The organism is Achromobacter anxifer (assembly GCF_903652925.1).
Taxonomy (GTDB): Bacteria; Pseudomonadota; Gammaproteobacteria; order Burkholderiales; family Burkholderiaceae_B; genus Achromobacter; species Achromobacter anxifer.
Genome location: NZ_CAHLAR010000004.1, coordinates 501,857 through 613,259 on the forward strand (window position 1 = coordinate 501,857; position 111,403 = coordinate 613,259).

The following is a 111,403-nucleotide window of genomic DNA, read 5'->3' on the forward strand; positions in this document are numbered from 1 at the left end:
CATGTATTCGCCGGTGGGCGTGCCCGGCCCGGTTTCCGTGAGTTCCGGGTCATGGCCCACGACCTTGTTCGTGTAGTACCCGCCATAGGGGATCAGCTTCTTGACCGTGGCCTGGCCCGTGCCGCCGGCGGCCGAGTCGGCGCCGTGCTTGTCCATCAGTTTGCTCATGTCGTGTCTCCAGTGTTGCGGCCTGCGCCGCGCTCGTTGATTTGAATCTACATTCCGAATACCGAAGTCTGTATACAGACTTTAAAGGCACAATAGCGCTTTGTTCATTCGGGTTACTACCGATCAAAGCATGCGATTGACGCTCCAATCGCGCGCCTGTACTCTGAATCCAAAGTACAAAGGCACAAAAAATGACGCTCAAGTTCGACAAGATCCAAGTCCGCCCCGACTACGTGGACGAGGTCTACCGGGTCCTGCTGGACGCCATCAGCGACGGTTCCCTCGCCCCCGGCACCCGTCTCACGCAGGAAGAGATCGCCGAACAGTTCGCCGTGTCGCGCTCCCCCGTGCTGCAGGCCCTGCGCCTGCTGAAGAAGGACGGGCTGGTTCAAGACGCGCCCGGGCGCGGCGTGCTGGTCGCGCCCCTGGACCTGGACTGGATCGGTAAGCTGTACGAAGTCCGGGGCGCGCTGGATGCGCTGGCAGCCAAACTCGCCGCCCAGCGCGGCGCCCGCATCGACAAGAGCCTGATCGCCCAGGGACAGCAGGCATCCCGGAGCAACGACGTCAAGTCCATGATCGACGCGGACATCGCGTTCCACAACGCGCTCTACCAGGCTTCCGGCAACTCGCTGATCGCCGACAGCGCGCACCTGCATTGGGTGCACCTGCGCCGCGTGATGGGCGCGGTGCTGCAATCGTCCGCGCAACGCGACTCGATCTGGCAGGAACACGAGGCCATCGCCGACGCCATCAATGCCGGCGACGAGGCCCGCGCCGTGGAACTCACCAACCTGCACGCCGAACGCGCCCGCAGCAACCTGCTGCAACGCCTGGGCGAAGTCCTGGACGAGCGCTGAGACGCCGGCCTGCCGGCGCTTGCGCGGAATCGCGGCGAGCGTCATCGGGCGATGCTCAACGGCGCTGCGCTGGCGCGCCATTGACGTCCTTGGCGGGCACCAGGAAAGTCAGCAGGCTGCCCAGCACCATGCTGGCGGCGATGCCCACGATGCCGCCGCCGGTGGAGCCCGTGGTGGTCTGCATCCAGCCGATCAGATAAGGGCTGATCACGCCCGAGATGCTGCCGATGGAGTTGGCCAGCGCGATGCCGGCCGCCGCCGCCGCGCCGCCCAGGATGGCGGGCGGCACCGTCCAGAACTGCGAGATCGTGGTCATCACGCCCATGGTGCCGGCGGTCAGCGCGATCATGGCCAGCACGGTGTTGTTGGCATAGACCACGCTCAGGCACAGCGCCGCCGCGCCGACCACGCCCGGCACCGCCAGATGCCAGCGGCGTTCGCCGTGGCGATCCGAACTCTGCCCGACCATGATCATCGCCAGGGTGGCCGCGGCATAGGGCAAGGCCGACAGCAGGCCGATGTCCATGGTGTCCGACACCCCGGCCGCCTTGACCAGCGACGGCAGCCAGAAGCTGACGCCGTACAGGCCCATCGTGAAACAGAAGTAGATGCCGCTCAGCAGCAGGATGCGCGGACTCAGCAGGCCGTCGCGCAAGCTGTGCAGCTTGTTCTGGCCGGACTGCTCTTCGTTCAGGTTGCGGGCGATCAGGTCCTTTTCGTCCCGAGTCAGCCATTTCGCGTCCTCGACCTTGTCGTCCAGGAAGAAGAAGGCGACCACGCCGATCAGCACCGTGGGTATCCCCTCCAGCAGGAACAGCCATTGCCAGCCCGCCAGCCCATGCGCGCCGCCCATCGACGACATGATCCAGCCCGACAAGGGGCCGCCCACCACGCCCGACATCGGAATGCCGGTCAGGAACAGCGCCGTCACCTTGCTGCGCTGGCTCGACGGAAACCAGTACGTCAGGTAGAGCAGGATGGCCGGAATGAACCCGGCTTCCGCCACGCCCAGCAGAAAGCGCATGATGTAGAAGCTGGTGGGCGTGGTCACGAACATCATCGCCGCCGAGATCAGGCCCCAGGTCACCATGATGCGGGCGATCCAGCGCCTTGCGCCCACGCGCAGCAGGATCAGGTTGCTGGGCACCTCGAACATCAGGTAGCCCACGAAGAAGATGCCTGCTCCCAGTCCGTAGACCGCTTCGCTCATGCCCAGGTCGTTGAGCATCTGGAGCTTGGCGAAACTGACATTGACACGGTCCAGATAGGCGCACAGATAGCAAAGAAACAGGAAAGGCAGCAGCCGCCACATCACTTTGGCATAGACAGCCGTTCCCGACCGCGGCGCATAGCCCGCGTGGCTCGTGGTACTCATGGTGATTCGTCTCCGTTGGTTCTGATCCGCGCGCCGTCTGACGCGGCGCGGCATGGGCGGATGCGTGGCCGCCGCCCCGGCTTCAATCGAACATGTCGGGCTGGGTCGCGGCCAGCTGGTCCCAGATGGCCTGGAAATGCAGCCAGCCGATGTACTCGCTGCCCACGTGTTCGCGGCTGTAGCGCGCGCGTTCCTCGGTCACCAGGCGCGGCTTGAGCCCGGTGGCCTCCACCAACAACTGCTGCTGGCAACAGCGCTCCAGGGCGATGAACCAGAAGGCGGCCGCTTCGATGCTGTGGCGGCTGGCCGTGAGCAAACCGTGGTTCTGGTGGATGGCCGCCTTGACGCCGCGAAAGGCGTTGGCCACCTTGTGTCCGGCCTTGACCTCGACCGCCACCTGCCCGGCTTCGTCGCCGATGACGACGTGGTCTTCATAGAAGGCCGCCGCGTCCTGGCTGATGGGTTCGAGCGGCCGGCCCAGCGACGCGAAGGCGGTGCCGTAGACCGTGTGCGCATGGCACATCGCGACGATGTCCGGGTGCGCCTCGTGCACGGCGGCGTGCAGCACGAAGCCTGCCCGGTTCACCGCATGGCTGCCCTCCACCACCCGGCCCTCGTGGTCGGCCAGGATCAGGTTCGACACCTTCACCTGCGAAAAATGGACCGCCATCGGATTGGTCCAGTACAGGTTAGGCCTCTCGGGATCGCGCACGGTCAGGTGGCCGGCGAAGCCATAGTCGTAGCCCTGCAGGGCGAAGGCGCGGCAGGCCGCGACCAGCCGCTCCTTCAGGTGCCGCCGCTGCTCGGCGTGCGAGGCAAAGGCGGGCAACTCGGGAAAGATCAGCCCTTTCTGCTCGGGCTGGTAGATGGAGATCCGGCCGTTGAGATCGATCGCCGGGCGGGTTTTTTCCATGACTGCGGACATGTCTGCTCCTCGTGTGATGTGCGTGCAGCAGGCATGTTCGGCCTCCGGGCTACCCTTTGACAAACGATGGTTGTTCATGGAACGATGAATCACATTCACCTGAAAAGGCGGGCCCGTGAGACGCGTACCCAACTTCGTGCTGTTGCGCGCCTTCGAGGCCGCGGCCCGGTTGCAGAGCTTTGCACTGGCCGCCCAGGAACTCCATCTGACTCCGTCCGCCATCAGCCATCAGGTCAAGGAACTGGAGCAGTATTTCGGCCGCACGCTGTTCCTGCGGCGCCACCGCCGCGTCGAGCCCACCCCCGAAGCCACGCGCCTGCTGGAAAGCCTGAGCCGCGTGTTCGACGTGGTGGAGGCGGCCTGCGCCGAGGTAGCGCTGGCGCCGCAGGCGCAGGTGCTGGCGCTGCATTGCGCGCCCAGCTTCGCCGCGAAATGGCTGGGGCCGCGCCTGAGCGATTTCACCCAGGCGCATCCGCGCATCACCATCCGCCTGACCACCGGCGCCGAACCGCTGGACCTGACGCGAGTCAACGAAATCGACGTGGCGGTCTCCTATGGCAGCGCGCTGGAACGCGCCGGCATGCGCACCATTGCGCTGGGCCGCGAGCCCATCCTGCCGCTGTGCACGCCGGAACTGGCGCGATCCAGCCTGCCGCCACGCGAACTGATTTCACGCCTGACGCTGATCGACTCCCAGCTCAGCCGCGTGACCTGGAGCGACTGGTTCGGCGCCAATGGCCTGCGGCTGCCCGACACGCCGCGCCCCTCCTTCGACCGGGCGGCCATGGCCATCGCCGCGGCCGTGGATGGCATGGGCGTGGTGCTGGAAAGCGCGCGGCTCGCCGCGCGCGAAATCGGGCGCGGCGAACTGGTGGAGCTGGGCCGGGGCGAATTCCCCGAAGTGCAGCGCGAAACGCATTTTCTTTCGTACCGCGCCAGCGAAGCCAGACAGGAAAAAGTCGGCGCGTTCATTTCCTGGCTGTTGCGCATCGCCGGCATGGCGCCGCCCGCGGCCGAATCGGGGCGCGCGGATAAATGAACCCGGCGGTATGCTCTGCGGGCGCGCTGTTTACGGCGGTCTCGCCGCCCTCACCCTGCCTTTCCAAGCCGATGCCGGCCCCACCGGGCCGGCGCGGCATTCCTCTCAAGCTCAAGGATCATCCAGCATGAAGGCGTACTTCCACGACGATCAGAAACTGCATCACCCGCAGACCTATTTCTCGCGCGGCAAGATGCGCACTCCGCAGGAAGTGCCCTCGCGCCTGGACGCGCTGGCGCAAGCCGCCCGCAAGCTGGGCTTCGACGTGCAGCCGCCACCCGACCAGGGCGCGGGCGCGATCTCGGCGGTACACACGCTGGACTACCTGCGCTTCCTGCAAGGCGCGCATGCCGCCTGGAAGAAACTGCCCGACGACTGGGGCGACGAGGTCGTGTCCAACGTCTTTGTGCGCGAACCCAACGCCTTGCGCGGCGTGCTGGCCCAGGCCGCGCGCTACCTGGCCGACGGCAGCTGCCCGGTCGGGCCCAATACCTGGCATTCGGCCTACTGGTCGGCGCAATGCGCCATCGCCGGCGCTGACGCGCTGCTGGCGGGCGACCGCCACGCCTACGCCATCTGCCGTCCGCCGGGCCACCACGCCCGGCGCGACGCGGCCGGCGGCTTCTGCTACCTGAACAACGCGGCCATCGCCGCCCAGCGCCTGACCTCGCGCTTTCCGCGCGTGGCCATCCTGGATACCGACATGCACCATGGCCAAGGCATCCAGGAAATCTTCTACGAGCGCAGCGACGTGCTGTACGTCTCCATCCACGGCGATCCTGAGAACTTCTACCCCGTGGTCGCCGGCTATGAAGACGAGCGCGGCGCCGGCGCGGGCTACGGCTACAACATCAACCTGCCCATGCCGCACGGCTCGCCGGAATCGGTGTTCTTCGACAAGCTGGCGCAGGCCCGCCGCGCCATCGAGCTGTTCCAGCCCGACGCGCTGGTGCTGTCCCTGGGCTTCGACATCTTCGAAAAGGATCCGCAGGCCATGGTCGCCGTCAGCGAAAACGGCTTCGAACGCCTGGGCCGGGAAGTCGGCGGCCTGGCGCTGCCCACCCTGATCGTGCAGGAAGGCGGCTACTACATCGAAGGCCTGGAATCCAACGCTTCGCGCTTCTTCGGCGGATTGGCGTCAGCCTGATCCCGCAAGCCGCCGGCGTCCCGCCGCGGACGCCGGCCGCCCCACGCCGGCCGGGCAAAACCGGCGCTAGTGGTTTTCCCTAGAAATCGAAAAGCCCGGTTCACAAGCCGGACCGCCTCCGGTACATTTCGTCCAGTGGCCTGACCACTGAGCCACCAGATATCCGGACACTCTCAGGAATACCCAGGGATACCCGCAAGACAAGCCTCGGCAGACCCATTACGCTCTACGTCCCGATCATTCACCCGACTGCAACAATGACTTCTCTCCAGGCCGTAGCCTCGACCCGCCTCTACCGCATGATTGCCGACCAGATCGCCGCGCGCATCAAGGCGGGCGACTTCCCCGCGGGCGGTCGGCTGCCGGCCGAGCGCGAACTGGCCGAGCAACTGCAGGTCAGCCGCGCCTCGGTGCGCGAAGCGCTGATCGCGCTGGAAATCGAAGGCTATGTGGAAGTGCGCGTGGGCACCGGCGTGTTCGTGAACCAGGCGCGCGAGGACGGCCAGTACCAGTCGCCGCAGCAGGCGCCGGCCTCCGCCAATGGCGTCGAAGCCACCGACATCGGCCCCTTCGACCTGCTCGAAACCCGCCTGCTGCTGGAACCGGAATGCGCGGCCCTGGCGGCGCAGAAGGCGTCGCCGGCCCAGATCGCCGCGATCCGCGCCGCCCACGAAGGCATGTCCCTGACCGAATCCCCCAGCGTGCACGACCGCGCCTTCCATAGCGCCATCGGCGCGGCCTGCGGCAACGCCGCCCTGGCGGCGGCCATCTCGCACATCTGGCATCTCAGCACGCTCAGCCCGGTATTCAACCGCCTGGAAGAACACTTCGTGACCACCAAGGTGTGGAGCGAAGCCCAGCAGGAACACGAACGCATCCTCGCGGCCATTACCGACCGCGATCCCATCCGCGCGCGCCATGCCATGCACGACCACCTGGTCGGCATCCTGGCCCGCCTGCGCGAAGACTTCGGCAGCACCGGGATCCGATGATTTGATGAACGCCTGAACCCCGGCCTGAAGCCCGGGCCCCCACCCTTACCTACCCTGCATGCACCGCCGGCGCAAAACGCGCCGCCCGCGGCAAGGGGATCGGCTTGCCCGCCGATACGCAAGCGCAGTTCCGCAGCATCCGCAATACCCCCGCAATGCCCCGCAGTACCCGTAAGTCCATACCTAAAACACATCAAGGTGAAAACATGCAGCTGACCCGTACCGTGAAGCTTTTGAGCGCGGCGCTATTGGCGCTTGGCGCCCATGCCGCCCAGGCCAACAAGGCTGACAACTCCCTCAACATCGCCTTCGACGCGGCGCCCGCCACGCTGGACGCCTACAAGGAATCGGACCGTCCCGGCCTGGCGCTGGCGCGCATGGTCTTCTCGGGTCTGCTGCAGAAAAACCAGGACACCGGCGAGTTCGGCCCAGCCATCGCCACCGGCTACAAGTTCGTCAACGACACCACCATCGAACTGCCGATCCGCAAGGACGTGAAGTTCCACGACGGCTCGCTGCTGACCATGGACGACGTGCTGTACACGCTGAACCTGGTGTCCTCCGAGGGCTACAAGGCGCGCTTCCAGAACCAGGTGGCCTGGATCGCCAAGGCCGAAAAGGCTTCCGACGACACCGTGCGCATCACCATGAAGACGCCGTACCCGCTGGCGCTGGAGATGCTGTCGGAAAACCTGCCGATCTATCCGCGCAAGTACTACGAGGCCAACCAGTCCGACATGGGCGCCAAGCCCATCGGCACCGGCCCCTACCGCCTGGTGGAAAGCCAGCCGGGCAGCCGCTACGTGTATGAGCGCTTCGAGGATTACTTCGGCGCCAAGCCCGCCGTGCAGAAGCTGGTGGTGCGGGTGCTGCCCGACGCCAACACCCAGTACGCGGAACTGCTCTCCGGCGGCCTGGACTGGATCTGGCGCGTGCCGCCGGACGTGGCCAAGCGCATGGAAAAGCAGCCGGCCGTCACGGTCAAGAGCAGCAGCATCATGCGCATCAGCTATATCTCGCTGAACCCGCGTTTCGACGACGGCAAGTCGCCGCTGGCCAAGCAGGAAGTGCGTCAGGCCATCAACTACGCCATCGACCGCGAAGCCATCCGCAAGGCATTGGTGGGCGGCGCGTCCAAGGTGATCAATGCCGCCTGCAACCCGGCGCAGTTCGGCTGCGCCGCCGACGTGCAGGCCTACAAGTTCGACCCGGCCCGCGCCAAGCAGCTGCTGGCCCAGGCCGGCTACCCCAACGGCGTGACGCTGGACCTGGTGATCTCGGCGCCGCCGCGCTCCATCCTGGACGCGGCCGCCGCGCAGATGGCCCAGGCCGGCATCAAGCTCAACCTGGTCGAGCAACAGTACGGCACCGCCATGACCAACTGGCGCGAAGGCAAGATCGCCATGCTCTCGTCCAACTGGGGTTCCTACGGCATCGCCGACGCGGCGCTGTCGACCAGCAACTTCTTCCGCGGCGGTCCCGACGACCAGGCGCGCAACCCGGAAGTCATCAAATACCTGGAGACCGCCGACACCTCCGTGGACCGCGAGCTGCGCGCCAAGAACTACGCCGCCGCCCAGAAGATCGTGGCCGACCAGGCCTACTGGGTGCCGCTGTGGAACCACTCGCTCAACGCCGTGCAGTCCAAGGACCTGAACTTCTCGGTCGACGGCGACGAGTTCCCGCGTTTCTACAAGGCCCGCTGGAACTGACCGGCCCCGCCGACCTGGCCGCGCTTCCATGCCCTTGCGGGCGGAAACGCCGGCCGGTCCGACGCACACCGTCATAGGTAAGTCCCATGATTGCATTCCTGTTCCGCCGCCTGGTGGTCTCCGCGCTGCTGGTGGTGTTCGTCTCGCTGATCAGCTTCTCGCTGGTGTTCGCCTCCGGCAATCCGGCCGCGCGCCTGGCCGGCGAAGGCAGCGCCGCCGACGCGGCCCGCCTGTCCCAGCTGCACGGCTTCAACGACCCCATCCTGGTGCAGTACGGCCGCTGGCTGGCCGGCGTGGCCCGCGGCGACTTCGGCGACAGCCTGTACTTCAGCCGCCCCGTGGCCGAACTGCTGGGCCAGCACTTCCCCGCCACCGCCAAGCTGGGCCTGGCCGCCATGCTGTTCGCGCTGCTCCTGGCGATTCCGCTGGGCGTGCTGGCCGGCCTGCGCAAAGGCTCGCTGATCGACCGCGCCACCATGCTGCTGTCGGCCTGCGCCCAGGCCATGCCGCCGTTCTGCCTGGCATTCCTGCTCATCATCGTCTTCAGCGTGCGCAACCAATGGCTGCCGGCCTCGGGCTTCGACAGCTGGAAGCATTACGTGATGCCGGTGGTCGCCCTGGGCCTGTTCGCCATGCCGGCGATGCTGCGCCTGATGAAATCCGAAATGGAGACGGTGCTGGCTACCGACTACATCCGCACCGCCCGCGCCATGGGCCTGGGCGGACCCAGCGTGGTGCTGAAGTACGCGCTGCGCAACGCCCTGCGGCCGCTGGTGTCGCTGGCCGCGGCCCAGATGGGCACGCTGCTGGCCGGCTCGGTGGTGATCGAAACCGTGTTCGCCATCAACGGCGCGGGCCTCCTGGCCTGGACCTCGATCCTGCGCGGCGACTTTCCCACCATGCAGGCGCTGATCCTGATCTTCGCCCTGATCTACATCTTCCTGACCCTGATCGCCGACCTGATCAACGGCTGGCTCGATCCCCGCGTGCGAGTGTCCTCATGAACAGCGCCATCGCTCCCTCCCTTCCCGTCCGCCCGCGCGGCGCGCGCGCCGCCCGCTACGGCCGCAACTTCGGCCTGGCCGTGCTGGCGCTGCTGGTGCTGGCCGGCCTCCTGGGTCCCTACCTGATTCCGCACGACCCGTACACACAGGATCTGCTGGCGCGGCTGCAGGAGCCCGTCTGGGGCGAGGACGGCAGCTGGAACCACATCCTCGGCACCGACCAGCTGGGCCGCGACGTGCTGGCGCGCGCGCTCTACGGCGTGCGCGTGTCGGCGCTGATCGGCCTGTCGGTCGCGCTGATGGGCGGCCTGATCGGCACCACGCTGGGCGTGGTCGCCGGCTACTTCGGCGGCGCGGTGGACCGCGCCGTGTCCTTCCTGATCACCGCGCGCCTGGCGCTGCCCATCATCCTGGTGGCGCTGGCCGTGGTGTCGGTGGTCGGCGCCTCCCTGACCGTGGTGGTGCTGGTGCTGGGCCTGTTGCTGTGGGAGCGCTACGCGCTGGTGGCCCGCACCATGGCCGCCGGCCTGCGCAACGCCGAGTTCGTCACGGCGTCGCGGCTGCAGGGCTGCACCCATCTGCAGATCATCTGGCGCGACATCCTGCCCAACCTGGTCGGCAACCTGCTCATCATCGGCACCGTGGACGCCGCCATGGCCATCACGCTGGAGGCCTCGCTGTCGTTCCTGGGCCTGGGCGTGCCCGCGCCCATGCCGTCGCTGGGCCTGATGATCGCCGAGGGCAAGGAAAACATGCTGTTCCAGCCCTCGCTGGTGGTGATCCCCAGCGTGGTGCTGTTCGTGCTGGTGCTGTGCGTGAACCGCGCCGGCGAATCGCTGCGCGCCGCGCAAATGAAGAAGGGCTGATCCATGAGCGCTCACAGCCATCCCCTGCTGCGGGTCCGGGACCTGCATATCAACATCGACACGCCCACCCACGTCAAGCACGTGGTGCGCGCGGTGGACTTCAGCCTGGAGCGCGGCAAGACGCTGTGCATCGTCGGCGAATCGGGCTGCGGCAAGTCGCTGACCGCGCTGGCCCTGCTGGACCTGCTGCCGACGGCCGCGCGCCGCCGCGTCGCCCAGCTGGAATTCGCCGGCCAGGACCTGGCCGCGCTCACGCCCGCGGCGCTGGCGCAGTTGCGCGGCGCGCGCATCGCCATGATCTTCCAGGATCCGATGACCTCGCTGAATCCGGTGTTCCCCATCGGCACCCAGCTGGTCGACGTGCTGCGCCGGCACAAGCGCGTCAGCCGCCGCGAGGCCGAGGAACGCGCCGAATACCTGCTGCGCCGCGTCGGCATCGCCAATCCTGAAGAACGCATGCGGCAGTATCCCTTCGAACTGTCGGGCGGGTTGCGCCAGCGCGTCATGATCGCGATGGCGCTGATGTGCGGCCCCGAACTGCTGATCGCCGACGAACCGACCACCGCGCTGGACGTGACCGTGCAGGCCGAGCTGCTGGACCTGCTGCGCGACATCCAGGCCGAGTTCGGGCTGGGCATGGTGTTCATCTCGCACGACATGGGCCTGGTGGCGCGCATCGCCGACCACGTCATCGTCATGTACGCGGGCGACATCGTGGAAGGCGGCAGCGTGCGCGAGGTGCTGGAACATCCCAGCCATCCCTATACCGCCATGCTGCTGAACTGCATCCCCCAGCCCGGACGCACCGCGCCGCGCGCGGAATTGCCCACCATCGCGGGCGCCGTGCCCTCGCTGGACACGGCCATCCGCGGTTGCGCCTTCCGCGAGCGCTGCCCCGCGGCCGAAGCGCGCTGCGCCGCGCCCTTCCCCGCGCGCGTGCAGGGCGGACACCGTTGCCTGTGCATCAAACCCGGCGCCCTGCGCCCAGGAGTCCCGGCATGAGCAGCCGCAGCACGCCCTCCGCCAGCATCAGCCTGAACGCGCTGTGCTTCCAGTACGGCCGCGCCGGACTGTTCTCGCGCCGCCCCGCGCCGCGCATCCTGCACGACATCGACCTGCATGTGCCGGCCGGCCAGACCATAGGCCTGGTGGGCGAGTCCGGCAGCGGCAAGTCCACCATCGCCAAACTGATGCTGGGCCTGCTGGCGCCGACCCAGGGCCAGGCGCTGCTGGACGGCAAGCCGCTGGCCGCCATGCCGGCGCGCGCCCGCGCCCGCCGCATCCAGATGGTTTTCCAGGATCCGTACTCCTCGCTCAACCCGCGCCGCACCATCAATGAAATCCTGACCGCGCCGCTGCGCGTGCACGGCATCGGCGACGCAGCCTCGCAAGCCGCCTCGGTGCGCCGGATGATGGACGCCGTGGGCCTGGTGCCCGCCTTCGCCGCGCGCTATCCGCGCGAGCTGTCCGGCGGCCAGCGCCAGCGCGTGGCCATCGCCCGCGCCCTGATGCTGGAACCGCAGCTGCTGATCTGCGACGAGCCGACCTCGGCGCTGGACGTGTCGGTGCAGGCGCAGATCCTGAACCTGCTCATGGAATTGCAGCGCGAACGCGGCCTGGGCTACCTGTTCATCAGCCACAACCTGGCCGTGGTGCAACACATCGCCGACGAGATCGTGGTGCTGCAAGGCGGCCGCGTGGTCGAGCGCGGGCCGGCCAGCCAGGTTTATTTCGAACCGGTACATCCCTATACCCGCCAACTTATCGGCGCCACCCTGGCCGTGCCGCAGATGCAGGAGCTTGCCGCATGACTGCTTCCGCCAACCGCCATCTGCTGCTGATCGGCAACGACCAGAAAGTCACCTGGGAAGACGGCCAGATCCGCTTCCTGGCCCCCGGCAACGACAGCCTTAGCGTGTACGACGCCGGCGCCAATCCGGCCCTGCCCGAGCTGGTCGGCACCCTGTCCCTGCCCAATTCGCTGTTCGGCCCGCCGGTCAACCTGTCCGTGACGCCCGACCAGCGCCTGGGCCTGATCGCCGATTCCATGGACTGGCCCGAACGCGCAGACGGCACTGGCTGGCAGCCCGCGCCCGGCCGGGACCTGTACGTGGTCGACCTGGAAGCCAACCCGCCCGCCATCGCGCAGCGCCTGCAGGTCGGCCTGCAGCCTTCGGGCCTGTCGATCAACCGCGCCGGCACGCTGGCGCTGGTGGCCAACAAGGCTGGGCGTTCGGTGTCGGTGCTGCGCATCGCCGGCAGGCAGGTCGAGGTCTGCGACGAAGTGGACGTGGATGGCGCCGCCGTGGCTGTGTCCTTTGCCGCCGACGGCCGCCGCGCCTTCGTGGTCAAGACCGACACGCACCGCCTGGGCGTGCTGCACATCGACGAAAGCGGAGCGCGGCCCGTGGTGACGCACGATCCCGCCGAAGACCTGACCACGGGCCTGGTGCCGTTCAACCTGGTGGTGTCGCCGGACGGCGCGCTGGCCCTGGTGGTGGACATGGGCAGCCCGACCGCCTCGGACGGCCACGCCGATTCGATCAGCGTGGTGGACCTGCGCGCCCAGCCGCCGCGCGTGGTCGACCGCGTCATGGTCGAGGACGGTCCCGAGGGCATCGCCATCAGCCCCGATGGCCGCCATGCCGCGGTGGCCATCGTGCAGGGCTCGAACAACCCGTCCAGCGCCTGGTTCCATCACCCGCGCGGCCAGATCGTGCTGCTGCGCATAGACGGACTGTCCGTGACCCGCGCCGGCGCCATCGAAGTCGGCGCCCTGCCTGAAGGCGTGGCCTTCAGCCCCGACAGCCGCTATCTGTACGTCGGCAATTTCCTTGCCGCCGAAATGCAGGTGCTGGCGGTGGACGAGGCCGGCCTGTCCGATACCGGCGCCCGCATTGCCCTACCCGGCCGCCCCGCTTCGATGCGGGCCCAGTCCTACTGAGCCCGTGGATTACCCGAACACCCTTCCTTCCCATCCTGCTTTCCGGAGTTTCGCCATGACTTACGCGCATCACAAGAAACCCTCCCTGCTGGCCGCCGCCCTGCTGACCCTCGCCGGCCTGGCGCCGCTGTCGGCCCACGCGCTGGACATCAAGCTCGGCCACGTGCTGGCCCCCAGCCACAGCTGGAACAAGGCCGCCGAAGGCTTCGCCGCCGAGGTGAAGGAAAAGACCGCCGGCCGCGTCAACTTCGTGCTGTTCCCCAGCGGCCAGCTGGGCAATGAAAAGACCATGCTGGAAGGCCTGCAGATCGGCAGCCAGGGTGCGGCCATCATCGGTTCGGGCTCGCTGCAGCCCATCGAGCCCAAGTTCGGCGTGGTCGAGCTGCCCTACACCTGGTCCACCTCGCAGCAAGCCTACAAAGCGTTTGACGGCGAGCTGGGGGAAGCCCTCGCCAAGCTGGCGGACAAGAAGAACCTGACCATCATCTCCTGGTGGGAAAACGGCTTTCGCCACGTCACCAACAACCGCGGCGCGGTGGCCAAGCCGGCCGACCTGGCCGGGCTGAAGACCCGCGTCACGCCCGACAAGATGCGCCTGGACACCTTCACCGCGCTGGGCGCGAACCCGGCGCCGCTGGCCTTCGGCGAACTGTACTCGGCGCTGCAGCAGAAGGTGTTCGACGCGCAGGAGAACCCGCTGTCCATCATCTACACCTCGTCCTTCTTCGAGGTGCAGAAGTACCTGTCGCTGACCGGCCACGTCTGGGGCCCCGCCAACCTGATCATCTCCAAGCCGGTCTGGAACCGCATCTCGGCCGACGACAAGAAGATCGTCCAGGCGGCCGCCGACAAATGGCGCGACGCCCAGCGCCAGATGATCACCGACGGCGACCAGCAATACATCGCCCAGTTGAAGGAAAAGGGCATGCAGGTCAACGAGGTCGACAAGGCCGCCTTCGCCGCCGCGGTCGAGCCGGTCTGGAAGACCTATTCGGTCACCTACGGCCCCGAGCTGATGGCGCTGGTCCAGAAGTACCGCGAGGCCAAGTAATGCTTCACAGACTGTCCGCGATCCTGTCGGGCATCAGCAAGGCCGTCGCCGCCGTGGCGGTGGCCTTGCTGGCGATCCTGATCTCCTATGTGGTGTTCTCCCGCTTCGTCACCCACACCACGCCGCACTGGGCCGAGGAACTGCCGCGCCTGGTGCTGGTGTGGTCGGCCTTCATCGGCGGCGTCGCCTGCAGCTACGAGCGCTCGCACCTGATGGCCGGGCTGCTGCCCTTCGTGGTGCGCAATCCCCGCATCCTCAACGCCTTCGAGCGCATCAACCAGGCCTTCATCATCGTCGGCCTGGCCGCCCTGGGCTACGCCGGCTGGCAGCTGGCCGAGCTGACCATGGACCAGACCCTGCCCGCGCTGGACGTGTCGGCCGGCACGGTGTACCTGGCGCTGCCGTTCGCCTGTGCCATCACCATCGTGGTGCACCTGGCGCAGCTGTTCTCTCCCGCTCCCGCCGCTGTAAAGGAATAACCAGATGTCTACGGGTGCTCTCTTCCTGATGGGCGTGTTCACGGTCACGGTGCTGATCGACATGCCCATCGCTTTCGGCCTGGTGCTGTCCTGCCTGGCCTACCTGGCGGTCTATGACGCGGCGCCCATGATGGTGGCGGCGCAGCAGTACGTGGTGGGGCTGGACAGCTTTACCCTGCTGGCGATTCCGCTCTTCATCCTGGCCGCCCAGCTGATGAACGGCGCGGGCCTGACCCAGCGCATCGTGCGCCTGTGCGCCGCCATCGTCGGCGACATCAAGGGCGGCTTGGCCGTGGTGGCCGTGCTGGCCTGCCTGATGTTCGGCGCGCTGTCCGGCTCGGGCGTGGCCGACGTGGTCGCCATCGGCAGCCTGCTGCTGCCCGCCATGGCCCGCAGCGGCTACGACAAGGGCTTTTCCTGCGCCCTGGTCGGCAGCGCCGGGGCCACCTCCACCATTATCCCGCCCAGCATCGTGCTGATCGTCTACGGCACCATCACCGACACCTCGGTGGGCAAGCTGTTCGTGGCCGGCATCATTCCGGGCATCCTGCTGGGCCTGTCGCTGATCGGCGTGGCCATCTGGCAATCGCGCAAGCACAACTGGGCCGGCGGCCAGCCGTTCAGCTGGACCGAGCTGCGCGCCGCGGCCATCGACGCCCTGCCCGCGCTGATGGTGCCGGTGCTGATCATCGGCGGCATCCGCTTCGGCATCTTCACCGCCACCGAGGCCGCCTCCAGCGCCATCATCTATGCTTTGCTGATCGGTTTCTTCTGGTACCGTACGCTGAGCCTGAGGTCGCTGTGGGACAACCTCAAGTCCACCGGCGAAAGCAGCGCGTCCATCCTGCTGATCATCGGCGCCTCGGGCCTGTTCGCCTGGGTGCTGGTGGCCGAGCAGGTGCCGCAAGCGCTGTCCACGCTGCTGGTGGAATGGACCGACAGCAAGACCGCCGTGCTGCTGGTGCTGACCGTGGTGCTGTTGCTGCTGGGCACGTTCATGGAGGCCATTCCGGTCATCATCATCGTGGCCCCCGTGGTGATGCCGGTGCTGGCGCACTACAACATCGATCCGGTGCACTTCGGCATCCTGCTGTCGATCAACATGGCCATCGGCGCCAACACGCCGCCGGTCGGCGTCGACCTGATGGCCGCGTGCAAGATCGGCGGCATCAATATGATGCAAACGCTGCGTCCGCTGTCCTGGATGATGCTGGCCATGACCGCGGTCATGCTGCTGCTGACCTTCGTTCCTGAACTGGTGCTGTTCCTGCCGAGGCACGTGCAATGACCCCCTCCATTCCTACCCGCCGCCCCGCGGCCCTGCGCCGCAGCTGGATGTTCGTGCCCGGCCTGGACGACCAAGCCCAGGCCGCCGGCCTGGAAAGCGGCGCCGACGCGCTGGTGGCCGACCTGGAAGAGTTCACCGCGCCGGCCGACCGCCCCGCCGCGCGCCCGCGCGTGGCCGCGCTGTTCGCCCGCTGCCGGGCCCGCGGCGTGGTCGCCGCGGTGCGCATCAACAAGCTTGAGGAAGACGGCCTGGAAGACCTGCGCGACATCATGCCCGGCGCGCCGGATGCGGTACTGCTGCCGCACGCCGAGAGCGCCGCGCAGATCGCCGCGCTGGACCAGGCCATCAGCGCGCTGGAGGCCGAACTGGGCCTGCCGGCCGGCAGCACCGAGATCGTGCCCACGCTGGAATCCGCCCTGGGCGTGCACCGCGCCTACGAGATCCTGACGGCCAGCCCGCGCGTGTCCGCCTGCCTGCTGGCGGCCGAGGACCTGACCGCCAGCCTGGGCGCGGAACGCGGCAAGGACGGCATCGAACTGCATCACCTGCGCGCCCGCTTCCTGGTGGACTGCACGGCCGCAGGTTGCCTGCCCATCGACTGCCCCTTCAACTACCGCGACCTGCCGGCGCTGGAAGCCGACCTGCGCTGGGCCCGCCGCCTGGGCCTGAAGTCCAAGTGCGCCACCGTGGCCGAACAGGTGCCGTTGATCCACGCCGTGTTCACGCCCGCGCCAGACGAAGTAGCGGCGGCGCGCGACTGCGTGGAACGCTACGAAGCCCAGCGCGCCGGCCGCCTTGACGCCGAACGCATCGATCCCCCCGTCTACAACACCGCGCGCCGCTTGCTGGCGCGCCATCACCAATTCGAACGATGGGCCGCCGAGCGCCGCGCGCAGGCCGTCCCGCAACAAGGAGACTCCGCATGACGTCAGCCGCAATTCCCGAACGCAATGGCGGTCAGATCCTGATGCAGCAGCTGCGCATCCATGGCGCGCGCCGCATATTCATGATCCCCGGCGAAAGCTATCTGCCCTGCATCGATGCGCTGAACGAGCACACCGATGCCATCGAACCCGTGGTCTGCCGCCAGGAAAGCGGCGCCGCCTACATGGCCGAGGCCTATGGCAAGCTGACCGGCGAACCCGGCATCTGTTTCGTCACGCGCGGCCCCGGCGCCACCAACGCCAGCATCGGAGTGCATACCGCCTTCCAGGACTCGACCCCGATGATCCTGTTCGTCGGCCAGGTGGGCAACGACTTCATGGAGCGCGAAGCCTTCCAGGAAATCGACTACCGCCGCATGTTCGGCCAGATGGCCAAGTGGGTGGCGCAGATCGACCGCACCGACCGCATTCCCGAATACATCTCGCGCGCCTTTGCCGTAGCCACCAGCGGCCGGCCCGGCCCGGTGGTGCTGGCGCTGCCCGAGGACACGCTGTGGGGCCGCGCCAGCGTGGCCGACCTGCCGCGCTACCCCCGCGTGCACAGCCATCCCGGCGCCGCCGACCTGGCCCGTATGACGCAGTTGCTGGACGCCGCCGAGCGCCCCTTCCTGCTGCTGGGCGGCAACGGCTGGCACCAGACCGCCATCGACCAGATCGCCGGCTTCGCCGAACGCTTCGAGCTGCCGGTGGGCACGGCCTGGCGCCGCCTGGAATGCTTCGACCAGCGCCACCCCAACGCCGCCGGCCACGTCGGCTGGGCCATGACGCCGGAACTGCGCCAGCGCCTGCGCGGCGCCGACCTGGTGCTGGCCGTGGGCACGCGCATGGGCGAGGCCACGACCGAGGGCTATACCGTCATCGAAAGCCCGCTGCCGCGCCAGAAGCTGATCCACGTCTATCCCGACGCCGCCGAACTGGGCCGCGTGTTCTCGCCGACCCAGGCCATCGTGGCGGACGTGGCCAGCTTTGCCGCCAGCGTGGCGGGGCTGGTCCCGGGTCACAAGACGGCGCGCGGCGCCGCGGTGCGCGCGGCTCACCAGGAACTGGTCGACAGCCTCCAGCCGCTGCCCTCGCCGGGGCCGATGAGCCTGGACCAGGCCGCCGCCTACGTCGACGCGCACGTGCCGGCCGATGCCTGCATCACCGTGGGCGCGGGCAACTATGCGCTCTACCCCCACCGCTACCGCCGCTATGCCGGCCCGGGCACCAGCCTGACGCCCACCGTGGGCTCCATGGGCTACGGCCTGCCGGCGGCCATCTCGGCCAAGCTGGAGGACCGCAAGCGCACGGTGGTCTGCTACGCCGGCGACGGCTGCTTCCAGATGAACATGCAGGAGCTGGGCGTGGCGCTGCAATACCGCCTGGGCGTGGTGGTGCTGGTGTTCAACAACGGCATCTGGGGCACGATACGCGCGCACCAGGAACGCGAGTTCCCGGCGCGGCCGATCGCCCTGTCGTTCGAGAACCCGGACTTCACCCAGATCATCCGCGGCTACGGCGGCTATGGCGAAGCCGTGGAAGACACGGCCAGCTTCGGCCCCGCGTTCGAACGCGCGCTGGCCTTCGCCGAGCGCGAAAGCATGCCGGCCCTGCTGGAAATCCGCTACGACGCCAACGGCATTTCGCCGGGCGAAACCCTGATGGGCATCCGCGAGGCCGCGCTGGCCCGCAATGCCGCCAGCCACTGACACAGAGGGAGTTCCACCATGACGACGACTATCTCCATCAACGGACAGCGGCTGTGGCAGTCGCTGATGGACCTGGCGCAGATCGGCGCTACGCCCAAGGGCGGCAACTGCCGCCTGGCGCTGACCGCGCTGGACGGCCAGGGCCGCGACCTGGTCACCGGCTGGATGCGCGATGCCGGCATGACGCTGCGCGTGGACCAGGTGGGCAACATCTTCGCCCGCCGCGCCGGCCGCAACAATGAACTGCCGCCAGTCATGACCGGCAGCCATATCGACACCCAGCCCACCGGCGGCAAGTTCGACGGCTGCTACGGCGTGCTGGCGGGGCTGGAGGTCATGCGCAGCCTGAACGACCACGGCGTGGTCACGGAAGCGCCGCTGGAAGTGGCCATCTGGACCAACGAGGAAGGCTCGCGCTTCGTGCCCGTGATGATGGGTTCGGGCGTGTTCGCCGGCAAGTTCCCGCTGGAAGTGGCGCTGACCGCCACCGACCGCGACGGCAAGTCGGTAGCCGACGAACTGGCCGCCATCGGCTACGCCGGCACGGACCCCGTGGGCGGCCGCCCGGTGGGCGCGTACTTCGAGGCCCACATCGAACAGGGTCCGATCCTGGAAGACGAAGAGAAAGTGGTGGGCGTGGTGACCGGCTCGCTCGGCCTGCGCTGGTACGACGTGACCGTGACCGGCATGGAAATGCATGCCGGCCCCACGCCCATGCCGATCCGCCGCGACGCGCTGTACGCCGCCAGCTACCTGCTGCAGGCGGTGGTCGGCATCGCCAACGACAATCAGCCGCACGGCCGCGGCACCGTGGGCGAAATCCACGCCCATCCCGGCTCGCGCAACGTCATCCCGGGCCAGGTGCGCTTCACGGTGGACCTGCGCCACGAGGACGAGGCCACGCTCACCCGCATGGACCAGCGCTGGCATGAAATCTGCGCCGAAATCGCCCAGCGCCACAACGTGGAGGTGGACGTGAAGCACGTGCAGTACTTCCCGCCCACCCCGTTCGACCCGGACCTGGTCGGCAAGGTGCGCGACGGCGCCCTCCGCCGCGGCCTGGCCGCCATGGACATCGTCACCGGCGCCGGCCACGACGCGGTCTACATGGCCGCCGTCACCCCCACCGCCATGATCTTCGTGCCGTGCAAGGACGGCGTCAGCCACAACGAGATCGAGGACGCCAAGCCGGCCGACCTGGAAGCGGGCTGCAACGTGCTGCTCGACGCCATGGTGGCGCGCGCCAACGCCCAGGAGGTCCGCTCATGAGCCAGGACGCCGCCTACTGGCGCGCCCGCGCCGCCGCGCTGACCTTCCGCGGCCAGGCCTACATCGACGGCGCCTATTGCGACGCGGCCGATGGCGCCACCTTTGCCGCCGCCAGCCCGATAGACGGACGCAAGCTGGCCGACGTGGCCGCCTGCGGCGCCGCCGACGTGGACCGCGCGGTGCAGGCCGCCCGCCGCGCCTTCGAGGCCGGCGTCTGGAGCGGCCTGGCGCCGCGCCAGCGCAAGCAGCATCTGCTACGCCTGGCCGCGCTGATCGACGAACACCGCGAAGAACTGGCGCTGCTGGAAACGCTGGACATGGGCAAGCCCATCCGCGACGCGCTGGCCTTCGACGTGCCCGAGACGGCGCGCTGCTACGCCTGGTACGCCGAGGCCATCGACAAGATCTACGACGAGATCGCCCCCACCGGCCCCGATGCGCTGGCCACCATCACGCGCGAGGCCCTGGGCGTGGTCGCGGCGGTGGTGCCCTGGAACTACCCGCTGATGATGGCCGCCTGGAAGGTCGCGCCAGCTTTGGCCGCGGGCAACAGCGTCATCCTCAAGCCGGCCGAGCAGGCCTCGCTGTCGGCCATCCGGCTGGCGGCGCTGGCCGAGCAAGCCGGCATCCCCGCCGGCGTCTTCAGCGTGGTGCCCGGCCTGGGCGCGCAAGCCGGCCAGGCGCTGGGCCTGCACCCCGACGTGGACTGCATCGCCTTCACCGGATCGACCGCCACCGGCAAGCGCTTCATGGAGTATTCGGGCCAATCGAACCTGAAGCGCGTGTGGCTGGAGTGCGGCGGCAAGTCGCCGCACATCGTGTTCGAGGACTGCCCCGACCTGGACCGCGCCGCCCAGGCCGCGGCCCTGGCCATCTTCTCCAACCAGGGCGAAGTCTGCATCGCGGGCTCGCGCCTGTACGTGCAGGACGGGATCTACGACGTCTTCATGGCCAAGGTCGCGGAGCATGCCGCCGCGCTGCAGCCGGGCGATCCGCTGGATCCCGCCACCGCCATGGGCGCCATGGTCGACGAACGCCAGATGCGCGGCGTGCTGGCCCGCATCGAAGCCGGCTCGGCCGAAGGCGCCCGCCTGCGGCTGGGCGGCCGCCAGGCGCGCGGCGACACGGGCGGCTATTACATCGAGCCGACCATCTTCGATTGCGCCGGCCAGGACAACAGCCTGGTGCGCGAGGAGATCTTCGGGCCGGTGCTTGCCGCCCAGCGCTTCGCCACCGAGGACGACGCGGTGCGGCTGGCCAACGACTCGATCTACGGCCTGGGCGCCGGTCTCTGGACCGCCAACCTGTCGCGCGCCCACCGCCTGTCGCGCCGCCTGCGCGCCGGCCTGGTCTGGGTCAACTGCTACGCCGACGGCGACATCACCGTGCCGTTCGGCGGCGTGAAGCAATCGGGCTTCGGCCGCGACAAGTCGCTGCACGCGCTGGACAAGTACAGTGACCTCAAGACCACCTGGATCAGCCTGTCGGTTTGATCCCCCGGCGGATGCCCTTGGGGCATCCGCCATCCATGCCATTTCGCGTTATCTGCTTGGCCGTCCGCGTCATTGAAGGCGGCCGGCCCTTGTGCGACCTTGAACAGCGACGGACGACCCGACCGGGCGCCGTTGCGGGCAGGCGCAAGCGCTCTCCCGCCATCAGAACAATGACTGGAGACGACGATGCGCAATGCGATAACGCGAGGCGGAACCCGATCCGCCCCCGGGGCGGCCTCGACATCATGGAGGCGGACGGCAGCAGTGGCCTTGCTGGCCGGCGCGGCATGGGCCGCCGCGGGGCCGGCCTGCGCCGACGCCGCTTATCCTTCCAAGCCGGTCACCATCCTGGTGGGCTTTCCGCCCGGCACCGCGACCGACACGGTCGCGCGCATGCTGGGCGACCGCCTGGCGCAGCGCCTGGGCCAGCAGTTCATCGTCGAGAACAAGCCCGGTGCCGGCGGCTCCATCGCGGCCGGCCTGGGCGCGCGCGCCAAGCCCGACGGCTACACGCTGATGATTGGCGCGTCCGCGCCGCAGGCCATCAATCCGCACGTCTATCCCAACCTGAACTACGACGCGCGCAAGGACTTCGCGCCCATCGGCCTCCTGACCTGGCTGCCCTATCTGTTCGTCGTCAGCCCGGACAATCCGGCCAACAACCTGAAGGACTTCCTGGCGGCCGTGAAGGCCAAGCCCAACCAGTACACCTATGCGACGACCGGCGTGGGCACGACCAGCCATCTGGTGACCTCGGTGCTGCTGGCCAAGGCCGGCGCCAGCATGATCCACGTGCCCTACAAGGGCAGCAGCCAGGCGCAGACCGACATCGTCGGCGGCCGCACCTACGCCACCTTCGACACCATGGTGTCCTCGCTGGCGCTGGTGAAGGCGGGCCGCCTGAAGGCTATCGCCGTCAGCACGCCGGAACGCGTGGCCACCCTGCCGGACGTGCCCACCGTGGCCGAGCAAGGCTTTCCGGGTTTCGACATGGGCGCCTGGCTGGGCCTGATCGCGCCCGCGGGTATCCCGCCCGACATCCAGCAGAAGCTGGCGACCGAGGTCAACGCGGTGCTTGCGGATCCCGCCGTGCGCGACAAGCTAGCCGATCTGGGCGCCCAGGTCCGCACCACCGCCACGCCCGCCGAATTCGGCGCGCTGATGAAATCGGAATACGAATCGTGGGGCAAGGTGGTCCGCGATTTCAACGTCAAAGCCAGCGACTGAACCGGAGACTCGAACCATGCATACCGCCATGAGCCCCGCGGAACGCGACACCCGCATCCAGTTGGCCGCCTGCTACCGGCTGGTGTCCCACTTCGGCATGAGCGATCTCATCTACAACCACATCACGGCCAGGATTCCCGGGCCCGAGGACCATCTGCTGATCAATCCCTACGGCATGATGTACGACGAAATCACCGCCTCCAGCCTGGTGAAGATAGACCTGGACGGGAACGTCCTGAGCAACCAGACCGAGTACGGCATCAATGCGGCCGGCTACGTCATCCACAGCGCGGTGCACGGCGCGCGCCACGACGTGCAATGCGTCATCCATACGCACACGCGGGCCGGCATGGCGGTGTCGGCGCTGCAATGCGGCCTGCTGCCGCTGACCCAGACCGCCATGCGCTTTGCCAGGATCCCGTACCACGACTACGAAAGCGTGGCCCTGGACCTGGACGAACGCGCGCGCCTGGTGGCGGACCTGGGACAGTCCGAGGCGATGATCCTGCGCAACCACGGCCTGCTGGCGGCGGGGCCCAGCATCGCGCAGGCGTTCAACACGCTGTACTGGCTGGAAATGGCGTGCAAGGCGCAGGTGGATGCGCTGGCCGCCAACCGTGAACTGTGCCTGCCGCCGCCGGAAGTGATCGAGAAGACCTGGCACCTGTACCAGCCGGCCACGCGCCGGCCCTTCGGCGAACTGGAATGGCCGGCCATGCTGCGCCTGATGGACAGGAAGGACCCTGGCTACCGCGAATGAGCCGCCGGCTGGCCGCGCCCCAGAAGATCGACGCCTGCCGCGCTGTCGGCGCCTTCCGGCAGGATCGCGGCGAGGCTGGTCTTGACCTCCAGGAAGTACGGCGCGGTCGAGGCCAGCCCGCGCGCGACGGCCGCGGCCACCTGTTCCGGACGGGTGACGTGCTCGGTCTGCATGCCAAAGGCGCGCGCCATCATCGTGAAATCGGGGCTGGCCAGATTGGTGCCGGCATGGCGTCCCGGATAAGTGCGCGCCTGATGCAGGCGGATGGAGCCGTAGCAGTTGTTGTTGGAGACGATGAAGAACACCGGCAGGCCGCGTTCGGCCGCGGCCATCATTTCATTGCCGGTCATCATGAAGCCGCCGTCGCCGACCAGGCACACAACCTTGCTTTGCGGGTGGCGCAACTGCGCGGCGATCGCGGCCGGCGTGCCGTAGCCCATGGCGCCGGACTGCGAGGCCATCAGCCGTTGCGGATAGGCAAAGGGAAAGTGGCGGTACACCGGCGCGGCGAAGGTGCCCGCGTCCAGGCAGACCATCAGGTCCGCCGGCGCCTGTTCGGCCAGCGCCCGCACCACCGACACGAAGGGCACACCGTCGTCGGCTTTCGGATCGGGCCAGGCGGCGGCGCGCTCGCGGATCGCGCGCAGGGACGCCGCCCAGTCCTCGCGCCCGCCACGGCCAGCCGGCGGCAGCGCGGCCAGCGCCTGCGCCGTCGCCACCGGATCCGCGATGACGCCCACGTCCGCCGCAAAGTGCTGGTTCACGAAATGCGCGTCGGCATGGCAATGCACCAGCGTCTGCGACGGCCTGGGATAGGTCGGGAAGGTGTAGCCCTGCGTGGTGATGTCGCCCAGGCGCGTGCCCAGCGCCAGGATCAGGTCGCTGGAATCGAAGGCCGCCACCTGCGCGGGCTGCGTCGCCAGGTCCAGGTCGCCGGCGTACAGCGGATGCGTGTTGGGAAACAGGTCATGCTGGCGGAACGACACCGCCACCGGTATGCCATGGCGTTCCGCCAGCTGCCGCAGCGCCTCGCGGCCGCCCGGCGCGTTGAAGGCGCCCCCGGCGATGATCAGCGGCTTGCGGGCCGCGGCCAGCAAGGCCTGCAGGCGTTCCAGCGTCGCGGGCGCGGGCTGCGCCGGGCTGGCCGGCGCGGCCACCCAGTCCGGCTGCGGCACGCAGGCCTGCTGCACGTCTTCCGGCACCACCAGCACCACCGGCCCCGGCGTGCCGGAGGTCGCGACCCGCAGAGCCTTGAAGGCGGCCCAGGCCAGGTCCTGCGGCGTCGCCACCTCATGCACCCATTTGGCGATGGAACCGAACATCTTCTGGTAGTCGATCTCCTGGAAAGCTTCCTTGCGCAGGTCCTTGCAAGGCACCTGCCCGATCAGCAGGATCATCGGCACCCCATCCTGCTGGGCGGCGTGCACGCCGATGGCCGCGTTGGCCGCGCCCGGTCCGCGCGACACCATGGCCACGCCCGGCCGGCCCGTCAGCCGGCCGTCGGCGCCGGCCATGAAGGCCGCGCCGCCTTCATGGCGGCAGGTCACCACGTCGATGTCCGGAAAGTCATGCAGGGCATCGAGCACGCCCAGATAGCTTTCGCCGGGCACGAGAAAGACGCGGTCCAAGCCGTTGCCGGCGAAGATCCGCAGCAATGCGTGGGCGGACGTGGTCGGTGCGGATACAGGTGTCATGGATCGCCAGGCAGTTGATGCAACGGAGGCGGGCGCAATCGCGCGGGCCGGATTCGCCTGAATTCTAGGGTGGCTGGCGCGGTGCCATGTAGGCATACTCTGCCTATCAGATATACGCAAAACGCACACAAGGAGCGCCGGCCCGCGCGCAGGCCGCGATACCCCGAGATGGACCTACGCAAGATCGAAAACCTGATCCACGTCGCCGACTCCGGCAGCTTCTCCAAGGCCGCCTCGGTCCTGGGCATCGCGCAATCGGCGCTGGGCCGGCAGGTCAGGAAGCTTGAAGACGAGTGCGGCTGCGCCCTGCTCTACCGCAACGGCCGCGGCGTGTCGCTGACGCCCGAAGGCGAAAAGCTGCTGGAGCGCCTGCGTCCCTTGCTGACGCAAATGACGCGCGTCGTGACCGAGTTCCACGACGAGCAGAAATCGCCCTCGGGCCAGGTCACGCTGGGGCTCACCCCCACGCTGTCGCACATGGTCGGCATGCCCCTGGTCGCGGAAATCTGGAAACGCCACCCGCGCATCCAGCTCAACGTCATCACCGGCTATAGCGGCTATGTGCATGAATGGCTGGCCAACGCCCGGGTCGACATCGCGGTGCTGCACGACGCCCGGCGTTCGCAGCATGTGGTGGTCGACCCCCTGGCCGAACTCGACCTGGCGCTGGTGTCGCCGACGCAGAACCTGGCGCCCGCGGCGCGGGCCCAGTCCTGCATCGACTTCGGGCAGATCGGCAGCCTGCCGCTGGCCCTGCCGACCCGCAGCCATGGCTTGCGCCGCACGCTGGAGCATGCCGCCACCCAGGCGGACACGCCGCTGAACGTGGCCTTCGAAATGGACGCGCTGGAACTGATGAAGGAAATCGTGCTGGCCGGGCTGGCCCACACGGTGCTGGCGCTGCCCGCCGTGGTCGGCGAGCTGGCTTCCGGCCGCCTGGTCGCCCGCCGCATCGTCAACCCGGCCCTGTCCACCCGCTTGATGCTGGCCACCGCTTCCAGCCGTCCGCTGACCCAGGCGGTGAAGATCGTGCAGGACACCCTGCGCGAAGTACTGGCGGGCATGGTGCAGGCGGAGCCTTATCGCGCGTATATGCGGATGGCGGGCGCGGACGCGGCCACAGGCTGAAGGCGCGGGGCGTGCGATCAGGCATTCCGGTTTCCCAAATCCAACCGTCTTGCTGCATGTAGCGGATAACCAAGGGAAGAAGACCGCGCCTCAGGGGGGAGCAGTCAAGACCTTGCCGGTTTTTTGCCGGTATTGCTCTCTACCGCGGAACAGGCAGCGGTGGCGCGGGCGTCAGCGGTCCTGTGGGCACGCCGCGCTGCGCCGGCATGGGCGGCAGGCGGGACGGCGCCGGACTCATCCAGCCCGGCTGGCGGCTCGGCCCGCTGGAAGGCGGCGCGGGCGGGCCCGGCGGCCTGCCGGCGGTGGCGCAGCCCGTGCCCAGGCAGGGTTCCTGGCTGGCGCCAGGATTGACGAGCCTGGGGCATGACGCGCCTACGCAGGCATCCGGTATGACGCGGGCCGAAGGCGGGGGTTGCGGAACGGCGGGAGCCCCGCCCTGGGCGGCGGCTTGCCCCCAGCAGGCCGCCATCAGCGCGGCGGCGCCCAGTATCTTCATGGCTGCATGCCCTGCCCCGGAATGGCGGCCGTTCGCGGCCCGGGCCCGCGTCGCGCCGGGGCCTGAGCGGGCGCGGGATGGTTCCAGTGTGCCCCCGCGCCTGCCGGCCTGTCCAGGCGGGTCCGGCGTCAATCCAGCCGGATGTCCGCGCTTTTCACGACCGCGGCCCAGCGTGCGCGTTCGCTGTTGAAGAACTGAGTCAGTTCGGCCGGATTGCGGGTGACGATTTCCGCACCCTGTTCGTTCAACTGCGCCTTCACGTCCGGCTGGTTGACGATCCGCGCCATCAGTTCCGACAGGCGCATGGCGACGGGATCGGTCGTCGTCACGGGCGCCATCACCCCCTGCCACGTGCCCGACTCGAAACCGGCCACGCCCTGCTCGGAGATGGTCGGAATGTCCAGCACCAGCTGCATGCGTTCGCGCTTGGAGATCGCGATCGGCCGCAGCTTGCCGGCCTTGATGTGGGGCAGCGTGGCCAGCAGGCCGTTCATGATGACCTGGGTCTGTCCGCCTATGGTGTCCGTGACGGCCTGCGAACCGCCCTTATAGGGCACGTATTCCCACTTCGCGCCCGTGGCCTGTTGCACGGCGACGGCGGCCAGGTGTGGTGCGCTGCCGATGGCTGTCACGGCGAAGTTCAGGCGCTGCTGCTTGGACAAGGCCACCAGCTCGGGCACCGTCCTGGCCGGCACGTCCGGATGCACCGCCAGCACATGCGGCGAATAGGCCAGCATGCCGACCGCGCGCAGGTCGGTGGAAGGATCGAAGGAAAGCTTGGTGTAGACGGACGGGCTGATCGCCAGCGCCCCCACGTCGCACAGCAACACCGTGTGGCCTTCCTGCGCCGCCTGCACCACCAGGCCAGCGCCCAGGTTGCCGTTGGCGCCGGGCTTGTTCTCGACCACCACGGTCTGTTTCAAGGCGTCGGCCAGACGCGGCGCCAGGATGCGCGCGATGATGTCCGACGAGCCGCCGGGCGGGTAAGGCACGATGATGCGGACCGGGCGCGTGGGCCAGTCGCCTGACTGCGCCCATGCCGGCAGCCATGGCGACAGGCAAAGCGCCGCGGCGCCGCCCAGGAACTGTCTCTTGCTCGGATTCATGGAGTCTCCTCTGGAGTATCTGGCGGGCGGCCGCCGGCGTCGGCGCGCTGCGGCAACCTCTTGAGGATGCCTGCTCTCACCCGCGGCCTTGATCTCGTCTGCTTTTTTGAGGAAGTCATCGTACAACTATAAAAATATTCTTGGAAAGCATAATTTTTGCGCATCGGGTATGCACCTATTACCCCATAGTTGCAAGGTAATTTCGTCTTGAGTAGGCCTATTCCATGTTGTACGATGACTTACCCATAAATCTGGCTGCCGGCAGACTCCGCGTTCGATGGCGCCCTCTACGGATCAACGCAACATGACCACCCCGCAGGAACTCAAGCAGATCGTTTCGGAAGGCTTGCTGTCTTTTCCCGTCACCGATTTCGACAGTAACGGCGACTTCAACGCCAGAAGCTACGCGCAGCGCCTGGAGTGGCTGGCGCCCTATGGCGCAACCGCCCTGTTCGCGGCCGGCGGCACGGGCGAGTTCTTCTCGCTGGCGCCCGAGGAGTATTCGGACGTCATCCGCACCGCGGTGCAGACCTGCGCCGGCAAGGTGCCCATCCTGGCCGGCGCGGGCGGCCCCACCCGCACGGCCATCGCCTACGCCCGCGAGGCCGAGAGGCTGGGCGCCAAGGGCATATTGCTGCTGCCGCATTACCTCACCGAAGCCTCGCAGCAAGGCATCGCCGCGCACGTCGAGCAGGTGTGCAAGTCCGTGGATATCGGCGTCATCGTCTACAACCGCGCGCAGTCGCGCCTGTCTGCCGACAGCCTGGCGCAACTGGCCGAGCGCTGCCCCAACCTGGTGGGCTTCAAGGACGGCGTGGGCGACATCGAAGCCATGGTGCGCATCCGCCGCAAGCTGGGCGACCGCTTTTCCTACCTGGGCGGCCTGCCCACCGCCGAGGTCTATGCCGCCGCCTACCGCGCGCTGGGCGTGCCGGTGTATTCGTCGGCCGTGTTCAACTTCGTGCCGCGCACGGCGATGACGTTCTACCGCGCCATTGCCGCGGGCGACCACGACACCGTCAACCGGCTGCTGGACGAGTTCTTCCTGCCCTACCTGGACATCCGCAACCGCGTGCCGGGGTATGCGGTCAGCATCGTCAAGGCCGGCGCCAAGCTGGTCGGGCACGACGCCGGGCCGGTGCGCGCGCCCCTGACGGATCTGCGGCCCGACGAGCTGGAAATGCTGGATGCGTTGATCCGCAAGCTCGGGCCGCAGTAGGCCTGCGCAGCCCGCCCTGTGGGCGGGCTGCGGCATAGGTCCCGCACACACTGCCGGCCTTCTGGGCGGGCGGCGGCATAGATTCCACACAGCCGGTCCGGACCAGGCTGCGATGGTATATATAGACCCGTCCATCCACACCAGGGAGCCGCCGATGGCGAGTCGACGCAGCCTCGCGTTTCTGCTTTGCATGCTTGCCGCACCCGCGGGCGCGGACGTCATCTACGACAACCATGGCCTGGTGGTCGACACCGCCGCCGGCAGCCGCAACGACTGGAACACCGGCCAGCGCCAGACCACCCGCGCCACCACCATCACCTATCAAGGCCAGCCCTTGTGCGGCAAGGATGTCGGCCCCCTGCTCTATCCCGGCGGTCAAAGCATCGAGGCCCGCGCCTTTTTCTGCGCGTCCACGGCCAAGGCGCTGGAAACGGATGCCGTGCTGGCCTACTTCACCAGTTCCAGCGCCGACACCGTGCTGGCGCACCTGCGCGTCGCCAATGGCGCGCTGCGCGTGGAGCGCCTGGCCCTGTCCGCCAAGCCCGACCGCGACCGCATTTCGACCACTCGATTCGAAGACGCCCGTCTGCCAGGCTGGACGCGGGTCTACACGTCCTGGAACGAGACCGTGATGATCCGCCACGCGCCGCTGGCCGCCCTGAACCTGGGCCCGGGCAAGCTGCTGGACGTGGCGGACGGCGTGGCCTACCTGGCCGTCCCTCCCGGCCGCGACGTGGTCGAGATCGAGCCCACCAAGCGCGTCAAGGACGCCGACGGCTACCTGCAGATCGTGCCCGCCATCACCAAGTTCGTGGACACGCCGCTGGCCTTCCGCGCGGTGCGCATGAGCGACGGCCGCGAGCTGGCGCGCCTGGATTTCAAGGACCGCTGCGTGCAGCTACCGGCCATTCAGTTCGACCGGCCGGACGCGCTGTCCAAGTCCTCGGCCACGCCCGACGTGGCCTTCGACGACGTGCCGGCCTGGCGCGCCGCCACCGTGCAGCTGACGCAGGACCGCGCCGCGCTGCGCCTGCAGCCCGGCGTGGCCCTGCCACGCAAGCCCAACTGCGCGCCGGGCTGAAGTCAGGCTGAAGTCTCGCCGGCTGGAACCCGGCGCGCGCTCAGATCAGGAACTGGCGGTAGGCCTCGTTGCCGGTTTCCTCGCTATGCGAGTAGCCCAGCTGCCGCAGGAACGCGTCCAGCGCGGCGCTGTCGGCCAGCGGCGCCTGGATGCCGACCAGGGCCGAGCTGAATTCCGTGCCCTGGTTGCGGTAATGGAACAGGCTGATGTTCCAGTTGGGCGCCATTTCCGACAGGAATTTCATCAGCGCGCCGGGACGCTCGGGGAACTCGAAGCGGAACAGGCGCTCGCCCGCGGCCAGCGGCGAACGTCCGCCCACCATGTAGCGGATGTGCTGCTTGGATACTTCGTTGTTGCTCAGGTCGCCGACCGAGAAGCCCTGCTCCTGCAAGGCCGTCATGATTTCCGCCGCGTCGCCGCGCCGCGAAATCTGCATGCTGACGAAGATGTGGGCGGTGCGGGCATCGGCGATGCGGTAATTGAATTCGGTCACGCTGCGCTGGCCGATCACGCTGCAAAAGCGGCGGAAACTACCGCGTTCCTCAGGCACCGTCACAGCGAAGACCGCCTCGCGGGCCTCGCCGACCTCGGCACGGTCCGCCACGAAGCGCAGGCGATCGAAGTTCATGTTCGCGCCCGAGGTCACCGCCACCATGGGCCGTCCCTGCACGCCGTCGCGCTCGACGTACTTCTTCAGTCCGGCCACCGCCAGCGCGCCCGCCGGTTCCAGCACGCTGCGGGTATCCAGGAACACGTCCTTGATCGCCGCGCAGACCGCGTCCGTGTCCACCAGGATGATCTCGTCCAGGTATTCGCGGCACAGACGGAAGGTTTCCTCGCCCACCAGCTTGACGGCCGTGCCGTCCGAAAACAGGCCCACCTCCGGCAGATTGACGCGCTCACCCACCTGCATGGACAGGGACATGGCGCAGGAATCCTCGGTCTGCACGCCGATGACCTTGACGCCGGGGTCCACCGCCTTGATGTAGGTCGCGATCCCCGCCGCCAGCCCGCCGCCGCCGATCGGCACGAACACCGCGTGCAGCGGACCGGCATGCTGGCGCAGGATCTCCATGCCCACCGTGCCCTGGCCCGCGATCACATAGGGATCGTCGAAGGCGGGGATGAAGGTCAGGTCCTGCGCACGCGCCAGGTTCTGCGCATGGGCAAAGGCATCGCTGTACGAATCGCCCGCCTGCACCACCGTGACGGTCGGCCCGCCATGCGCCTTCACGGCATCCACCTTGACCTGCGGGGTGGTCTGCGGCACCACGATGATGGCGCGCACCCCCATCTTGGCGGCCGAGATCGCCACGCCCTGGGCGTGGTTGCCGGCCGACGCGGTGATCACGCCCCGGTCCAGCGCCGCCTGCGGCGTGTTGCGCATTTTGTTGTAAGCGCCGCGCACCTTGAATGAAAACACCGGCTGGTTGTCTTCGCGCTTGAAGAACACCGGGTTGCCCAGCCTGGCCGACAGGCCGCGGGCGGGATCCAGCTCGGTTTCGCGGGCGATGTCGTAGATCCGGGCGGTCAGGATCTGCCTCAGGTATTCCATCGGCGAGGCCTTACCGTCCTGGAAGGCGGCGGTCTGCGGCTGCGCTTGCGTGACTTGCGTGGCTTGCGTGGCTTGCGGGGTGTGGTGCATCTGGCTCTCTGCTTCGGTGTGCTTGCCCGGCAGAGGCGGCCACAAAAAACCCGCCTCGTGGGGCGGGTGGCTGTGACTGTTGCGGTCGCGCGCTAACCCACCATTCCAGGAATGATGGTAATAATCAGCGAAATGCGGACGGCGCGGAAATTCATGGGGACGTACTTTCCTCCTTGTGCAGAGCTTTGTCAAACGGCGAATAGGCCGCGAAACGCCTTCTTTAATATGTCCCCGTTTAATTTGGCGCCATTATGGTTATATCCCGGCCCAATCCGCGGGTTTTTGCTGCGCAGCAGGCGTAGCCCGGTATTACAATGGAAGGTTCGTGGCAGTCGCACTTCCCCAGGCGGCCCAGGATCCTGCCGGCAACGCCGGCGCGGACGCCCAGGCCGGCCATAAAAATAGGGGCAGGCGCCGGCCATGTTGGGCAGACGCTTACCGACCATTTCCTCCGGGCGCGTCCGCTTAGCCGCCCGCCTCGTCATTTGCTCAGACCCTGGACGGCAAAGCGAACGCGTCCAGTCCCGGTCGCGCGCCTGCCCATACGAACCCACTCTCCGACAACATCTACCGGCCTCGCGCCGCATAGCATGTTCGGGTTTGCGCCTAGCGCCTGCCGAACAGATTCAAGGATCATGTCTCTTACTCCGAAGATTATCTATACCCTCACCGATGAAGCTCCGGCGCTTGCAACCCGTTCGCTGCTGCCCATCGTCCAGGCTTTCGCCAAGCCCGCAGGCATCACGGTCGAGACCCGCGACATCTCGCTGGCAGGCCGCATCATCTCGGTCTTCCCCGACTACCTCGAAGACAGCCAGAAGCTGGGCGACGCGCTGTCGGAACTCGGCGCCCTCGCCGTCCAGCCCGAAGCCAACATCATCAAGCTGCCCAACATCAGCGCCTCGATGCCCCAGCTGAAGGCTGCCATCAAGGAACTGCAGGACCAAGGCTACAAGCTGCCCGACTACCCGGACGCCCCCGCCAACGACACCGAACGCGACGTCAAGGCGCGCTACGACAAGGTCAAGGGCAGCGCCGTGAACCCGGTCCTGCGCGAAGGCAACTCCGACCGCCGCGCCCCGCTGTCGGTCAAGAACTACGCCCGCAAGCACCCGCACAAGATGGGCGCCTGGTCGGCTGACTCCAAGTCGCACGTGGCTCACATGAGCGAAGGCGATTTCTACGGCACCGAAAAATCGGCGCTGATCGCCGAAGCCGGCGACGTCAAGATCGAACTGACCGCCGCCGACGGCTCCAAGACCGTCCTGAAGGAAAAGACCCCGGTCAAGGCCGGCGAAATCATCGACGCCGCCGTGATGTCGGCCGCCAAGCTGAAGTCCTTCCTGCAAGCGCAGATCGACGACGCCCGCGCCACCGGCGTGCTGTTCTCGGTGCACCTGAAGGCCACGATGATGAAGGTCTCCGACCCAGTCATCTTCGGCCTGGTCGTGTCCGTGTTCTACAAGGACGTGCTGGCCAAGCACGCCGACGTGCTCAAGCAGGCCGGCTTCGATCCCAACAACGGCATCGGCGACCTGTACGCCAAGATCCAGTCCCTGCCCGCCGACAAGCAGGCCGAGATCACCGCCGACATCGATGCAGCCTACAAGACCCTGCCGCAGCTGGCCATGGTGAATTCCGACCGCGGCATCACCAACCTGCACGTGCCCAGCGACGTCATCGTCGACGCGTCCATGCCCGCCATGATCCGCGACTCCGGCAAGATGTGGAACGCGGAAGGCAATCTGCAGGACACCAAGGCCGTGATCCCCGACCGCAGCTACGCCGGCGTCTACCAGGCCGTGATCGAAGACTGCAAGCGCAACGGCGCCTTCAATCCGGTCACGATGGGCAGCGTGCCCAACGTCGGCCTGATGGCCCAGGCCGCCGAGGAATACGGTTCGCACAACAAGACCTTCGTCATTCCCGCAGCCGGCACCGTGCGCGTCACCGACGCCTCGGGCAAGGTCCTGCTGGAACAGGCCGTCGAAGCCGGCGACCTCTGGCGCATGTGCCAGACCAAGGACGCCGCGGTGCAGGATTGGGTCAAGCTGGCCGTGGCCCGCGCCCGCGCCACCAGCACGCCCGCCGTGTTCTGGCTGGACGAGAACCGCGCCCACGACGCCCAGATCATCGCCAAGGTCAAGCAGTACCTGCAGGACCACGACACCAGCGGTCTGGACCTGCGCATCCTGAGCCCGGTCGAAGCCACCAAGTTCTCGCTCAAGCGCATCCGCGAAGGCCTGGACACCATCTCGGTGACCGGCAACGTGCTGCGCGACTACCTGACCGACCTGTTCCCCATCATGGAACTGGGCACCAGCGCCAAGATGCTGTCCATCGTGCCGCTGGTGGCCGGCGGCGGCCTGTTTGAAACCGGCGCCGGCGGCTCCGCGCCCAAGCACGTGCAGCAGTTCCTGGAAGAAGGCTTCCTGCGCTGGGACTCGCTGGGCGAGTTCATGGCCCTGGCCGCTTCGCTGGAGCATCTGGGCCGCAGCTACGGCAACGCCCGCGCCCAAGTGCTGGCCAAGACCCTGGACCTGGCCACCGCCAAGTTCCTGGACGAGAACAAGTCGCCCGAGCGCAAGGTCGGCGGCCTGGACAACCGCGGCAGCCACTACTACCTGGCCCTGTACTGGGCCCAGGCCGTGGCCGCGCAGACCGACGACCGCGAACTGGCTACCCTGTTCGCCGCCCCGGCCCGCGCGCTGGCTGACGGCGAGGACAAGATCCTGGCCGAACTGAAGGCTGCCCAGGGCAAGCCCGTCGACATCGGCGGCTACTACCAGCCCAACGAAGCCCTCGCCAGCCAGGCCATGCGCCCGAGCGCCACGCTGAACCAGGCCCTGGCCTCGATCGGCTAAGCGCCTGCGCCGCGCAGCGCCGCGGCAAATGAAAAGGCCGGCAGCCTCAGGGCTGCCGGCCTTTTTTTTCGCCTGCGCGCCGGCTAGCGCTGCGCCTCGCGGTGCCGCAACTGGCGCACCTGCAAATATTGCAGCACGACGGGGATCAGCGACAGGCCGATGATGATGACCGACACCCAATGCAGGTTCGCCCGCACCCACGGGATCGAACCCAGCCAGTAGCCGGCCAGCAGCATGCTCGAACACCACAGTACGCCGCCGATCACGTTATAGGCATAGAACGTACGGCGCGGCATCTGCGACAGGCCGGCGACGAACGGCACCAGGGTCCGCACGATGGGCACGAAGCGCGCCACGGTAATCGTCATTGCGCCGTAGCGGGCGAAGTATGCGCGGGCGCGCTCCATGTGCTCGGGCTTGACCCATCGGCTGTGCGCAAGCCGCTGGCCCCATGAGGAAGACCCGATGGTGTAGTTCAGCGCGTCGCCCGCGATGGCGGCGGCGACGATGGCGGCCAGCGAGATGGCCGGATCGATGCCCGCCAGCCCCAGGAACGCGCCGGCGGCGAACAGCAGCGAGTCGCCCGGCAGGAACGGCATCACCACCAGGCCCGTCTCCACGAAGATGACCGCGGCGATGATGGCGGTGCCCAGCACCCAGTTCTGCGCCAGCACGGCCATCAGGCCCTGCTCGCTGGTCAGCCAGGAAAACACTTCAGTAATGCTCATGATCGGATCTTGGAATCTGGTTTGCTTGCGTCATGCCGGGAGCGAACGCGGTTCGGCCCCGGCATGGACTCAGGGTTTGGCCGCGGCCGGCGCGGCAGGCAGGCCGGCGCACGCGCGTTGGCGGAACGCCGCATCGACATCGATGCGCCACATCACCCGCTTCTCTATCGTCAGCCGCGGCGCAACGCCATGCAGCACCGGATAGCGGTCTCCGTCTTCCTTCTGGCCCCACAGCCAGAAGCGCGCTCCGTCGCCGGCCTCGCACATGCGCACGCGCATGTCTTCCGCGCTGATCAGCACGCGCTTGCCCACGACGGGATCGAACTGGGCCGCGTCGTACAGTTCCTTGCGCCAGTTGTCGCGCTTGGGAATTTCGGGATTCTGCCAGTCGTCGACGATCCAGGCGGGTTCGCGGGCCTGGGTATAGAAACCCAGGTCGAAGGGCAAGGTATGCAGCGCCATGTGGATGTCCTGCGGCTGCATTTCCTGGCGCAGCTCCTTGGCCACCGGGCCGGCGCTGCCACGAGGATTGGTCGCCGCGACAATGACCGCGGTCAGGCACAGCACCGCCGAAACTCCGACGGCGATCCAGGCGCCCCGCCGTTTGCCGGCCGCCCAAGCGGGTGCGACCCGCTCGCTGACGAGCAAAGCCAGCGCCGGGAACACCGGCAGCACATAGCCGATCAGCTTGGAATGCGGGATCGAGAAGAACACGATCACGACCGCCATCCAGATGGCCGCCAGACGCCGCAGGCCTTGCGGGTCGGCCTCGCGCCAGAACGAGGGCTTGAAGATCGCCGCGCCCCAGATCGACCAGGGCAAGGCCAGCCCGGCCACGATGGGCAGGTAGAACCAGAACGGCTGCGCGTTGTTGAAGCCGCCCTGCGAGAAGCGCTCGAACTGCTGGTAGACGAAGAAATACTGGTTGAAGCCGGGATAACGCAGCTCCATCAGCCAGAACCACGGCACCGCCACCACCGCGAAGGCCAGCAGGGCCGGCACCCACAGCAAGGCGCGCACGCCCGGCCAGTCGCGGCGCAGCACCAGCCAGGCCAGCACGATGGCGCCCGGCAGCGCCAGTCCGATCAAGCCCTTGGCCAACACCGCCAGCGCGGCCAGCACGCCCGTGGCCACCGACATGGCGCGGAACGGCCGTCCCGCGGCGCGGCGCAAGGCGGTGTCGGCCGCGGCCAGCACGCACAGCGTGATCATGCTGGCCACCAGCATGTCCATATTGGCGAACTGAGCCGCGCCGAAGAACAGCGGCATCAGGCCCAGGATCACCACGGCCCAGCGCGCCTGCGCCGCATTGCGGTAGCGCGCCATGAAGGCGTAGAGCGCGGCGCCCGCGCTCCAGGCGCCCAGCAGCGACGGCAAGCGCGCGCTGAATTCATGCACGCCGAACAGCGCATAGCTGATCTGGGCCAGCCAGTAGTAAAGCGGCGGCTTGTGGAAGTACGGCATGCCGTCAAGCAGGGGCACCATGGGCGAGCCGCTGCGCAGCATCTCCCAGGCCACCCCGGCATAACGGCCTTCATCGGGCAGGGTCAGCCAGCGGGCCCAGGCCAGCGCGCCAAACCACAAGGCCAGGCACAACAGCACCAGCCAGCCCGGCCACGCCTCGCGGCGCGCCTGCTGATTCACGGAAGCAGCCATGGAAACGCTCATGCCTGGCGCTCCTGGATCGCGCGCGCCCCAAGGCTGCGCAGAGGGGCAGCAAGGCGATGCTGCGGTACGACAAAACTAGGCTCAAACGGCATGAGAGTCCGGAAAAAGGTTCAGGAAAATGCAAGATTCAGCGCAGTATGACCAAATGCGCGTCAAGCTCTCATGAAATTTGTGAAGAAAAGACGGTATTTTTTAAACGCCCCCGGGCCGATCCGGGGGAGTAAGACGCCTTTTCCCTGGGCCTCAGGCCGGCAGCAGCCTGTCCAGCCTGAGCCGCCCGCGCTCGTCCGTGAGACGGCGCATGGCGCCGTAGGCCGCCGCGATCGCCGCCATGCCGCTGGCGCCGCACAGCAAAAACATCAGCAGGATCTGATACTTGGCCGCCTCGATCGGGTCCATGCCGGCGATGATCTGCCCGGTCATGATGCCCGGCAGCGTGATGATGCCGGCCGCCGACATCTGGTTGATGCTGGGCACGATGCCGCGCCTCACGGATTCGCGCAGCAGGGACGAAAACGCCTCGCGCACGGTCCCGCCCAGCGCCAGCCGGGCTTCGATCGCCAGCTTCTCGCGGCGCGCGCCCGACAGCACGCCGTCCAGCGCCAGGCTGGCGGCATTGAGCACGCTGCCCAGCACGATGCCGATCAGCGCGATGGTGTAGCGCGGGTCGTACCAAGGCTCCGGACGCAGCGCCGTGTTCAGGATGAACAGCACTGTGATGACGGTCGTCCCCGCCACCGCCATCGCGCCGACCCAGCCATTTCCGCGGCCCGTCAGCCTGGCCCGGGGGCGCGCGGCCACTTCGCGCGCCGCCAGCGCCATCATCACCGCCACCACCAGCGCCGTCAGCCAGGGCGCGGCGTGCGCGAATACGATGCGCAGGATGTGGCCCACCAGCAGCAGCTGCACCACGGTGCGCACCGCCGCCCACAGCACCTGGCGCTGCAGGTTGAGCCGCAAGGCGAAGGAGATGCCCGCGCTGAGCAGCACCAGCAAGGAGGCAATGGCCAGATCCGTGGCCTGCAGTTTGATCACGTCCATAGCGGCTCCAGCCTGCCCTGCTCCATGCGCCAGGAACGGCGCGCCAGCCGCTCGGCCTGCGCCGGGCTGTGCGTCACCATCAGCACCGCCGCGCCGCCGTCCAGGTAGCGCCGCAATTCCGCTTCGACCTTGTCGGTGGCCGCCTGGTCCAGCGCGGCGGTGGGCTCGTCCAGCAGCAGCGCGCGCGGCTCCAGCGCCAGCGCCCGCACCAGCCCGAGCCGCTGGCGTTCGCCGGTGGACAGTTCATGCACCTGCGCGTCCAGCTTGTCGCGCGACAGGCCCAGGCGCTCCATGATGGCCGCGGCCTTGGCCAGGTCCGCGAAATGCGGCGCTACCAGATCGTCCCACCAGCCGGCCTCGGCCTGGCAATACATGACTTGGCGGCGCCAGGCGTAACCGCGCATGCCCGAGCGCGGCCGGCCGTCGAGTTCGGCCTCGCCATGTCCCGGGTCCAGGTCGGCGACCTGGCGCAACAACAGGGATTTGCCCGAGCCCGAAGGCCCCATGATGGCCGCGCATTCGCCGGCGGCCAGGTCCAGGCTCACGGGCGACAGACGCTCGCTATATATTCCGCGCAGCCTGAGCAAGGGCTGCGGGTCGGATGTGGTGTTCGGCATGGGTAGAGATATTAGACCGGCATTTGCCGCATTTTCATGCTGTGCCGGACGAAAGCGCCCCCGGACCGTGTCGGGACGCGATCCATCGCCATCGCCTCAATGAGAATATCTGCTATTCTCATCTGAGCCCAACCGCCTCCCCAGCCTGACGTCCCGAGGCCAAGCCCGCAGCGCGAGTGACGCCTTTGAACCCGCCCCTCCCCACCGTCCGATTCTCCGTCGCCGATTTCGACCGCCTGGGCCGGCACACCGGGTTCCGCTACCGCTTGCCTGCATTCGGCGCCGCCGACGGCAATCTGGAAACCGTCTGCATTGCCGAGGGTCAAGTCGAAGAGCACGCGATACGTCCCGGCCTGACACTTGTCATGTCCGACGTCCTGGTGCGGCATCACTACGAATCGACTTCCGTCATGACGCCGCGCTTCTCGGCCATCGTCATGCTGCAGGGACAGGCGCAGGCCCGCGTCGGACGCCATGACGACATGCCGCTGGTCGCCGGAAGCGGCTTCAGCGCCGCATATGGCGATACCGCCGCCATGACCGGCATCCACCACGCGGGCCAGCGGCTGCGCAGCGTCAATCTGTCGCTGTCCGAACCGGACGACGCTGCCGATGATCCGATCAGCGACCGGATCCGCCGGGCGCTGCGCGCGCCGGGCGTCCGGCTGCGCCGCTGGCAGGTCCAGCCGCATCTGGTGCAGGCGATCGAACACCTGCTGCAATGCCGATGGGACGATCCGCTGCGATCGATGCTGCGCGAAGGTGTCGCCGCCCAGCTGCTGGCGCATGCGCTGGCGGCGCCGGAGCAGCGGGAGCCCGAAGTCGGAACGGTGTCGCAGCGCGACCGCCAGTTGCTGGAGCGGGTGCGCGAACGGCTGCACAGCGCGCCGGGCGAAGAGCACACCCTGGACGCGCTGGCGAAACTGGCCTGCATGAGTCCCAGCACCCTGCGCGCGAAATTCCGCGCCGCCTATCAATGCTCCGTCTTCGGCTGGCTGCGCGAACGCCGGCTGGAGCTCGCCCGCGAGCAGTTGGCGCGCGGCTGCAGCGTGCAGCAGGCGGCCCATGACGCGGGCTACCGGCATGCCACCAACTTCGCCACCGCGTTCCGCGAACGCTACGGCGTCGCGCCCAGCGAACTGAACTGACCGCGGGCTCCGCTGAGGTTCCCACCTCCGGCTTTCGGCGGCGTCCCGCATACGCATTGCATCCTCCGGCATACGTTCAAGTCTCCGCAAAAATCAATAATTCTCATTACCAGATTTTTCAGCCGGAGCTTGTCTTCATGTCGTCCGTTCTTCCCCCGCCCCGTGCGCTGCCGCGCCGGGCGAACCCGCTCACCCTGGCCGTCCAGGCAGCACTGCTGTGCTCTGCCCTGGCTCACCACGCCGCCAGCGCCCAATCCGCCGCCGGCGCCTCCGCCAGCTCCGAAGAGGCAGCCGAACTCCCCGCCGTAACGGTCAGCGGGACCGGCATTCCTGGCACCACCGAAGGCACGCATGCCTACAACACCGAGGCCATGAGCACCGCGACGGGCCTGACGCTGTCGCCGAAGGAAACGCCGCAATCGGTCAGCGTGGTCACGCGCCAGCAGATCGAGGACCAGGGGCTGCAGGACACCGGCTCCATTCTGGCCAGCGCGCCCGGCATCTCCGTCACGCGCAGCGACAGCAACCGCCTGTCGTTCTCGGCGCGCGGCTTCGCCATCGACAATTTCCAGTTCGACGGCCTGAACGCGCCCATCCTGAGCCAATGGAACTACGGCTCCACCGACATGGACGCCGCCATCTACGACCGGGTGGAAATCGTGCGCGGCGCCACCGGCTTGATGACCGGTTCGGGCAACCCATCCGCTGCGGTCAACTTCATCCGCAAGAAGCCGCTGCGGGAATTCGCGCTGTCCGGCAGCGCCAGCGCCGGCAGCTGGGACAATGTGCGCGGCGACGTGGACCTGTCCGTGCCGTTGACCGAAAACGGCCGCATCCGTTCGCGCGTCGTGGCCGCCTACAGCCAGGGCGACGACTACGTCACCTTCCTGGACTCCCGCAAGCGCACGCTGTACGGCGTCATCAGCGCGGACCTCACGCCCGACACGCTGCTCACCGCCGGCGTGGAATATCTGCGCAACCAAAGCCATGGCTTCGGCAGCGGCTTTCCGCTGTTCTACTCGGACGGCTCGCGCACCAGCTTCAACCGTTCCGTGGCCAACAACACGCCCTGGGCGCGCATCGATACGGAATCGACCACGACCTTCGTCGACCTGAGCCATCGCTTCGCCAATGACTGGAAGGTGCGCGCCGCCTACAGCCACAACGACGGCGAATACCGCATGAAGCAGCTCTACCGCGGCGGCTATCCGGACCGCGTGACGGGCGCCGGGATGAGCAGCAGCTTCAACAATTACGACGGCGACCGCAAGCGCGACGACATCAACCTGACGTTGTCCGGACCGTTCCAGCTGTTCGGCCGCAAGCACGAACTGGCCCTGGGCTGGATGAGCGTGGACGACCACAGCGACATCGGTCAGTACCTCCAGACGGGCGCCAAGCCCGCCATCGGCAGCTTCTTCGACTGGCGCCAGGACCATATCGCCGAACCCGCGTGGTCCAGCCGCAAGACGCCCGCCGACGACATGCGCGTCAAGCAGACCGGCACCTATGCCGTGGGCCGCTTCTCGTTGGCCGATCCGCTGCACCTGATCGTGGGCGGACGCTGGAGCAACTGGGAGACGAACCAGACCTACTTCGGCAGCAAGCGCCAATACAAGATCAACGACCAGTTCACGCCCTACGCCGGCCTGATCTACGACATCGACAAGACCTACACCGCCTACGCCAGCTACACCGAGATCTTCCAGCCGCAGAATGCGCGCACGCCCAGCGGCTCCATCCTGCCGCCCATCGACGGCAAGAGCTACGAGATCGGCCTGAAGGCGTCCTACCTGGACGGCCTGCTCGACGCCGCCGTGTCGCTGTACCAGACCCGCCAGAACAACCTGGCGCAGGCCATTCCCGGCGAGTCGGTCATCGGCCTGCCCGGCACGCAGGCCTACCGCGCCGCGTCGGGCGCCAAGGTCGAAGGCTTCGAGCTGGAAACCACCGGGCAGATCATGCCCAACTGGAACATCGCGGCCAGCTACACCCACTTCACCGCCAAGGACGCCGACGGCAAGCCTATCAACACCAGCCATCCGCGCAGCCTGTTCAAGCTCTACACCACCTACCGCCTGCCCGGCGACCTGAACCGGCTGACGGTGGGCGGCGGCATGGACTGGCAAAGCCGCATGTACCAGTCCGCCGCCAGCCCGCGCGGCAATGTCGACGTGGAGCAAGGCAGCTACATGCTGGTGAACCTGATGGCGCGCTACGAGTTCAGCAAGCAGCTCTCGGCCACCGTCAACGTCAACAACCTGTTCGACAAGAAGTACTACGACCAGATCGGCTTCTTCAGCCAGGGCTGGTGGGGGGCGCCCCGCAACGTTATGCTGACGCTCCGCGCGCAGTACTGACCAGGGAGCGCCATTCGGCCCGCCTGCCGTGGAGCCCGGCAGCGCCCGGGCGCCGCGACCCGCGCGCTATTCTTTCAGGAGTATCGATGGAAGTCTCCCTGGGTGGAAGAATGGGCGGCCCCGAGGCCGGAGTCGCCTGGCTCGCCGGCATCGTCCAGCTTCGACCGAAGCTGAAGTCCGCGCTGGCGGACCTGTCCGTCGACGGCCTGCGAACCATCGATGTCGAATTGTGGATCGGCGGCAGCATCACCGACTACGGACCGGACGGCTTTTCTTCCACCGCCAAGTACTACGCGAAGAAGGAGTCCTTGCTGCTTGCCATCTCCGTGCCCCAGGCGGTGGCGGCGGCCGCCACGCAAGAGCGCCCGGACCAGGCCTTGCGGGGCTGGCTGGCCGACGGCTTCAATTCCGCCAAGCTCCCGCGCAGCGCCCAGAAGCTGCCCTTTGCCCTCATTGCGCAGACCGTCCAATCCGCCCTGGACATCACCCGGCAGTGACGGAAACCGCCTGGAAATGAAAAAGCCCGCCGAAGCGGGCTTTTTGCTGCAACGCCAGCGTGTCAGAGCATGTGCGCCAGGAACTCGCGGCTGCGGGCCTCTTGCGGCGCGCGGAAGAAGTCCGCCGAGGGCGCTTCCTCGATGATGCGGCCTTCGTCCATGAAGATGACCCGGTGCGCCACTTCGCGCGCAAAGCCCATTTCATGGGTCACGACCAGCATGGTCATGCGCTCGTCGGCCAGCTGCTTCATGGTGCGCAGGACTTCGCCGGTCAGCTCGGGATCCAGCGCCGAGGTCGGCTCGTCGAACAGCATGATGTCCGGCTCCATGGCCAGCGCGCGGGCGATCGCCACGCGCTGCTTCTGGCCGCCGGACAGGCGCGTCGGATAGTTGTCGCGCTTGTTCAGCAGGCCGACCTTGCGCAGCAGTTCTTCCGCCTTGGGAATGATCTGGGCGCGCGACATGCCCTTGACGATGATGGGCGCCTCGATGATGTTCTGCAGCACGGTCATGTGCGGGAACAGGTTGAACGACTGAAACACCATGCCCATCTTGCGGCAGATGCGGCGCACATCGGCGTCGCTGGCGTACTGGCGGTGGCCGCCGGGCACCGCCCGGACCATCGCTTCGCCTTCGACCTCGATGCTGCCTTCGTCTATGGTTTCAAGGTGGTTCAGGCAGCGCAGGAAGGTGCTCTTGCCCGAGCCCGACGGCCCGATCACCGCCACCACCTCGCCCTGGCCCAGGCTGAGCGACACCCGGTCCAGCACGCGGTTGGAGCCGAACGACTTGGTGATGTCGCGGGCCTCGATCATGACGGGACGCCCGGACGGGGAATTACTGGTCATATTTGGCATAGCGCTTTTCCAGGTGCTGGAAGAACCACGTCAGGACCAGCGTCATGATGAGATAGAAGGCGGCCGCGACCAGGAACGGCGTGGTCGTGAAATCGCGCTGCACGATGCCGCGCGCCGTGCGCAGGATGTCGTTGAGCGCCAGCACGTAGATGAGCGAGGTGTCCTTGACCAGCGTGATGGTCTCGTTGCTCATGGGCGGCAACACCCGCTGCACCATCTGCGGCAGCACGATGCGGCGCAGGGTCTGCAGGTAGGTCATGCCCAGGACCTTGCTGCCCTCGTACTGGCCGCGGTCCACCGACTGGATGCCGGCGCGGAAGATCTCCGCGAAATAAGCCGCGTAGTTCAGCGCGAAAGCCACCACGGCGGCGGGAAAATCGGGCAACCGCACCCCGATGACGGGCACGAACGGCAGCGCGAAGTAGATGAACAGCATCTGCAGCATCAGCGGCGTGCCGCGCATGAGCCAGATGTAGCCATTGACCAGGCTGCTGGCCAGCCGCCATTTCGAGATCCGCACCAGCGCCAGCGCCAACCCCAGGGGGACCGCCAGCGCCAGCGTGATGAAAAACAGCGTCAAGGTGACTTTCGCGCCTTGCGCCAATGGTCCCAATAGGGAGAGTACGTAGTCCATGCAGTGGGTTCGCGCCGTCAGGGCCTGAGGCAGGCGCCAGGGCAAGATCGTTTCATGAGTCAGCCCGCCTGGCGCCTGGGCGCTGCGGCGGGCTGAGGATTACAGGGCCAGGCGCCCGGGCTGGATGGCCACGGGCGTCCCCTGCTGCTTACTTGATGATGTTGGCGCCGAACCACTGGGTGGCGATGCGGCCGGCGGTGCCGTCCTGCTTCATCGAATCCAGGGTCTGGTTCAGCTTGCCCAGCAGTTCGGTGTCGTCCTTGCGCACGCCGACGCCGTAGTCTTCCGTGCCGAAGTTCTCGTCCAGCACGCGGTATTCGCCGGCGCGCTTGCTGATCAGGTAGCGGCCCACCACTTCGTCCACCACGATGGCGTCCAGGCGGCCGGCAGCCAGGTCCATCAGCGCGGTGACGTTGTCGCCGAACTTCTTGACTTCCTTGATCTGGGCCGCGACCGGGTCTTTGGCGATGGCGTCGGTGGCGCTGCTGCCGTCCTGGGCGCCCACGACCTTGCCGGCCAGGTCGGCCTTGACCTTCACGGGCGACTCGGTGCCCACGATGATGATCTGGTGGTTGGCCATGTAGGGCGAGGTGAAGCTGATGTTCTTCTTGCGCTCTTCGGTGATGGTCAGGCCGTTCCACAGCACGTCGACGCGCTTGCCGTTGAGTTCGGCTTCCTTGGCGCTCCAGTCGATGGGCTTGAATTCGACTTCCAGGCCCAGGCGCTTGCTGGCTTCCTTGGCCATGTCGACGTCAAAGCCGACGATCTGGTTGTTCGAATCGCGAAAACCCATGGGCGGGAAGTTGTCGTCCAGGCCGACCACGACCTTCTTGGAGGCGGCGGGCGCCTGCGCGCCGGCGGTCGGTTTGTCGCTGGGGCCGCAGGCAGTGAGCAGCGCGGTAGCGGACACGAGGAGTACAGCTGTCAGTTTTTTCATAGTTATGGATGCGCCAGGCGCAAGAATGAAGAATGCCGGATTGGCCAGACAAAAAGCCGCGAGCCGGTATTTTAGCGTCCCTGCCGATACCGGGCATTGGCCCCTCCCGGAGCGCGCTATTGGGCCGGGTGAAAACGCTCCAGCAGGCGCAGGAACAGCTCCACCGCGCGGGAACCGGGCCGCGAGACCTCGGTAATCGCGCAGATCGTGTTCTCGTACATGGGCCCGCCCGGCAGGCGGGTCAGGGCGTACCGCCGCGACACCGAATCGGCGTAGTGGGCAGGCAGCAGGCCCACGCAGTAGCCCGACGAGACCAGCATGGCGATGGCCTCCAGGCCGGAAGCCTCCGGCCCCCGGGCGAAGCCGTAGGCGCCCAGCGCGTCGTGCACGAAGGGATGGGAGCGGTATGCCAGCGGCAGGTCGCGCGCGCGGCGCACGCTGCCGCGCGCCACGAAGATCTGGTGACGTTCGATGAACAGGCGCTGGTAGTTGAAGCCGCTCTCCCGCCGGTACATGCCGCGGATGGCGATCTGGACCCGTCTTTCCCGCAGCGCCTGGTCCAGGTCGTTGAAGGTCATGACGGTGAGCTCCACCTTGACGTCGGGCGCTTCTTCCCGCAGGGCCGTCAGCGCCTCGGGGATGCGGCAATCGGCGTCGGTGATGACATGCTCGACCATGCCGATGGACAAGGTCCCCGACAGCACGCCCCGCACCGCGTCGATTTCGGGACGGATGCGTTCCAGCGATTTCAGGGCGTCTCGCGCCAGCTCCAGCGCGACCTTGCCCGCCTGGGTCAGCTCGAAACCCGAAGGACCGCGGTCGCACAGGCGCACGCCCAGGGTTTCCTCGACCTCGCGCACATGGCGGCTGATGGACGCCTTGGACATATGCAGCTGCTTTTCCGCCGCGGCAAAGCCGTTGGCCTGGGCCACGGCGCAGAAAATGCGCAGCGAGCGCAGGTCGCGTTCGGTGAACTCGGGACGGGACATGGAGGCTGCCCTGGAAAGGTCTCGTTTTTTGAAACCATACCACTAAAAAAATCATTTTTCACAACCCAGGCCCACGCATACAGTTTCCTCAGCATCGGCGCCTAGGGGCTCAGACCCCGGCAACCGCAACACGGAACTCCGCCAGCCCGGTGCGGCAACCATGACGACACACAAGGGAAAAATCATGCAGAACCTGTCCAGAAGGCGTTTTGTCGCGACCTCGCTCGCAGCCGGGGCCGCGCTGGCCCTGCCCTCGCTGTCATTCGCCGAGGGCGGATCGCTGGCCGACATCAAGAAGCGCGGCAAGCTGACCGTGGGCACCGAAGCCGCCTACGAGCCGTTCGAGTTCGTCGAAAACGGCAAGGTGGTGGGCTATGGCCACGACGTGCTCCAGCTCATGGCGGCCAAGCTCGGCGTGCAGCTGGAACAGATGAACCTGCCGTTCCAGGGACTGCTGCCCGGCCTCATGTCGCGCAAGTTCGATTTCGTCGCGACCAGCGTGGGCATCACGCCGGAACGCGCCAGGCGTTTCGCCTTCACGCAGCCGGTGGGCGTGGTCCGCTCGGTGCTGATGGTGCGGGTGGACGACGCCTCCATCAAGCAGGACGCGGACATCGCCGGCAAGATCATCGGCACCCAGATGGGATCGTCCTCCCAGCCGGTGGCGGAGGAATTCGAAAAGCGGCTGAAGGAACAGAGCGGCAAGGGCTATGCCGACACCAAGCTGTTCCAGGCCTACCCCGACGTGTCCAACGCGCTGGCCAACAAGACCGTGGACGTGGCGTTGATGCCCTCGAACATCGCGGCCGTCCAGATGCGCAAGCAGCCCGGCGCCTTCCGCATCGCCGCCGAGATCGGCCAGCCCAAGCTGCTGGCCTGGGTGGCCAACCCCAAGGACCTGGAGATCCGCCAGTTCATCAACGACACGTTCGACGAGCTGCGCGCCAGCAACCAGCTGCAGGAATTGCAGAAGAAATGGTTCGGCGCTCCCATGGACACGCCGCGCAGCAATTACCTGCCTGACGGCGCCATCTAGGCGGACCTCCCATGCTGGATTGGTTGAATCAGAACGGCGCCCTCGCGCCGTTCCTGCACGGCGTCGTCTCGGGCACGGCCATCACCCTCGCCGCCTCGGTGGCCGCGTTCGCCATCGGCATCGGCCTGGGGGTGGCGTTGCTGCTGGCGCGCCTGTCCCCCTATGCGCCCCTGCGCGGGCTGGTCATGCTCTGGGTCAGCGCCATACGCGGCACGCCCGCGCTCATCCACATGCTGATCGCCTACTACGTGGTGCCGCCCTTGCTGGGCATCTCGGTCTCGCCGCTCGCGGCCGGCATCGGCGCGCTGGCCTGCAACACCAGCGCCTACATCGTGGAGATCCTGCGCGGGGCGCTGGGCACGCTGTCGGGCGGCCAGGTGGCGGCGGCGCGCGCCCTGGGCATGCGCCACCGGCAGATCTGGCGGTACGTGCTGCTGCCGCAGGTGTTCTACCGCGCGATCCCGCCGCTGACGAGCGAACTCACCATATTGCTCAAGGCGTCGTCCCTGATGTCCATCATCGCCGTGCCGGAGCTGGCCACGGTGGCGCGCAACGCCACGCTGCAAAGCGACCTTCCCCTGCAGGTGTTCACCGTGACGGCCGCCGTGTACTTCATCATTCTTTTCTGCCTGTCGGCCGTCTCGCGCCTGTGCGAACGCCGCGTGTCCAGGATGCTGCCCAATGCCCATTGATTTCTCACTCGTCGGGCAGTCCGTCCCCGTCCTGCTCAAGGGCTTGCGGATCACGGCCCTGGTCAGCCTCATCGGCATTCCGCTGGGCATCCTCATCGGCACGATCGCGGCCTATGCCGCGCAGTCGCGCACGCTGCTGCGCCCGGTGGCGCTGGCCTACGTGGAACTGGTGCGCAACATCCCGTACCTGATCCTCGTGTACCTGTCGTTCTTCGGCCTGCCCAAGCTCGGGGTGCCGGCCTCCGCCATGTCGGTGGCCATCGGCTGTACCGCCTTCTACACCGGCGGGTACTTCTGCGAGGTGCTGCGCGCCGCGCTGAAAAGCGTGCCGCGCGGACAGAGCAGCGCCGCACTGTCGCTGGGCATGACCTATTGGCAGACGCAGCGCCACATCGTCGTGCCCCAGCTGTTCGGCTTTCTCATCCCGCCCACCACCAGCCTGGTCATCATGATGTTCAAGGACTCGGCGATCTTCTCGGTGATGAGCCTGCCGGAAATGACCTACCAGAGCAACCTGCTCACGGCCAACACCTTCGCCTACCTCGAAGTGCTGGGCACCACCGCCCTCATCTATTGGGTGTGCAGCGTGCTGATGGCCGGCGCGGGCCGCCGCCTGGAAACCCTGGTGCGCCGCAACGCGCGCCAGGCCTGACCCTCCACCACCCAAGGAAACGAAGACATGAGCACCTACACGGTCCCTCCCCGCACCGGCCATCCCACCCTGCTGTACTCCACGCTGGCGCTGGACCTGGACAATCTGCAGGCCGACATCGCCGTCCTGGGCATGCCCTACGGCTCGCCCTATTCCGCCGCGGACTTCAGCAACGACCAGACCAATGCGCCGACGGCCATCCGCCAGGCCACCGACCGCGTGGTGCGCCGCCCGGGCCACTACGATTTCGACATCGACGGCCCGTTGCTGCAAGGCCGCGACGACATCCGCTTCGTCGATTGCGGCGACATCATCCCCGACCTGTCCAAACCCCGCGGCGAACACTACGAACGCGCCGAAGCGGCCGTGCGCCGCATCGCCGCCGCAGGCGCGGTCCCCATCGTGCTGGGCGGCGACCACGGCATCACCACGCCCATCCTGCGCGGCCTGGACCAGCAAGGCCCCATCACGCTGGTGCACATCGACGCCCACCTGGACTGGCGCGACGACGTCAACGGCGTGCGCGACGGCCTGTCCAGCCCGATACGCCGCGCTTCGGAAATGGCGCACGTGGACCGCATCATCCAGATCGGCCTGCGCGCCCAGGGCAGCGGCCGCCCCGAGGAACTGCAGGCGGCCCGCGCCTATGGCGCCGAACTGGTCACCGCCTATGAGCTGCATGAAATCGGCATGGAAGCCGTGCTCGCGCGCATTCCGGACGGCGGCAACTACTACCTGACCATCGACGCCGACGGCATGGACCCGTCCACCATGCCGGCCGTGGCCGGACCGGCGCCCGGCGGGGTCACCTTCGTGCAGGCGCGCAAGCTGATCCACGGTCTGGTGCGCAAGGGGCGCGTGGTGGGCATGGACATCGTCGAGATCCAGCCTGAGAAAGACCTGAACCAGATCTCCTGCATCACGGCCGGCCGGCTGATCCTGAACCTCATCGGCGCGTCCATCCGCGCGGGGCACTACGACAAATGAACGCGCCCGCCCCCATCATCGAGATCCGCGGCGTCGACAAGTACTACGGCAGCCACCACGTGCTCAAGCAATGCTCGACGCGCGTCAACAAGGGCGAGATCGTGGTGGTCTGCGGGCCGTCCGGCTCCGGCAAGTCCACGCTCATCAAGACGGTCAACGCGCTGGAGCCGATCCAGGCCGGCGATATCCTGATAGACGGCGCCTCGGTGACGGGGGCCACGGACCTGCCCAAGCTGCGCACCAAGGTCGGCATGGTGTTCCAGCATTTCGAGCTGTTTCCCCACCTGGACATCATGCGCAACCTGACCCTGGCGCAGCAGATCGTGCTGGGCCGCAACATCGGCGCCGCCCGCGCCAAGGCCGGCGCGCTGCTCGAACGCGTCGGGCTGTCCGCCCACGCCGGCAAGCATCCGGGCCAGTTGTCGGGCGGCCAGCAGCAGCGCGTGGCCATCGCCCGCGCGCTTTCCATGGATCCGATGGCCATGCTCTTCGACGAGCCGACTTCCGCGCTGGACCCCGAGATGGTCAACGAAGTGCTGGATGTCATGGTGGAGCTGGCCGAGGAAGGCATGACCATGATGGTCGTCACGCACGAAATGGGCTTCGCGCGCCGGGTGGCCAACCGCGTCGTCTTCATGGAGGACGGCGCCATCATCGAGGACAGCCCCACTGACCGCTTCTTCCGCGACGCCGCCAGCCCGCAGGCCCGGCGCTTTCTCTCCAAGATCCTTCCCCATTGATTGCCGGGCGGCCCCAGCGCCGTCCGCCACGCACAGGAACCAGACATGGCCCACACCCGCATCCGCAAATTCAATACCCGCGAAACCTATCCCGAACAACGGCTGGACAACGACCTCTGCCAGGCCGTCGTCGCCGGCAACACGGTCTTCCTGCGCGGCCAGATCGGCCAGGACCTGGACAGCCGGGAATCCATAGGAGTGGGCGACGTGGCCGCCCAGGCCGAAAAGGCCATGGCCAACGTGGCCATGCTGCTGCAGGAGTGCGGCAGCGAACTCGCGCACATCTGCAAGCTCACCGTCTACCTGGTCGACGTGCGTTACCGCGAGGAGGTCTACAACGTGGTCGGCCGGTGGCTCAAGGGCGTATTCCCCGTTTCCACCGGGATCGTGGTGTCGGCCCTGGCGCGGCCGGAGTGGCTGGTCGAGATCGACGTCACCGCGGTCATCCCCGGCTGAGGCGGGAGCGCCAGGCCCCACGCAGCCGGGACGCAGCCGCCCGCTCTCTGCCCGATCGCGTTCGGCGCAGCGGCGCCATGACCCTGGCCCCGCCCTTCGCCGCGCCCGGACGTCCTCTTTCAATCCGGCTTGATGCCGGCGCTCTTGATCAGGGTTTCATAGCGGGCGGCCTCTTCCTTCATCGCCGCCCGGGTCGCCTCGGGGGTGGAGCCGCGCACCAGCAGGCCGCGGGCCTCGTAGGTCTGGCGGAACGCGGGGTCCGCGGTGACGGCGGTCACCGCCTGGTTGATGCGCGCCACCAGGGCGTCGGGTGTCTTGCCCGGGGCGAACAGCGTGAACACCGTGGACGGAATACTGCCGGCCTTGCCGCCCGCCTCGGCCAGGGTCGGCACGTCCGGCATCATGGCCGCCCGCTGCGAGGCGCCGGCCACCAGCACGCGGATCTTGCCGGCCTTGTACTGTTCCGACACCGCCAGGCCGCCCGCCATGACGCTGTCCACGTCGCCGGCCATCGCCGCCGTCATGGCCGGCGCCACGCCCTTGAACGGCACGTAGGTGAACTGCACCCCTTCGGCGCTGGCCAGCATGGCCATGCCCAGGTGGTTCACGTGCCCCTGGCCGCCCGTGCCCACGTTGATGCGCTGCGGATTGGCGCGCGCGTAATCGATGAATTCCTTATAGGTCTTGGCCGGAAAGGCATTGCTGACCGCCACGTACAGCTGCACCTGCCCCAGGTCGCTGACGGGCTTGAAGTCTTCCTGCCAGCGGTACGGCACCTTGGCGTACAGGAAGGGATTGGTCTCCAGCGCCAGGCGGTCCACCATCAGCAGGGTGTTGCCGTCGCCGGCCGCCTTGGCGACGTAGTCGCTGCCGATGATGGCATTGGCGCCCGGGCGGTTCTCCACCACCACGGTCTTGCCGCTTTCCTTGAAGAGGCGGCTGCCCAGGTCGCGCGCCAGCACGTCGGGCTCGGTCCCGGGCGGATACGGGACCACGATCTTCACGGTGTCCGACGGCCAGGCCTGGGCTGCCGCCTGGGCGGCCGGCAGCAGCGCCAGCGCGGCCCACAATACAGGTTGAAAACAGCAACGGTACGGCGATCGCATGGTACTTCCCCTTGTATGTGTCGTTCCGGAAGTTTCCGGCGACTGATTTGCCGCTGCGGGCCAGGACGGACCCGCAGGGCTGGAAATCCAGATCAGGACCGGTCCGCTTCACCAGCGGCCGATCAGAATGCCCATCATCCGTTCATGCGCATGCGTGCGGGCGCGCACCTCCTCGTCGGTTTCGGTGGCGCGGCGCTTGAGGCCTTCGTGCCAGTCCAGCAGCGCCGATCGCATCCGCGCGATCACCGGCGCCATGCCCGGATCGGCGCCCAGGTCGCGCAGTTCGCCGGGGTCCTCGCGCAGGTCGAACAACTGTCCCGGATAGCCCTGCCAGTGCAGGTACTTGTATCGTTCGTCGCGCACCATCAGGCCGGTGCATTCGCGTTCTCCGCGCCCCAGGAACAGGCGCGCCTCGCGGTAGGCGTAGTCCAGGCTGCCCACCACGTACTCGCGGTCGGGCGCAGCCGCGCCGCGATCGCCGCGGATGCCGGGCAGGAGCGACCGGCCTTCGATGCGGTGCGCCTGCGCCGGCAGGTCCAGCGCGTCCAGCACGGTGGGAACAATGTCTATGCACTCGACGAAGGCGTCGCTGCGGCTGCCGCGTGTCGCGTCGGCGGCGGACGCCGGGTCGTAGACCAGGCAAGGCACCCGCATCGCGCTCTCGTAGAAGTATTCCTTTTCGCCCAGCCAGTGGTCGCCCAGGTGGTCGCCATGGTCCGAGGTGAACAGGATCAACGTGTCCTTCAGCCGGCCGCTGCGCTCCAGAAAATCCAGCACCCGGCCGACCTGATCGTCGATCTGCTTGACCAGTCCCATGTAGACCGGCCGTATGCTGCGCCAGACCTCGTCGCGGGCAAAGGATTCCGATTCTTCCAGCCGCTGGTAGGCGCCGTGCACCGGATGCGGCCGTTCCCGTTCCGCCTGCGAACGCACCGGCGGCGCGCAGTCTTGCGCGCCGTACATGGCGTGGTACGGCGCCGGCGCCTTGTAGGGCCAATGCGGCTTGATGTAGGAAAGATGCAGCGCCCAGGGCTTGTCGCCCTGGTCCCGCATGAAGTCCAGCGCGCGGTCGGTGAGATAGGCCGTCTCTGAATCGGCCGCGTCCACCCTGGCGGGCAGCGGCGCGTTGCGCATCAGCCAGCCGCTGGCGATGCTGCCGTCGGCGGCCAGGCTGCCGACCACATAGTCCTCCCAGGGCCGTTCGCTGTCGTAGCCCCGTTCGCGCAGGAAGCGCCGGTAGGGGCTGTCCTGGGCCAGCTCGAAATGGCCGTCGTAGCGCTCGATGGGCACGAATCCGCCCTGCAGGAAGCGCTGCTCGTCCGCGACCGCGTAGCCCTTGGCGCGCAGGCCGGCGCGGTCGGGCACGAAGTGCGTCTTGCCCAGCAGGTGCAGCGGCAGTCCGGCCTGGGCCAGGTATTCGCCCAGGCACCATTCGTCCACCGGATGCGGCACGCGGTTCCAGGTCACGCGGTGCGAGAGCGGATAGCGACCGGTGTAGTAGGACGCCCGCGACGGCCCGCAAACCGCCGAGGTGACGTAGGCCCGGTCATACTGCACGCCCATGCGCGCCAGCCGGTCGATATTGGGCGTGCGCAAGGCGCCCGCCCCGCCATAACAGGACAGATGGTCCGCGCGCAGCTGGTCGCACATGATGAACAGCACGTTGCGGACCGGCCCGCGGCTCTCCTGGGCGGGCGCGTTCATGGCCGGGCTCCGTTCAGGATCGCGCCGGGAACGTGAGCGCTGCCTCCGACCTGCGCCGCCGGCTGGCTGGCCGACGGGGCCGCGCCCGGCACGAAACGCGCGGCGAAGCGTCCCAAGGCATCGGCCGCGTCCTCGCGCCGGCCCAGCGCGGCGACATAGCGGTCCGGCCGCAGCAGGACCCAGTCGGCGCCGGTGCGCTGGAACCAGAAATGCAGCGCGTTCTCGGTATCCTGCAACACCGGCAGGATGCCGTCCTGCAACTCGTCGGGCGCACAGCCGCTGCGTGCGCGCTGCGCCGCCACGTAGCGGCAGCCCAGCTTGTCCAGCTGCGCGCGCAAGGCCGGCGGCAGGCCGGCCCGCGGATCGCGGCGCCAGCCTATCAGGGCGAAGCCCGCGCCCAGCGCCTCGTCCAGGCGCTGCGTGACGCCGTCCTCGCATTCCACCAGCGGCTGGATGAACATGCGGCCGATGCGTTCGCGCTGGGCCTTGTCCGGGCTGTCGCCCACCACTCCGCGGCTGTAGCGCGGCATGGGCTTGAACTTCATTTGCAGCACGTAGTCGCGGATTTTCGGAATATTCCGGATCGACATGAAGAACGTATCCCGCAGCGCCGCCAGCACGGGATTGGTCTGCGACAACATGGCGCCGAACATGTCGGCCAGCGAGATCATGGCGCGCGCGTGGCTGTGGCGCTCGTCGTGATAGCTCTGCAAGGCGGCCGGCTCCAACCGGCCCTGAACGATCCACGCCACCTTCCAGGCCAGGTTGTAGGCGTCGCGCAGGCCGGCGTTCAGGCCCTGGCCGATCCAGGGCGGGGTCAGGTGCGCGGCGTCGCCCGCCAGGCAGACCCGGCCCGTGACGAAGCTGCGCGCGACCCGCGAATTGTGGGTGTAGACGCGGGCGCGGATGACGTTGAGCCGGGCCGGATCGGCCACGTGGTGGCGCAGCAGCTCCTGGACCTTTTCCGGTTGCAGCATCTGCTCGCCGTCCTCGCCCGGGAACAGCATGAACTCCCAGCGCCGCAGGCCGTAAGGCAGGCGCAGGCAGACATAGGGGCGGCGCGGCTCGCAATGCAGCGCCGTGTAAGGCGCGTCCAGCGGATCCTGGTCGCACTCGATGACCACCCATTTGCGCGGATGCGTGTTGCCGTCGAACGGTAATTGCAGGAGGCGTTCGCGCACCGTGCTGCGCCCGCCGTCGGCGGCCAGCAGGTATTGGGCGCGGATCTCGCGTTCGGCGCCGTCGGCCTGGCGCACGCGCACCGTGACGCCGCGTTCGTCCTGCTCCAGCGCCAGCAGCTCGCTGCCCAGCTCCAGCGTCACATGGGGAAAGCGCGCCAGGCCGGCGCGCAGCGCGCGCTCGCCCAGCGGCTGCGAAAACAGGTTGCGGCGATACCAGCCGAACTCGCGCGTGGCAGGCAGGATCTCGGCAAAGCAGCGCTTGGTCCGCGTATACATGCGCATGGGCACGTTCTGGATCATGTCGCGCAGCATTTCGTCGGCCAGGCCCGCGCTCTGGAAGGTGCGCATGGCCTCGTCGTCCAGGCCCACCGCGCGCGGATAGTCCAGCACGTCCAGGTTGCGCTCCAGCACCAGCGTCTGCACGCCATAGCTGCCCAGCAGATTGGCCAGCGTCACGCCGACCGGCCCGGCGCCCACCACCAGCGCCGGCACTTCTACGATATGCGCCATCTCGGCTCTCCCTTGGATTCTTGTTTTTCCCTGCGGATGCCGGCTCAGGCGCGCCGCAGGAAGCCGCCCACGGCCTGCTCGAAGGCCGCCGGCTGGTCGTCGTGGATGTAGTGGCCGGCGCCGGCGATCTCGATCCACTCGATGTTTGGATTGCGCGCCGCCATCTCCCGGGCGGTCTGCGCCTGCAGGTAGTCCGAACGCCCACCGCGCACGACCAGGGTCGGACAGGCCAGCGCCGAAACCAGCGGCCACAGGTCCAGCACCCGCGACGGATCCGGGTCCAGCCGGGTGGCGGCAATGCCGGCGTGGTCATGGCGCCAGGTCCAGCCGCCCTTCCCGTCTTCCTTCAGCATGTGCCGCAGCCGTTCCTCGCGGGCGGCCTCGGTCACGCTGGGCCGCAGCGCCCGCAGGTAATCGCGCGCCGCCGCAATGTCGGCAAAGGACTCGGGCGTCTCGCGCAGTTCGCGCTGGATGCGCGCCGCGCCCGCGCTGCCCTCGAAGGCGGCGGGCCCGGCGTCTTCCACGATCAGGCGCCGCACCCGCCGCGGATGCACGGCGGCGAAGGCGATGGCGGCCATGCCGCCCATCGAATGCCCCAGCAGGTCGAAGCTGTCCAGGCCCAGCGCATCGGCCATGCCCGCCAGGTCGTCCGCATAGGCATCGGTGTAGTAATTGCGTTGCGGGTCCCAACTGCTGGCGCCACGGCCGCGCTGGTCGTAGGCCAGCACCCGGAAGTCCGGTTGCAACGCCTGCGCGATGCCGGCGAAGGTCTCGGCGTAGCCGCGGATGCCGTGCAGCATGAACAACGGACGTCCATCCCGCGGGCCCCATTCCGTCAGATGCAGGGTCATGCCATTGACGGCGATATCGGTGTCGCGGCGTTGCATGGCGGCTTTCCTCAGCAGAGTCCGTCTTTGCCCTGGATTTCGCTGGCGGCGATGCCGCCCAGGCGCGCATGCAGGCGGCCGCGGGTGGCGAAGGCGAAGGCGATCAGCACTTCGTCGCGGTTGGGCGCGTCGCCGAACAGCGCGGTCACGCTGTCGTAGTGCGAACGGACATAGAGCGCGTCCTTGTGCGCCAGCGGGATGTCGATGACGGTGCCGGGCCCGCCGCGCTTGCCGGTCGACGGCACCCAGGCCTTGCCGCCGCCGAGGGCGGCGCGCACGGGTTCGGCGAAGATGGTGGTCAGGAGCGCGTTGCCGTGCTCGTACTCGCCGTCCGTGCCCACCACGCAGGCCTTGCCATAGCTTTCCAGCGGCTGGCCGCCGGCTGCCGCGATGATGCGGCGGCCGAATTCCTCGCCCAGCATGCCCGAGGGTTCCACATAGGCGGACAGGTCGCGCTCGAAGCGGCCGGCGTAGGGGTTGTGCAGCGCGGCCGCGATGACGATCTTGCGCAGCGGTTCGCCGTCGGCCGGTTCGCCGGTTTCGGTGGCCAGGGTGTCGTCGATCTGCAAATACCATTTGCGGATGCGGTAAGGGCCGAAGTTGGGGTTGCTCATGGATGCTCCAGAAAATGTCGGATCGGAAATGGATGCGCCGCGCGGGCGGTCAAAGCGGGTCCAGCGTCATGGGGATGCTGGGCGCGTTGTGGTCATGCAGGACCTGCTTGCCCTCTTCGTCGCCGTGCACGGTTTCGCAGAAGAATTCAAAGCGGTGGCCGTCGGGATCGGTGAAGTACAGGCCGTAGCCCACCTTGTGGTCGGTGATCTTCACCACCTCCACGCCCTTGGCCAACAACATGCCGTAGAGGCGGCGCAGCTCGTCCACGTCGCCCTCGATCTCCAGGCCGTAGTGCTGCATGTTGACCGGGCCGCGGGCGGGCTCGCCCTCGGCAGCGCGGATCAGGGCGATGTCGTGGTGCTTGCGGCCGAAGGACAGGAATACCCACTGCTCTCCGCGCGCGGTCTCCTGCATGCCCAGCACGGATTCGTACCAGGGCGCCGACGCGAAGGGATCCCGCACGAACAGGGCCAGGTGGGTGCGCGCGATGCGCGGCCGGCGGTCTGCCGGCGCAAGCGTGGAAGTCGTGGACATGGCGGTCTCGGGCTGGGGATCAGTTGATGGACTGGGGATGCGCGGTCACGGGCGCGACGTACGGCGTCCAGGCCACGGCGGTGATTTCGCTGAAGTCGCGCCATTCCTTGAACCAGCTGCAACCGCCGTCGGTAGAGCGGAACAGATGGCCGTACTTGGTGCCGGCGAACGCAAGCTGCGGATCGGCGGCGTGCACGCCGAAGGCCCAGAAGGTGGAGTTCGGCGCCGTGTGCAGCAAGGCCGGCTGCCAGTTTCGGCCGCGGTCGGTCGAACGGTAGATCTTGCTGCGCGTGCCCGGCGTGCCGTCGCCGATGGCCAGCAGCAGCGTGTCGGGGTCGTGCGGCAGCGCCTGCACCGAACGGGTGTAATACATGCCGTCGAAGCGCGACTTGGACGCCACGCCTTGCCAGCGCCGGCCGTCGTCCTCGCTGAGGTAGACCGAGTTCACGGTCAGCGCCATGGCCGTCTTGGGCGCGGCGGCCGTGGCCGGCAGCACCGCGACGCAATGGATGTCGGGGTTGGAGATGGCGTCGGCATTGCCTTCCTCGTCCTCGCGCGACCAGGTATCGCCGCCATCGCGGCTGCGCCAGAGGCCTCCTTCCTCGACCCCGAACCAGACTTCGCGGCCGTCATCGGGGTCCACGCACACCGACAGGATGCGCGGGCGATTCACGCCGCGGCAGAACTCCGGCAGCTCCGGCGACAGCCGTTCCCAGTGGGCGCCGCCGTCGACCGAGCGGAACATGGCGGCGCGCGACGGCGCGCCGGTGCCCGCATACATGCGCCGCGGATCCTTGGGGTCGATGGCCATGGCCCAGACGGTCATGCCGTTCATGGGGCTGTCGACCCGCGAGAAATGCGCGCCGCCGTCCGTGCTGACGCACATGCCGGCGTCGGCGCCGGCGAAGACGCGGCGCGGGTCCGCCGGGTCCACGGCCAGGCTGCGCACCGTGCCGTCGAACTCGATGGCTTCCTTCAGCCCCAGGCGGTGCCAGGTGGCGCCGTCATCCACGCTGCGCAGTATGCCTTGGCCGGCCGTGCCGACCAGTATCGTGCCTTGCATATCCAGACTCCCGTATCGAGGTCAGCGGTTCAAAGAAAGATGCCGCGCGTGATGCCGCCATCCACGCCCAGCGATTCGCCGGTGATGGCGCCCGCCCGCGGCGACGCCAGGAACAACACGGCATCGGCGATCTCGGCCGGCTGCAGCACGCGGCGTATCGGCGTGGCCTTGGCGTAGTTGGCCTCGACCTGGGCCGCGGTCAGGCCCTGCTTGGCCGCTTCCTTTGCGTACAGTTCATGGATGTGCGGGGTTTCGACCACGCCCGGATGGATCACGTTGACGGTGATTCCGTGCGGACCCAGCTGGTCCGACAGGGTCTTGGTCATGTGGCAGATGGCCACGTTGCGCATGCCCGACAGCTGCTTGCTGCCGCGCCCGGTCAGGCCGCCGATGTTGACGATGCGGCCAAAGCCGCCGCGGCGCATGTGCGGCGCGGCCGCCTTGGCGCAACGCATATAGCCGACCACCTTGATGTTGATGTCTTCCAGCAGGCCCTCGGGATCGGCCTCGTCGATCTCGCTACGCACCAGCCCGCCCGGATGGGCCGCGCCATTGACCAGGATGTCGACGCGGCCGAAATGCTCTGCCACGCGCTGCATCATGGCGTTGACCTGGGCCGTGTCCGACACGTCGGCCGCCACGCCCAGCACCTCCACGCCCGTGGCCTTGGTGATCTCGGCGGCCACCTCGTCCAGCTGCGCCTGGCGGCGCGCCACGATCGCCACGCGCACGCCCTCGGCCGCCAGCGCTTCCGTCACGGCGCGGCCGATGCCCAGGCTGCCGCCGGTGACCACGGCCACTTTCCCCTTGAGTTGCAAGTCCATGCTTTGATGCTCCTTGTATGTATATGGCGGCGCCTACAGCGCCATCTCGATCAGGACGGGACCCGGCTGCCGCAGCGCGGATTCCAGCTGCGCGGCCAGTTCTTCCGAGGTAGTAGCGCGGCTGGCCTGCACGCCGTAGCTGGCCGCAAGGCCGACCCAGTCGATGCGCGGACGGTCCAGCGCGGTCAGCTCGGCGGCGCGCGCGCCCAGCGCGGCGTTGCCGCGGCGCAGTTCGTTGCGCAGGATGGCGTACTGGTGGTTGGCGGCGATCAGCACCGTGACCGGCAGGTTTTCATGCGCCAGCGACCACAGCGTCTGGATCGTGTACTGGGTGCTGCCGTCTGACAGCACGGCCACCACGCGGCGGTCCGGGCAGGCAATGGCGGCGCCCATGGCGACGGGCAGGCCCTGCCCGATGGCGCCGCCGGTATTGGTCAGCACCGTGTGCGGCGCGGCCCCCGCGGACGCGGCGTACAGGGGATAGCCGCAAGTGCCGCCTTCCACCGACACGATGGCCTGGTCGGGCAGCGCGCGCGCCACCACGGCGGCGATGGACTGCGGCGTCAGGGCGCCGGCCGCCGGCACGGGCAGCGCCGCCGTCACCGGCTCGAACGCGGGCGCGCCGGCCAGTTCGGCCAGCGCTTCCAGGCGCGAGGCGGCGTCTTGCCCGGGCGCGGCCAGCTCCAGCAGGCGTTCGGCCGGCACCAACCGGCTGGGATGGCCCGCATAACCGAAGTAGGTCACGGGCGGCAACGCGCCCACCAGCACCACCAGGTCGGCCGCATCCAGCGCGGCGCGCGCCGGTTCCGGGAAATACGGCAAGCGGTCGAAGTCCGGCAAACCCTGGCCGCGTTCCGAGCGGGCGGGAAAGGTCTCGGCATAGGCCTTGCCGCCCAGGGCGGCGCACAGGCGCGCCGCGGCAATCTGCGCGCGGCGGCCCAGGCCGCTGGCCGGCCCGCCGCCGCCCAGCAGGAACAGCGGCCGCTGCGCGCGGCTCAGGCGCTGCCAGGCGGCAGCGGCGTCGAAGGCTTCGGGTTCGGCCCCGGCCCCGGCGCCGGCTTCGGATGCCGCGCTGTCCGCCACGTCATCGGCCACGTCTTCCGCCTGGAAGTCCGCCGGAAAGATCAGCGTGGCGCCCTGGCCGCCGTTGCTCAGGCTGGCCTGCACGGCGGCGCGCGCCGCGCCGGCCGCGGCCTGCGCCGAATCGATGCGCTCGACCCAGCCCGACACCGGACGCGCCAGCGATTCGATGTCCGAGGTCAGGGGCGCATCGCACTCCAGATGCCAGCTGGCGTGGTCGCCGATGATGTTGACGATGGGCGTGCGGGCGCGGCGCGCGTTGTGCAGGTTGGCGATGCCGTTGGCGAAGCCCGGGCCCAGGTGCAGCAGGGTCGACGCCGGCTTTCCCGCCAGGCGGCCATAGCCGTCCGCCGCGCCGGTGCAGACGTTCTCCTGGAGGCCGACCACGCAGCGCATGCCGGGCACCGCCTCCATCGCCCGCACCAGATCCAGCTCGGTGGTGCCGGGATTGGCGAAACACACTTCCACGCCCTGCTTGCACAGGGCCTTCAACAAGGCACTCGCTCCGCTCATGATTACCGCCTCCTTTTTTGCCACTTTATCGTAATTTGATAAATGTGCAATTTCTTTTGGCAGATTAATGTCTGATAATTTATTAGAATTATCTATTTGATAGTTCTGCAGAGATCTCCTATACGCACGCGTGCGTGCCGCGCGCGCAGCAGCGATTTGCCAATCCGCGCCCCTTGGTGCACCCTCGCAGCACGTCAGCCTTCCAACGCCTCATAGCCATGAACAGTCTTCGCCGCATGCTCGATGTCCTGGACCTTTTTCAGCCTGACAGGCCGGTCCTGGACGTGGACGCCATCTGCCAATTGCGCGGCTACGCGCCAGCCACCGCCTACCGCTACGTACGGGAGCTGTGCGCCTGCGGTCTGCTGGTGCGCCTGCCGGCCGGCTACGCGCTGGGGCCGCGCATCATTGCGCTGGACCTGCAGATGCGGGAATACGACCCCATGCTGACCGTCAGCCGCGACCTGATCGAGGAGCTGGCCAGTCAGACCGGCCTGGACGTGCTGCTGAGCGAGCGCTACGACGACAAGGTGATCAACGTGCACCAGCGGGCGGGGCGCAATACCCAGGCCCTGAACTTCGGCCGCGGCCGCCACATGCCGCTGCTGCGCAGCGCGACCGCCCGCGTGATCCTGGCCAACCTGGGGCCGCGCCCGCTGCGGCGCGTCTACGACGAACATGCCGATACGCCCGACATGCAGCGGCTGGGCCAGGACTGGAAAGCCTTTTCCCGCGCCATGCTGCAAGTGCGCAAGGCTGGGTACTGCATCTCCCGCGGAGAGCTGGATTCGGGCAAGACCGGGATCGCCGCGCCGATCTTCGATGAAGAGAACCACGTGCTGGGCAGCATCACGCTGATCGGCATGCAGGACGCCTTCGCGGCCTTCCGCGAGGACTATCTGGCCGGGCTGATCTGCCGCGCGGCCGCGGAAATCACCCGCCGCATCGCCCAGGCGCCGGCCAAGCTGCAACAAGCGGCCTGATCGGAGCAGGTTCACGCATGACGCCCGCCATCCGCCTAGGCCCGCTCGTATTTCCCTCGGACCTGCTGGTCCTCATCGCCGCCGCGGCCGTCGGGCTGCTGGCCGCCCGGCTGCTCAGCCGCAGGCAGGCGGACGGCAGCGCGCCGCCCGACACGGGCGCCGTGCTGTCGCGCGCGCTGCTCATCGGCCTGGTCGTCGCCCGGCTCGGCTTCGTCTGGCAGTACCAGGCGCATTTCATTGAAAATCCGCTCAGAATCCTGGACCTGCGCGACGGCGGCTGGGCCGGCATGGCCGGACTCGGCGCGGCCTGGATCTACACGCTGTACGCGGCCTTGCGCCGCCGCGCGCCGCGGCCCGCGCTGTTGCTTGCGCTGACGCTGGCCAGCGCGGTCTGGATCGGCGGCGGACGCTGGCTGGCGCCTGCGCCGCAGGCCCAGCCCGAACTGGCCGCCCTGGCCTTGCGCCAGCTCGACGGCGCGCCGGCCGGCCTTGCCGCCTTCCAGGGCAAACCGACAGTCATCAATCTGTGGGCCAGCTGGTGCCCGCCCTGCCGCCGCGAAATGCCCGCGTTCGCCGCGGCGCAGGCCGCGAATCCCGATGTGAACTTCGTGTTCCTGAACCAGGCCGAGGCGCCCCCGGACGTCACACAGTTCCTGCAACAGCACGCGCCGTCGCTGCGCAACGTGCTGCTCGATCCCGCGGGCGACGCGTCGCGCCAGATGAGCAACCGCGGCCTGCCGGCCACGCTGTTCCTGGATGCCCAGGGGCGGCTGGTGGACCTGCGGGTAGGCGAATTGTCCGCCGCCTCGCTGGCCCAGCGCCTGGACGCGATCCAGGCGCCGGCCGGCGATTGACGCAAGCTGCGCTTCAGGCTTCGCCTGCGTCCAGGACGCGGGCCCAGGGCAAGGAATGCCCCTGCATGTCGCGTTCAAACAGCCGCAGGCGTTGGCCCTCGCCGGCAGGCGGCGCTTCCAGGCGCGCCACCAGGACCGGCCCGGCAGGCAGCGCCCGGACGGTGGCGATGATTCTGGCGGGCGCGCCGTCCTTGGACGGCAGCTCGGTCCAGGCCTGCAATTCCGCCTGCTCCACCTGCGCCGTCCGTGCCTGCCCATGGCCGCAGGCCGGGCACCACAACCGCGCGGGATAGACCCGATGGCCGCAACGGCAACACTCGCTGACATGGATGCTCATGCTTCCTCCCGGGCCAGCACGGCGGCGTTGGCGCACATGCCGTAACGCAGTTGCACCATGCCATAGCCGGTCGCCACGCCATGGCGCGCGCCGCGCACCTGCCGCTCGCCGGCCTGGCCCAGCAACTGGCGCGCCACTTCAACCAGGCCATGCATGCCTCCCGCCGTGCCCGCCTGCCCCGCGGACAACTGGCCGCCCGCGGTGTTGACCGGCAAGTCGCGCGTGGCAATGCGCTGCGCGATAAAGCCGGGCAGATCGTCGGCCCGGACGTAGCCCAGGTCGCACAGCTGCGCCAGCGCCATGGCGGGATAGTCGTCATAGACGCTGACCACGTCCATCTCTTCCGGCCCTAGACCCGCGCGCTGCCACAGCGCGGGCGCGAACGCCGCGATGCCGGTCTGCAATCCGTCGCCCTCCTGCTGATCGAAGTTGTAGCGGCCATCGCTGGCCAGCAGGCGCACGCTGATGCCCGCCGGACGCGCGCTCAGGACCAGCGCGCAGGCGCCGCTGACCACCGGCACGCAGTCCAGGCGCCCCAGGGGAGGCGCGACCATGGGCGCGGCCAGGTACTGTTCCAGGCTCAGGGGCTGGCGATACGCCGCATTGGGATTGCCGCCCGCCCACAGGCGCTGCGCCACGCACAGCGCGCCGTAATCCTCGCGCCGGAGTCCGCTCCGCGCCATCTGCCGCTGCGTGAGCATGGCGAACAGCGGATTCGGCCCTTCGCAGCCCAGGGGGCTGAGATAGTCCTGCGCGCTGCGGTTGTAGCCGCGCACCAGTCCGGCGAAATCGGCTCCAGTGAAATGGTCCCCCGCCACCAGCACGATGGTCCTGGCCTGCCCGGCTTCCAGGGCCAGCCAGGCCTGGCGCAGCAGATTGATGGCGCTGGCGCCGCCCATCTCGTCCTGCATGCACCAATCGAGCCGCAATCCCAGCCGCCACGCCAGATCGATGGCGCGGTCGGGGCGCAGCGTGAACGAGGCCACGCCCAGTCCGTCCACATCCTGCGGCGCCAGTCCCGCGCCGCGCAGCGCCTGGGCGATCGCCTCGGCCATCAGGCCGGCCGTGCTGGTGTCGGCGGCCGGATGGCGCAAGGCGGGCGTTTCGCCCACGCCCACGATGCCCGGGCCGCGGGGCGCGCTCATGTCGAGGCCTGGCGCGCGGGTTCGCGCGTCAGCAGCAAGGTGATCACGGTGATCGCGGCCATGCCGACCAGGAACCAGGCCACCGGCGTGGCCGATTCATACTTGCGCAGCAGCGCCATGGCGATCAGGGGCGACAGGCCGCCGGCGAACACCGACGCAAGCTCGTGTCCCAGCGCCAGGCCGGTGTAGCGGACCTCGGGCGGAAAGAGTTCGGCGAAGTACGCCGGCTGGGTGCCTATCATCGCCGCGTGGCAGATCGTGTTGCCCAGGAAGAAGGCCAGGAAGATCCACACCGGCTCCTTGGTCTGCACCAGCCAGAAGAACGGAAACGCCACCAGCACCAGGCCGGCCGAGCCTATCAGGTACACCGCGCGCCGGCCGATGCGGTCGGACAGGTGGCCGAACCAGACCAGGGTCCCCAGCTCGATGAACATCGACAGCAGCACGCCGCCCAGCATGACGTCGTTGGAGATGCCGAGGAACTTGCCATAGGCCAGCGCGAACGCCAGGAAGATGTACGACCCGCCGTTCTCGGCCACGCGCAATCCCATCGCCGTGAAGACCTGGCGCGGATAGCGGCGGAACACTTCCACCGCGGGCATGCCGCGCTTGGCGGTCTTGGTCGCCTGCACGAATTCCTCGCTTTCCGGGATGTGCTTGCGGATGTAGAGGCCCACGCCGAAGATCAGCACGCTCAGCAGGAACGGCAGGCGCCAGCCCCAGCTCATGAAGGCGTCCTGCGGCAGCTGTTGCGCCAGCATGAAGACGCCAGAAGACAGCACGAAGCCGCCCGCCACGCCCAGCTGGCTGAACGACGAGAAGTAGCCGCGCCGCTTGCCGCCGACCGCCTCGCTGATCAGCAGCACGCCGCCGCCCCACTCTCCGCCCGCGGCCGCGCCTTGCAGTATGCGCAGCACGACCATGGCCACCGGCGCCCAGAAGCCGACCTGGTCATAGGTGGGCAGCAATCCGATCAGGAAGGTGGCCGCTCCCATCAGGCCCAGGGTCCACTCCAGCGCCAGCTTGCGGCCATAGCGGTCGCCGATATGGCCGAAGATTACGCCGCCCAGCGGCCGCGCCAGGAAGCCCACGGCAAAGCCGGCAAAGGCCCCCATGGTGCCCAGGAGCGGGTCGGTGCCCTTGGGAAAGAACAATTCTCCGAACACCAGCGCCGCCGCCGTGCCGTAGATGAAGAAGTCATACCATTCCATCGCGTTGCCCGCGACGGACGCCATCACCACGCGCCGCGTGCGCTGTCTGCGCGCGTCGTCGCCAGCGGCCGCGGCCGCCCCCTTGTATGCCATCGTCATTGCCGCCCCTTGTCTGTTTGAATGGACCCGTGGCGCTCAGCGCGCCACGCGATAGCCGGCGGCGTCGCGGTCCCAGGCGTCGCCGGTAATGCCCTCATCCCGCAAGTGGAACTTGCGGATCTTGCCGTTCTCGGTGCGCGGCAGATCGTCCAGCACGCGCAGATAGCGCGGCACGGCGAAATACGGCATGCGAGGCTGGCAGAAATCAAGCAGCGCCTCGGGCGCGATGGCCTGGCCGGTCTTGTAGACCAGCGCGGCCATGACCTCGTCCTCGGCCAGCTCGGAACGCACCGCATAGACCGCCACGGAGGCAACGGCGGGATGCGCCAGCAGCACCTGCTCCACCTCGTACGAGGAAATGTTCTCGCCGCGCCGGCGGATCGCGTCCTTCGTGCGGTCCAGGAACCGGTAGTAGCCGTCCGCGTCGCGCACGACCCGGTCGCCCGTGTGGAACCAGAGGTTGCGCCAGGCCTGCACCGTCTTGTCGTCCATGCCGAAATAGCCGGTGGCGATGGCGTAAGGCATGCGGGCGCGCAGCAGCAGCTCGCCCGGCGTGCCGTCAGGCACCGCCGCGTCGTGCTCGTCGGCCGCCATCGCATCGAACTCGGGCGCGGCGCGGCCCATGGTCCCGGCGCGCTGTTCAGCCAGCGTGCCGCCCAGCGCGAAGTTGGTTTCAGTGGAGCCGTAGCCTTCCAGCAAGGCGATGCCCGTGCGTTCGGCGAAGGCCGCGTGGAAACGTTCGGGGACTCCCGGAGCCAGCGCGATCCTCGCGCGGTGGCGCCGTTCGGCCGGCGCGGGCGTCTGCGCCAGCAGCATCGGCACCATGGCGCCCAGCAGATAGGTCACCGTGGCGCCCGTCGCTTCCAGCCGGTCGAAATAGCGGCTGACCGAAAAACGTTCGTCGCAGACGATGGTGGCGCCCGTGACCAGCGCCTGGAAACAAGCGTTCAAGGCATTGGTGTGAAACAGCGGCAGGCTGGTGTGGAGCACGTCGCTGGCGCCGATCTCCAGGTTGCGGGCGGCGATCCTGCCCCACCAATAGAACTGCGCGTGCGGACAGCACACGCCTTTCGACAGGCCCGACGTGCCGGAGGTGTACAGGATGGCCAGCGTGTCGCCCGGCCCGACGTCGGCCGCCTGCGGCAGCGGCGCCTCCGGCGCAGGCGGCGGCGCGCTGGCGTGGACCGGCAGCGCCGGCGCGTCGCCCTGCGCGTCCAGCAGCCAGATGCGTTCCAGGGCCAGGGACTGCGTGTCCAGCGCCGCCAGCGCGGCGCAAGATGCCGCGTCGGCCACCAGCAGCCTGCAACCGCTGTTGGCCAGGATGTGCTGCAGCTGCATGCCGCGCGATGCCGTATTGATCGGCACCACCACCGCGCCCAGCCAGCCGCAGCCCAGCACGATGGACAGGAATTCATGCCGGTTGCCGGCCATCAGCCCGACCCGGTCGCCGCGGGCGACGCCGACAGAGGCCAGGCGCGCGGCCCAGTCCGCCGCATGTCCGGCGGCATCGCCGTAACGCAGCGCGCCGCCCGGCGCCTGCACCCATGTGCGCTCGCCCCAGCGGGCCCCCTGCTCCAGCAACAACGACGGCAGTGTCAACGCATGCATGGCGATGCTTCCCCTAAGTGTCGCGGCCTTCGGCAAGCGTTGCCCAGCCCTGTGAAATTAGTCTAGGAATCAACTATTTATATGTCAAATTTATAGGTATTATTTATCTTATAAGTCTGACTGATATGAGGGGCATGCATGGACTTCGACCTGAACCTCATGCGGGTTTTCCTGACCGTGCTGCACGAGCGCAGCGTCACGCGGGCGGCGCAACGCCTGAACCTGACGCAACCTGCCGTGAGCTATGCGCTGGCGCGCCTGCGGGAGAAGTTCGACGACCCCTTGTTCGCGCGCACCGCGTCCGGCATGCAGCCCACGCCGGTCGCGTTTGCGCTGGCCGAACCGATAGAACGCGGCATGAACAGCTTCGCGGAAGCCGTCAACCTGCGGCAGCGCTTCGACCCGGCCAGCAGCGCCCGGCGCTTCCGCCTGTCGATGTCGGATATCGGCGAAATGGTGTTCCTGCCGTCGCTGATGGAACGCGTGCACGCGCTGGCGCCGCGCCTGCAGGTCGAGGTGCTGGAGATTCCGCTGGAACGGCTGCCGCAGGCGCTCAAGGAGGGCGAGGTCGATCTCGCCATCGGCAACCTGGCCGGGCTGGGCAGCGAAACCTGCCATGCCGAACTGTTCAGCGAGCGCTATACCTGCATGGGCCGGCGCGGGCATCCGGTGCTGTCCGCCGGCCTGACGCGCAGCCAGTACAAGCGCCTGGACCACATCCTGGTGGCCTCGCGGGCCAGCGCCCACCGCTTGCTGGACGACGTGCTGAGCGAGGCCGGCCTGCCGCGCCGGCCCTACCTGACCCTGCCGCATTTCTCCGCGGCGGCCGAGATCGTGCGGCGCACCGATCTCACCATGACCCTGCCGCTGCGGGCCGCGCTCTGGTTCAACCACGATGACGCCTTCCAGATCCGTCCGCTGCCGATCGCGCTGCCGCCCTTGTCCGTAACGGTGCACTGGCATGCGCGCTTCGAGAGCGACCCGGGGACTTCCTGGCTGCGCCGGCTGGTGGTGGAGACGCTGGCGGATCCGGATCCGGCGTGAAGCTGCGGCTTCGACCTTCGGCTAGCGCAACGCCGCCAGCATCAGGTCCAGGTTCTGCACCGCCGCCCCCGACGCGCCCTTGCCCAGGTTGTCGAACACCGCCGCCAGCAGCACCTGGCCGTGCTCGGCATTGCCGTAGACCGCCAGGCGCAGGTCGTTGGTGCCGTTGAGCGCCTGCGGGTCCAGATGGGTATGGGCGGCGGCGTCCTGCGGCGCCACCACCTGCACGTGGCGCGCGCCTTCGTAGTGCTGCTGCAGGCAGGCATGCAGGCGCTGCATGTCCACGCCCGCCGGCAGCAGCCGCAGCTGCAACGGCACGGTCAGCACAATGCCCTGGCGATAGGCGCCGTAGGCGGGCACGAACAGTGGCCGTTGCGTCAGGCCCGCATGGCGTTCGATTTCCGGCGTGTGCTTGTGTGCCAGGCCCAGCCCATAGAGTTGGAACGCCGGTCCCGCCGCGCCGTCAGCCGCCTCGTAGGCATCCACGGCAGCGCGCCCGCCGCCCGAATAGCCCGACACGGCATGGATCGCCACGGGATAGTCGGCCGGCACCAGCCCCGCCCGCAGCAGCGGCCCGAGCAAGGCGATCGCGCCCGTGGGATAGCAGCCCGGGTTGCTGACGCGCGCGGCCCGGGCGATCAGCCCGGCCTGCTCCGCGTTCATTTCCGGAAAACCGTAGACCCAGCCCGGCGCCGTGCGATGCGCGGAACTGGCGTCTATGACCCGCACCGCCGGGTTGACGATGGACGCAGCCGCCTGGCGCGCCGGTTCGTCCGGCAGGCAGAGGATGGCGATGTCGCAGGCGTTGATCGCCTCGGCGCGGCGCTGCGGGTCCTTGCGTTCCGCCGCGGGCAGCGTCAACAGCCGCAGATCCGTGCGCCCGTGCAGGCGTTCGTGGATCTGCAGGCCGGTGGTGCCCTGGTCGCCGTCGATAAAAACTAGAGCTTGGGTCATGGCGCGTATGTCCTGGATCAAAGGGAGCGCCGGAACGTTCCTGGCGCGGACTCCATCATCGGCCGGGATCGTAGATAACAAAAGTCGAATATCATGACTATCCAATTCAGCTTTCCTGAACGAGACCGCCATGCGTGAAATCAGCCTGGACCGCCTGCGCACCCTGGTCGCCATCGCCGACCTGGGCTCGTTCGCGGATGCGGCCCGCGCCCTGCACCTGGCGCCGCCCACCGTCAGCCTGCACGTGGCCGACCTGGAGGAACGCATCGGCGCGCCGCTGCTCACGCGCAGGCGCGGCCAGGTCCGGCCTACGGCCATCGGCGAAACCCTGCTGGAACGCGCGCGGCGCCTGCTGGCCGACGCCGACCAGGCGCTGGACGACGTGCAGCGGCAGGTACAGGGGCTGGCCGGGCGCGTGCGCCTGGGCGCCTCGACCGGCGCCATCGCCCATCTGTTGCCGCAAGCCCTGGAAACGCTGGGCCGCGACCACCCCGGCATCGACGTCCAGGTGGCCGTGCTGACGTCGCAGGAAACCTTGCAGCGGCTGGCGGACGGCTCGCTGGACGTGGGCCTGGTGGCCCTGCCCCAGCCACCGCTGGAAGGGCTGGTGCTGCGGCCCTGGCGCCGCGACCCGGTGATGGCCTTCCTGCCCGCCGGCTGGCAGGCGCCCGCGCGCCTGAGCCCTGCCTGGCTGGCCGAAAAGCCGCTGATCCTGAATGACGCCAGCACGCGGCTGTCGCGGCTGACGGGAGAATGGTTCGCCGCGGCCGGCCTGCATCCGCGCGCGCGCATCCAGCTGAACTACAACGATGCCATCAAGAGCCTGGTGGCCGCCGGCTACGGCGCCACCCTGCTGCCGCACGAAGCCACCGCGCCCCAACCCGATCCGCGCATCGAAATGCGCCCGCTGCGGCCCGCGCTCTGGCGGCCGCTGGGCATCGCGCACCGCGCCGGGCAGGTTGAACAGGCCACCCGCCACGTGCTGGACGTGCTGTGGGAGTTGCGGGCCTCAGCCGCCCGCTGATCCGCTGGTTGGTCCACCCGCCGGTCCACCCACAGGTCCACCCACGGGTCCATCCACTGCGGGCTTGCGACGGAAGTACGCGGTGCGCTGGCTCTCTTCGCGCAGCCGCCGGGCGCGCGAGCGGAACAGGTCCTTGCGCCCGACGATGCCGACCAGCCGGCCGTTGGCCCGGTCCAGTATCGGCAGGCGGCCCGCGCCGGACAGCGCCATGCGGTCGGCGATCTGGCTGGCAAGCTCCTCGGGATGGCCATAGATCAGCTCGCGCCCCTGCAGGGCCTCGGCCAGCGTGCGCCCGCCCTGCTCGTCGTCGATGGCCCAAGCCAGGGTGTCGGCGCGGGTGACTTCGCCCACCACCTTGCCCTGGGCGTCCAGCACCGGATAGCTGGTGTGCACCGGCTGCGCCGTCGTGAAATGAGCAATCGCCTGCGTCACCGTCCAATCCGCCGGCAGGGTCTCGACCGGCGAGGTCATGACCTGGCTGGCCCGCAGCAGGTCGAACGGATCCACCCGGTACTCGCGGCTGATATGGTGGCCGCGCCGCGCGATCTTCTCGGTCAGGATGGAGCGCTTCAACAGCAGCACCGTCACGCCGTAGGCGAACACGCATGCCGACAGCACCGGCAGCAACGCGCCCATGTTGCCGGTCAGCTCCACCGCGAACAGGGTGGCGGTCAGCGGCGCCCGCATGGTGCCGCCCATCATGGCGGCCATGCCCAGCAAGGCCCAGAAGCCCGTATCCGCCTGCGGCAACAGCGGCGTGGCCAGCGCGCCCAACGCGCCGCCGAAGATCAGCAGCGGCGCCAGCACCCCGCCCGAGGTGCCCGAGCCCAGCGCGACCGACCAGATGACGACCTTGACCACCAGCAGCAGCAATACCGCCTGGAAAGCCAGGTCGCCCGCCAGCAGATGGCGGATGTTGTCATAGCCCACGCCCAGCGCCGCCGGCTCGATCAGCCCGCCTATGCCGATAGCCAGGCCGCCGAAGGCCGGCCACCACATCCAGTGCACCGGTAGCTTTTCGAACAGGTCCTCGGCGGCGTAGACCATGAAAGTCAGCACGCCGGAGCCCAGGCCGGCCAGCACGCCGATGGCGGCGCAGGCCAGCAGATGCGCGGGCGTGAACGGCAGCGAACCTGAATAGGCGAATATCGGCCCGGCATCCAGCACGAAGGCGCGCGCGGCGGCGGCCACCAGCGCGGCCATCGCCACGGGCAGGAAGCTGCGCGGCTTCCATTCGAACAGCAGCAGTTCGACCGCCAGCAGCACCGCCGCCAGTGGCGTGGAAAAGATCGCCGTCATGCCCGCGGCCGCGCCCGCCACCAGCAGCGTCTTGCGTTCGCCGTCGTCCAGGTGGATGGTCTGCGCCAGCAGCGAACCGATGGCGCCGCCCGTCATGATGATGGGGCCTTCGGCGCCGAACGGGCCGCCCGTGCCGATGGAGATGGCCGAAGAGACCGGCTTCAACACCGCGACCTTGGGCTGAATCCGGCTCTTGCCAATCAGGATGGCTTCCATGGCCTCCGGGATGCCGTGGCCGCGGATCTTTTCCGAGCCGTAGCGCGCCATCAGGCCGATGATCAGGCACCCCACGACCGGGATGGCGACGGACGCGAGCCCCAGCTTTTCGGTGGTGATCGGCAGGTCCGCGAACGAGAACAGGTGGTGATAGGCCAGGTTCGTGCACAACGCAATCAGGCGCAGCAAGGCCCAGGCGGCGGCCACGCTGGCCAGGCCCACCGGAATGGCCAGGCCCATCAGGAGGACCACGCGCTTGTCCGTGGTGAAGTCGCCCAGGCGCAGTCCGGCCCGGGCAGAGGAGGAAGTAGGAGGCATGTTCGAAGGAAGAAGAATCGCGCAGGGAATTGCGCAATGTCATTTATATCGTATCACGACATATATTAGAATCGCCCGGGTGAAACAGCCCTCTTCCCCTCCCCGACTGTCCGCCACGGACTACGAACTGCTGGCCGATTTCCGCTATGCGCTGCGCCGCTTCGCCGCCTTCAGCGAAAACGCCGCCGCCGCCCTGGACCTCATGCCGCAGCAGCACCAGGCCCTGCTCGCCATCAAGGGCACCCGCAAGAGCGCGCCCGGCCGCCGCGGCCTGTACGTGGGCGAAATTGCCGAGCGCCTCTTGATCCGCCCGCATACCGCGGCCGAACTGGTGGGACGGCTGGCGCGCCTGGACCTGGTCAGCCGCGAAGCCGACCCCGAGGACGGCCGCCGCGTCGAGGTGGTGCTGACCGCCCGCGCCGAGCGCATGCTGGAAGATTTGTCGGCCTCGCATCTGGAAGAATTGCGCGCCCTGCGCCCGCTGCTCACGCTGCTACTGGCACGCATCGGCGGCGAAGCCGGCGACGCCTGATCCCGCCTTTGCCGCATAAGCTTATGCGGCGCAGCTTGGTCTCGCGTGATAAATTGTCGCCCCGCGACATATTTCAAGGGCGCGAGGAGATCGTTTTGGGTGTGGCAATCAAGCGCTGGCTGGGCTCGTTCGCGCCAGCGCCGGTGGGCGTCAACGGACGCGAGAAAATCTACGGCGTGCTGGGCGCGCTGCTTGGCCTGTTCTGCACGGAATGGGTCGGCCGCCACGCGCTGGGCGACGCCAGCCCCTGGTTCATCGCCCCCATGGGCGCGTCCGCCGTGCTGCTGTTCGCCGCCCCCGCCAGCCCGCTGGCGCAGCCCTGGTCCATCATGGCGGGCAATCTCGTCTCGGCCCTGATCGGCGTGTTCTGCGCCCAGTTCATCCCCGTGCCGGGGGTAGCCGCGGCGGTTGCGGTGGCGCTTGCCATCGGCGCCATGTTTTCGCTGCGCTGCCTGCATCCGCCCAGCGGCGCGGTGGCGCTGACGGCCGTGCTGGGCGGCCCGCCTGTCGCCAGCCTGGGCTACGGCTTCGCCCTCTGGCCCGTGGCGCTGAACTCCCTGATCCTGCTGTGCATCGCCGTGGTCTTCAACGGCGCGCTCAAGCGCAACTACCCGCGCCGCCACGCCGACCCGGCCGCCGGCCACAATACCCGGGACCTGGCCCCGAGCGCGCGCCTCGGGTTCAGCCCGGCCGACCTGGATGCCGCGCTCACGCAGCGCGGCGAACTGTTGGACATCAGCAAGGAAGACCTGGAAGAAATCGTGCTGGCCGCGGAAATGCGGGCCAGCGTGCGCCGCTTCGGCGACGTGCATTGCGCCGACATCATGTCGCGCGACGTGGTCACGGTGCAGGCCCAGGATCCGCTGGACTACGCGGTCCGCCTGTTCGACAGGCACCGCCTGCAGGCGCTGCCGGTGCTGGACGCCGCCGGACGCTACGCCGGCATGCTCAGCCAGGGCGACGTGCTGGCGCGCAGGACCCGGCTGGCGGCGGTCGCCGCCGACGCCGACGCCCCGCCGGACCTGCTGGTGGCCGACTGCATGCGCAGCGAAGTGCCGTTCGCGACCCCGGGGCTACCCGTCATCGAGCTGGCCCGGCCCATGTCGGACAGCCTGCATTGCGTGCCGGTGCTGGACGAAGCGCGCGACCTGGTCGGGCTGGTGACGCAATCGGACCTGGTGGCGGCGCTGTACCAGATCGCGCTCGCGGCCAGCTCGCAGGCGCCGGACCCGGACGCCCAGCGGCTCGCGGCCTGAGCCCCTCCGTAGCCCTACGGATTCCTGTCCGCGCAGGCCGCAAGGCATAATTTGAGGCGTGAATCCCCTATCGCGCGCTCGCGCCTTCTTCTGCTGGCTGGTCCTGTTCGCCCTGGGCGCCCTATGGATCGGGCGGCAGGACTACGTGGACCAGTACGAACGCTTCACCCAGAGCACCAGCGTGGCGCAGCGCATGCTGAGCCAGAAGACGGTGCAGCATGAAGCCGTGCTGGCGACCCTGGCCGCGCTGTCCCACCCGCCCGCTCCCGAACGCCTGTATCCCAGCCTGCGGCCCGCCATGCCGCAACTGCTGGGGCTGGGCTATCTGCCCGACGGCGCCTGGAGCGGCAGCGTGGCCGAGCCGCCCGGCCTGCCCGCGGCCGTCGAACGCGCGCGCGGCCTGGGCCGGCCGGTGACGCTGCCGCTGGACGCCGCCCGCTACTGGCTGGTGGCGCCCTCCGGCTGGAGCCTGCTGCTGGACGCCAGCCAGCTGGTGCCCGCCTCCGACTTCCCGCCCGGCCTTGCCAGGCTGACCCTGACGATCGACCAGACGCCGCTGGCGCTGCTGGACAAGCAGCCCGACCACGGCGCTCCCGGCTGGCCGCTGGTCCTGCAAAAGCCGCTGGGCGCGGCCAGCCAGCCCTTCCAGATGCGCAGCGCCCGCCGGCTGACGCCGGACGCCTGGCCCTGGCCCACCTGGCTGGCCTGGGGCCTGGCCAGCGCGCTGCTGGTGGCCGGCGCCGCGGCCTGGCAGCGTTCGCGCGCCCAGGCCAGGCGCCAGCAGGAACAGCTGCGGCTGGGCGCCATGGCGCGCCTGAGCACCCTGGGCGAAATGGCCGCCGGCATCGCCCACGAACTGAATCAGCCGCTGACCGCCATCCTGGCCCAGACCCGCGCCGCCGCGCGGCTGCTGGACGACGAAGAAGAACGCCCCGCCGTGCGCCACGCGCTGCTGGCCAGCGCCGAACAGGCCAAGCGCGCCGCCGACATCATCAGCCGCATGCGCGCCCTGGTGCAGCCCAGCTCGCCCGCCCGGCGCGAAGCGCTGGATCCCGACGCGCTGGTGGCGTCGCTGCGCTTTCTGCGCGAACCCGAACTGGCCAGGCTGGGCGTGCGGCTGAGCTGGCACAACGCCAGTCCCGGCGCCCGCCCGCTGGGCGACCGCGTGGCGCTGGAACAGATCCTGCACAACCTGGTGCAGAACGCGGCCGACGCGCTCGCCGAGGTCTCCGGGCCGCGCCAGATCGCGCTGGAAGGCCGCGCCGACGGCGCCGGCTACCTGTTCAGCGTCAGCGACACCGGCCCCGGCATTGCCGCCGACGCCTTGCCGCGCCTGTTCGCCCCCTTCTACACCACGCGGCCGCAAGGCATGGGCCTGGGCCTGGCCTTGTGCGACACCCTGGCCGGCTCCATGGACGGCCGCATCGCCGCGCGCAACCTCAGCCCCACGGGCGCCTGCTTCACGGTCAGCCTGCCGCTTGCCGCCCCCACATGACGACGCCGGACGCTCCCATGCTCGAACAATCCCCGCTGGTCTACCTGGTCGACGATGACGACGCAGTGCGCGACGGCCTGGCGCTGCTGCTGCGCAGCGTCGGCCTGCGCAGCGCGGGCTACGCCGATCCGCTGGCGTTCCTGGCGCAATTGCCGCCGCAATCCATAGGCTGCGTGGTGCTGGACATCCGCATGCCGGGCATCAGCGGCCTGGACGTGCTGAGCCGGCTGGCCGAACAGTCGGACCTGCCGGTGGTCATGCTGACCGGCCACGCCAACGTCGACTTGTGCCGCCGCGCCTTCAAGGGCGGCGCCATGGAGTTCCTGCAAAAGCCCGTGGACGACGACGTGTTCCTGGACGCCGTGCAGGCCGCCGTGCGCACCCACATCGCCAGCCGCGAAAAGCTCGCGGTGACCCAGGCCGCGCAGGAACGGCTCGACAAGCTGTCGGGCCGCGAACGCGACGTGCTGGAGCGCATCGTGCAGGGCCTATCCAACAAGGAAATCGCGCGCGAATTCGACCTGTCGCCGCGCACGGTCGAAACCTACCGCGCCAACGTCTTCGCCAAGCTCGAAGCGGACAACCTGGCCGGCCTGATCCGCGAGTACGCTGGCCTGCTGGGCTGAGCCCCGTTCACGCCTAGCCCGGGCGCCGTCCTCCGTAGCGCTACGGAGGACCCAGCGTAGCCGACCGAATACCGCCTTTCGGCCGCGCTCTTTAATCTGTCTGCTCCTGTCACCGACTCCAAAAAGGACACAGACATGTCGCCCAAACTCCTCGCTTTCGCCACCCTGTTCGCCTGCGCCGGCGCCGCCAATGCCGCCGTGCTCAGCGAAAGCAATCTGTCCATGGCCGATGCGCAGAAGCTGGCAACGGCCACCGTGGCCGCCTGCCAGGCCAAGGGCTATAACGTCAGCGCCTCGGTCGTGGACCGCGCCGGCCTGCTCAAGGCTTTCGCCCGCTCCGACAACGCCGGCCCGCACACCATCGAAGCCAGCCGCGCCAAGGCCTACACCGCCGCTTCGGCCAAGACCCCGACGCTGACCATGCTGGAAAACGTGCAGAAGAACCCGGCCGCGGCCACCCTGCCCGACATCCCGGGCTTCCTGGTGCTGGGCGGCGGCGTGCCGGTCAAGGCCGGCTCCGCCGTGATCGGCGCCATCGGCGTGGCAGGCGCGCCGGGCGGCAACCTGGACGCGCAATGCGCCGACGCCGCGCTGGAAGAAAACGCCGCGCTGTTCAAGTAAGCGGCGGTCATATTGGGGGCCGGCGCATTTGCCGCGCCCGCGGCATCGCGGTAGCCTAGCTGCGCCATGCCCCTGCCGCCTCCCCATGCCCTGCTCGGCGCCACGTTGCGCCGCGCCGCCCGCCGCTACCGCGTGCCGGCCATCTCCCGGATACCCGTCGACGACGCCATGCCCGCGACGGCGCTGGCAGTGGCCATCGAACAGGCCCGCCTGGCGCTCATAGCGGGCAGCGCGCCACCGGACACGCTCAAACAGACCTTTCTCGACGCGCTGGCCCGCCTGATCCGCGACGCCCTGAGCGAGTCCGACGGCGATCCCGTCTTCCAGGCCATGCTGCTGCGCCACAGGCTGGCTCCTGTGCGCGAGTATGCGTCGCTATCCGCGGCAGCCGCCCAGGACCGGCGCGAGATCATCGCCGCCGCCAACGCCATCGCCCATCCCGCCAAGGTCGAACGCATGCCCGCCGGCCCGGCGCGCGATGCCATGGCCGCCTTGCAGACGGCCTCGGCCTCCGAGGCCTGGACCGCGCTGCCCGACGCCGCGCGCCTCCTTCTGAACCTGCCCGCGGACCCACAGGCCAACGGGGCGCCTTCGTCCGCGGCGCTCGACCGCCTGCTTGGCAATCCCGCGCTGGCCCGCCTGCAACGGCTGGACGCCCTGCTCGCCGACGCCGACGTGCGCCGCTACCGCGCGCTGTGGGACCAGCAGGGCCCGCGTCCGGGCAGCGCCACCGCATATGCCCAGGGCAACGCCTCGCGCCAGCGCGGCGCCGCCGTCGAGGCGCTGGCCTTGCAAGCGCTGGAAGCCCTGGCCCGCAGCCTCAACGACGCGCAGGACGAAACCATCTATCGCGCCGTGTCCTCGATGCGCGTGCCGCCCTCCATCCCCGCCAATGCCGACCGCGCCAAGAGCGAATGGGACGGCGCCTTGCTGCGGCGCGCGGCCGGCGACGACCCGACGCCGGCGTGGGACCTGTGCCTGCTGCTTGAAGCCAAGGCCTCCGCCGACGCGGTGGCCACCGACTTTCCGCGCTTGCAGCGCGGCCTGCGCCTGCTGGCGCACGCCGAGCCCGGCGTCCGCTACGCCTTCAGCACGCGGCAAGGCGTCTGTCCCCTGCGCGGCGAGTCGCTGCGGGCGCTGCCCGCCGACGGCCCTAAGCTCGAAACCACCGTACTCTATTTCTGCGACGGCCCCGCCGACGCCATCCCGCGCCTGCTGAGCGCCGCCAGCCGCATGCAGCTGCTGTCCGCCCAGCCCAGCCTGGAATTCGCCGGCCGGCTGGCGCAAGGCCTGGACGCGGCGGCGCAGACGCTGGAGCCGGTCTGGCATCTGCTGCTGGAATCGGCGCAATGGACCAGCGTGCTGCAGCAGTATCCGACGCTGTGCCAGGCGCGCGAACTGATGGTGCACCCGGATGACTTGATGGCAGCGATCAAGCTTCGCCCTTGAGCTCCCGTTCCACAATGGCGCGCGTCAACGTCGGCACGAACATCTCGATGAAGTGGAAGGCGTAGCCGCGCAGCCAGGCGCCGCGCCGTATCGCCAAGCGCGTCAGATTGATCTCGAACAGATGGCGCGCTTCGATGGCGCACAGGCGCGTGTCGCGTTCCGCGTCCCAGGCCACGGAGGCCACGATGCCCACGCCCAATTCCAGTTCGACATAGGTCTTGATCACGTCCGCGTCCATCGCGGTCATGACGATGTCGGGCGCGATGCCGGCGCGCGCGAAGGCCTCGTCGATATGCGCTCGCCCGGTGTAGCCGCGTCCATAGGTAATGATGGGATAGCGCGACAGCTGCGACAGGGTGACGCCGTCCTGCTGGCGCTCCAGCGAATGGCCGCGAGGCACGATGATGCTGTGGCTCCAGCGGTAGCAAGGCAGGTTGACCAGCCCCGGATACTCGGCCACCGCCTCCGTCGCCACGCCGATGTCGGCCTCGCCTTCCAGCAGCATTTCCGACACCTGCCTGGGCGAGCCCTGATGCAGGTGCAGCACCACTTCGGGATAGCGTTCGCGGAACTCCTTGATGACCGGGGGCAAGGCATAGCGCGCCTGCGAGTGGGTGGCCGCGATGGACAGCACGCCGGTCCGGCTGTCGGCATACTCCGCCCCCGCATGGCGGATGTTGTCCGCGCATTGAAGGATCTGCTCGACCAGGGGCAGGATCAGTTTGCCCGGAGGCGTCAGTCCGATGAGCCGCTTGCCCGAACGCACGAAGATGTCCACGCCCACCTCCTCCTCGAGCTCGCGGATCTGCCGGCTGACACCGGGTTGCGACGTATGCAAGCTCTCGGACACGTCGGTCAGGTTGAAGTCCTGCCTCACGGCTTCGCGCACGGAACGCAGCTGCTGGAAGTTCATGGCGCGCCTCAGCCCAAAAAGGCCAACTGGTTGCCGGAAGGATCCTTCACGTACATCACGCGTGGCGCCGAGCCTGGCAGTGAACAGACGGGGTGGAAGCCCGCCAGCCGCAGTCGCTCCAGCACCTCGTCATAGGCGCGGGTCTTGAAGGCCAGATAGTCGGGCCTGACCTCGCGGCTGACCTCTTCCACCGGCGACAGCGACAGGATCGCATCGTCCAGCGCGAACTGCAGCCGCTGATCGCCCGCGCCCGCCACTTCCTGCAAGCCGATGACCTGCCCGTAGAACTCGCGGACCACGTCCTGACGACCCGCCAGAAAGGAAAGCTGCACCGAACCAATAGAAAAAATAGTAGACATGCCCTGCCGCCAACCATGGAACAGCGCAAATTCTAGTGTCGCCACACCCGCGCGGACAAAGAGGTATCCGTTCCTTCTACATAGCCTGAAACCCTAAGGCTTGACGCTCATTTGCATATGTCCGGAAAGCGTCGGCCAGCGATCCAAGATAGGCGGACGCGGCGTCCCAGTTTGATGCCAAGCGTCCCGTCCGCTCCTCCCTCACAGCCACTTTCAGATATCGATATGCGGCCGCTCGCCCCATGACGCGCGATCAGAAAACAAATATCCACATGCGAATTCAATCGTTCTAGCGCGGCCCCGCCTCGGCCAGACTGCCCGTTTCCTTCAAGCACATTCAGGAAACGCGATGTCTCTCCCCTCAGTCACCGGACTGGACCACTACATCATCCGGGTGCGCGACCTGCAGGCCGCAACCGAGCAATACCAGAAGCTGGGCTTCGCCCTGGCGCCGCAAGGCCGGCACCATCGCGGCACGCGCAACCAGACGCTGATCCTGGACGCCAACTACCTGGAGCTGCTGGCCTTTCCGCCCGAGCTGCTGGACCAGTCGCGCTTTGCCGGCTTCGACGACGCCTACGAAGGCCCCGTGTCCGTCGCGCTGCAGACCACCGATAGCAGCGCCGTGCACGCGGAACTGGCGCGCCTGGGCATAGACGCCGAACCGCCCCAGCGCGGCGGCCGGCCGGTGCACCTGCCCGAAGGCAGCGAGGACGCGGCCTGGAACAACACCCAGTTCCCCGCGGGTCTCTTCACAGTGCCGGACTTCTTCACCTGCGGCCACCTCACGCGCCACCTGGTGTACCGCCCCGAATGGCAGGACCACGCCAACGGCGCCCGCCGCATCGAATCCCTGATCGTCGTGCATCCCGAGCCGCGCGCCTTGCGCGCCGCCTACGAACGCGCGCTGGGCGCCATCGCCATCAGCGACCTGCCGGACCGGGGCCTGCAAGTGCGGCGCGGCAGCCTGCGCATCGATTTCCTGTCGCCCACCACTTTCGAGCAGCGCTTCCCCCATGTGCGCGTGCCTGCGGGCCTGCCCGCCAGCAGCCAGGGAGGCTGGTTCGCGGGCTCCGTCATCGGCGTGCGCGACATCGCGCAGACGCGCGCGTGGCTCGACGCCAACAAGGTCGCCTACCGCGCCAACGTTCAAGGCGAACTGGCGGTGGCGCCCGAGCATGCCGCGGGCGCGCTGCAGGTCTTCGTGCAGGAGGCATGATGGGCCAACCCCTGCCTGACTACTGGACCTGCTTCTCCACCGACTACGTGGCGGCGCGCGAGGCCTTCGTGGCCGCCGCCACCGCGCGCGGCGCCGCGCTCTCGCGCCATGAGCATCCCACGGCGCGCGACCGGCAGGGCCAGCCCTTGACGGTAGACGTGGCGGTGCTGGGCCGCCCCGGCGCCGCCCGCACCCATCTGGCCATCAGCGGCACCCACGGCCTGGAAGGCGCGGCCGGCTCCGCCGTGCAACTGGCCTGGCTGCTGACCGACGGCGGCCTGCCCCTGCCGCCAGACGTCAACGTGGTGCTGGTGCATGCGCTCAATCCCTATGGCTATGCCCATGACACGCGCACGACCGAGAACAACGTCGACCTGAACCGCAACTTCATCGACCACACCCTGCCCGCGCCCTCCAATCCGCATTACGCCGCCCTGCATCCGCACCTGATTCCACGATTGTGGACGGCGGACGCGCTCGACGCCGGGGCCGAGGCGCTGGATCGTTTCCGCGAGGAACATGGCGCCGACACGCTGTTCAACGTAACGGCCAGCGGCCAGTACACGCACCCGGACGGGCTGGTCTATGGCGGCAACGGTCCCGAATGGTCCAACCGCACGCTGCGCCGCATCGTCGACGAGCACCTGGGCGCGAGCGAGCGCGTGGCCTTCATCGACTGGCACACCGGCATCGGCGATTACGGCAAGCCCTTCTTCCTGTGCTTCAACCCCGAAGGCAGCGAGGAACAGACGCAAGCCGCCGCCTGGTGGGGCTCCGACCGCGTGCTGGGCCAGAGGCCGCATGGCCTGGCCCGCCCCGACTATCAAGGCCTGGTGTTCCGCGGCGTGGAGCAGGCGCTGGGCGGACGGCGACTGGCGGGCGCGGTGGTCGAGTTCGGCACCCGCGGGCTGCAGATGCGCGCCGCGCTGCGGCTGGACCAATGGCTGCGCTTCCAGGCGCCGGCCTCCCCCGACCCCGCGCGCGACGCGCAGTTGCGCGCCGACCTGGTCGATGCCTTCGTGCCGGTCTCCAGCGTATGGCGCCGCCATGTGGTGGCGCACGGTTTGCAGATCACGCGCCAGGCCATCGCCGGCCTGGCCGCGTGGTGATTCTTCATTTACCCATTCCAAAGAAACTCATGAAAGCCATTGTTTTGCGTGAACACGGCGGCAGCGACAAGCTGCGCCTGGAAACCGAATTCCCCGATCCCGTCGCCGGTCCCGACGACGTGGTCATCCGCGTCCAGGCGTCGTCCCTGAACTACCACGACGTGTTTACCCGCCGCGGCATGCCCGGCATCAAGCTGCCCTTTCCCGTGATCATCGGCCTGGACGTGTCCGGCGTCGTCGAACAGACGGGCGCCAACGTGCGCGACTGGAAGGCCGGCGACCGCGTCCTGGTCGATCCGATAGACCGGGTCGATGGCGGATTGGTGGGCGAAACCATCCATGGCGGCCTGGCCGAACTGTGCCGCGTGCCGGCGCACCAGCTGCTGCGCCTGCCCGACGAAGTGAGCTTCGAGCAGGCGGCCGCGCTGCCGGTGGCCTATGGCACCGCCCTGCGCATGATGAACCGGATCGGCCAGGTCCAGCCGGGCGAGAAAGTCCTGATCCTGGGCGCCAGCGGCGGCGTGGGCGTGTGCGCGGTGCAACTGGCCAAGCTGGCCGGCGCCGAGGTCATCGCCTGCGCCGGCAGCCCCGAAAAGGCCGAGGCGTTGCGCGCTCTGGGCGCGGACCACGTCATTCTCTACACCGAAGAAGACTTCCTCAAGGCGGTGCAGGAGCGTTTCGGCAAGCCGTCGCGCCGCCGCTCCGGCAAGCCCGGCGGCGTGGACGTGGTGGTGAACTTCACGGGCGGCGACACCTGGGTCAAGTCGCTGCGCTGCCTGCGCCTGGGCGGACGGCTGCTGACCTGCGGCGCCACCGCGGGCTTCGATCCCAAGGAAGACCTGCGCTACATCTGGACCTTCGAGCTGCAGATCCGCGGCTCCAACGGCTGGGAACGCGAGGACCTGCACGAATTGCTGGCGCTGGTGCGCGACGGTCGGCTGCGCGTCCAGGTGAACCGCAAATGGCCGCTGGAACAAGGCGCGCAGGCGCTGGCCTCGCTGGAGGATCGCAAGATCGTCGGCAAAGTGCTGGTGACGGCATGAGCGCGGATCCGAAGACCCAGACCCTCGATGCCGCCGCCATCCAGGCCCGGTTCGATGATTCCCCCTTCATCGCCTGGCTCGGCCTGTCGGTGCGCGAGGTGAACCACGAACAAGGCGTGCTGACGGTGCTGGCGCCCATGCGCCCGGAATTCGAGCGCGGCGCGGCCAGCGGCCAATGGCATGGCGGGCCGCTGGCCGCCGTGATCGACACGGTGGGCGATTTCGCCGTGGGCATGTTGCTGGGCCGCGGTCTGCCGACCATCAACTTCCGCGTCGACTACCTGCGCCCTGCAGTCAACACCGCGCTGACCGCCGTGGCCCGCGTACGGCGCAACGGCCGCAGCGTCGGCGTGGCCGACGTGGACCTCTACAACGAGCAAGGCGCGCTGATCGCCATCGGCCGCGCCACCTACGCCACGCTCAGCCAGGGCTGAGCGGACCCTCACTACAAGGACATCATCATGACCACCGCGCAGCGCCCCGGACGGCGCGCCTTCCTGACCCGTAGCGCCGCGGGCGGCCTGGCCGCCAGCCTGGGCATCGCGCCCCAGGCCTTGCTGGCCGCGACTTCCCAGCCCGGCGCCGACGCCGGCCCCGCCCGCAAGGGCGGCACCCTGGTCGCCAGCTGGGGGGGCCTGGAGCCTCAGGCCCTGTTCGTGCCCGGCGGCGGCGGGTCCAGCCCGTTCCAGACCGCCACCAAGATCCTGGAACGCCTGCTCAAGCTGGACGCCGACCTGAAGTTCCAGCCCGCCCTGGCCCTGTCCGTCACCCCGGCCGCCGACTTCCGCAGCTACACCATCAAGCTGCGCGAAGGCGTCACCTGGCATGACGGCGCGCCCTTCACCTCCGCCGACGTGGTCTACAACGTGCTGCAGCACTGGAAGCCGGTCTCGGCGGGCATCGCGCTCAAGTCACTGACCGGCGCCACTGCGACCGATCCGCTCACCGTGGTGCTGAGTTTCGACGCGCCGGTGCCGGAGTTCTTCCTGAAGTCCACGCTGGCCGGCCAGTTCCAGCTGCTGGTGCCCAAGCACCTGTATGAAGGCCGCGACATCATCACCAACCCGCTGAACAACACGCCGGTCGGCACCGGCCCCTGGAAGTACGGCAAGTGGGTACGCGGCAGCCATGTCGAGTACCTGCGCAACGACAGCTACTGGAACGCGGGCCAGCCCAATCTGGACCGCCTCATCATCCGCTGGTGGGCCGACCCCGCCACGCGCGGCGCCGCGCTGGAGACCGGCGAGCTGGGCCTGGCCTATTCCAATCCCGTGCCCGCCCGCGACATCGACCGCCTGGTCAAGACCGGCAAGGTGGTCGTCGATACCCGCGGCTACCAGAACTCGGCCTGGACCGTGACCGCCGAGTTCAACCAACGCCGCGACATCGTCAACCGCCGCGAGGTGCGCCAGGCCATCCTGCACGCCATCGACCGCCAGTTCATCGTCGACACCATCTACTACGGCCGCGGCAAGCCCGCCATCGCGCCGGTCTTCAGCAGCAATCCGCTGTTCTACACCGAGGACGTGCCGCGCTACCCGTTCGACCCGAAGAAGGCCGCCGCGCTGCTGGACGCCGCCGGCCTGCCGCTCAAGGACGGCAAGCGTTTCAGCGTGAACCTGGTGGCCGCCGCCTGGTTCGAGGAAAACGCCAAGCTCGGCCAGTACCTGAAGCAGGCGCTCCAGGACGTGGGCATCGAGGTCAAGCTGGACTCGGTGGACCGCGCCACCGCGCTCAAGCGCATCTATGGCGACTACGACTACGACATTGCCGTCTCCAACTTCACCTCGCCGCTGGAGCTGGTGCCCACGGTCACGCAGTTCTACACCACGGACGGCATCGTCAAGGGCGCCGCCTTCCGCAACGCCACGGGCTACTCCAACCCCGAGATGGACGCGCTGGTGGCCAAGCTGACCCAGGAGACCGCTCCCGACGCGCGCCGCGCGCTGGCGCACCAGTTCGCCCGGCTGGCGTCCACCGACGTGCCCCATGTGCCGCTGGTGGAGATCCAGTCCTTTACCCTGGCCGGCAAGAACGTGCGCAATTTCACCACCGGCGCCAACGTCCAGGGCGAGACCCTGGCCGACGTCTGGCTGCAGGCCTGAGGCGCGCATGCCGATCCGACTGATACTGCGCCGCCTGCTCCAGGCCGTGCCATTGCTGCTGGGCGTGGTGGTGCTGAACTTCGCGCTCATCCAATCCGTGCCCGGCACCTTCCTGGACGTGATGACGGCCGAACAGCAGGTCACCGATCCGGCGCTCATCGAGCGCCTGCGCGTGACCTACGGCATGGACCAGCCGCCCGCAGTCCAACTGCTGAAGTACATAGGCTCGGTGGCGCGCGGCGACCTGGGCTATTCGTACCGGCATAACCTGCCGGTGCTGGACGTGATCCTGGCGCACCTGCCGGCGACGCTGCTGCTGATGAGCGCCAGCCTGGCCATCGCGGTGCTGGTGGGCATGGCGGCCGGCATCGTCTCCGCCGTCAAGGTCAACACCTGGTGGGACAGCGCCGTGTCGGTATTCGTGGTGCTGTGCTTCGCCGCGCCCAGCTTCTGGCTGGGCATCATGCTGATCGTGCTGTTCTCGGTGAAGCTGGGCTGGTTCCCGGTGGGCGGCATGGTCACCATCGGGCTGGCCGGCGGCGCCTGGCGCCAGGCGCTGGACGTGCTGCACCACCTGGCCTTGCCGGCGCTGGCGCTGGGGCTGTTCTATTCCGCCGCCTACGCCCGAGTCATGCGCGCGTCGATGCTGGAGGTCAGCCGCATGGACTTCGTGCGCACCGCCTACGCCAAGGGCCTGACGCGCAGCGCCGTGGTGCTGCGTCACGTGCTGCGCAACGCCTTCCTGCCCATCGTCACGCTGCTGGGCCTGCAACTGGGCGCGGTGCTGGGCGGCAGCATCGTGGTCGAGGCCGTGTTCAGCTGGCCCGGCATCGGCGCGGTGCTGTTCGACAGCGTCATGAGCCGCCACTATCCCGTCGTCCTGGGCATCCTGGTGCTCAGCTCCTTCGTGGTGATCCTCGCCAATATCGCCGTCGACCTGATCTACACGCGGCTGGACCCGCGCATCAAGGCTGCCTGACATGTCCGCATCCCCTGCTCTTGCTTCCTCACTTCCCGCGGCGCCTACCCGCCGCCGCGACTCATTTGCCGCCCGCTTTTCCCGCAACCGCGGCGCGGTCGCCGGCGCCGCGTTGCTGGCGCTAGTGGTCTTGTTGGCTGCCGGCGCGGGCTGGCTGTACCCCGCCGACCCGCTGCGCATCGTCGGCGCCCCGGAGATCTGGCCGTTCGAGTCCTGGCGCCATCCGCTGGGCACCGACTCCATGGGCCGCGACATCGCCGCCATGATCGCCCACGGCGCACGCGCCACGCTGCTGATCGGCCTGGTGGCCGCGGCCACCGCCACGCTGATCGGCGTAAGCGTGGGCGCGGCCGCCGCCTGGGCCGGCGGCTGGATCGACGAAGGCCTGATGCGCGTGGCCGAACTGTTCCAGATCATTCCCAACGTGGTGTTCGTGCTGACCGTGGTGTCCATCCTGGGGCCGCGCATCGAGCACATCACGCTGGCCGTGGGACTGGTGTCCTGGCCGCCCATCGCGCGCCTGACCCGCGCCGAGTTCCTGTCCTTCAAGGAACGCGAGTTCGTGCAGGCCTGCCGCGCGCTGGGCATGAGTCCGCTGCGCATCGTCGCCGCCGAAATCCTGCCCAATGCGCTGCCGCCCGTCATTGTTATGTCCTCGCTGGTGGTGGCCGGCGCCATCCTCTACGAATCGGTCGTGTCCTTCCTGGGCCTGGGCGATCCCAACATCGCCAGCTGGGGCCGGCTGGTCGGCGAAGGCCGCAGCCTGATCCGCTCCTCCTGGTACATCTGCGCCGTGCCCGGCGTGGCCATCATGCTTGCCGTGCTGTCGCTGAATCTGGTCGGCGACGGCCTGAACGACGCGCTCAATCCCAAGCTGCAAAAGCGCTGAGCCGCACACTCCTCGGAAATCCCCATGACGCATTCCCTGCTCAACCTGGGCCACCTGGCCGATCCGGCGCAACCCGCCGATCTGCCCGCCATCATCGACCTGCGCCTGCCCGGCGCGCCCCTGCACTACACCCACGAACAGGTCCGCCTGCTGGCCGGCGGCGTCGCCGCCTGGCTGTCCGCGCGCGGCCTGCCGCCCGGGTCGCGCGTCGCCATCGCCGCGCTCAACCGGGCCGAGTACCTGATCGCCTACTTCGGCATCATGCGGGCCGGCTACGTGGCCGTGCCCATCAACATCAAGCAATCGCAGGAGAACACCGACTACGTGCTGCGCGATGCCGGCATCGCGCTGGCCCTGGTGGACGGCCCGCGCCGGGCGGCCTTCGAGGCCAAGGTGCCGGTGCTGGACTTCGACGATACCGGCCCGCAAGGCTTTGCGGCGCAGATCGCGCCCACCGATTTCGGCTACGTCACGCCGCAGGCCGACGACATCGCGCAGATGCTGTACACGTCAGGCTCAACCGGCAAGCCCAAGGGCGTGCCGCTGACGCACCGGGGCCAGCTATGGGCGCTGGCCGCCACCTCCGCCGCCGTCGTCTCCCGCGCCGGCACGCAGGAACGCTATCTGCTGGCCCAGCCGCTGTTCCACATGAACGGCCTGTTCATGGCCAAGCGCGCCTTCGCCAGCAACAGCCTGCTGGTGATCCAGCCGTCGTTCGACGTCGCCGCCTATGCCGACGCGCTGGAGCGCTACCGCATCTCCGTCCTGACCGCCGTGCCGACCATGTTCGCCCGCCTGGTGAAGGACCCTGTGCTGCTGCAAGGACGCGACCTGTCCGCGCTGACCCGCGTCATGCTGGGCTCCGCGCCCATGACCGTGGCGCTGCTGGAACGCATCCAGCGCGCCTTGCCCGGCGTGCGCGTGACGCATGGCTACGGCACCACCGAGGCCGGTCCCGCCGTGTTCGGTCCGCATCCGGACGGCCTGCCCACGCCCGCGCTGGCGCTGGGCTACCCGCTGGATCCCGCGCAGGTGCGCCTGGTGGATGGTCCCGGCCCCGACCAGGGCGTGCTGCTGATGAAGAATCCCGCCGTGCTGGCGGGCTATCACAACCTGCCCGAGAAGAGCGCTCAGGCGCTGCGCGACGGCTGGTACTACAGCGGCGACGTGTTGAGGCGCGACGCCGACGGCTTCTATTACTTCGTGGGCCGCGCCGACGACATGTTCGTCTGCTCCGGCGAGAACATCTATCCCGTCGAAGTCGAGAAGCTGCTGGAATCCCATCCCGACGTGCGGCAGAGCTGCGTGGTGCCGCTGGCCGACGAGGAGCGCGGCCATATTCCCGTCGCCTTCGTCGTGCGGCGCGCAGGCAGCCAGTTGCACGCCGACGCGCTCAAGCGCCATGCGCTCGAGCACGGTCCGGCCTACCAGCACCCGCGGCGCATCCGTTTCGTGGACGAACTGCCCTGGGCCGGCACCAACAAGATCGACCGCAACGCGCTGCTGCTTGCCGCGCGCGAACTGGAAGCGCAGCATGCGTGGACCCAACCCGAAACGGAAACAGCATGAGCGCCACTGAATCCCCCGACAGCCTGGCCGGCAAGACCGCCCTGGTCACCGGCGCCAGCCGCGGCATCGGCCGCGCCATCGCGCTAACCCTGGGCCGGCGCGGCGCGCGCGTCGCCGTGCACTACAACGCCGCCAGCGATGCCGCCGACGAAGTCATCAGCCAGATCGAGGCCGCAGGCGGCGAGGCCTGGGCCTTGCAAGCCGACCTGTCGCAAGCCAACGCTGCGGCGGCCTTGGCGAGCGATCTGCGCGCCTCGCTCAAGGAACGCTACGCCGACGACGGCCTGGACATCCTGGTCAACAACGCCGGCGTGGGCCTGCGCGCGCGCCTGCCGGAGGTCACGCCCGAAGCCTTCGACCGCGTGCTGCAAGTCAACCTGAAGACGCCCTTCTTCCTGATCCAGCAGACCCTGCCCTTCCTGCGCGACCACGGCCGCATCGTCAACATCTCGTCCATGGGCACGCGCGCCGCCTATCCCGAAATGAGCGTCTACGCGCCCGCCAAGGCCGGGCTGGAAGCGTTGACCCTGCTGCTGGCCGGCGAGCTGGGCGAACGCGGCATCACCATCAACGCCGTGCTGCCCGGCGCCACGGCCACAGACCTCAACGCCCGGGCGCGCGATCCGGAACAGAGCAAGGTCATCGCGAAGACCATTGCGCTGGGACGCGTGGGGCAGCCCGAGGACATCGCGGACATCGTCGCGTTCCTCGCGTCTCACGAGGGGCGCTGGATTACCGGACAGAGCATTGACGCAACCGGAGGGCAGCGCCTGTAGGGCTTGATCCCGCCCAAGCAATGTCGGAGCGTGCGGCCGCCCTTGCGATGCTGGCCGCGAGCGGAAGAATGCCCCCTAGGAGTGTCATGAAGATGTAGCGACCCAAAAATATAGTGTCGATTCCGATTGAATCCCAAAGAGGACTTCCTGTTATGAAATCGACACTCCGCATCGCGGCGGCTGGCGCCTGCCTGTCCGTCTCCGCACTCTCCCCCGCCCTCGCGGCGACGCCCGCCACCAGTTCGGTCCAGCTCTATGGCCTGATCGACACCGGCCTGCAATACGTCAACAACGGCCCCGGCGGCAACAGCAAGACCGGCATGAGCACCGGCAACCTCAGCGGCTCGCGCTGGGGCTTGCGCGGCAGCGAGGACCTGGGCGATGGCCTGTCCACCGTGTTCGTGCTGGAAAACGGCTTCGACTCCGACAACGGCACCACCATGCAGGGCGGCCGCCTGTTCGGCCGCCAGGCCTATGTGGGCCTGTCCAGCAAGAGCCTGGGCCGCCTGACGCTGGGCCGCCACAACACGCTCATGATCGACTGGATGAGCAAGTACAACCCGTTCGACAACGCCAACTTCTCGATCAAGCGTCCCGACGCGGCGTTCTCCGACCGCACCGACAACGCGGTGATGTACGTCGGCAAGTTCGGCCCCGTGTCCGTGGGCGGCTACTACAGCTTCGGCTGGAACAACGAGCAGTCGTTCGACGACAAGACGTTGGGGCGCATGATCGGCGGCGGCGTGCGTTACCAGTCGGGTGGCTTGGACGCTGGCCTGCTCTACCACTCCAAGCATGCCGACAAGCCGGCCAAGGGCGCCACCAGCGACAATCGCGAAGACCGCATCGTCGCGGGCTTGTCGTATGACTTCGAGGGCGTCAAGGTCTACGCCGGCTACCGCTGGCTCGAGCAGAAGCTGACGCAACGCAACTACAAGAACAACCTGACCTGGCTGGGCGTGACCTACCTGCCGGTGCAGAACAACCGCCTGTCGTTCGCCGTGTACCACCTGAACGACTCGGTCTGCGACGACATGAACAACGCCGTCTGCCCCGCCGCGCAAGCCGCGGGCACCGGCCAGAAGTCCACCATGTTCGTCCTGGGCAACGAGTACGACCTGTCCAAGCGCACCACCGTCTATGCCGTCGCGGCCTACGCGGTCAACGACGACAAGTCGGCGCAGAGCGTGATCGGCGGCAAGTACGGCGCCAACGTCGAGCCGGGCAAGAACCAGTTCGGCCTGAACGTCGGCCTGCGGCACCGGTTTTGAACGCGCTTGAATCCTCCGCGGGCGGCACGGCGATCGCCGTGCGCGGCCTGCGCCACGCCTTCAATGGCCACACCGTACTGGATGGCGTGGACCTGGACGTGCCCGCGGGCACCGTCCTGGCGCTGCTGGGTCCGTCCGGCTGCGGCAAGAGCACGCTGCTCAAGTCGCTGGCCGGACTGCTGCGGCCGCAGGCTGGCAGCATCGCCTTCGGCGATGCCGTCGTCTGCGACGCCCGGCGCCACGAGCCGCCGGAACAGCGCAGCCTGGGCATGGTGTTCCAGGACTACGCGCTGTGGCCGCACATGAGCGTGGCAGGCAACGTCGCCTTTCCGCTGGAAATGCGCGGCGTCGCGCGGCGCGAACGTCCGCAGCGCGTGCAGGAGGCCCTGGCGCTGGTCGGCCTGGGCGAGCATGCCGCGCGCCGCCCGTCGGAGTTGTCCGGCGGCCAGCAGCAGCGCGTCGCGCTGGCCCGCGCCATCGTGGCGCGGCCCCGCGTGCTGCTGTTCGACGAACCCTTGTCCAACCTGGACCGGGCCTTGCGCGAATCGCTCTGCGTCGAGATCGGCGCGCTGCTGCGCCGGCTCGGCACCACCGCCGTCTACGTCACCCACGACCACGAGGAAGCCCATGCCCTGGCGCACACCATCGCCCGCATGGAGCACGGCCGCATCGCCGGCCTCGTGATGTCCAAACATCAGGACTCTGCCTAAAATGTCCAACGCACCCATTTCAAAACTACTTGCCACGTTCCTCATGACGCTTTCGTTCGGATTGGCCTCGGGCCAGGCCAAGGCGCTGACTGTCTACACCGCGGGCCCCGGCGGCCTGATCAAGCAACTGGCCGCGGGATTCCAGGAAAAGACCGGCATCAAGGTCGACGTCTTCCAGGCCACCACCGGCAAGGTCCTGGCCCGGCTCGAAGCCGAAGCCGCCAACCCGCGCGCCGACGTGCTGATCTCCGCCTCGTGGGACACCGCCCAGGACCTGGACCAGCGCGGCTGGCTGCTGGCCTATGACAGCCCCAACGCGGCCCAGGTGCCGGCCCGCTTCAAGACCCCGACCTACGTGGCGCAGGGCATCTCGGCGCTGGGCATTGTCTGGAACACGAACAGCGGCACGCCCGAACCGCGCGACTGGTCCGACCTGACCGGCCCGCAGTTCAAGCAGAAGGTCACCACGCCCGACCCGGCCCTGTCGGGCGCATCGCTGGACCTGCTGCTGGGACTGCAGGGAGCCCAGGGCGAGGCCGCCTGGAAGCTGTTCGAGACGTTGCGCGACAACGGCATGACGATTTCCGGCCCCAACGCCCAGGCGCTGACGCCGGTGCTGCAAGGCGCCAAGGCGGCGGTGTTCGGCGCGGTCGACTACGTGTCCTACGCCAGCGTCGAAAAAGGCGAATCGATCAAGGTCATCTTCCCCGCCAGCGGCACCGCCATCGCGCCGCGCCCGATGATGATCCTGAAGACCAGCAAGGCGCCGGACCAGGCCCGCCAGTTCATCGACTACGTGCTGTCCGAGGACGGCCAGCGCGCCGTCGCCGACGCCTGGCTGATGCCCGCGCGCCAGGACGTGGCCGGCAAGCGGCCGCTGTTCAAGGACCTGGCGCTGCTACCCGAGACCGCGCCCGGCGCCTCGCGCGCCGAGGTGCTGGCGCGGTTCGCGCGCCTGTTCGGCCAACACTGACAGGCCAGGATGCCGGCGCGCCCGGCATCCTTTCCCCAACCATGAAAAGCGTATTCATCCTGGCGGCCATCGCCTTGGCCGCGCTGGCCGTGCTCGTCGCACTACCAGTGGCCTTCGTCGTCCTGCAGGCCGTTTTCCCGCACCTGGCCGAAGGCTCGCTGCGCAATCCCTTCGGGGCCTGGTCTTCCACCCTGGCCACGCCGGCCGCGCTGACCTTGATCGGCGGCACGCTCAAGCTCGGCCTGGGCGTGGCGGCCGTCAGCGCGCTGATCGGCATTCCGCTGGGCGCGCTGCGCGGCCTGTTCCAGGTGCCGCTTGCGCGGCTGTGGGACCTGCTGTTCCTGGTGCCATTCCTGTTGCCGCCCTATATCGCGGCGCTGTCCTGGACCATGGCCTTGCAGCCGCGCGGCTACCTGGAGCAGCTGGCCGGCTTCCACCTCGGCCCGCTGCTGTTCTCGCCCGCCGGCGTAACCTTGGCGATGGGGCTGGCGATCTTTCCCGTGGTGTACTTCGCCGTCTCGCGCAGCATGGCCGCCACGGGCGCGCGGCTGGCCGACGTGGCGCGCGTGTTCGGCGCTGGCCCCTGGCGCGCATTCCTGCGCGTGACGCTGCCGCTCGCGTTGCCCGCCATCGCGGCCAGCCTGCTGCTGGCCTTCACCTTGGCGATCGAGGAATACGGCGTGCCGGCGGCGCTGGGATCGCAGGCCGGCGTCAACGTCATGACCACCGCCATCGAGCGGCGCCTGGCGGACTGGCCCATCGACCTGCCCGGCGCGGCGCTGCTGTCGCTCGTACTCGTGGCGCTGGCGCTGACCGCCTACGCGGTGCAACGCGCGCTGATCGCCGGCCGCGGCTTCGAGACCACCACAGGCAAGCCCGCGCCGCTGGCGCGCGGCCGGCTCGGCCCCTGGCGCTGGCCGGTGCTGGGCCTGTTCGCGGCAGTCGCGCTGGTCGCCGTCGCCGCGCCGCTGTCGTCGATGCTGGCGGCGGCGCTGACGCGCCACGTGTCGGCCGGCTTGTCGCTGGGCAACCTGACCCTGGACAACTTCGCCGCCCTGTTCCAAACCCGCGGCGAAGCCTGGGAGGCGCTATCGACCAGCCTGATGCTGGCCACCGGCACCGCGCTGGCGGCGGGCACGGTCGGCCTGCTGGCAGCCTGGTGCGTGGCCGGCCGCCACGTGCCGGGCGCGGCCGCCATCGACGCGCTGGCGCTGCTGCCTGCGGCCCTGCCTGGGGTGGTGGTCGGCGTCGGGCTGATCCTGGCGTGGAACCAGCCGTTCTGGCCCGCCACGCCCTACGGCACCTGGGGCATCCTGCTGCTGTCGTACACCTGCCTGCTGCTGCCTTACCCGGTGCGCTACGTCGGCGCCGCGCTGGCCCAGATCGGCGCCAATCTCGAAGCGGCGGCGCGGGTGCACGGCGCCAGCGCGGCGGTGGCCTTGCGCCGCATCGTGCTGCCGCTGGTTCTGCCGGGCCTGGCGGCATCCATGCTGATGGTGTTCGCCGTGGCCTCGCGCGAACTGGTCACCTCGTTGCTGCTGGCGCCGGCCGGCGTGCAGACGGTGTCGGTATTCGTATGGCGGCAGTTCGAGCAGGGCTCGGTGGGTGAAGGCATGGCCATGGCCTCCGTGGCGGTCAGCGTCAGCCTGACGCTGATGCTGGCGATCACCGCGGCCCGACGCGGCGCCTGAACCTCTTGTCGCCGGCGTTCGCGCCGCCTGTGCCGAAGCCTGCGTCCGCGACAAGTCCAGCAAGCAGGCCATGCTTGCGCATTGAAGGCCGCCTGCGTCGAATCATGCGGGCGGCCTGTTCAATATGTCCTCATACTGAAGCAGGTCCTCCTGCGAAAAGCAGCAGAAGATCACCTCTTGAATCGACGAATCCCCGGCCAGGCTTGCACGCACCGTCTCGATTGCCACCTCCGCCGCCAATGCCATGGGATAGCCGTAGATGCCCGTGCTAATGCTCGGAAACGCAATCGACCCGGCAGCGCTCTCTTCCGCCAGCTCGATGCAGCGGCGATAGCAACTGGCCAGCAATTCCGGCTCCCCGTTCTCTCCGCCGCGCCATACCGGCCCCACCGTGTGAATGATGTACCGGGCCGAAAGCCGATAGGCCTTGGTCACCTTCGCATCGCCCGTCTTGCAGCCGCCCAGCAGCCTGCACTCGTGCACCAGGTCCGGGCCCGCCGCGCGATGAATGGCGCCATCGACTCCGCCGCCCCCCAGCAATGAGGAATTCGCCGCATTGACGATGGCGTCCACATGCAGCTTGGTAATGTCTGAACGGATGGCACGCAGGCTGGTGGGCATGCTTTGCTCCCTGTTAAGGTAAACGTCGTTGGCGCGGCCAGGACCAAGCTGGTCCGCGTACGATCGAAATTGTAGTTCCGCCCTTTTTCCTCGACTTCCATGAGCATCTACCGCCGAAACGACGTGTTTCCCGAATGGGAGCCGGTCCCCTGGGACATGACAGGCGCGGCCGCCGACGCGCAGGAACTGGGGTTTCACGAACGCGCCATGAAGCCGGTGCTTTGGACGCGCGCCCCGTGGCAGGACTTCCCTGAGTCGGGTATTTTTGGGCGCGACCGCGACTGGTTCGTCTCGAATGACATTGCCTACTACGCCACCATCGACGGCGAAGACCTGATCCTGATCCAGAATACCTGGCATGGTTTTCCGGATCCGCCGGAATGGGGGCTGGCGTCCCGGCCCGAGGGGCAGGCGGCCGCTTCATGGTCGCACTGGGGACATTTTCCGAATCTGCCCGTGGCGTGGAAGATGCCAGGGGCAGCATAGGCCTCCTGTCATCTCTGCGGCCTCGCTAAGCAACAGCCAGAACCAGAGGCTCGCGCCTGTACGAAAAGTACATATTCTGCGCAGGAATCTACCGTGCGACGCGGATCAGCCGCAGCGCCATCGCTTGCGAAATCAACGCGCAAAGTATCGCCCCGCCATACACAAGACTGTAGGGCTGAGTCTGGACAGTCAGGCTGACGATGTAGAAGAAGACCGCGAAGCCCAGAAGACCCGCGCACAAGCCTCGCATCACCAGCCTGGCGGCATGGGCGCCCTCGGCGTGATGGGCGAACCCGCCCAGCACCGCGGCCATGAAGGGAAAGGATGCAATGACGCCGGCAGGCCCGGGGCCGATATGGCCCGCCGCCGACGTGACGCCGACCACCAAGGCCGCCATGATCACGATGCGCGCAGGAAGATCCCACCAGGGCGCACGCGCCGGCCTGATTGCGGCAGGGCCAGGTGGAATCAGCCTCAAGGACAGCAGCGCCGCCAGGACCGCAATCAGGAACAGGATGGACTGATTGAATCCGCTGTATTGCAGACATGCCGAGACGGCAAGAAAGGCAACTCCGGCGCTGGACATTGCCGCCATCCAACCCCTGCCGGCGAGCGCCGAATAAGCGAGGGCAAACGCCACCTGGCCCGTGGTCGCGGCGAGCGAGCCCGAGGTCGCATTGAACGCAAAATCGGGCCCCCGCTCCAACGCCAGAAAGATGGAAACAGGCCCCGAGGTCAGCGGCAGCCCGACCAGCAGTCCGCCCACGGCGGCGCCCCAACGCCGCACGGCAAGGGTCGCCATCAACAGCAGCAGCGGCGACAGGACCAGTTTGAGCAGCAGCAGATTCATGGGAGTCGACAGGAAAGCTAGAACCGGTTGAGATTCAGCCGCGCCGCCAGCTGATCGACGAAGGCCCGCACCTTGGCAGGCGGAAGCCTGTTCTCTTGCCATAGCACGTGTATGGGCACCGGCCTGGGCTCGAAATCTTCGAGTATGAGCTCGACCTGCCCCGCATCCAGCAGGTGTCTGATCTGCCACAGCGGCGAATAGCCGATGCCGAGTCCGGCGCTGACGGCGGAATAGATCGCCGTCATGGTATTGGTCCGGAACGGTCCCTGGACCCCGACCGTGCGCCGCTTTCCGTCTATCTGAAACGCCCACTGCCCCGGCCGCTGATCGGCGGTCCTGACGATGCAGGCGTGCTGGCGCAATTCCGCAGGATGCGCCGGACGGCCATGCTGCCGGAAATAGGACGGCGCGCCAAAGACGACCCGGCGCAATGCGCCCAATCGCCGCCCTTGCAAACCGGAATCCGGCAGGTCGGCGATGCGCACGACGAGATCCAGGCCTTCGGCGGATAGGTCGACGAAGGAGTCCGTCAGTTGCAGCTCGACTTCGACCTGCGGATAGGCGCGCATGTATTCCGCGATGATCGGAACCAGGAAGTCCGGGCCGAACAGTATCGGTGCGCCGATGCGCAATATGCCCGACGGCGCGGCCCGGCGCTCGGCGACCTCCAGCCTGGCCTCGCCGATTTCCGCTATCGCCGGCTTGACCCTCCGGAAGAATGCCTCGCCGGCTTCGCTGAGCGCCAGATGCCGCGTGCTGCGGTGGACCAGCTGCACGCCGACGTCCTCTTCCAGTGCAGCAAGCGAACGGCTGACGGCTTGCAGCGAGCGGCTGAGGCGGCGCGCTGCCTGGGTCAGGCTGCCCGCTTCGGCGATGTGGATGAAGGCTTCAAGGTCTTCCAGGCGGCTCATTTTTTATATCGAAATTCGTGATTAAGATTCACCATCCATGAGTATTGTTCCACCAATCGGGAGAAAATACACTGCCTTCATCGATACGCCCACATGAAGGAGCACCCCTTGGATAACACTCCCCCGATCGTTCTGGTCGTCGGTGCCACCGGCAAATTCGCAAGCCTGGTGATCCCTGAATTACAGCGGCGCAAGGTCGCGGTCCGGGCGCTCGTACGCGACGAAGCGCGCGCCGCCCTGGCCCGCGCGCAGGGCGCGATGGAGACCATCACCGGGGATCTTCGCGACCCCGACAGCCTGGCGGCGGCCACGCAAGGCGTGGACGGCGTCTTTCATATCGGCCCCGCGTTCGCGTCCGACGAAGCGGCAATGGGCGTGGCCCTGGTCGAAGCCGCGCAGCGTAGCGGCGTGCGGAAGTTCGTCTTTTCGTCGGTGATCCAGCCCACCAACACGCGCCTGGCCAATCACGCCAGCAAGATTCCGGTGGAGGACGCGCTGTACTCGTCGCGGCTGGAATACACGATCCTGCATCCCGCGAACTTCATGCAGAACATAGGCCTGGCCTGGTCCTCGATCCGCGACCATCGCAGCTTTGGCGAACCCTTCCCCGAAGACACGAGAATCGCTCGCGTGGATTATCGGGATGTCGCGGAGACCGCGGCAATCGCCTTGACCGGAGACAGGCTCGCCTACGCGACCCTGGAGTTGTGCGCCGGCATGTACAGCCGCAGGGATATCGTGACGGCCTTGTCCGATGAACTGGGGCATCCCGTCGCCGCATTGACGCCCGATTTCAGCGCATGGGCGGAAAGCGCGGGCCTGCCATATGACGAACAGCAGTTGCGGCTGCTGTCGAAAGTCCACGCGCACTATCGAGCCTATGGCCTCGGAGGAAACAGCCTTGCGCTGCGGGCCGCGCTCGGAAGGGAGCCGAGTTCACTGCGCGCATACATCCAGGACCTGGTCGCCGCGAACAAAACCCGGCGCGCCCGCAAGGAGCATTGAGATGACGAAGAACCCGCCCAGATCCGCCTTGAAGAAGATCCCGCAGCGCTATGCCCCTATCCTGATGCCGCTGATCCTGTCCATTTTCATGTCGGCCATCGTTTCAGCGGTGGCGACTGCCGCCAGGGTTGGCCTGGGTCCCGATTTCATCATGCACTGGCCGGGGGGCTGGGGCGCTTCCTGGATCGTCGCCTTTCCAAGCCTGCTGCTCCTGCTGCCCGTAGTGCGCCGGATCGTCGCCTGGATGGTCGTCCAGCCATAGCAGCGGCTGAACGATGCGAGGGCCGCGCGCTGGATGCTCGCGCCCTAGACCGCGGGCCCCTTCAGTTCGATCTGATTGCCGTCGGGATCGAAGCAATAGATCGAAGGCCCCTCGCCTTCCGCGCCGTATCGCATCACGGCCTTGTCTGCCGTGACGCCGAAAGCCCGCAGATGATCGAGGATGGCCGTTTCGTCGAACGGATCGACCCGCAGGCAAAAGTGATCGACATTGCGCCGCTCTTTTTCCGGCGCGGCGCCGCCCGCGGCGCCCAAGGGGCCTTGCACGTCGATCAGATCGATCATGGATACGCCGGCGCCCAGATGGATCATGGCGAGCTTGTCGTTCTTCTTCTTGATGGAACAGCCCAGTACCTTCGTATAGAACTCCACGCTGCGCGCCATGTCCTGAACCCTGAGGACCACATGGTCCAGGCGCTTGATCTGAAATACGGCCATGCTGATTCTCCTGGGTTGAACACGCCTTCATCCGGCAGCTTTCATCGGCCGCCGGACTTCCTGGCCTGGGGATGTATGGTTTCACCGCGCGTGAGCATGCCGATGAACTCCTCGATCTTGCGCGCACGCGTGGCGGGTTTCTTGGCGTTGTGTATCCGGAACAGGATGGCGTAGCGGTTGCTGCCATTCAGTGTCGCAAAGAACGTCCGGGCCTCGGGATTGGTATCGAGCGCGGCCTGCAGGTCGTCCGGCACGACCGAGTTGCCGGGAGATGCATAGGCGGCGGCCCAGCGGCCGTCCTGTTTGGCTCTTTCTATTTCCCGCATGCCCGCAGGCAGCATTCTGCCCGCGGCGATCAGCGCTTCGGCCCGCTCCGTGTTGAGCCTGGACCAGATGCTCTTTGCGGATCGCCGGGTGAAACGCTGCAACCAATACGCTTCGCTCTCGGCCTGCTTCTGGCCATCTATCCAGCCATGGCAGAGCGCGCTTTCCACCGCCTGCGCGTAAGTCACGGTCGACTGCGCCGCCCCTTTCTTGGCCAGGCGCATCCATATCCCGGCCGACGTGCCGCCGTTCTCGGTCAACCAGATCTCCCACTCGTTCTGGTCCAGGAAAATCAGGCGAGGCTCGGTCATGGATCGATTCCTGAGGTTGCATGCGGGCGGCAGAGCTTTTGATACGCCGAAACTTCGTAGCTTAGCGCCAAGCTCGCGCTCCATCCCACGGATAACCATCGAACGTTTCCTTCACCAGTTCCCGCAACCAGATGATGGCGGGATCCTGATGAAAGCGCGGATGCCAATGCTGGCGCAGCGCGAAGGACGGCAGCGGCAGCGGCGGTTCCAGCACCTTGACCACGCCGTAGCCGCCGAACACATTGCCCAGTTCCTGCGGCACCGTGGCGATCAGGTCCGGATGCTGATCCAGCAGCAGCGGCACCACCAGGAAGTGCGGCGTGGACAGGAAGATGTTGCGCTTGACGCCCTGCTCCTCCAGCGCGCTGTCATAGGCTTCCGACGACCTGCCCGCCAAGGTGACCACGATGTGCGGCATGCGCTGGAATTGCTCCAGCGTCATCTCGTCGCCGACTTCCTTGTTCTTCACGCTGACCAGCGTCACGAAGCGGTGCATGAACAGCTGCTGCTGGAACAAGCCCTGTGGCGCGGCGCGCAGCGAGCCCAGCGCCAGGTCCACCTCGCCCGACGCCAGCAGCGGCTCGACCTGCGGCAGCGGCACCTGGCGGGTGCGCAGCGTGCAGTGCGGCGCCAGTTCGCGCAGGCGCTTGATCAGCGGCGGCAGGAACACCAGCTCGCCCATGTCCGTCATGCACAGCGTGAACACGCGCATGGCCGAGGCCGGATCGAATTGCGCCTGCGACAGCACCTGCCCGCGTATGGTCGCCATCAGCGCCAGGATGGTGGGCGCCAGGCTCTCGGACTTGGGCGTGGGTTGCATGCCCTGCCCGGTCTTCACGAACAGCGGATCGTCGAAAAAGCTGCGCAGGCGGTTCACGGCGTGGCTCATGGCGCTTTGCGACAGGCCCAGCTGTTCGCCGGCGCGGGTCACGCTGCGTTCGCGCATCAGGCTGTCGAATACGGCCAGCAGGTTCAGGTCCAGTTTCTCGTTATGCATATCGTGCATTTTCAGAATCAGCCACATGACATTGACGCATATTCCGCCGCTCTCTATCTTCTTGTCAAACGCCGCGCAGACCGGCGTTTCCACAAGGAGACAACATCTTGAAACCCCTTCTACACCCCGTGCGCGCGGTGCTGGTTTCGTGCGCCCTGCTGTCCTGTAGCGCCGCCTCGGCCGATGTCGGCGTAGGCGTCATCCTGTCCCTCACCGGCCCCGCCGCCTCGCTGGGCGGCCCGGCCAAGAACGCCATCGATCTGCTGCCGCGCGAAGTCGCGGGCGAGCCCATCCGCTACATCGTGCTGGACGACGCATCGGACGCCACTGGCGCCGCGCGCGCCTTCCGCCGGCTGGTCGACGAGCACAATGTGGACGTGGTGCTGGGCACCTCGGTCACGCCCGCGACCCTGACCCTGCTGCCCATCGCCCAGGAAAAGAAGGTGCCCTTGATGAGCCTGGCGGCCGGCGCCAAGCTGGTCGAGCCCATGGACGCGCAGCGCCACTGGGTGTTCAAGGTGGTGCAGAACGAAAACCTGATGGTGGCCAGCACCGTCGCCCACATGCAGGCCGCCGGCGTGAAGACGTTGGGCTTCGTCGGCTTCGCGGACGCCTATGGCGACAGCTGGCTGGCGGAAGTCTCCGCCCAGGCCGAGCGCGCCGGCATCAAGCTGGTTGCCACCGAGCGCTACGTCAAGACCGACACCAGCGTCACGGCGCAGACGCTGAAGCTGCTGGCCGCCAAGCCCGACGCCGTCATCGTGGCGGCCTCCGGCACGCCCGGCGCGCTGCCGCAGAAATCCCTGCGCGAACGCGGCTATGCCGGCCGCATCTACCAGACCTACGGCATCGCCAACCGCGAGTTCCTGCGCATCGCCGGCAAGGACGCCGAGGGCGCGCTGTTCGCCGTGGGCCCGGTGGTGGTCGCCAGCCAGCTGGACGAAGCCAACCCGATACGCGCGGTCGCCATGGACCTGACGCAGCGTTACGAAGCCGCCCACGGCAAGGATTCCATGTCGGTATTCGCGGCCAACGCCTGGGATGCCGGCATCGTGCTGCAACAGGCCCTGAAGGCAACGCTGCCCGCGGCCAAGCCGGGCACGCCGGAATTCCGCGCGGGCCTGCGCGACGCGCTGGAAGCGACCCGCGACGCGGTGACCTCGCAGGGCGTATCCACCATGTCGTCCGCCGACCACGTGGGCTATGACGAGCGCGCCGCTGTCATGGTGCAGATCAAGGACGGCGCCTGGCGCTACGTCAAGTAAACCAAGGAGCAAGCCATGTTCATCAAAAACACCTGGTACGTCGCCGCCTGGGACCAGGAAGTCAGCGCCGACGGCCTGTTCTCGCGCACCATCATCGGCGTGCCGGTGCTGATGTACCGCGACAGCGGCGGCCGGCTGGTGGCGCTGGAGGACCGCTGCTGCCACCGCGGCGCGCCCCTGTCGGTGGGGCGGCGCGAAGGCGACTGCGTGCGCTGCATGTACCACGGCCTGAAGTTCGATCCCGGCGGCGCCTGTGTCGAGGCGCCGGCGCAGGCGCGCATTCCGCCGCAGGCCCGGGTCCGCACCTTCCCGGTGGTGGAGCGGCACCGCTGGATCTGGATCTGGATGGGCGATCCCGAGCGCGCCGATCCCGCCCTGATCCCAGACACGCAATGGCTGGACCATCCCGACTGGCGCAGCCAGGACGGCTACATCCACTACGACGTCAACTACCTGCTGATCGCCGACAACCTGCTGGACTTCTCGCACCTGCCCTTCGTCCACCCGACCACGCTGGGCGGCAGCGAGGACTACGCCACGGTATCGCCCAAGGTCGACCGGCTGCCCGACGGCGTGCGCATCACGCGCTGGACGCTGAACACCGAGGCGCCCGCCTTCGCGCAAAAGGTCCGCGAGTGGCCCGGCCTGGTGGACCGCTGGAACATCTACAACTTCACGCTGCCCGGCATCCTGCTGATGGACTCGGGCATGGCGCCGGCCGGCAACGGCGCGCAGGAAGGCAATCGGGAAGGCGCCATCGAGTTCCGCGGCTGCCAGGCGCTGACGCCGGAGACCGCCACGTCGACGCACTACTTCTTCGCCCATCCGCACAACTTCTCCATCGACCGGCCCGAGGTCACCGCGTCCATCCACCAGAGCGTGGTCGAAGCCTTCGACGAGGACCGCGACATCATCACAGCGCAGCAGCGCTCGCTGTCCCTGGCGCCGGATTTCAAGATGGTGCCGCTGTCCATCGACGCCGCGCTGTCGCAGTTCCGCTGGGTCGTGGCGCGCCGCGTCGACGAAGAGCAGCAGGCCGCGTCCGCGGCAACCGGCGCGCGCGCGGCGCAGGCGGCGGCCTGACATGAGGACGCTCGTGATCAGCCGCGTCGTGCGCGAAGCGCGCGGCGTCGTCGGCCTGGAACTGCGCGACCCCGACGGCGCCATGCTGCCCGCCTTCGAAGCCGGCGCGCACGTGGACCTGGCGCTGGGCAACGGCCTGCTCAGGCAGTACTCGCTTTGCGGCAGTCCGGCAGAGCGCGACTGCTACCGGCTGGGCGTCGGCCTGGCGCCGGATTCGCGCGGCGGCTCGCGCTACATCCATGAGCAGCTGCAAGCGGGCGCGCGGGTCGACGTCAGCGAACCCAGGCAGCTGTTCGGGCTGCATGCGCAGGCCGACAGCCATCTCTTCATCGCGGGCGGCATCGGCATCACGCCGATCCTGAGCATGATCCATGCCTGCGCCTTGCGCGGCGAACCCTGGCAGCTGCTGTATTGCGCGCGCGACCGCGACGCCGCGGCCTACCTGTCCGAGTTGCTTCCCCACGGCGACCGCGTGCGCCTGCACATCGACTGCGAACAAGGCGGCGCGCGTTGCGACCTGGATGCCTATCTGGCCGAGCGCCAGGCGCCGGGCCGGCATGTGTATTGCTGTGGGCCCGGCGCGTTGATGGACGCGGTGGCTTCGGCCTGCGAACGCGCAGGCATCGCCGCGCCCCGCGTGCATTTCGAGCGTTTCACGGCCAGCCCGCCCACGTCTTCCGAACCCGGCGCACCCTTCAAGGTCCGGCTCGCCCGCAGCGGCGGCTGCCATGAGGTGCCCGCGGACAAGTCCGTGCTGGACGTGCTGGAGGCCGCCGGGGTCGCCTGGCCGTATTCATGCCGCGAAGGCCTGTGCCGCAGCTGCGAGGCCGGCGTATTGTCCGGCGAGGTCGAGCATCGCGATTACGTGCTCAGCGACGAGGAACGGGCCGCCAACCGCAGCATGATGGTTTGCGTGTCGCGGGGTTGCGGCACGCTGGAGCTGGATGTCTAGGCGCGCCGTCCCGCGCATGCGGCGCCGGGACGCTAGGCCGGTTCCTGCAACGCCGACGCATCCAGCAGATGATCGACGATGGCGAGTATCTGTTCGGCCGCCTCGCCGATATGCCGCTCCAGCGCGGCCTCGGCCTCTTCGGCCCGGCCCTGGCGCGCAAGCGCGATCAGTTCGCTGTGCTCGTCGTGGGCCTGCTGGCGGATGGGCGCGTTGACGATCTGGAAGCGGAAATAGCGTTCGGACTTTTCGTGCAGCGCGCGCACCATGGCCAGCGCGGCGGGCCGTTGCGCCGAGCGGTACAGCAGCTCGTGCAACTGCCAGTTCAGGCGCCCCCACTGTTCGGGCTCGGCGCTGTCCATCTGCGCCACCACGCCGCTGGCCAGATCCAGGTCTTGCGCCTCGCGCTGCTGCACGGCCAGGCGCAACAGCCAGGGCTCCAACCGCAGGCGGATGTCGAAGAATTCCTGCACCTCGGCGCGCGACAGCATGGACACATAGGCGCCGCGATGCGGAATCATGTCGATCAGGCCTTCGGCGCTGAGCTGGCGGATGGCCTCGCGCACGGGCAGGCGGCTCACGCCCAGCTCCTCGGCGAACAATTCCTGGCGCAGCGCGGAACCGGGAGGAATCGCGCCCGACAGGATGCGGTCGCGCAGCTCGTCGACCACCAGTTCGACGGCGGTCTTGCGGACGAGGCGGCCGGCGGAACCAGCCTGGGAACGGGAGGGAGAGGTAGCGGAAATCGAAGAATTCTGGGACACGTAAACCTGCCTGGTTGGGCCGTCTGGCGGTCGCCGCGCGGCATCGGGCCACCGGAACGGGAGCCGCCATGCCCAGGAAAACCCCGAGAGACAGCCGGCGCACGCAGCCCTTTTAATGCGAGTATATTGGATCCATGATCCAGTTCAAGCCGCAGCTCCACCAGCCGCGGTCCGAGGCCCCAGCCTCGTTTTTTTAAGTCCCGTATTTTTGGATCCAATATCCAATAACCAATATCCGACCCAGTCAGCCCGGGCGGACCACGCATCAGGAGCCGCAGCATGAGCATTCAATGGCAAGGCGTATTCCCCGCCGTCACCACCAAGCTGAAACCCGACTTTTCGCTGGACCTGGACGCCATCCGCCAGGGCCTGGAACGCCTGATCCAGAACGGCGTCGGCGGCGTGGTGATGATGGGCATGGTGGGCGAAAACGCCCAGCTCTCGCCCGAAGAGAAACTGGAGGTGTTGCGCACCGCCGTGCGGACCGTGAACGGACGGGTCCCGGTGATTTCCGGTGTGGCCGAGACCGGCACCGCGCGCGCCGCCGCCTTCGCCCAGGAAGCCGCGCGCATCGGCGTGAACGGCTTGATGGTGTTCCCCGGCCTGACCTACAAATCCGACGGCCGCGAGACCGTGGCCTTCTATCGCGAGGTGGCGCGCGCCAGCGCCCTGCCCATCCTGCTCTACAACAATCCGCGCGGCTACTGCGTGGACCTGACACCGGACCTGGTGGCCGAGCTGCTGGAAGAGCCGACCATCGTCGCCATCAAGGAGGAGTCCTACGACACCACCCGGGTCACCGATCTGATCACGCGCTTCGGCGACCGGCTGGCCGTGGTCTGCGGCGTGGACGACCTGATTCTGGAAAGCGCCGCGCTGGGCGTGACCGCCTGGGTCTCGGGCATGGCCAACGCCGTGCCCAAGGCTTCGGTGGACCTGCTGAAGCTGGCGGTCGAAGGCGACTTCGTCCGGGCCCGCAAGCTCTATGCCGCGCTGACGCCGCTGTTCCACCTGGACACCGTGGTCAAGCTGGTGCAGCACATCAAGCTGGCCGAGCACCTGATCACCGGCAGCGCCGAAACCGTGAAGCCGCCGCGCCTGGACCTGGCCGGCGCCGAACGCGAACGCACCATCGCCATCACCAAACAAACGCTCGCGGACCTTTCCGCCCTGGGCTACTGATACCGGAGCCGCCACCATGCGCCCCTACCGCCTGTCCGCGCTGGCCATCAGCGCCCTGTCCGCAGTTTCCGTCCTGTCCGCCGCGCACGCCGCGGACTACCCCGCCCGCTCGATGGAACTGGTGGTCGCCTACCAGCCCGGCGGCGGCAGCGACAACACCGCGCGCGCCATCGCCGAGGCGGTGCGCCCGCCCATGCTGGCGCAGCCCACGGTGGTGATCAACAAGCCCGGCGCCAGCGGTTCCATCGGCTGGGCCTATGTCGCCAATGCCCAGCCCGACGGCTACAAGCTGGTCTTGATGACGCCGGAGATGCTGGTGGTGCCCTTGATGGGCATCGGCAAGACCACGGTCGGCGACTTCCAGCCCGTCGCCCGCTTCACCGACGACCCATCATCGGTCACGGTGCGCGCCGACGCGCCGTGGAAGACGGTCGAGGAATTCCTGGCCGACGCCCGCAAGAATCCCGAGCGCGTCGCCGTCTCCAATGCCGGCATCGGCACCGTGCCGCACATGGCGGCGGCGGCGCTGGGCGAGCAGACCGGCGTGAAGTTCGTGCACGTGCCCTACCAGGGGTCGGCGCCCGCCATCATGGGCCTGCTGGCGGGCGACGTGCAGGCCACCACGGTGGCGTACGCCGAACTGCAGCAACACGTGGAAACCGGCAAGTTGCGCACGCTGGCGGTGATGGCGCCCAAGCGGCTGGACAATCTGCCCAACGTGCCAACGATGAAGGAAAAAGGCGCGGACCTGCAATTCAGCGTCTGGCGCGGCATCGGCGTGCCCAAGGCCACGCCCGCCAATGTGGTCGAAAAATGGCGGGCCGCGGCCCGCCAGGTGGCGCAGTCCCCGGACTTCCAGGCCCTGATGCGCAAGCAGAGCCTGACGCCCTCCTATGCCGACCAGCCGCAATTCACGGCCGACGTGGCGCGGCAGGAAGAAGCGTTCAAGACGCTGGTGCCGAAGCTGAATCTGAAGCCCTGAGTCTTGAAGCCCCGGGCTTGAGACCCCGGGCTTAAGACCCCGGGCCTGAAACGCGCGGTCCGAAGTCCCGGACTGCGGCGGGCGCGGCGCTCACAGGCCGCGCCCGGAAAGCCGGCGCGCCTATTCGACCGTTGCGCCCGACTTCTTCACGACTTCCGCCCAGCGCGGGATTTCGGTCGCCATCAGGTCGCGCAGCTGCTCGGGCGTGCTGCCGACCAGTTCCATGCCCATGGTCTTGCCCAGCTTCTCCTGCACGTCCGGCTCCTTCACGATCACGGCAATCTCCTGCGCCAGCTTGTCGAGGATGGGCTTGGGCGTGCCCTTGGGCGCGTACACCGCCTGCCACGACGCCATCTGGAAGCCCGGCACGCCGGCCTCCTGCATGGTCGGCACCTCGGGCGCCAGCGCGATGCGGTCCTTGGTGGTCACGGCCAGCAGCTTGAGCTTGCCGTTCTGCAGCAGCGGCAAGGCCGCCGTCATCTGGTCGAACATGAAGGTCACCGCGCCGGAGGACACGTCCACCATGGCGGGCGGCGTGCCCTTGTAGGGCACGTGCGTCAGCGGCACGCCTATCATGCTGGCGAACAGCTCCCCGGCCAGGTGCGTGGATGTGCCCGCGCCCGAGGACGCGAACGTGCGCTTGGTCGGGTCGCGCTTCAACAGCGCGATCAGGTCGGCCACGGAATTCACGCCCAGGTTGGGATCCACCAGCAGCACGTTGGGCAGATAGGCGATCAGCGACACCGGCTCGAAATCCTTGACGGGGTCGTACTTCAGGTTCTTGTACAGGCTGGCGTTGATGGCATGCGTGCTGATGGTGCCGCCGAACAGCGTGTAGCCGTCGGGCGGCGCCTTGGCCACATAGGTCGCGCCTATGCCGCCCGCCGCGCCGGGCTTGTTCTCGACGATGACGTTCTGGTGCAGGCGGTCGGCAAGCTTCTGGGCCAGCACGCGGCCCACCACGTCGGTCGAGCCGCCCACGGTAAACGGCACCACGTAGGAAATCGGCTTCTGCGCCGGCCAGTCGGCGGCCTGGGCCGGCATGGCCAGCGCGCCCAGCGCCGCGGCCGCCAGCAGCGCGGCGAGCGCGCCGCGTCCTTGCATCTTCATGTTTGTCTCCTGCCTTTCATTGTTTTGTGGTGGTGGATTGCCGGCGCCGGGGCTCAACGGCCCTGCTGCTTGCGCCAGGCGGCGAACTTGTCCTTGGTGCCCGGATCGGTGGGCGGATACAGCCCCAGGATGGACGCGCCCTGCTGCACCTCGCTGGTCACGAAGTCCTCGAAGGCGGTCATCTCCACGGCCTCGACGGCGATCTCGTCGGCCAGGTGGGCGGGTATCACCACCACGCCCTCGCGGTCGCCAACGACGATGTCGCCGGGCCACACCGCCACGTCGCCGCAGCCGATGGGCGCGTTGATGTCCAGCGCCTGGTGCAGGGTCAGGTTGGTCGGCGCCGAAGGCCGCTGGTGATAGGCCGCGAAACCCAGCTCCGCGATCTCCGGCGAATCGCGAAAGCCGCCGTCCGTCACCACCCCGGCCACGCCGCGCTTCATCAGCCGCGTGACCAGGATGGATCCGGCCGAGGCGGCGCGCGCGTCCTTGCGGCTGTCCATCACCAGCACCGCGCCTTCCGGGCAGGTCTCGACGGCGGCGCGTTGCGGATGCGCGCGGTCCTCGAACACCTTGATGGTGTTGAGATCCTCGCGCGCCGGGATGTAGCGCAGGGTAAAGGCCGGCCCGACCATATTGGGCAGCGTGGCGTTCAGCGGACGCACGTCCTGGATGAACTGGTTGCGCAGGCCGCGCTTGAACAAGGCCGTGCACAAGGTCGCGGTGCTGACGCCGGCCAGGCGGGCGCGGGTTTCGGGATTCATTTGGGACACGATGGCTCCGGGTGTTGAAGGCAATGTGAGGCAGGGTTCGGCCAGCGGCCGCAACTAGAAGATCTCGGGTTCGGGCACGGGCGCGCCGAAGCCGGTTTCCAGGAAATCGAAATCGCAGCCGTCGTTGGCCTGCAGGATGTGCTTCGAATACATCCAGCCATAGCCGCGCTCGTAGCGCTTGGGCGGCGGCGTCCAGGCGGCTCGGCGCGCGGCCAGTTCCTCGTCGCTGACGTTCAGGTGGATGCTGCGCGCGGGCACGTCCACGGTGATCAGGTCGCCCGTCTTCACCAGGGCCAGCGGGCCGCCGATATAGCTTTCCGGCGCCACGTGCAGGATGCAGGCGCCGTAGCTGGTGCCGCTCATGCGGGCGTCCGACAGGCGCAGCATGTCGCGCACGCCCTGCTTCACCAGCTTGGTCGGGATCGGCAGCATGCCCCACTCCGGCATGCCCGGACCGCCCTGCGGCCCGGCATTGCGCAGGATCATGATGTGGTCGGCGGTGACGTCCAGGCTTTCGTCGTCCACGGCGGCCTTCATGCTGGGATAGTCGTCGAACACCAGGGCCGGGCCGGTATGGCGCAGATACTGCTGCGCGCAGGCGCTGGGCTTGATGACGCAGCCGTCCGGCGCGATATTGCCGCGCAGCACGGCCAGCGCGCCCTCGTCGTAGATGGCCTGGTCCAGCGGACGGATCACGTCGTCGTTGTAGACCTCGGCGCCGGCGATGTTCTCGCCCAGCGTCTTGCCGGTGACGGTCATGGCGGAAGGATCCAGGTGGCCGCGCAGCCGCGACATCAGCGCCGGCAGCCCGCCCGCGTAGAAGAAGTCTTCCATCAGGTAGGTGTCGCCGCTGGGACGGATATTGGCGATCACCGGCACCTTGCGGCTGGCGGCGTCGAAGTCGTCCAGGCCCACCGCGCAGCCGGCGCGGCGCGACATGGCCACCAGGTGCACGATGGCGTTGGTGGAACAGCCCATGGCCATGGCCACGTTGATCGCGTTCTTGAACGAAGCCAGGCTCAGGATGCGCTGCGGCGTCAGGTCTTCCCAGACCATCTCCACCACGCGCCGGCCGCACTCGGCCGACAAGCGCATGTGGTTGACGTCCGCCGCGGGTATCGAGGACGCGCCCGGCAGGGTCATGCCGATGGCCTCCGCGATGGCGGTCATGGTGCTGGCCGTGCCCATGGTCATGCAGGTGCCGTAACTGCGGGCGATGCCGCCTTCGACCTCGGTCCACTGTTCCTGCGTGATCTTGCCGGCGCGGCGCTCGTCCCAGAGCTTCCAGGCGTCCGAGCCGGAGCCCAGGATCTTGCCCTTCCAGTTGCCGCGCAGCATGGGGCCGGCGGGCACGTAGACGCAAGGCAGTCCGGCGCTGACGGCGCCCATGATGAGGCCCGGCGTGGTCTTGTCGCAGCCGCCCATGAGCACCGCGCCGTCGACCGGATGGCTGCGCAGCAGCTCCTCGGTCTCCATGGCCAGGAAGTTGCGGTACAGCATGGTGGTCGGCTTGACGAAGGATTCCGACACCGAGATCGCCGGCAGTTCCACAGGAAAGCCGCCCGCCTGGAACACGCCGCGCTTGACGTCCTCGACGCGCTGCTTGAAGTGGCTGTGGCAGGGATTGAGGTCGGACCAGGTGTTGATGATGGCGATGATCGGGCGCCCCGCCCAGTCGTCGGGGCCATAGCCCATCTGCATCATGCGGGAACGGTGGCCGAAGGAACGCAGGTCGTCCTTGGCCATCCAGGCGGCGCTGCGCAGGCTTTCGTAGGAACGTTTCATAGGGGTGCGGCGGTGTTTCGTAATGGCGACCGGGCCATTTAAACACTAATACATTAGTGCGTCAGCTTGGTAAAAACCCGCTAAACTCCGGTACTCTTCAGGCCCGACTCCGCACGCGACCCGATGCAAAGCACCAAGCTCAGACTGGACCGTTCGCGCCACGCCGCGCCCCAGGTCTTCGAACACCTACGCGAACAGATCCTGTCCCTGGAACTTGCTCCGGGCGCATCCCTGTCGCGCGTGACCCTGGCGGAAACCTACGGCCTGAGCCAGACCCCGATCCGCGACGCCCTGATGCGGCTGGCCGAGGAAGCGCTGGTCGAGATCTATCCCCAGCACACCACGGTGGTCAGCCGCATCGACGTCGCCGCCGCGCGCGAAGCGCATTTCCTGCGCCGCTCGCTGGAATTGGAAATCGTGCAGATGCTGGCGCAGCGTCCCGACCCCGTGCTGTTCAAGCGCCTGCAGGCCAGCATAGACCTGCAGCGCGCCAGCCATGCCAGCGGCCAGTACCAGCGCTTCATCGACGCCGACCAGGCCTTCCACCGCGACATGCACGACGCCGCCGGCGTGATCCGGCTGTGGGAACTGGCGCAGCGCTACAGCGGCCACCTGGACCGGCTGCGCCGCCTGCACCTGCCGGAATCCGGCAAGGCCGAACGCATCCTGGACGACCACCAGCGGCTGCTCGACGCCATCGTGGCGCAGGACCCGCAAGCGGCTCAGCGCGTGCTGCGCGAGCACCTGTCCGGCACCCTCAGCCAGGTGGCCGAGATCTGCAAGCGCTACCCCGATTACGTGCTGGCGGCCTGAGCGGGCATACCGCTCTTTCGGGAGCGACAGGTCCTAGACCGGATTGGCGGCGCGCGTGGGCCTGCCACCCGGTATGATCGGTACACGCCACGGCCACGAGCCGGGCGACGGCGCGCCGCGCCACCACCGGAAAACACCAATGACCGCAAGGCACGCATCCCTGATCGCGCTGGCCGCAGCCGCCTGGATCCACCCCGCGCAAGCCGCCCCTCCCGAAACCTGCAAGACCGTCACGGTCCGCGAAGGCGATCCGGTGCCCGCCGGCGCCTGCGCCGTGAACATCGTGCCGCGCGACCCCGGCCCCGGCGGCATGCTGTCCGGCGAGCCGGACTGGGTGCCGGTGGACCCACAGGCCATGCCGGGCGTGTTCTACGACAGCGCGTCGGTCAAAGTGATATCGGAGCGTCCCGCCGTGATGGCGGTGAATGTGGCCTGGTTCTATGCCCAGCCCAGGATGTCCGAGGCCAACGGCCAGCCGTACCGCTCGGTGGCCCAGCCCGTGACGATGAACTGCAGCGCCAACACCTATACGGTGAACCAGATCGTGCACTATGCCGGCGAAAACGCCACCGGCCACATCGTCGAGTCCCTGCCCTCCGCCAATATCCGCAACGCGCCGGTCGCGCAGGATCCCGTGCAGCGCACGCTGCGCGGGGTCATCTGCCCGGCCGACGGCAAGAGCATGCGCAAGTAGGGCCTGGCTATCCCTTCCAATAGCGGTACAAGCCGCGCGCGGCGGCGTCCAGCGCAAAGCCCAGCACGCCTATCATCAAGACCATGGCCATCAGCTCCGAGTACGCCAGCCGGTCGCGCGTATCCAGGATGAAGTAGCCCATCCCGGCCGACACCCCCAACATCTCGCAGGGGACGAGCACGATCCACAGGATTCCGATGGCCAGGCGCACGCCCGTCAGGATATGGCCCAGCACACCAGGCAGGATGACGCTGCGCAGCGTCTCCCAACGGGTGGCCGCGACGCTTTGCGCCAGCTGCAGCCAGCGCGGGTCCAGCTGCTGCACGCCCGCGGCCGTGTTCAGGACGATGGGCCAGACTGCCGCGAAGGCCAGCAGGAAATAGACCGGATCGTCCCCCACCCCGAACGCCATCACCGCGATCGGCATCCAGGACAAGGGCGAAATCATGCGCAGAAACTGCATGGCTGGAGACACGGCGGCTTCCAGCCGGCGGTAGCTGCCAATCGCCAGCCCCAGCGGCACGCCTATGGCCAGCGCAAAACCCAGACCGACGGCGACGCGACGCAGACTGACCAGGACATGA

108 protein-coding genes (2 of these 108 cut by a window edge) are annotated in these 111,403 nt (G+C 68.2%); 65 read left to right on the forward strand and 43 right to left on the reverse strand.

All coding sequences use genetic code 11. The features are described 5' to 3' along the window. On the reverse strand, positions 1 to 168 hold the 5' end (the start) of the coding sequence (locus tag HWY37_RS15365; RefSeq protein ID WP_175206469.1) for a Rieske 2Fe-2S domain-containing protein. The gene continues 1,383 nt to the left of window position 1, outside the view; only the first 168 of its 1,551 coding nucleotides appear in the window; the start codon lies at positions 166 to 168; the stop codon falls past the left edge of the window. Positions 169 to 359: 191 nt separating this feature from the next. Here HWY37_RS15365 and HWY37_RS15370 point away from each other — a divergent pair, with 191 nt between their 5' ends. Next, positions 360 to 1,028, forward strand: coding sequence for a GntR family transcriptional regulator (locus tag HWY37_RS15370; protein WP_175206468.1), 669 nt, complete (start codon positions 360 to 362; stop codon positions 1,026 to 1,028). 55 nt (positions 1,029 to 1,083) lie between these two features. Here the strand turns inward: HWY37_RS15370 and HWY37_RS15375 are convergent, their stop codons facing one another. Both HWY37_RS15375 and HWY37_RS15380 read right to left on the reverse strand, forming a co-directional pair. After that, the gene (locus HWY37_RS15375; protein WP_176088974.1) at positions 1,084 to 2,403 is read right to left on the reverse strand and encodes an MFS transporter; all 1,320 of its coding nucleotides are present in this window, start codon (positions 2,401 to 2,403) and stop codon (positions 1,084 to 1,086) included. A gap of 82 nt (positions 2,404 to 2,485) precedes the next feature. After that, entirely contained in the window at positions 2,486 to 3,328 is an 843-nt protein-coding gene (locus HWY37_RS15380; protein ID WP_176088975.1) for a class II aldolase/adducin family protein, read from the reverse strand. Positions 3,329 to 3,443: 115 nt separating this feature from the next. Between HWY37_RS15380 and HWY37_RS15385 the strand changes: the two genes are divergently transcribed. From HWY37_RS15385 to HWY37_RS15470, 18 genes are all read left to right on the forward strand, one after another. Further along, positions 3,444 to 4,367 (forward strand): LysR substrate-binding domain-containing protein, encoded by a 924-nt coding sequence (locus tag HWY37_RS15385; protein ID WP_176088976.1) that lies wholly within the window; start codon positions 3,444 to 3,446, stop codon positions 4,365 to 4,367. 127 nt (positions 4,368 to 4,494) lie between these two features. After that, a complete protein-coding gene (locus HWY37_RS15390; RefSeq protein ID WP_176088977.1) occupies positions 4,495 to 5,514 on the forward strand; it encodes a histone deacetylase family protein in 1,020 nt (339 codons plus the stop codon). Between the two features lie 257 nt (positions 5,515 to 5,771). Beyond that, positions 5,772 to 6,506, forward strand: coding sequence for a FadR/GntR family transcriptional regulator (locus HWY37_RS15395; RefSeq protein ID WP_175206463.1), 735 nt, complete (start codon positions 5,772 to 5,774; stop codon positions 6,504 to 6,506). Positions 6,507 to 6,712: 206 nt separating this feature from the next. Then, positions 6,713 to 8,218 carry an ABC transporter substrate-binding protein gene (locus HWY37_RS15400; RefSeq protein ID WP_176088978.1) on the forward strand — a complete coding sequence of 502 codons (1,506 nt, stop codon included), beginning with the start codon at positions 6,713 to 6,715 and terminating at the stop codon, positions 8,216 to 8,218. An 86-nt stretch (positions 8,219 to 8,304) separates the two neighbouring features. Further along, entirely contained in the window at positions 8,305 to 9,222 is a 918-nt protein-coding gene (locus HWY37_RS15405) for an ABC transporter permease (RefSeq protein WP_176088979.1), read from the forward strand. After that, complete coding sequence (locus tag HWY37_RS15410) at positions 9,219 to 10,088, forward strand: ABC transporter permease (RefSeq protein ID WP_176088980.1); 870 nt, start codon at positions 9,219 to 9,221, stop codon at positions 10,086 to 10,088. Before HWY37_RS15405 ends, HWY37_RS15410 begins: the two co-directional genes overlap by 4 nt. A gap of 3 nt (positions 10,089 to 10,091) precedes the next feature. Continuing rightward, positions 10,092 to 11,090: an ABC transporter ATP-binding protein gene (locus HWY37_RS15415; protein WP_176088981.1), complete on the forward strand. Its 999-nt coding sequence runs from the start codon at positions 10,092 to 10,094 to the stop codon at positions 11,088 to 11,090. Then, on the forward strand, positions 11,087 to 11,899 hold the full coding sequence (locus HWY37_RS15420; RefSeq protein WP_176088982.1) for an ATP-binding cassette domain-containing protein: 813 nt from the start codon (positions 11,087 to 11,089) through the stop codon (positions 11,897 to 11,899). The genes HWY37_RS15415 and HWY37_RS15420 overlap by 4 nt, the downstream gene beginning before the upstream one ends. Continuing rightward, positions 11,896 to 13,032 carry a lactonase family protein gene (locus tag HWY37_RS15425; RefSeq protein ID WP_176088983.1) on the forward strand — a complete coding sequence of 379 codons (1,137 nt, stop codon included), beginning with the start codon at positions 11,896 to 11,898 and terminating at the stop codon, positions 13,030 to 13,032. The genes HWY37_RS15420 and HWY37_RS15425 overlap by 4 nt, the downstream gene beginning before the upstream one ends. A gap of 55 nt (positions 13,033 to 13,087) precedes the next feature. Next, positions 13,088 to 14,083 (forward strand): TRAP transporter substrate-binding protein, encoded by a 996-nt coding sequence (locus HWY37_RS15430; RefSeq protein WP_175206456.1) that lies wholly within the window; start codon positions 13,088 to 13,090, stop codon positions 14,081 to 14,083. Beyond that, the gene (locus HWY37_RS15435) at positions 14,083 to 14,562 is read left to right on the forward strand and encodes a TRAP transporter small permease (protein WP_176088984.1); all 480 of its coding nucleotides are present in this window, start codon (positions 14,083 to 14,085) and stop codon (positions 14,560 to 14,562) included. The genes HWY37_RS15430 and HWY37_RS15435 overlap by 1 nt, the downstream gene beginning before the upstream one ends. Before the next feature lie 4 nt (positions 14,563 to 14,566). Continuing rightward, on the forward strand, positions 14,567 to 15,850 hold the full coding sequence (locus tag HWY37_RS15440; protein ID WP_176088985.1) for a TRAP transporter large permease: 1,284 nt from the start codon (positions 14,567 to 14,569) through the stop codon (positions 15,848 to 15,850). After that, positions 15,847 to 16,776, forward strand: a complete 930-nt coding sequence (locus HWY37_RS15445; RefSeq protein WP_176088986.1) for an HpcH/HpaI aldolase/citrate lyase family protein — start codon at positions 15,847 to 15,849, stop codon at positions 16,774 to 16,776. The genes HWY37_RS15440 and HWY37_RS15445 overlap by 4 nt, the downstream gene beginning before the upstream one ends. Further along, positions 16,773 to 18,482 carry a thiamine pyrophosphate-binding protein gene (locus tag HWY37_RS15450; RefSeq protein WP_176088987.1) on the forward strand — a complete coding sequence of 570 codons (1,710 nt, stop codon included), beginning with the start codon at positions 16,773 to 16,775 and terminating at the stop codon, positions 18,480 to 18,482. The genes HWY37_RS15445 and HWY37_RS15450 overlap by 4 nt, the downstream gene beginning before the upstream one ends. 18 nt (positions 18,483 to 18,500) lie before the next feature. Further along, the gene (locus tag HWY37_RS15455; RefSeq protein WP_176088988.1) at positions 18,501 to 19,751 is read left to right on the forward strand and encodes a Zn-dependent hydrolase; all 1,251 of its coding nucleotides are present in this window, start codon (positions 18,501 to 18,503) and stop codon (positions 19,749 to 19,751) included. Beyond that, the gene (locus HWY37_RS15460; protein ID WP_176088989.1) at positions 19,748 to 21,244 is read left to right on the forward strand and encodes an aldehyde dehydrogenase; all 1,497 of its coding nucleotides are present in this window, start codon (positions 19,748 to 19,750) and stop codon (positions 21,242 to 21,244) included. The genes HWY37_RS15455 and HWY37_RS15460 overlap by 4 nt, the downstream gene beginning before the upstream one ends. Before the next feature lie 264 nt (positions 21,245 to 21,508). Further along, positions 21,509 to 22,471 (forward strand): Bug family tripartite tricarboxylate transporter substrate binding protein, encoded by a 963-nt coding sequence (locus tag HWY37_RS15465; RefSeq protein WP_176088990.1) that lies wholly within the window; start codon positions 21,509 to 21,511, stop codon positions 22,469 to 22,471. Positions 22,472 to 22,487: 16 nt separating this feature from the next. Next, positions 22,488 to 23,231, forward strand: coding sequence for a class II aldolase/adducin family protein (locus HWY37_RS15470; RefSeq protein WP_176088991.1), 744 nt, complete (start codon positions 22,488 to 22,490; stop codon positions 23,229 to 23,231). Here HWY37_RS15470 and HWY37_RS15475 read toward each other — a convergent pair. Further along, positions 23,219 to 24,925: a thiamine pyrophosphate-dependent enzyme gene (locus HWY37_RS15475; protein ID WP_176088992.1), complete on the reverse strand. Its 1,707-nt coding sequence runs from the start codon at positions 24,923 to 24,925 to the stop codon at positions 23,219 to 23,221. The two genes, HWY37_RS15470 and HWY37_RS15475, sit on opposite strands and share 13 nt — an antisense overlap. Positions 24,926 to 25,093: 168 nt before the next feature. Between HWY37_RS15475 and HWY37_RS15480 the strand changes: the two genes are divergently transcribed. Next, positions 25,094 to 26,053: a LysR family transcriptional regulator gene (locus HWY37_RS15480; RefSeq protein ID WP_176088993.1), complete on the forward strand. Its 960-nt coding sequence runs from the start codon at positions 25,094 to 25,096 to the stop codon at positions 26,051 to 26,053. A 139-nt stretch (positions 26,054 to 26,192) separates the two neighbouring features. On the opposite strand, the gene HWY37_RS15485 is transcribed toward HWY37_RS15480, so the two are convergent. Next, positions 26,193 to 26,549 (reverse strand): hypothetical protein, encoded by a 357-nt coding sequence (locus tag HWY37_RS15485; protein WP_176088994.1) that lies wholly within the window; start codon positions 26,547 to 26,549, stop codon positions 26,193 to 26,195. A gap of 128 nt (positions 26,550 to 26,677) precedes the next feature. Beyond that, complete coding sequence (locus HWY37_RS15490) at positions 26,678 to 27,655, reverse strand: Bug family tripartite tricarboxylate transporter substrate binding protein (RefSeq protein ID WP_176088995.1); 978 nt, start codon at positions 27,653 to 27,655, stop codon at positions 26,678 to 26,680. A 304-nt stretch (positions 27,656 to 27,959) separates the two neighbouring features. Between HWY37_RS15490 and kdgD the strand changes: the two genes are divergently transcribed. After that, on the forward strand, positions 27,960 to 28,874 hold the full coding sequence (gene kdgD, locus HWY37_RS15495; RefSeq protein ID WP_176088996.1) for a 5-dehydro-4-deoxyglucarate dehydratase: 915 nt from the start codon (positions 27,960 to 27,962) through the stop codon (positions 28,872 to 28,874). Positions 28,875 to 29,064: 190 nt separating this feature from the next. Further along, complete coding sequence (locus HWY37_RS15500; RefSeq protein ID WP_246302315.1) at positions 29,065 to 29,955, forward strand: hypothetical protein; 891 nt, start codon at positions 29,065 to 29,067, stop codon at positions 29,953 to 29,955. A gap of 40 nt (positions 29,956 to 29,995) precedes the next feature. Here the strand turns inward: HWY37_RS15500 and ilvA are convergent, their stop codons facing one another. Further along, positions 29,996 to 31,510 (reverse strand): threonine ammonia-lyase, biosynthetic, encoded by a 1,515-nt coding sequence (gene ilvA / locus HWY37_RS15505; RefSeq protein ID WP_246302332.1) that lies wholly within the window; start codon positions 31,508 to 31,510, stop codon positions 29,996 to 29,998. A 725-nt stretch (positions 31,511 to 32,235) separates the two neighbouring features. On the opposite strand from ilvA, the gene HWY37_RS15510 reads away from it, so the two are divergent. Next, positions 32,236 to 34,464 carry an NADP-dependent isocitrate dehydrogenase gene (locus HWY37_RS15510; RefSeq protein WP_176088999.1) on the forward strand — a complete coding sequence of 743 codons (2,229 nt, stop codon included), beginning with the start codon at positions 32,236 to 32,238 and terminating at the stop codon, positions 34,462 to 34,464. An 83-nt stretch (positions 34,465 to 34,547) separates the two neighbouring features. Here HWY37_RS15510 and HWY37_RS15515 read toward each other — a convergent pair whose 3' ends face one another. From HWY37_RS15515 to HWY37_RS15530, 4 genes are all read right to left on the reverse strand, one after another. After that, complete coding sequence (locus tag HWY37_RS15515; RefSeq protein ID WP_175206439.1) at positions 34,548 to 35,192, reverse strand: VTT domain-containing protein; 645 nt, start codon at positions 35,190 to 35,192, stop codon at positions 34,548 to 34,550. Between the two features lie 69 nt (positions 35,193 to 35,261). Further along, positions 35,262 to 36,860: an ArnT family glycosyltransferase gene (locus tag HWY37_RS15520; RefSeq protein ID WP_176089000.1), complete on the reverse strand. Its 1,599-nt coding sequence runs from the start codon at positions 36,858 to 36,860 to the stop codon at positions 35,262 to 35,264. A 243-nt stretch (positions 36,861 to 37,103) separates the two neighbouring features. Then, complete coding sequence (locus HWY37_RS15525) at positions 37,104 to 37,901, reverse strand: ABC transporter permease (protein WP_175206437.1); 798 nt, start codon at positions 37,899 to 37,901, stop codon at positions 37,104 to 37,106. After that, positions 37,892 to 38,518 (reverse strand): ABC transporter ATP-binding protein, encoded by a 627-nt coding sequence (locus tag HWY37_RS15530; protein ID WP_176089001.1) that lies wholly within the window; start codon positions 38,516 to 38,518, stop codon positions 37,892 to 37,894. Before HWY37_RS15530 ends, HWY37_RS15525 begins: the two co-directional genes overlap by 10 nt. A gap of 176 nt (positions 38,519 to 38,694) precedes the next feature. Here HWY37_RS15530 and HWY37_RS15535 point away from each other — a divergent pair, with 176 nt between their 5' ends. The 3 genes from HWY37_RS15535 (at position 38,695) to HWY37_RS15545 (ending at position 42,523) form a co-directional block, all read left to right on the forward strand. After that, positions 38,695 to 39,666 (forward strand): helix-turn-helix transcriptional regulator, encoded by a 972-nt coding sequence (locus HWY37_RS15535; protein ID WP_420872179.1) that lies wholly within the window; start codon positions 38,695 to 38,697, stop codon positions 39,664 to 39,666. 137 nt (positions 39,667 to 39,803) lie between these two features. Beyond that, positions 39,804 to 42,026, forward strand: a complete 2,223-nt coding sequence (fauA, locus tag HWY37_RS15540; protein WP_175206434.1) for a TonB-dependent alcaligin siderophore receptor FauA — start codon at positions 39,804 to 39,806, stop codon at positions 42,024 to 42,026. Between the two features lie 86 nt (positions 42,027 to 42,112). Beyond that, entirely contained in the window at positions 42,113 to 42,523 is a 411-nt protein-coding gene (locus HWY37_RS15545; protein ID WP_175206433.1) for a hypothetical protein, read from the forward strand. A 62-nt stretch (positions 42,524 to 42,585) separates the two neighbouring features. Here HWY37_RS15545 and HWY37_RS15550 read toward each other — a convergent pair whose 3' ends face one another. From HWY37_RS15550 to HWY37_RS15565, 4 genes are all read right to left on the reverse strand, one after another. Beyond that, the gene (locus HWY37_RS15550) at positions 42,586 to 43,338 is read right to left on the reverse strand and encodes an amino acid ABC transporter ATP-binding protein (protein WP_175206543.1); all 753 of its coding nucleotides are present in this window, start codon (positions 43,336 to 43,338) and stop codon (positions 42,586 to 42,588) included. Positions 43,339 to 43,360: 22 nt separating this feature from the next. Beyond that, positions 43,361 to 44,014, reverse strand: coding sequence for an amino acid ABC transporter permease (locus tag HWY37_RS15555; protein WP_175206432.1), 654 nt, complete (start codon positions 44,012 to 44,014; stop codon positions 43,361 to 43,363). 148 nt (positions 44,015 to 44,162) lie between these two features. After that, positions 44,163 to 44,951: an amino acid ABC transporter substrate-binding protein gene (locus HWY37_RS15560; protein ID WP_175206431.1), complete on the reverse strand. Its 789-nt coding sequence runs from the start codon at positions 44,949 to 44,951 to the stop codon at positions 44,163 to 44,165. 116 nt (positions 44,952 to 45,067) lie between these two features. Further along, positions 45,068 to 45,940, reverse strand: coding sequence for a LysR family transcriptional regulator (locus tag HWY37_RS15565; RefSeq protein WP_175206430.1), 873 nt, complete (start codon positions 45,938 to 45,940; stop codon positions 45,068 to 45,070). Positions 45,941 to 46,124: 184 nt separating this feature from the next. Here HWY37_RS15565 and HWY37_RS15570 point away from each other — a divergent pair, with 184 nt between their 5' ends. The 6 genes from HWY37_RS15570 to HWY37_RS15595 are packed head-to-tail and all read left to right on the forward strand — an operon-like array spanning position 46,125 to position 50,503. Continuing rightward, on the forward strand, positions 46,125 to 46,976 hold the full coding sequence (locus tag HWY37_RS15570; protein WP_175206429.1) for a transporter substrate-binding domain-containing protein: 852 nt from the start codon (positions 46,125 to 46,127) through the stop codon (positions 46,974 to 46,976). Between the two features lie 11 nt (positions 46,977 to 46,987). Further along, positions 46,988 to 47,668 (forward strand): amino acid ABC transporter permease, encoded by a 681-nt coding sequence (locus HWY37_RS15575; RefSeq protein ID WP_176089003.1) that lies wholly within the window; start codon positions 46,988 to 46,990, stop codon positions 47,666 to 47,668. Then, on the forward strand, positions 47,658 to 48,320 hold the full coding sequence (locus HWY37_RS15580) for an amino acid ABC transporter permease (RefSeq protein WP_175206427.1): 663 nt from the start codon (positions 47,658 to 47,660) through the stop codon (positions 48,318 to 48,320). The genes HWY37_RS15575 and HWY37_RS15580 overlap by 11 nt, the downstream gene beginning before the upstream one ends. Before the next feature lie 27 nt (positions 48,321 to 48,347). Next, positions 48,348 to 49,307, forward strand: a complete 960-nt coding sequence (locus HWY37_RS15585; protein ID WP_176089004.1) for an agmatinase — start codon at positions 48,348 to 48,350, stop codon at positions 49,305 to 49,307. Next, positions 49,304 to 50,047, forward strand: coding sequence for an amino acid ABC transporter ATP-binding protein (locus tag HWY37_RS15590; RefSeq protein ID WP_425485025.1), 744 nt, complete (start codon positions 49,304 to 49,306; stop codon positions 50,045 to 50,047). The genes HWY37_RS15585 and HWY37_RS15590 overlap by 4 nt, the downstream gene beginning before the upstream one ends. A gap of 45 nt (positions 50,048 to 50,092) precedes the next feature. Continuing rightward, positions 50,093 to 50,503 carry a RidA family protein gene (locus tag HWY37_RS15595; protein ID WP_175206425.1) on the forward strand — a complete coding sequence of 137 codons (411 nt, stop codon included), beginning with the start codon at positions 50,093 to 50,095 and terminating at the stop codon, positions 50,501 to 50,503. A 119-nt stretch (positions 50,504 to 50,622) separates the two neighbouring features. On the opposite strand, the gene HWY37_RS15600 is transcribed toward HWY37_RS15595, so the two are convergent. The 9 genes from HWY37_RS15600 to HWY37_RS15640 all read right to left on the reverse strand — a co-directional run bounded on the left by HWY37_RS15600 (position 50,623) and on the right by HWY37_RS15640 (position 60,520). Next, a complete protein-coding gene (locus HWY37_RS15600; RefSeq protein WP_176089005.1) occupies positions 50,623 to 51,609 on the reverse strand; it encodes a Bug family tripartite tricarboxylate transporter substrate binding protein in 987 nt (328 codons plus the stop codon). Positions 51,610 to 51,717: 108 nt separating this feature from the next. After that, positions 51,718 to 53,313 (reverse strand): sulfatase-like hydrolase/transferase, encoded by a 1,596-nt coding sequence (locus HWY37_RS15605; protein ID WP_175206423.1) that lies wholly within the window; start codon positions 53,311 to 53,313, stop codon positions 51,718 to 51,720. Then, positions 53,310 to 55,004 (reverse strand): bifunctional 3-(3-hydroxy-phenyl)propionate/3-hydroxycinnamic acid hydroxylase, encoded by a 1,695-nt coding sequence (locus tag HWY37_RS15610; protein ID WP_176089006.1) that lies wholly within the window; start codon positions 55,002 to 55,004, stop codon positions 53,310 to 53,312. The genes HWY37_RS15605 and HWY37_RS15610 overlap by 4 nt, the downstream gene beginning before the upstream one ends. A gap of 44 nt (positions 55,005 to 55,048) precedes the next feature. Further along, positions 55,049 to 55,891 (reverse strand): alpha/beta fold hydrolase, encoded by an 843-nt coding sequence (locus tag HWY37_RS15615; protein ID WP_175206421.1) that lies wholly within the window; start codon positions 55,889 to 55,891, stop codon positions 55,049 to 55,051. A gap of 11 nt (positions 55,892 to 55,902) precedes the next feature. Next, on the reverse strand, positions 55,903 to 56,505 hold the full coding sequence (locus HWY37_RS15620; RefSeq protein WP_176089007.1) for an amino acid synthesis family protein: 603 nt from the start codon (positions 56,503 to 56,505) through the stop codon (positions 55,903 to 55,905). A gap of 49 nt (positions 56,506 to 56,554) precedes the next feature. Then, a complete protein-coding gene (locus tag HWY37_RS15625; protein ID WP_176089008.1) occupies positions 56,555 to 57,040 on the reverse strand; it encodes a VOC family protein in 486 nt (161 codons plus the stop codon). Positions 57,041 to 57,059: 19 nt separating this feature from the next. Further along, positions 57,060 to 58,103, reverse strand: a complete 1,044-nt coding sequence (locus HWY37_RS15630; RefSeq protein ID WP_176089009.1) for a WD40/YVTN/BNR-like repeat-containing protein — start codon at positions 58,101 to 58,103, stop codon at positions 57,060 to 57,062. 29 nt (positions 58,104 to 58,132) lie between these two features. After that, a complete protein-coding gene (locus HWY37_RS15635; RefSeq protein ID WP_176089010.1) occupies positions 58,133 to 58,927 on the reverse strand; it encodes an SDR family NAD(P)-dependent oxidoreductase in 795 nt (264 codons plus the stop codon). A gap of 33 nt (positions 58,928 to 58,960) precedes the next feature. After that, positions 58,961 to 60,520 carry an acetolactate synthase large subunit gene (locus tag HWY37_RS15640; RefSeq protein ID WP_176089011.1) on the reverse strand — a complete coding sequence of 520 codons (1,560 nt, stop codon included), beginning with the start codon at positions 60,518 to 60,520 and terminating at the stop codon, positions 58,961 to 58,963. Between the two features lie 218 nt (positions 60,521 to 60,738). Here HWY37_RS15640 and HWY37_RS15645 point away from each other — a divergent pair, with 218 nt between their 5' ends. After that, positions 60,739 to 61,503 (forward strand): IclR family transcriptional regulator, encoded by a 765-nt coding sequence (locus tag HWY37_RS15645; protein WP_246302316.1) that lies wholly within the window; start codon positions 60,739 to 60,741, stop codon positions 61,501 to 61,503. A gap of 17 nt (positions 61,504 to 61,520) precedes the next feature. Next, on the forward strand, positions 61,521 to 62,357 hold the full coding sequence (locus HWY37_RS15650) for a TlpA family protein disulfide reductase (protein WP_176089012.1): 837 nt from the start codon (positions 61,521 to 61,523) through the stop codon (positions 62,355 to 62,357). Positions 62,358 to 62,370: 13 nt separating this feature from the next. On the opposite strand, the gene HWY37_RS15655 is transcribed toward HWY37_RS15650, so the two are convergent. The 4 genes from HWY37_RS15655 to HWY37_RS15670 are packed head-to-tail and all read right to left on the reverse strand — an operon-like array spanning position 62,371 to position 66,793. Then, positions 62,371 to 62,694: a PhlB family protein gene (locus HWY37_RS15655; RefSeq protein WP_176089013.1), complete on the reverse strand. Its 324-nt coding sequence runs from the start codon at positions 62,692 to 62,694 to the stop codon at positions 62,371 to 62,373. After that, positions 62,691 to 63,839, reverse strand: a complete 1,149-nt coding sequence (locus HWY37_RS15660; protein ID WP_176089014.1) for a thiolase family protein — start codon at positions 63,837 to 63,839, stop codon at positions 62,691 to 62,693. Before HWY37_RS15660 ends, HWY37_RS15655 begins: the two co-directional genes overlap by 4 nt. Then, a complete protein-coding gene (locus tag HWY37_RS15665; RefSeq protein ID WP_176089015.1) occupies positions 63,836 to 65,149 on the reverse strand; it encodes an MFS transporter in 1,314 nt (437 codons plus the stop codon). The genes HWY37_RS15660 and HWY37_RS15665 overlap by 4 nt, the downstream gene beginning before the upstream one ends. A gap of 36 nt (positions 65,150 to 65,185) precedes the next feature. Further along, positions 65,186 to 66,793, reverse strand: coding sequence for an ATP-dependent acyl-CoA ligase (locus HWY37_RS15670; RefSeq protein WP_281372230.1), 1,608 nt, complete (start codon positions 66,791 to 66,793; stop codon positions 65,186 to 65,188). A gap of 102 nt (positions 66,794 to 66,895) precedes the next feature. Here HWY37_RS15670 and HWY37_RS15675 point away from each other — a divergent pair, with 102 nt between their 5' ends. Next, positions 66,896 to 67,801, forward strand: a complete 906-nt coding sequence (locus tag HWY37_RS15675; RefSeq protein ID WP_176089017.1) for a LysR family transcriptional regulator — start codon at positions 66,896 to 66,898, stop codon at positions 67,799 to 67,801. A gap of 21 nt (positions 67,802 to 67,822) precedes the next feature. Here the strand turns inward: HWY37_RS15675 and argC are convergent, their stop codons facing one another. Continuing rightward, positions 67,823 to 68,755, reverse strand: coding sequence for an N-acetyl-gamma-glutamyl-phosphate reductase (argC, locus tag HWY37_RS15680; RefSeq protein WP_176089018.1), 933 nt, complete (start codon positions 68,753 to 68,755; stop codon positions 67,823 to 67,825). A 130-nt stretch (positions 68,756 to 68,885) separates the two neighbouring features. Here argC and HWY37_RS15685 point away from each other — a divergent pair, with 130 nt between their 5' ends. Next, entirely contained in the window at positions 68,886 to 69,779 is an 894-nt protein-coding gene (locus HWY37_RS15685; RefSeq protein WP_175208150.1) for a LysR family transcriptional regulator, read from the forward strand. On the opposite strand, the gene HWY37_RS15690 is transcribed toward HWY37_RS15685, so the two are convergent. After that, positions 69,765 to 71,612: a chloride channel protein gene (locus HWY37_RS15690; protein ID WP_246302317.1), complete on the reverse strand. Its 1,848-nt coding sequence runs from the start codon at positions 71,610 to 71,612 to the stop codon at positions 69,765 to 69,767. The genes HWY37_RS15685 and HWY37_RS15690 overlap by 15 nt on opposite strands. 79 nt (positions 71,613 to 71,691) lie before the next feature. On the opposite strand from HWY37_RS15690, the gene HWY37_RS15695 reads away from it, so the two are divergent. From HWY37_RS15695 to HWY37_RS15720, 6 genes are all read left to right on the forward strand, one after another. After that, positions 71,692 to 72,144, forward strand: a complete 453-nt coding sequence (locus HWY37_RS15695; RefSeq protein WP_175208149.1) for a MarR family winged helix-turn-helix transcriptional regulator — start codon at positions 71,692 to 71,694, stop codon at positions 72,142 to 72,144. Positions 72,145 to 72,239: 95 nt separating this feature from the next. Next, positions 72,240 to 73,400: an HPP family protein gene (locus HWY37_RS15700; protein WP_175208148.1), complete on the forward strand. Its 1,161-nt coding sequence runs from the start codon at positions 72,240 to 72,242 to the stop codon at positions 73,398 to 73,400. Between the two features lie 58 nt (positions 73,401 to 73,458). Further along, positions 73,459 to 74,895, forward strand: a complete 1,437-nt coding sequence (locus HWY37_RS15705; RefSeq protein ID WP_176089019.1) for a sensor histidine kinase — start codon at positions 73,459 to 73,461, stop codon at positions 74,893 to 74,895. Next, positions 74,892 to 75,521 (forward strand): response regulator transcription factor, encoded by a 630-nt coding sequence (locus HWY37_RS15710; protein ID WP_175208146.1) that lies wholly within the window; start codon positions 74,892 to 74,894, stop codon positions 75,519 to 75,521. Before HWY37_RS15705 ends, HWY37_RS15710 begins: the two co-directional genes overlap by 4 nt. A 135-nt stretch (positions 75,522 to 75,656) precedes the next feature. Then, positions 75,657 to 76,142 carry a GlcG/HbpS family heme-binding protein gene (locus HWY37_RS15715; protein ID WP_175208145.1) on the forward strand — a complete coding sequence of 162 codons (486 nt, stop codon included), beginning with the start codon at positions 75,657 to 75,659 and terminating at the stop codon, positions 76,140 to 76,142. Between the two features lie 66 nt (positions 76,143 to 76,208). Next, entirely contained in the window at positions 76,209 to 77,591 is a 1,383-nt protein-coding gene (locus HWY37_RS15720) for a 3-deoxy-D-arabino-heptulosonate 7-phosphate synthase (RefSeq protein WP_176089020.1), read from the forward strand. On the opposite strand, the gene HWY37_RS15725 is transcribed toward HWY37_RS15720, so the two are convergent. Together HWY37_RS15725 and HWY37_RS15730 are read right to left on the reverse strand one after the other, a co-directional pair. Further along, the gene (locus tag HWY37_RS15725; protein WP_175208143.1) at positions 77,575 to 78,504 is read right to left on the reverse strand and encodes a CysB family HTH-type transcriptional regulator; all 930 of its coding nucleotides are present in this window, start codon (positions 78,502 to 78,504) and stop codon (positions 77,575 to 77,577) included. The genes HWY37_RS15720 and HWY37_RS15725 overlap by 17 nt on opposite strands. 8 nt (positions 78,505 to 78,512) lie before the next feature. Further along, positions 78,513 to 78,863, reverse strand: coding sequence for a VOC family protein (locus tag HWY37_RS15730; RefSeq protein WP_175208142.1), 351 nt, complete (start codon positions 78,861 to 78,863; stop codon positions 78,513 to 78,515). 349 nt (positions 78,864 to 79,212) lie between these two features. Between HWY37_RS15730 and HWY37_RS15735 the strand changes: the two genes are divergently transcribed. From HWY37_RS15735 to HWY37_RS15795, 13 genes are all read left to right on the forward strand, one after another. Next, positions 79,213 to 80,082 carry a VOC family protein gene (locus tag HWY37_RS15735; RefSeq protein ID WP_176089021.1) on the forward strand — a complete coding sequence of 290 codons (870 nt, stop codon included), beginning with the start codon at positions 79,213 to 79,215 and terminating at the stop codon, positions 80,080 to 80,082. Next, on the forward strand, positions 80,082 to 81,191 hold the full coding sequence (locus tag HWY37_RS15740; RefSeq protein ID WP_176089100.1) for a M14 family metallopeptidase: 1,110 nt from the start codon (positions 80,082 to 80,084) through the stop codon (positions 81,189 to 81,191). The genes HWY37_RS15735 and HWY37_RS15740 overlap by 1 nt, the downstream gene beginning before the upstream one ends. A gap of 29 nt (positions 81,192 to 81,220) precedes the next feature. Next, entirely contained in the window at positions 81,221 to 82,234 is a 1,014-nt protein-coding gene (locus HWY37_RS15745) for a quinone oxidoreductase family protein (protein ID WP_176089022.1), read from the forward strand. Then, the gene (locus tag HWY37_RS15750) at positions 82,231 to 82,668 is read left to right on the forward strand and encodes a PaaI family thioesterase (protein ID WP_176089023.1); all 438 of its coding nucleotides are present in this window, start codon (positions 82,231 to 82,233) and stop codon (positions 82,666 to 82,668) included. Before HWY37_RS15745 ends, HWY37_RS15750 begins: the two co-directional genes overlap by 4 nt. A gap of 27 nt (positions 82,669 to 82,695) precedes the next feature. Next, positions 82,696 to 84,339, forward strand: a complete 1,644-nt coding sequence (locus tag HWY37_RS15755; protein WP_176089024.1) for an ABC transporter substrate-binding protein — start codon at positions 82,696 to 82,698, stop codon at positions 84,337 to 84,339. A gap of 7 nt (positions 84,340 to 84,346) precedes the next feature. Next, positions 84,347 to 85,318 (forward strand): ABC transporter permease, encoded by a 972-nt coding sequence (locus tag HWY37_RS15760; RefSeq protein WP_176089025.1) that lies wholly within the window; start codon positions 84,347 to 84,349, stop codon positions 85,316 to 85,318. Position 85,319: 1 nt separating this feature from the next. Then, positions 85,320 to 86,207, forward strand: coding sequence for an ABC transporter permease (locus HWY37_RS15765; RefSeq protein WP_175208136.1), 888 nt, complete (start codon positions 85,320 to 85,322; stop codon positions 86,205 to 86,207). A gap of 24 nt (positions 86,208 to 86,231) precedes the next feature. Then, positions 86,232 to 87,776: a class I adenylate-forming enzyme family protein gene (locus HWY37_RS15770; protein WP_176089026.1), complete on the forward strand. Its 1,545-nt coding sequence runs from the start codon at positions 86,232 to 86,234 to the stop codon at positions 87,774 to 87,776. Continuing rightward, positions 87,773 to 88,552: an SDR family oxidoreductase gene (locus HWY37_RS15775; RefSeq protein WP_176089027.1), complete on the forward strand. Its 780-nt coding sequence runs from the start codon at positions 87,773 to 87,775 to the stop codon at positions 88,550 to 88,552. The genes HWY37_RS15770 and HWY37_RS15775 overlap by 4 nt, the downstream gene beginning before the upstream one ends. Positions 88,553 to 88,704: 152 nt before the next feature. Further along, entirely contained in the window at positions 88,705 to 89,823 is a 1,119-nt protein-coding gene (locus HWY37_RS15780) for a porin (RefSeq protein ID WP_176089028.1), read from the forward strand. Then, the gene (locus HWY37_RS15785) at positions 89,820 to 90,533 is read left to right on the forward strand and encodes an ABC transporter ATP-binding protein (protein ID WP_175208132.1); all 714 of its coding nucleotides are present in this window, start codon (positions 89,820 to 89,822) and stop codon (positions 90,531 to 90,533) included. Before HWY37_RS15780 ends, HWY37_RS15785 begins: the two co-directional genes overlap by 4 nt. Before the next feature lies 1 nt (position 90,534). Beyond that, on the forward strand, positions 90,535 to 91,506 hold the full coding sequence (locus tag HWY37_RS15790; RefSeq protein WP_176089029.1) for an ABC transporter substrate-binding protein: 972 nt from the start codon (positions 90,535 to 90,537) through the stop codon (positions 91,504 to 91,506). Positions 91,507 to 91,547: 41 nt separating this feature from the next. Beyond that, on the forward strand, positions 91,548 to 93,197 hold the full coding sequence (locus HWY37_RS15795; protein WP_175208130.1) for an ABC transporter permease: 1,650 nt from the start codon (positions 91,548 to 91,550) through the stop codon (positions 93,195 to 93,197). 102 nt (positions 93,198 to 93,299) lie between these two features. Here HWY37_RS15795 and HWY37_RS15800 read toward each other — a convergent pair whose 3' ends face one another. Beyond that, positions 93,300 to 93,818 (reverse strand): O-acetyl-ADP-ribose deacetylase, encoded by a 519-nt coding sequence (locus HWY37_RS15800; RefSeq protein ID WP_176089030.1) that lies wholly within the window; start codon positions 93,816 to 93,818, stop codon positions 93,300 to 93,302. Between the two features lie 99 nt (positions 93,819 to 93,917). Between HWY37_RS15800 and HWY37_RS15805 the strand changes: the two genes are divergently transcribed. Further along, complete coding sequence (locus HWY37_RS15805; RefSeq protein WP_175208128.1) at positions 93,918 to 94,304, forward strand: hypothetical protein; 387 nt, start codon at positions 93,918 to 93,920, stop codon at positions 94,302 to 94,304. Positions 94,305 to 94,392: 88 nt separating this feature from the next. Here HWY37_RS15805 and HWY37_RS15810 read toward each other — a convergent pair whose 3' ends face one another. Further along, positions 94,393 to 95,154, reverse strand: a complete 762-nt coding sequence (locus HWY37_RS15810) for a hypothetical protein (protein WP_176089031.1) — start codon at positions 95,152 to 95,154, stop codon at positions 94,393 to 94,395. Between the two features lie 17 nt (positions 95,155 to 95,171). Further along, entirely contained in the window at positions 95,172 to 96,065 is an 894-nt protein-coding gene (locus HWY37_RS15815) for a LysR family transcriptional regulator (protein ID WP_176089032.1), read from the reverse strand. A 108-nt stretch (positions 96,066 to 96,173) separates the two neighbouring features. Here HWY37_RS15815 and HWY37_RS15820 point away from each other — a divergent pair, with 108 nt between their 5' ends. Together HWY37_RS15820 and HWY37_RS15825 are read left to right on the forward strand one after the other, a co-directional pair. Further along, positions 96,174 to 97,070, forward strand: coding sequence for an NmrA/HSCARG family protein (locus HWY37_RS15820; RefSeq protein WP_246302318.1), 897 nt, complete (start codon positions 96,174 to 96,176; stop codon positions 97,068 to 97,070). A gap of 1 nt (position 97,071) precedes the next feature. After that, a complete protein-coding gene (locus tag HWY37_RS15825; protein ID WP_176089034.1) occupies positions 97,072 to 97,332 on the forward strand; it encodes a DUF2798 domain-containing protein in 261 nt (86 codons plus the stop codon). Positions 97,333 to 97,376: 44 nt separating this feature from the next. Here the strand turns inward: HWY37_RS15825 and HWY37_RS15830 are convergent, their stop codons facing one another. The 3 genes from HWY37_RS15830 to HWY37_RS15840 form a co-directional block, all read right to left on the reverse strand. Beyond that, positions 97,377 to 97,787, reverse strand: a complete 411-nt coding sequence (locus tag HWY37_RS15830; RefSeq protein ID WP_176089035.1) for a VOC family protein — start codon at positions 97,785 to 97,787, stop codon at positions 97,377 to 97,379. 41 nt (positions 97,788 to 97,828) lie between these two features. Continuing rightward, positions 97,829 to 98,422 (reverse strand): YdeI/OmpD-associated family protein, encoded by a 594-nt coding sequence (locus HWY37_RS15835; protein WP_176089036.1) that lies wholly within the window; start codon positions 98,420 to 98,422, stop codon positions 97,829 to 97,831. A gap of 61 nt (positions 98,423 to 98,483) precedes the next feature. Further along, positions 98,484 to 99,419: a LysR family transcriptional regulator gene (locus tag HWY37_RS15840; RefSeq protein ID WP_175208124.1), complete on the reverse strand. Its 936-nt coding sequence runs from the start codon at positions 99,417 to 99,419 to the stop codon at positions 98,484 to 98,486. 107 nt (positions 99,420 to 99,526) lie between these two features. On the opposite strand from HWY37_RS15840, the gene HWY37_RS15845 reads away from it, so the two are divergent. The 3 genes from HWY37_RS15845 to HWY37_RS15855 are packed head-to-tail and all read left to right on the forward strand — an operon-like array spanning position 99,527 to position 102,719. Beyond that, positions 99,527 to 100,684 (forward strand): ABC transporter substrate-binding protein, encoded by a 1,158-nt coding sequence (locus HWY37_RS15845; RefSeq protein ID WP_246302319.1) that lies wholly within the window; start codon positions 99,527 to 99,529, stop codon positions 100,682 to 100,684. A gap of 15 nt (positions 100,685 to 100,699) precedes the next feature. Then, complete coding sequence (locus HWY37_RS15850) at positions 100,700 to 101,767, forward strand: aromatic ring-hydroxylating dioxygenase subunit alpha (RefSeq protein ID WP_176089038.1); 1,068 nt, start codon at positions 100,700 to 100,702, stop codon at positions 101,765 to 101,767. Position 101,768: 1 nt separating this feature from the next. Continuing rightward, positions 101,769 to 102,719, forward strand: a complete 951-nt coding sequence (locus HWY37_RS15855) for a PDR/VanB family oxidoreductase (protein ID WP_176089039.1) — start codon at positions 101,769 to 101,771, stop codon at positions 102,717 to 102,719. A 32-nt stretch (positions 102,720 to 102,751) separates the two neighbouring features. Here the strand turns inward: HWY37_RS15855 and HWY37_RS15860 are convergent, their stop codons facing one another. Beyond that, a complete protein-coding gene (locus tag HWY37_RS15860) occupies positions 102,752 to 103,480 on the reverse strand; it encodes a GntR family transcriptional regulator (RefSeq protein WP_246302320.1) in 729 nt (242 codons plus the stop codon). A 279-nt stretch (positions 103,481 to 103,759) separates the two neighbouring features. Here HWY37_RS15860 and HWY37_RS15865 point away from each other — a divergent pair, with 279 nt between their 5' ends. Next, complete coding sequence (locus tag HWY37_RS15865) at positions 103,760 to 104,662, forward strand: dihydrodipicolinate synthase family protein (protein ID WP_176089040.1); 903 nt, start codon at positions 103,760 to 103,762, stop codon at positions 104,660 to 104,662. Positions 104,663 to 104,678: 16 nt separating this feature from the next. Next, on the forward strand, positions 104,679 to 105,644 hold the full coding sequence (locus HWY37_RS15870; protein ID WP_176089041.1) for a Bug family tripartite tricarboxylate transporter substrate binding protein: 966 nt from the start codon (positions 104,679 to 104,681) through the stop codon (positions 105,642 to 105,644). Positions 105,645 to 105,764: 120 nt separating this feature from the next. Here HWY37_RS15870 and HWY37_RS15875 read toward each other — a convergent pair whose 3' ends face one another. The 3 genes from HWY37_RS15875 to araD all read right to left on the reverse strand — a co-directional run bounded on the left by HWY37_RS15875 (position 105,765) and on the right by araD (position 109,312). Beyond that, positions 105,765 to 106,754 (reverse strand): Bug family tripartite tricarboxylate transporter substrate binding protein, encoded by a 990-nt coding sequence (locus HWY37_RS15875; protein ID WP_175208119.1) that lies wholly within the window; start codon positions 106,752 to 106,754, stop codon positions 105,765 to 105,767. A 53-nt stretch (positions 106,755 to 106,807) separates the two neighbouring features. Beyond that, entirely contained in the window at positions 106,808 to 107,518 is a 711-nt protein-coding gene (locus HWY37_RS15880) for a ribonuclease activity regulator RraA (RefSeq protein ID WP_176089103.1), read from the reverse strand. Positions 107,519 to 107,581: 63 nt separating this feature from the next. Further along, complete coding sequence (gene araD / locus HWY37_RS15885; protein WP_176089042.1) at positions 107,582 to 109,312, reverse strand: L-arabinonate dehydratase; 1,731 nt, start codon at positions 109,310 to 109,312, stop codon at positions 107,582 to 107,584. Between the two features lie 123 nt (positions 109,313 to 109,435). Here araD and HWY37_RS15890 point away from each other — a divergent pair, with 123 nt between their 5' ends. Together HWY37_RS15890 and HWY37_RS15895 are read left to right on the forward strand one after the other, a co-directional pair. Beyond that, entirely contained in the window at positions 109,436 to 110,125 is a 690-nt protein-coding gene (locus HWY37_RS15890) for a GntR family transcriptional regulator (RefSeq protein WP_176089043.1), read from the forward strand. 139 nt (positions 110,126 to 110,264) lie between these two features. Then, positions 110,265 to 110,819 carry a surface-adhesin E family protein gene (locus tag HWY37_RS15895; protein WP_176089044.1) on the forward strand — a complete coding sequence of 185 codons (555 nt, stop codon included), beginning with the start codon at positions 110,265 to 110,267 and terminating at the stop codon, positions 110,817 to 110,819. A 7-nt stretch (positions 110,820 to 110,826) separates the two neighbouring features. Here HWY37_RS15895 and HWY37_RS15900 read toward each other — a convergent pair whose 3' ends face one another. Then, a protein-coding gene (locus HWY37_RS15900; RefSeq protein WP_176089045.1) for an ABC transporter permease crosses the window boundary here: on the reverse strand, positions 110,827 to 111,403 show its 3' portion. The gene runs 131 nt beyond the window's last position; only the last 577 of its 708 coding nucleotides appear in the window; its start codon lies beyond the right edge, outside the window — the gene reads right to left on this strand; the stop codon is at positions 110,827 to 110,829.

Excerpts from the sequence above, each read along its gene's own strand:
- HWY37_RS15370 (WP_175206468.1), top strand. The coding sequence starts at position 360 with ATGACGCTCAAGTTCGACAAGATCCAAGTCCGCCCCGACTACGTGGAC.
- HWY37_RS15375 (WP_176088974.1), bottom strand. The coding sequence starts at position 2,403 with ATGAGTACCACGAGCCACGCGGGCTATGCGCCGCGGTCGGGAACGGCT.
- HWY37_RS15380 (WP_176088975.1), bottom strand. The coding sequence starts at position 3,328 with ATGTCCGCAGTCATGGAAAAAACCCGCCCGGCGATCGATCTCAACGGC.
- HWY37_RS15390 (WP_176088977.1), top strand. The coding sequence starts at position 4,495 with ATGAAGGCGTACTTCCACGACGATCAGAAACTGCATCACCCGCAGACC.
- HWY37_RS15395 (WP_175206463.1), top strand. The coding sequence starts at position 5,772 with ATGACTTCTCTCCAGGCCGTAGCCTCGACCCGCCTCTACCGCATGATT.
- HWY37_RS15400 (WP_176088978.1), top strand. The coding sequence starts at position 6,713 with ATGCAGCTGACCCGTACCGTGAAGCTTTTGAGCGCGGCGCTATTGGCG.
- HWY37_RS15405 (WP_176088979.1), top strand. The coding sequence starts at position 8,305 with ATGATTGCATTCCTGTTCCGCCGCCTGGTGGTCTCCGCGCTGCTGGTG.
- HWY37_RS15410 (WP_176088980.1), top strand. The coding sequence starts at position 9,219 with ATGAACAGCGCCATCGCTCCCTCCCTTCCCGTCCGCCCGCGCGGCGCG.
- HWY37_RS15415 (WP_176088981.1), top strand. The coding sequence starts at position 10,092 with ATGAGCGCTCACAGCCATCCCCTGCTGCGGGTCCGGGACCTGCATATC.
- HWY37_RS15420 (WP_176088982.1), top strand. The coding sequence starts at position 11,087 with ATGAGCAGCCGCAGCACGCCCTCCGCCAGCATCAGCCTGAACGCGCTG.
- HWY37_RS15425 (WP_176088983.1), top strand. The coding sequence starts at position 11,896 with ATGACTGCTTCCGCCAACCGCCATCTGCTGCTGATCGGCAACGACCAG.
- HWY37_RS15430 (WP_175206456.1), top strand. The coding sequence starts at position 13,088 with ATGACTTACGCGCATCACAAGAAACCCTCCCTGCTGGCCGCCGCCCTG.
- HWY37_RS15435 (WP_176088984.1), top strand. The coding sequence starts at position 14,083 with ATGCTTCACAGACTGTCCGCGATCCTGTCGGGCATCAGCAAGGCCGTC.
- HWY37_RS15440 (WP_176088985.1), top strand. The coding sequence starts at position 14,567 with ATGTCTACGGGTGCTCTCTTCCTGATGGGCGTGTTCACGGTCACGGTG.
- HWY37_RS15445 (WP_176088986.1), top strand. The coding sequence starts at position 15,847 with ATGACCCCCTCCATTCCTACCCGCCGCCCCGCGGCCCTGCGCCGCAGC.
- HWY37_RS15450 (WP_176088987.1), top strand. The coding sequence starts at position 16,773 with ATGACGTCAGCCGCAATTCCCGAACGCAATGGCGGTCAGATCCTGATG.
- HWY37_RS15455 (WP_176088988.1), top strand. The coding sequence starts at position 18,501 with ATGACGACGACTATCTCCATCAACGGACAGCGGCTGTGGCAGTCGCTG.
- HWY37_RS15460 (WP_176088989.1), top strand. The coding sequence starts at position 19,748 with ATGAGCCAGGACGCCGCCTACTGGCGCGCCCGCGCCGCCGCGCTGACC.
- HWY37_RS15470 (WP_176088991.1), top strand. The coding sequence starts at position 22,488 with ATGCATACCGCCATGAGCCCCGCGGAACGCGACACCCGCATCCAGTTG.
- HWY37_RS15475 (WP_176088992.1), bottom strand. The coding sequence starts at position 24,925 with ATGACACCTGTATCCGCACCGACCACGTCCGCCCACGCATTGCTGCGG.
- HWY37_RS15480 (WP_176088993.1), top strand. The coding sequence starts at position 25,094 with ATGGACCTACGCAAGATCGAAAACCTGATCCACGTCGCCGACTCCGGC.
- HWY37_RS15485 (WP_176088994.1), bottom strand. The coding sequence starts at position 26,549 with ATGAAGATACTGGGCGCCGCCGCGCTGATGGCGGCCTGCTGGGGGCAA.
- HWY37_RS15490 (WP_176088995.1), bottom strand. The coding sequence starts at position 27,655 with ATGAATCCGAGCAAGAGACAGTTCCTGGGCGGCGCCGCGGCGCTTTGC.
- kdgD (WP_176088996.1), top strand. The coding sequence starts at position 27,960 with ATGACCACCCCGCAGGAACTCAAGCAGATCGTTTCGGAAGGCTTGCTG.
- HWY37_RS15500 (WP_246302315.1), top strand. The coding sequence starts at position 29,065 with ATGCTTGCCGCACCCGCGGGCGCGGACGTCATCTACGACAACCATGGC.
- ilvA (WP_246302332.1), bottom strand. The coding sequence starts at position 31,510 with ATGGAATACCTGAGGCAGATCCTGACCGCCCGGATCTACGACATCGCC.
- HWY37_RS15510 (WP_176088999.1), top strand. The coding sequence starts at position 32,236 with ATGTCTCTTACTCCGAAGATTATCTATACCCTCACCGATGAAGCTCCG.
- HWY37_RS15515 (WP_175206439.1), bottom strand. The coding sequence starts at position 35,192 with ATGAGCATTACTGAAGTGTTTTCCTGGCTGACCAGCGAGCAGGGCCTG.
- HWY37_RS15520 (WP_176089000.1), bottom strand. The coding sequence starts at position 36,860 with ATGAGCGTTTCCATGGCTGCTTCCGTGAATCAGCAGGCGCGCCGCGAG.
- HWY37_RS15525 (WP_175206437.1), bottom strand. The coding sequence starts at position 37,901 with ATGGACGTGATCAAACTGCAGGCCACGGATCTGGCCATTGCCTCCTTG.
- HWY37_RS15530 (WP_176089001.1), bottom strand. The coding sequence starts at position 38,518 with ATGCCGAACACCACATCCGACCCGCAGCCCTTGCTCAGGCTGCGCGGA.
- fauA (WP_175206434.1), top strand. The coding sequence starts at position 39,804 with ATGTCGTCCGTTCTTCCCCCGCCCCGTGCGCTGCCGCGCCGGGCGAAC.
- HWY37_RS15545 (WP_175206433.1), top strand. The coding sequence starts at position 42,113 with ATGGAAGTCTCCCTGGGTGGAAGAATGGGCGGCCCCGAGGCCGGAGTC.
- HWY37_RS15550 (WP_175206543.1), bottom strand. The coding sequence starts at position 43,338 with ATGATCGAGGCCCGCGACATCACCAAGTCGTTCGGCTCCAACCGCGTG.
- HWY37_RS15555 (WP_175206432.1), bottom strand. The coding sequence starts at position 44,014 with ATGGACTACGTACTCTCCCTATTGGGACCATTGGCGCAAGGCGCGAAA.
- HWY37_RS15560 (WP_175206431.1), bottom strand. The coding sequence starts at position 44,951 with ATGAAAAAACTGACAGCTGTACTCCTCGTGTCCGCTACCGCGCTGCTC.
- HWY37_RS15565 (WP_175206430.1), bottom strand. The coding sequence starts at position 45,940 with ATGTCCCGTCCCGAGTTCACCGAACGCGACCTGCGCTCGCTGCGCATT.
- HWY37_RS15570 (WP_175206429.1), top strand. The coding sequence starts at position 46,125 with ATGCAGAACCTGTCCAGAAGGCGTTTTGTCGCGACCTCGCTCGCAGCC.
- HWY37_RS15575 (WP_176089003.1), top strand. The coding sequence starts at position 46,988 with ATGCTGGATTGGTTGAATCAGAACGGCGCCCTCGCGCCGTTCCTGCAC.
- HWY37_RS15580 (WP_175206427.1), top strand. The coding sequence starts at position 47,658 with ATGCCCATTGATTTCTCACTCGTCGGGCAGTCCGTCCCCGTCCTGCTC.
- HWY37_RS15585 (WP_176089004.1), top strand. The coding sequence starts at position 48,348 with ATGAGCACCTACACGGTCCCTCCCCGCACCGGCCATCCCACCCTGCTG.
- HWY37_RS15590 (WP_425485025.1), top strand. The coding sequence starts at position 49,304 with ATGAACGCGCCCGCCCCCATCATCGAGATCCGCGGCGTCGACAAGTAC.
- HWY37_RS15595 (WP_175206425.1), top strand. The coding sequence starts at position 50,093 with ATGGCCCACACCCGCATCCGCAAATTCAATACCCGCGAAACCTATCCC.
- HWY37_RS15600 (WP_176089005.1), bottom strand. The coding sequence starts at position 51,609 with ATGCGATCGCCGTACCGTTGCTGTTTTCAACCTGTATTGTGGGCCGCG.
- HWY37_RS15605 (WP_175206423.1), bottom strand. The coding sequence starts at position 53,313 with ATGAACGCGCCCGCCCAGGAGAGCCGCGGGCCGGTCCGCAACGTGCTG.
- HWY37_RS15610 (WP_176089006.1), bottom strand. The coding sequence starts at position 55,004 with ATGGCGCATATCGTAGAAGTGCCGGCGCTGGTGGTGGGCGCCGGGCCG.
- HWY37_RS15615 (WP_175206421.1), bottom strand. The coding sequence starts at position 55,891 with ATGCAACGCCGCGACACCGATATCGCCGTCAATGGCATGACCCTGCAT.
- HWY37_RS15620 (WP_176089007.1), bottom strand. The coding sequence starts at position 56,505 with ATGAGCAACCCCAACTTCGGCCCTTACCGCATCCGCAAATGGTATTTG.
- HWY37_RS15625 (WP_176089008.1), bottom strand. The coding sequence starts at position 57,040 with ATGTCCACGACTTCCACGCTTGCGCCGGCAGACCGCCGGCCGCGCATC.
- HWY37_RS15630 (WP_176089009.1), bottom strand. The coding sequence starts at position 58,103 with ATGCAAGGCACGATACTGGTCGGCACGGCCGGCCAAGGCATACTGCGC.
- HWY37_RS15635 (WP_176089010.1), bottom strand. The coding sequence starts at position 58,927 with ATGGACTTGCAACTCAAGGGGAAAGTGGCCGTGGTCACCGGCGGCAGC.
- HWY37_RS15640 (WP_176089011.1), bottom strand. The coding sequence starts at position 60,520 with ATGAGCGGAGCGAGTGCCTTGTTGAAGGCCCTGTGCAAGCAGGGCGTG.
- HWY37_RS15645 (WP_246302316.1), top strand. The coding sequence starts at position 60,739 with ATGAACAGTCTTCGCCGCATGCTCGATGTCCTGGACCTTTTTCAGCCT.
- HWY37_RS15650 (WP_176089012.1), top strand. The coding sequence starts at position 61,521 with ATGACGCCCGCCATCCGCCTAGGCCCGCTCGTATTTCCCTCGGACCTG.
- HWY37_RS15655 (WP_176089013.1), bottom strand. The coding sequence starts at position 62,694 with ATGAGCATCCATGTCAGCGAGTGTTGCCGTTGCGGCCATCGGGTCTAT.
- HWY37_RS15660 (WP_176089014.1), bottom strand. The coding sequence starts at position 63,839 with ATGAGCGCGCCCCGCGGCCCGGGCATCGTGGGCGTGGGCGAAACGCCC.
- HWY37_RS15665 (WP_176089015.1), bottom strand. The coding sequence starts at position 65,149 with ATGACGATGGCATACAAGGGGGCGGCCGCGGCCGCTGGCGACGACGCG.
- HWY37_RS15675 (WP_176089017.1), top strand. The coding sequence starts at position 66,896 with ATGGACTTCGACCTGAACCTCATGCGGGTTTTCCTGACCGTGCTGCAC.
- argC (WP_176089018.1), bottom strand. The coding sequence starts at position 68,755 with ATGACCCAAGCTCTAGTTTTTATCGACGGCGACCAGGGCACCACCGGC.
- HWY37_RS15685 (WP_175208150.1), top strand. The coding sequence starts at position 68,886 with ATGCGTGAAATCAGCCTGGACCGCCTGCGCACCCTGGTCGCCATCGCC.
- HWY37_RS15690 (WP_246302317.1), bottom strand. The coding sequence starts at position 71,612 with ATGCCTCCTACTTCCTCCTCTGCCCGGGCCGGACTGCGCCTGGGCGAC.
- HWY37_RS15710 (WP_175208146.1), top strand. The coding sequence starts at position 74,892 with ATGACGACGCCGGACGCTCCCATGCTCGAACAATCCCCGCTGGTCTAC.
- HWY37_RS15715 (WP_175208145.1), top strand. The coding sequence starts at position 75,657 with ATGTCGCCCAAACTCCTCGCTTTCGCCACCCTGTTCGCCTGCGCCGGC.
- HWY37_RS15720 (WP_176089020.1), top strand. The coding sequence starts at position 76,209 with ATGCCCCTGCCGCCTCCCCATGCCCTGCTCGGCGCCACGTTGCGCCGC.
- HWY37_RS15725 (WP_175208143.1), bottom strand. The coding sequence starts at position 78,504 with ATGAACTTCCAGCAGCTGCGTTCCGTGCGCGAAGCCGTGAGGCAGGAC.
- HWY37_RS15730 (WP_175208142.1), bottom strand. The coding sequence starts at position 78,863 with ATGTCTACTATTTTTTCTATTGGTTCGGTGCAGCTTTCCTTTCTGGCG.
- HWY37_RS15735 (WP_176089021.1), top strand. The coding sequence starts at position 79,213 with ATGTCTCTCCCCTCAGTCACCGGACTGGACCACTACATCATCCGGGTG.
- HWY37_RS15740 (WP_176089100.1), top strand. The coding sequence starts at position 80,082 with ATGGGCCAACCCCTGCCTGACTACTGGACCTGCTTCTCCACCGACTAC.
- HWY37_RS15745 (WP_176089022.1), top strand. The coding sequence starts at position 81,221 with ATGAAAGCCATTGTTTTGCGTGAACACGGCGGCAGCGACAAGCTGCGC.
- HWY37_RS15750 (WP_176089023.1), top strand. The coding sequence starts at position 82,231 with ATGAGCGCGGATCCGAAGACCCAGACCCTCGATGCCGCCGCCATCCAG.
- HWY37_RS15755 (WP_176089024.1), top strand. The coding sequence starts at position 82,696 with ATGACCACCGCGCAGCGCCCCGGACGGCGCGCCTTCCTGACCCGTAGC.
- HWY37_RS15760 (WP_176089025.1), top strand. The coding sequence starts at position 84,347 with ATGCCGATCCGACTGATACTGCGCCGCCTGCTCCAGGCCGTGCCATTG.
- HWY37_RS15765 (WP_175208136.1), top strand. The coding sequence starts at position 85,320 with ATGTCCGCATCCCCTGCTCTTGCTTCCTCACTTCCCGCGGCGCCTACC.
- HWY37_RS15770 (WP_176089026.1), top strand. The coding sequence starts at position 86,232 with ATGACGCATTCCCTGCTCAACCTGGGCCACCTGGCCGATCCGGCGCAA.
- HWY37_RS15775 (WP_176089027.1), top strand. The coding sequence starts at position 87,773 with ATGAGCGCCACTGAATCCCCCGACAGCCTGGCCGGCAAGACCGCCCTG.
- HWY37_RS15780 (WP_176089028.1), top strand. The coding sequence starts at position 88,705 with ATGAAATCGACACTCCGCATCGCGGCGGCTGGCGCCTGCCTGTCCGTC.
- HWY37_RS15790 (WP_176089029.1), top strand. The coding sequence starts at position 90,535 with ATGTCCAACGCACCCATTTCAAAACTACTTGCCACGTTCCTCATGACG.
- HWY37_RS15795 (WP_175208130.1), top strand. The coding sequence starts at position 91,548 with ATGAAAAGCGTATTCATCCTGGCGGCCATCGCCTTGGCCGCGCTGGCC.
- HWY37_RS15800 (WP_176089030.1), bottom strand. The coding sequence starts at position 93,818 with ATGCCCACCAGCCTGCGTGCCATCCGTTCAGACATTACCAAGCTGCAT.
- HWY37_RS15805 (WP_175208128.1), top strand. The coding sequence starts at position 93,918 with ATGAGCATCTACCGCCGAAACGACGTGTTTCCCGAATGGGAGCCGGTC.
- HWY37_RS15810 (WP_176089031.1), bottom strand. The coding sequence starts at position 95,154 with ATGAATCTGCTGCTGCTCAAACTGGTCCTGTCGCCGCTGCTGCTGTTG.
- HWY37_RS15815 (WP_176089032.1), bottom strand. The coding sequence starts at position 96,065 with ATGAGCCGCCTGGAAGACCTTGAAGCCTTCATCCACATCGCCGAAGCG.
- HWY37_RS15825 (WP_176089034.1), top strand. The coding sequence starts at position 97,072 with ATGACGAAGAACCCGCCCAGATCCGCCTTGAAGAAGATCCCGCAGCGC.
- HWY37_RS15830 (WP_176089035.1), bottom strand. The coding sequence starts at position 97,787 with ATGGCCGTATTTCAGATCAAGCGCCTGGACCATGTGGTCCTCAGGGTT.
- HWY37_RS15835 (WP_176089036.1), bottom strand. The coding sequence starts at position 98,422 with ATGACCGAGCCTCGCCTGATTTTCCTGGACCAGAACGAGTGGGAGATC.
- HWY37_RS15840 (WP_175208124.1), bottom strand. The coding sequence starts at position 99,419 with ATGCATAACGAGAAACTGGACCTGAACCTGCTGGCCGTATTCGACAGC.
- HWY37_RS15850 (WP_176089038.1), top strand. The coding sequence starts at position 100,700 with ATGTTCATCAAAAACACCTGGTACGTCGCCGCCTGGGACCAGGAAGTC.
- HWY37_RS15855 (WP_176089039.1), top strand. The coding sequence starts at position 101,769 with ATGAGGACGCTCGTGATCAGCCGCGTCGTGCGCGAAGCGCGCGGCGTC.
- HWY37_RS15865 (WP_176089040.1), top strand. The coding sequence starts at position 103,760 with ATGAGCATTCAATGGCAAGGCGTATTCCCCGCCGTCACCACCAAGCTG.
- HWY37_RS15870 (WP_176089041.1), top strand. The coding sequence starts at position 104,679 with ATGCGCCCCTACCGCCTGTCCGCGCTGGCCATCAGCGCCCTGTCCGCA.
- HWY37_RS15875 (WP_175208119.1), bottom strand. The coding sequence starts at position 106,754 with ATGAAGATGCAAGGACGCGGCGCGCTCGCCGCGCTGCTGGCGGCCGCG.
- HWY37_RS15880 (WP_176089103.1), bottom strand. The coding sequence starts at position 107,518 with ATGAATCCCGAAACCCGCGCCCGCCTGGCCGGCGTCAGCACCGCGACC.
- araD (WP_176089042.1), bottom strand. The coding sequence starts at position 109,312 with ATGAAACGTTCCTACGAAAGCCTGCGCAGCGCCGCCTGGATGGCCAAG.
- HWY37_RS15890 (WP_176089043.1), top strand. The coding sequence starts at position 109,436 with ATGCAAAGCACCAAGCTCAGACTGGACCGTTCGCGCCACGCCGCGCCC.
- HWY37_RS15895 (WP_176089044.1), top strand. The coding sequence starts at position 110,265 with ATGACCGCAAGGCACGCATCCCTGATCGCGCTGGCCGCAGCCGCCTGG.